The organism is Caenibius sp. WL (assembly GCF_019803445.1).
GTDB lineage: Bacteria > Pseudomonadota > Alphaproteobacteria > Sphingomonadales > Sphingomonadaceae > Caenibius.
Genome location: NZ_CP081844.1, coordinates 3,154,853 through 3,266,652 on the forward strand (window position 1 = coordinate 3,154,853; position 111,800 = coordinate 3,266,652).

General features: G+C 65.3%; 110 protein-coding genes, 2 tRNA genes and 1 other RNA gene (2 of these 113 running past the window's edge). 46 read left to right on the forward strand and 67 right to left on the reverse strand.

From position 1 onward, the window contains the following. The 8 genes from K5X80_RS15175 to K5X80_RS15210 form a co-directional block, all read right to left on the reverse strand. Positions 1 to 19 carry the 5' portion of a peptidoglycan D,D-transpeptidase FtsI family protein gene (locus tag K5X80_RS15175; RefSeq protein ID WP_222558545.1) on the reverse strand. It extends 1,709 nt beyond the left edge of the window, so only the first 19 of its 1,728 coding nucleotides appear in the window; its start codon is at positions 17 to 19; its stop codon lies off the left edge, out of view. Further along, positions 16 to 549, reverse strand: a complete 534-nt coding sequence (locus tag K5X80_RS15180; protein ID WP_283249321.1) for a hypothetical protein — start codon at positions 547 to 549, stop codon at positions 16 to 18. The genes K5X80_RS15175 and K5X80_RS15180 overlap by 4 nt, the downstream gene beginning before the upstream one ends. Then, positions 549 to 1,493 carry a 16S rRNA (cytosine(1402)-N(4))-methyltransferase RsmH gene (gene rsmH, locus K5X80_RS15185; RefSeq protein WP_222558547.1) on the reverse strand — a complete coding sequence of 315 codons (945 nt, stop codon included), beginning with the start codon at positions 1,491 to 1,493 and terminating at the stop codon, positions 549 to 551. The genes K5X80_RS15180 and rsmH overlap by 1 nt, the downstream gene beginning before the upstream one ends. Beyond that, complete coding sequence (locus K5X80_RS15190; RefSeq protein WP_222558548.1) at positions 1,490 to 1,990, reverse strand: division/cell wall cluster transcriptional repressor MraZ; 501 nt, start codon at positions 1,988 to 1,990, stop codon at positions 1,490 to 1,492. The genes rsmH and K5X80_RS15190 overlap by 4 nt, the downstream gene beginning before the upstream one ends. A gap of 385 nt (positions 1,991 to 2,375) precedes the next feature. After that, complete coding sequence (locus K5X80_RS15195; protein ID WP_222558549.1) at positions 2,376 to 3,134, reverse strand: Gldg family protein; 759 nt, start codon at positions 3,132 to 3,134, stop codon at positions 2,376 to 2,378. Next, complete coding sequence (locus K5X80_RS15200) at positions 3,115 to 3,456, reverse strand: hypothetical protein (protein ID WP_222558550.1); 342 nt, start codon at positions 3,454 to 3,456, stop codon at positions 3,115 to 3,117. The genes K5X80_RS15195 and K5X80_RS15200 overlap by 20 nt, the downstream gene beginning before the upstream one ends. A gap of 33 nt (positions 3,457 to 3,489) precedes the next feature. Further along, positions 3,490 to 4,500, reverse strand: a complete 1,011-nt coding sequence (locus K5X80_RS15205; protein ID WP_222558551.1) for a cysteine synthase A — start codon at positions 4,498 to 4,500, stop codon at positions 3,490 to 3,492. A gap of 64 nt (positions 4,501 to 4,564) precedes the next feature. After that, complete coding sequence (locus tag K5X80_RS15210) at positions 4,565 to 4,882, reverse strand: 2Fe-2S iron-sulfur cluster-binding family protein (protein WP_222558552.1); 318 nt, start codon at positions 4,880 to 4,882, stop codon at positions 4,565 to 4,567. 92 nt (positions 4,883 to 4,974) lie between these two features. On the opposite strand from K5X80_RS15210, the gene K5X80_RS15215 reads away from it, so the two are divergent. Next, positions 4,975 to 5,592, forward strand: a complete 618-nt coding sequence (locus K5X80_RS15215) for a DNA-3-methyladenine glycosylase family protein (RefSeq protein ID WP_222558553.1) — start codon at positions 4,975 to 4,977, stop codon at positions 5,590 to 5,592. Between the two features lie 41 nt (positions 5,593 to 5,633). Here the strand turns inward: K5X80_RS15215 and K5X80_RS15220 are convergent, their stop codons facing one another. Beyond that, positions 5,634 to 5,927 (reverse strand): 4a-hydroxytetrahydrobiopterin dehydratase, encoded by a 294-nt coding sequence (locus tag K5X80_RS15220; RefSeq protein WP_222558554.1) that lies wholly within the window; start codon positions 5,925 to 5,927, stop codon positions 5,634 to 5,636. A gap of 47 nt (positions 5,928 to 5,974) precedes the next feature. On the opposite strand from K5X80_RS15220, the gene ccmA reads away from it, so the two are divergent. Together ccmA and K5X80_RS15230 are read left to right on the forward strand one after the other, a co-directional pair. Next, on the forward strand, positions 5,975 to 6,589 hold the full coding sequence (gene ccmA, locus K5X80_RS15225) for a heme ABC exporter ATP-binding protein CcmA (RefSeq protein ID WP_222558555.1): 615 nt from the start codon (positions 5,975 to 5,977) through the stop codon (positions 6,587 to 6,589). Between the two features lie 11 nt (positions 6,590 to 6,600). Continuing rightward, a complete protein-coding gene (locus tag K5X80_RS15230) occupies positions 6,601 to 7,245 on the forward strand; it encodes a heme exporter protein CcmB (protein ID WP_283249322.1) in 645 nt (214 codons plus the stop codon). 27 nt (positions 7,246 to 7,272) lie between these two features. On the opposite strand, the gene map is transcribed toward K5X80_RS15230, so the two are convergent. Further along, the gene (gene map / locus K5X80_RS15235; protein ID WP_222558557.1) at positions 7,273 to 8,097 is read right to left on the reverse strand and encodes a type I methionyl aminopeptidase; all 825 of its coding nucleotides are present in this window, start codon (positions 8,095 to 8,097) and stop codon (positions 7,273 to 7,275) included. 40 nt (positions 8,098 to 8,137) lie between these two features. Beyond that, positions 8,138 to 8,989, reverse strand: coding sequence for a DUF4163 domain-containing protein (locus tag K5X80_RS15240; protein ID WP_222558558.1), 852 nt, complete (start codon positions 8,987 to 8,989; stop codon positions 8,138 to 8,140). A 29-nt stretch (positions 8,990 to 9,018) separates the two neighbouring features. On the opposite strand from K5X80_RS15240, the gene K5X80_RS15245 reads away from it, so the two are divergent. From K5X80_RS15245 to K5X80_RS17135, 7 genes are all read left to right on the forward strand, one after another. Further along, on the forward strand, positions 9,019 to 10,413 hold the full coding sequence (locus tag K5X80_RS15245; RefSeq protein WP_222558559.1) for a leucyl aminopeptidase family protein: 1,395 nt from the start codon (positions 9,019 to 9,021) through the stop codon (positions 10,411 to 10,413). A 74-nt stretch (positions 10,414 to 10,487) separates the two neighbouring features. Next, positions 10,488 to 10,811 (forward strand): hypothetical protein, encoded by a 324-nt coding sequence (locus tag K5X80_RS15250; RefSeq protein ID WP_261390722.1) that lies wholly within the window; start codon positions 10,488 to 10,490, stop codon positions 10,809 to 10,811. Further along, positions 10,808 to 11,731: an N-acetyl-gamma-glutamyl-phosphate reductase gene (gene argC / locus K5X80_RS15255; RefSeq protein ID WP_222558561.1), complete on the forward strand. Its 924-nt coding sequence runs from the start codon at positions 10,808 to 10,810 to the stop codon at positions 11,729 to 11,731. Before K5X80_RS15250 ends, argC begins: the two co-directional genes overlap by 4 nt. Before the next feature lie 289 nt (positions 11,732 to 12,020). Continuing rightward, positions 12,021 to 12,359, forward strand: a complete 339-nt coding sequence (locus K5X80_RS15260; protein WP_222558562.1) for a P-II family nitrogen regulator — start codon at positions 12,021 to 12,023, stop codon at positions 12,357 to 12,359. Positions 12,360 to 12,448: 89 nt separating this feature from the next. Next, positions 12,449 to 13,858 (forward strand): type I glutamate--ammonia ligase, encoded by a 1,410-nt coding sequence (glnA, locus tag K5X80_RS15265; protein WP_222558563.1) that lies wholly within the window; start codon positions 12,449 to 12,451, stop codon positions 13,856 to 13,858. Positions 13,859 to 14,288: 430 nt separating this feature from the next. Beyond that, complete coding sequence (locus K5X80_RS15270) at positions 14,289 to 15,242, forward strand: CorA family divalent cation transporter (protein ID WP_222558564.1); 954 nt, start codon at positions 14,289 to 14,291, stop codon at positions 15,240 to 15,242. Between the two features lie 100 nt (positions 15,243 to 15,342). After that, positions 15,343 to 15,939: a lysozyme gene (locus tag K5X80_RS17135; RefSeq protein ID WP_261390562.1), complete on the forward strand. Its 597-nt coding sequence runs from the start codon at positions 15,343 to 15,345 to the stop codon at positions 15,937 to 15,939. Positions 15,940 to 15,977: 38 nt separating this feature from the next. Here the strand turns inward: K5X80_RS17135 and K5X80_RS15280 are convergent, their stop codons facing one another. The 4 genes from K5X80_RS15280 to K5X80_RS15295 form a co-directional block, all read right to left on the reverse strand. Continuing rightward, positions 15,978 to 20,168, reverse strand: coding sequence for a translocation/assembly module TamB domain-containing protein (locus K5X80_RS15280; protein WP_222558565.1), 4,191 nt, complete (start codon positions 20,166 to 20,168; stop codon positions 15,978 to 15,980). Next, positions 20,168 to 22,342, reverse strand: coding sequence for an autotransporter assembly complex protein TamA (locus tag K5X80_RS15285; protein ID WP_222558566.1), 2,175 nt, complete (start codon positions 22,340 to 22,342; stop codon positions 20,168 to 20,170). Before K5X80_RS15285 ends, K5X80_RS15280 begins: the two co-directional genes overlap by 1 nt. 40 nt (positions 22,343 to 22,382) lie before the next feature. Continuing rightward, positions 22,383 to 23,231 carry an arginyltransferase gene (locus tag K5X80_RS15290; protein WP_222558567.1) on the reverse strand — a complete coding sequence of 283 codons (849 nt, stop codon included), beginning with the start codon at positions 23,229 to 23,231 and terminating at the stop codon, positions 22,383 to 22,385. A gap of 170 nt (positions 23,232 to 23,401) precedes the next feature. Beyond that, a complete protein-coding gene (locus tag K5X80_RS15295) occupies positions 23,402 to 24,655 on the reverse strand; it encodes a threonine ammonia-lyase (protein ID WP_222558568.1) in 1,254 nt (417 codons plus the stop codon). A gap of 129 nt (positions 24,656 to 24,784) precedes the next feature. Here K5X80_RS15295 and K5X80_RS15300 point away from each other — a divergent pair, with 129 nt between their 5' ends. Then, positions 24,785 to 25,681: an NAD(P)-dependent oxidoreductase gene (locus tag K5X80_RS15300; RefSeq protein ID WP_222558569.1), complete on the forward strand. Its 897-nt coding sequence runs from the start codon at positions 24,785 to 24,787 to the stop codon at positions 25,679 to 25,681. Continuing rightward, positions 25,681 to 27,000, forward strand: coding sequence for an amidohydrolase family protein (locus K5X80_RS15305; protein ID WP_222558570.1), 1,320 nt, complete (start codon positions 25,681 to 25,683; stop codon positions 26,998 to 27,000). Before K5X80_RS15300 ends, K5X80_RS15305 begins: the two co-directional genes overlap by 1 nt. 113 nt (positions 27,001 to 27,113) lie before the next feature. On the opposite strand, the gene tatC is transcribed toward K5X80_RS15305, so the two are convergent. The 9 genes from tatC to K5X80_RS15350 form a co-directional block, all read right to left on the reverse strand. Next, on the reverse strand, positions 27,114 to 27,926 hold the full coding sequence (gene tatC, locus K5X80_RS15310) for a twin-arginine translocase subunit TatC (RefSeq protein ID WP_222558571.1): 813 nt from the start codon (positions 27,924 to 27,926) through the stop codon (positions 27,114 to 27,116). A gap of 3 nt (positions 27,927 to 27,929) precedes the next feature. Further along, the gene (gene tatB, locus K5X80_RS15315; protein WP_222558572.1) at positions 27,930 to 28,379 is read right to left on the reverse strand and encodes a Sec-independent protein translocase protein TatB; all 450 of its coding nucleotides are present in this window, start codon (positions 28,377 to 28,379) and stop codon (positions 27,930 to 27,932) included. Positions 28,380 to 28,393: 14 nt separating this feature from the next. Then, on the reverse strand, positions 28,394 to 28,633 hold the full coding sequence (gene tatA, locus K5X80_RS15320) for a twin-arginine translocase TatA/TatE family subunit (RefSeq protein ID WP_222558573.1): 240 nt from the start codon (positions 28,631 to 28,633) through the stop codon (positions 28,394 to 28,396). Between the two features lie 59 nt (positions 28,634 to 28,692). Continuing rightward, the gene (gene scpB, locus K5X80_RS15325) at positions 28,693 to 29,337 is read right to left on the reverse strand and encodes an SMC-Scp complex subunit ScpB (RefSeq protein WP_261390563.1); all 645 of its coding nucleotides are present in this window, start codon (positions 29,335 to 29,337) and stop codon (positions 28,693 to 28,695) included. Continuing rightward, entirely contained in the window at positions 29,334 to 30,143 is an 810-nt protein-coding gene (locus K5X80_RS15330) for a segregation and condensation protein A (protein ID WP_261390565.1), read from the reverse strand. Before K5X80_RS15330 ends, scpB begins: the two co-directional genes overlap by 4 nt. Beyond that, entirely contained in the window at positions 30,140 to 31,159 is a 1,020-nt protein-coding gene (gene nagZ, locus K5X80_RS15335; protein WP_222558574.1) for a beta-N-acetylhexosaminidase, read from the reverse strand. Before nagZ ends, K5X80_RS15330 begins: the two co-directional genes overlap by 4 nt. A 244-nt stretch (positions 31,160 to 31,403) precedes the next feature. Further along, positions 31,404 to 32,126, reverse strand: coding sequence for an SPOR domain-containing protein (locus K5X80_RS15340; RefSeq protein ID WP_222558575.1), 723 nt, complete (start codon positions 32,124 to 32,126; stop codon positions 31,404 to 31,406). Positions 32,127 to 32,128: 2 nt separating this feature from the next. Further along, positions 32,129 to 33,874 carry an arginine--tRNA ligase gene (gene argS / locus K5X80_RS15345; protein WP_222558576.1) on the reverse strand — a complete coding sequence of 582 codons (1,746 nt, stop codon included), beginning with the start codon at positions 33,872 to 33,874 and terminating at the stop codon, positions 32,129 to 32,131. Between the two features lie 191 nt (positions 33,875 to 34,065). Continuing rightward, positions 34,066 to 34,716, reverse strand: coding sequence for a hypothetical protein (locus tag K5X80_RS15350; protein ID WP_222558577.1), 651 nt, complete (start codon positions 34,714 to 34,716; stop codon positions 34,066 to 34,068). Positions 34,717 to 34,843: 127 nt separating this feature from the next. On the opposite strand from K5X80_RS15350, the gene ispH reads away from it, so the two are divergent. The 3 genes from ispH to rnhA are packed head-to-tail and all read left to right on the forward strand — an operon-like array spanning position 34,844 to position 37,288. Further along, a complete protein-coding gene (gene ispH / locus K5X80_RS15355; protein WP_222558578.1) occupies positions 34,844 to 35,818 on the forward strand; it encodes a 4-hydroxy-3-methylbut-2-enyl diphosphate reductase in 975 nt (324 codons plus the stop codon). A 10-nt stretch (positions 35,819 to 35,828) separates the two neighbouring features. Further along, positions 35,829 to 36,845, forward strand: a complete 1,017-nt coding sequence (gene thrB / locus K5X80_RS15360; protein ID WP_222558579.1) for a homoserine kinase — start codon at positions 35,829 to 35,831, stop codon at positions 36,843 to 36,845. Next, a complete protein-coding gene (rnhA, locus tag K5X80_RS15365; RefSeq protein WP_222558580.1) occupies positions 36,842 to 37,288 on the forward strand; it encodes a ribonuclease HI in 447 nt (148 codons plus the stop codon). The genes thrB and rnhA overlap by 4 nt, the downstream gene beginning before the upstream one ends. Before the next feature lie 259 nt (positions 37,289 to 37,547). Here rnhA and K5X80_RS15370 read toward each other — a convergent pair whose 3' ends face one another. From K5X80_RS15370 to K5X80_RS15380, 3 genes are all read right to left on the reverse strand, one after another. Further along, positions 37,548 to 37,727, reverse strand: coding sequence for a YegP family protein (locus K5X80_RS15370; protein ID WP_222558581.1), 180 nt, complete (start codon positions 37,725 to 37,727; stop codon positions 37,548 to 37,550). 311 nt (positions 37,728 to 38,038) lie between these two features. Further along, the gene (locus K5X80_RS15375) at positions 38,039 to 39,097 is read right to left on the reverse strand and encodes an NAD(P)/FAD-dependent oxidoreductase (RefSeq protein WP_222558582.1); all 1,059 of its coding nucleotides are present in this window, start codon (positions 39,095 to 39,097) and stop codon (positions 38,039 to 38,041) included. A gap of 65 nt (positions 39,098 to 39,162) precedes the next feature. Continuing rightward, positions 39,163 to 40,227 carry an alpha/beta fold hydrolase gene (locus tag K5X80_RS15380; protein ID WP_222560488.1) on the reverse strand — a complete coding sequence of 355 codons (1,065 nt, stop codon included), beginning with the start codon at positions 40,225 to 40,227 and terminating at the stop codon, positions 39,163 to 39,165. On the opposite strand from K5X80_RS15380, the gene K5X80_RS15385 reads away from it, so the two are divergent. From K5X80_RS15385 to K5X80_RS15415, 7 genes are all read left to right on the forward strand, one after another. Beyond that, on the forward strand, positions 40,227 to 40,721 hold the full coding sequence (locus K5X80_RS15385) for an A24 family peptidase (RefSeq protein ID WP_222558583.1): 495 nt from the start codon (positions 40,227 to 40,229) through the stop codon (positions 40,719 to 40,721). The two genes, K5X80_RS15380 and K5X80_RS15385, sit on opposite strands and share 1 nt — an antisense overlap. Positions 40,722 to 40,801: 80 nt before the next feature. After that, on the forward strand, positions 40,802 to 41,818 hold the full coding sequence (cpaB, locus tag K5X80_RS15390; protein ID WP_222558584.1) for a Flp pilus assembly protein CpaB: 1,017 nt from the start codon (positions 40,802 to 40,804) through the stop codon (positions 41,816 to 41,818). A gap of 64 nt (positions 41,819 to 41,882) precedes the next feature. Then, complete coding sequence (locus K5X80_RS15395) at positions 41,883 to 43,490, forward strand: type II and III secretion system protein family protein (protein ID WP_222558585.1); 1,608 nt, start codon at positions 41,883 to 41,885, stop codon at positions 43,488 to 43,490. Between the two features lie 13 nt (positions 43,491 to 43,503). Continuing rightward, on the forward strand, positions 43,504 to 44,157 hold the full coding sequence (locus tag K5X80_RS15400) for a CpaD family pilus assembly protein (RefSeq protein ID WP_222558586.1): 654 nt from the start codon (positions 43,504 to 43,506) through the stop codon (positions 44,155 to 44,157). Positions 44,158 to 44,160: 3 nt separating this feature from the next. Next, a complete protein-coding gene (locus tag K5X80_RS15405; protein ID WP_222558587.1) occupies positions 44,161 to 45,432 on the forward strand; it encodes a CpaE/TadZ family protein in 1,272 nt (423 codons plus the stop codon). 72 nt (positions 45,433 to 45,504) lie between these two features. Beyond that, positions 45,505 to 46,476, forward strand: coding sequence for a type II secretion system F family protein (locus K5X80_RS15410; RefSeq protein WP_222558588.1), 972 nt, complete (start codon positions 45,505 to 45,507; stop codon positions 46,474 to 46,476). 15 nt (positions 46,477 to 46,491) lie between these two features. Further along, positions 46,492 to 47,508: a type II secretion system F family protein gene (locus K5X80_RS15415; RefSeq protein ID WP_222558589.1), complete on the forward strand. Its 1,017-nt coding sequence runs from the start codon at positions 46,492 to 46,494 to the stop codon at positions 47,506 to 47,508. Between the two features lie 71 nt (positions 47,509 to 47,579). On the opposite strand, the gene clpB is transcribed toward K5X80_RS15415, so the two are convergent. From clpB to rpsU, 7 genes are all read right to left on the reverse strand, one after another. Beyond that, complete coding sequence (gene clpB, locus K5X80_RS15420; RefSeq protein ID WP_222558590.1) at positions 47,580 to 50,159, reverse strand: ATP-dependent chaperone ClpB; 2,580 nt, start codon at positions 50,157 to 50,159, stop codon at positions 47,580 to 47,582. A gap of 65 nt (positions 50,160 to 50,224) precedes the next feature. Then, positions 50,225 to 50,683 carry a tRNA (cytidine(34)-2'-O)-methyltransferase gene (locus K5X80_RS15425; protein WP_261390566.1) on the reverse strand — a complete coding sequence of 153 codons (459 nt, stop codon included), beginning with the start codon at positions 50,681 to 50,683 and terminating at the stop codon, positions 50,225 to 50,227. Positions 50,684 to 50,709: 26 nt separating this feature from the next. Next, the gene (gene gatB, locus K5X80_RS15430) at positions 50,710 to 52,350 is read right to left on the reverse strand and encodes an Asp-tRNA(Asn)/Glu-tRNA(Gln) amidotransferase subunit GatB (protein ID WP_502778398.1); all 1,641 of its coding nucleotides are present in this window, start codon (positions 52,348 to 52,350) and stop codon (positions 50,710 to 50,712) included. Beyond that, complete coding sequence (gene gatA, locus K5X80_RS15435) at positions 52,289 to 53,773, reverse strand: Asp-tRNA(Asn)/Glu-tRNA(Gln) amidotransferase subunit GatA (protein WP_222558592.1); 1,485 nt, start codon at positions 53,771 to 53,773, stop codon at positions 52,289 to 52,291. The genes gatB and gatA overlap by 62 nt, the downstream gene beginning before the upstream one ends. Further along, the gene (gene gatC / locus K5X80_RS15440) at positions 53,773 to 54,075 is read right to left on the reverse strand and encodes an Asp-tRNA(Asn)/Glu-tRNA(Gln) amidotransferase subunit GatC (protein WP_222558593.1); all 303 of its coding nucleotides are present in this window, start codon (positions 54,073 to 54,075) and stop codon (positions 53,773 to 53,775) included. The genes gatA and gatC overlap by 1 nt, the downstream gene beginning before the upstream one ends. 53 nt (positions 54,076 to 54,128) lie before the next feature. Continuing rightward, positions 54,129 to 54,683: an FKBP-type peptidyl-prolyl cis-trans isomerase gene (locus K5X80_RS15445; protein ID WP_222558594.1), complete on the reverse strand. Its 555-nt coding sequence runs from the start codon at positions 54,681 to 54,683 to the stop codon at positions 54,129 to 54,131. Positions 54,684 to 54,803: 120 nt separating this feature from the next. Next, on the reverse strand, positions 54,804 to 55,010 hold the full coding sequence (rpsU, locus tag K5X80_RS15450; RefSeq protein WP_067677802.1) for a 30S ribosomal protein S21: 207 nt from the start codon (positions 55,008 to 55,010) through the stop codon (positions 54,804 to 54,806). Positions 55,011 to 55,254: 244 nt separating this feature from the next. On the opposite strand from rpsU, the gene crcB reads away from it, so the two are divergent. The 7 genes from crcB to K5X80_RS15485 all read left to right on the forward strand — a co-directional run bounded on the left by crcB (position 55,255) and on the right by K5X80_RS15485 (position 59,868). After that, entirely contained in the window at positions 55,255 to 55,662 is a 408-nt protein-coding gene (gene crcB, locus K5X80_RS15455) for a fluoride efflux transporter CrcB (RefSeq protein WP_222558595.1), read from the forward strand. Continuing rightward, on the forward strand, positions 55,659 to 56,906 hold the full coding sequence (locus K5X80_RS15460) for an RluA family pseudouridine synthase (protein WP_222558596.1): 1,248 nt from the start codon (positions 55,659 to 55,661) through the stop codon (positions 56,904 to 56,906). Before crcB ends, K5X80_RS15460 begins: the two co-directional genes overlap by 4 nt. A gap of 76 nt (positions 56,907 to 56,982) precedes the next feature. Further along, on the forward strand, positions 56,983 to 57,645 hold the full coding sequence (locus tag K5X80_RS15465) for an HAD-IA family hydrolase (RefSeq protein WP_222558597.1): 663 nt from the start codon (positions 56,983 to 56,985) through the stop codon (positions 57,643 to 57,645). Further along, on the forward strand, positions 57,642 to 57,851 hold the full coding sequence (locus K5X80_RS15470; protein WP_222558598.1) for a hypothetical protein: 210 nt from the start codon (positions 57,642 to 57,644) through the stop codon (positions 57,849 to 57,851). The genes K5X80_RS15465 and K5X80_RS15470 overlap by 4 nt, the downstream gene beginning before the upstream one ends. 13 nt (positions 57,852 to 57,864) lie before the next feature. Next, positions 57,865 to 58,569 carry an ATP12 family chaperone protein gene (locus K5X80_RS15475; RefSeq protein ID WP_222558599.1) on the forward strand — a complete coding sequence of 235 codons (705 nt, stop codon included), beginning with the start codon at positions 57,865 to 57,867 and terminating at the stop codon, positions 58,567 to 58,569. Positions 58,570 to 58,588: 19 nt separating this feature from the next. Further along, positions 58,589 to 59,317: an Nmad3 family putative nucleotide modification protein gene (locus K5X80_RS15480; RefSeq protein WP_222558600.1), complete on the forward strand. Its 729-nt coding sequence runs from the start codon at positions 58,589 to 58,591 to the stop codon at positions 59,315 to 59,317. Positions 59,318 to 59,364: 47 nt separating this feature from the next. Then, entirely contained in the window at positions 59,365 to 59,868 is a 504-nt protein-coding gene (locus tag K5X80_RS15485) for a GNAT family N-acetyltransferase (protein ID WP_283249185.1), read from the forward strand. Positions 59,869 to 59,916: 48 nt separating this feature from the next. Here K5X80_RS15485 and K5X80_RS15490 read toward each other — a convergent pair whose 3' ends face one another. From K5X80_RS15490 to K5X80_RS15505, 4 genes are read right to left on the reverse strand one after another with little or no spacing between them, the layout of a single operon-like run. Further along, positions 59,917 to 60,555 carry an ABC-type transport auxiliary lipoprotein family protein gene (locus K5X80_RS15490; protein WP_222558601.1) on the reverse strand — a complete coding sequence of 213 codons (639 nt, stop codon included), beginning with the start codon at positions 60,553 to 60,555 and terminating at the stop codon, positions 59,917 to 59,919. A gap of 14 nt (positions 60,556 to 60,569) precedes the next feature. Continuing rightward, entirely contained in the window at positions 60,570 to 61,508 is a 939-nt protein-coding gene (locus tag K5X80_RS15495) for an MlaD family protein (RefSeq protein WP_222558602.1), read from the reverse strand. 9 nt (positions 61,509 to 61,517) lie between these two features. Continuing rightward, complete coding sequence (locus K5X80_RS15500) at positions 61,518 to 62,387, reverse strand: ABC transporter ATP-binding protein (RefSeq protein ID WP_222558603.1); 870 nt, start codon at positions 62,385 to 62,387, stop codon at positions 61,518 to 61,520. Between the two features lie 3 nt (positions 62,388 to 62,390). Then, positions 62,391 to 63,527: an ABC transporter permease gene (locus tag K5X80_RS15505; RefSeq protein WP_222558604.1), complete on the reverse strand. Its 1,137-nt coding sequence runs from the start codon at positions 63,525 to 63,527 to the stop codon at positions 62,391 to 62,393. A 95-nt stretch (positions 63,528 to 63,622) separates the two neighbouring features. Here K5X80_RS15505 and K5X80_RS15510 point away from each other — a divergent pair, with 95 nt between their 5' ends. Together K5X80_RS15510 and K5X80_RS15515 are read left to right on the forward strand one after the other, a co-directional pair. After that, positions 63,623 to 66,307 carry a valine--tRNA ligase gene (locus K5X80_RS15510; RefSeq protein ID WP_222558605.1) on the forward strand — a complete coding sequence of 895 codons (2,685 nt, stop codon included), beginning with the start codon at positions 63,623 to 63,625 and terminating at the stop codon, positions 66,305 to 66,307. A gap of 123 nt (positions 66,308 to 66,430) precedes the next feature. Next, positions 66,431 to 67,165: a 7-carboxy-7-deazaguanine synthase QueE gene (locus tag K5X80_RS15515; RefSeq protein ID WP_222558606.1), complete on the forward strand. Its 735-nt coding sequence runs from the start codon at positions 66,431 to 66,433 to the stop codon at positions 67,163 to 67,165. Between the two features lie 22 nt (positions 67,166 to 67,187). On the opposite strand, the gene K5X80_RS15520 is transcribed toward K5X80_RS15515, so the two are convergent. From K5X80_RS15520 to K5X80_RS15545, 6 genes are all read right to left on the reverse strand, one after another. Next, positions 67,188 to 68,240 (reverse strand): NAD(P)-dependent alcohol dehydrogenase, encoded by a 1,053-nt coding sequence (locus K5X80_RS15520; protein ID WP_222558607.1) that lies wholly within the window; start codon positions 68,238 to 68,240, stop codon positions 67,188 to 67,190. A 159-nt stretch (positions 68,241 to 68,399) separates the two neighbouring features. After that, positions 68,400 to 70,127 (reverse strand): ATP-binding protein, encoded by a 1,728-nt coding sequence (locus tag K5X80_RS15525; RefSeq protein ID WP_222558608.1) that lies wholly within the window; start codon positions 70,125 to 70,127, stop codon positions 68,400 to 68,402. 101 nt (positions 70,128 to 70,228) lie between these two features. Next, positions 70,229 to 70,981 carry a TIGR02186 family protein gene (locus tag K5X80_RS15530; RefSeq protein ID WP_222558609.1) on the reverse strand — a complete coding sequence of 251 codons (753 nt, stop codon included), beginning with the start codon at positions 70,979 to 70,981 and terminating at the stop codon, positions 70,229 to 70,231. Beyond that, on the reverse strand, positions 70,978 to 71,892 hold the full coding sequence (locus K5X80_RS15535) for a sulfite exporter TauE/SafE family protein (RefSeq protein ID WP_222558610.1): 915 nt from the start codon (positions 71,890 to 71,892) through the stop codon (positions 70,978 to 70,980). Before K5X80_RS15535 ends, K5X80_RS15530 begins: the two co-directional genes overlap by 4 nt. 49 nt (positions 71,893 to 71,941) lie before the next feature. After that, positions 71,942 to 73,174 (reverse strand): hypothetical protein, encoded by a 1,233-nt coding sequence (locus K5X80_RS15540; RefSeq protein WP_222558611.1) that lies wholly within the window; start codon positions 73,172 to 73,174, stop codon positions 71,942 to 71,944. Next, entirely contained in the window at positions 73,171 to 74,583 is a 1,413-nt protein-coding gene (locus tag K5X80_RS15545) for a glycosyl transferase family protein (protein WP_222558612.1), read from the reverse strand. Before K5X80_RS15545 ends, K5X80_RS15540 begins: the two co-directional genes overlap by 4 nt. Before the next feature lie 92 nt (positions 74,584 to 74,675). On the opposite strand from K5X80_RS15545, the gene nhaA reads away from it, so the two are divergent. Further along, positions 74,676 to 75,869 (forward strand): Na+/H+ antiporter NhaA, encoded by a 1,194-nt coding sequence (nhaA, locus tag K5X80_RS15550; protein ID WP_222558613.1) that lies wholly within the window; start codon positions 74,676 to 74,678, stop codon positions 75,867 to 75,869. A 59-nt stretch (positions 75,870 to 75,928) separates the two neighbouring features. On the opposite strand, the gene K5X80_RS15555 is transcribed toward nhaA, so the two are convergent. Continuing rightward, positions 75,929 to 76,366: a VOC family protein gene (locus tag K5X80_RS15555; RefSeq protein WP_283249324.1), complete on the reverse strand. Its 438-nt coding sequence runs from the start codon at positions 76,364 to 76,366 to the stop codon at positions 75,929 to 75,931. 95 nt (positions 76,367 to 76,461) lie between these two features. Here K5X80_RS15555 and K5X80_RS15560 point away from each other — a divergent pair, with 95 nt between their 5' ends. Next, positions 76,462 to 77,217: an SIMPL domain-containing protein gene (locus K5X80_RS15560; RefSeq protein ID WP_222558614.1), complete on the forward strand. Its 756-nt coding sequence runs from the start codon at positions 76,462 to 76,464 to the stop codon at positions 77,215 to 77,217. Positions 77,218 to 77,288: 71 nt separating this feature from the next. Here K5X80_RS15560 and K5X80_RS15565 read toward each other — a convergent pair whose 3' ends face one another. Then, on the reverse strand, positions 77,289 to 78,059 hold the full coding sequence (locus K5X80_RS15565; protein WP_222558615.1) for a TorF family putative porin: 771 nt from the start codon (positions 78,057 to 78,059) through the stop codon (positions 77,289 to 77,291). Positions 78,060 to 78,377: 318 nt separating this feature from the next. Here K5X80_RS15565 and K5X80_RS15570 point away from each other — a divergent pair, with 318 nt between their 5' ends. Next, entirely contained in the window at positions 78,378 to 79,139 is a 762-nt protein-coding gene (locus tag K5X80_RS15570; RefSeq protein ID WP_222558616.1) for a metallophosphoesterase, read from the forward strand. A 14-nt stretch (positions 79,140 to 79,153) separates the two neighbouring features. Here K5X80_RS15570 and rnpB read toward each other — a convergent pair. The 4 genes from rnpB to K5X80_RS15590 form a co-directional block, all read right to left on the reverse strand. Then, positions 79,154 to 79,593, reverse strand: an RNA gene (rnpB, locus tag K5X80_RS15575) — RNase P RNA component class A. A gap of 6 nt (positions 79,594 to 79,599) precedes the next feature. Continuing rightward, positions 79,600 to 80,301, reverse strand: a complete 702-nt coding sequence (locus K5X80_RS15580) for an N-acetylmuramoyl-L-alanine amidase (RefSeq protein ID WP_222558617.1) — start codon at positions 80,299 to 80,301, stop codon at positions 79,600 to 79,602. 5 nt (positions 80,302 to 80,306) lie between these two features. Next, entirely contained in the window at positions 80,307 to 80,948 is a 642-nt protein-coding gene (locus K5X80_RS15585; RefSeq protein WP_222558618.1) for a histidine phosphotransferase family protein, read from the reverse strand. Positions 80,949 to 81,196: 248 nt separating this feature from the next. After that, positions 81,197 to 81,598 (reverse strand): M67 family metallopeptidase, encoded by a 402-nt coding sequence (locus K5X80_RS15590; protein WP_222558619.1) that lies wholly within the window; start codon positions 81,596 to 81,598, stop codon positions 81,197 to 81,199. On the opposite strand from K5X80_RS15590, the gene K5X80_RS15595 reads away from it, so the two are divergent. Next, positions 81,597 to 82,562, forward strand: a complete 966-nt coding sequence (locus tag K5X80_RS15595) for an RluA family pseudouridine synthase (protein ID WP_222558620.1) — start codon at positions 81,597 to 81,599, stop codon at positions 82,560 to 82,562. The two genes, K5X80_RS15590 and K5X80_RS15595, sit on opposite strands and share 2 nt — an antisense overlap. 208 nt (positions 82,563 to 82,770) lie before the next feature. Next, positions 82,771 to 83,610 (forward strand): RNA polymerase sigma factor RpoH, encoded by an 840-nt coding sequence (gene rpoH / locus K5X80_RS15600; protein ID WP_502778665.1) that lies wholly within the window; start codon positions 82,771 to 82,773, stop codon positions 83,608 to 83,610. A gap of 66 nt (positions 83,611 to 83,676) precedes the next feature. Here the strand turns inward: rpoH and K5X80_RS15605 are convergent, their stop codons facing one another. Then, complete coding sequence (locus K5X80_RS15605; protein WP_222558621.1) at positions 83,677 to 84,489, reverse strand: transporter; 813 nt, start codon at positions 84,487 to 84,489, stop codon at positions 83,677 to 83,679. 239 nt (positions 84,490 to 84,728) lie between these two features. On the opposite strand from K5X80_RS15605, the gene mtgA reads away from it, so the two are divergent. Beyond that, a complete protein-coding gene (mtgA, locus tag K5X80_RS15610; RefSeq protein WP_222558622.1) occupies positions 84,729 to 85,400 on the forward strand; it encodes a monofunctional biosynthetic peptidoglycan transglycosylase in 672 nt (223 codons plus the stop codon). A 3-nt stretch (positions 85,401 to 85,403) separates the two neighbouring features. Further along, positions 85,404 to 86,345 carry a cation diffusion facilitator family transporter gene (locus tag K5X80_RS15615; RefSeq protein ID WP_222558623.1) on the forward strand — a complete coding sequence of 314 codons (942 nt, stop codon included), beginning with the start codon at positions 85,404 to 85,406 and terminating at the stop codon, positions 86,343 to 86,345. An 8-nt stretch (positions 86,346 to 86,353) separates the two neighbouring features. Here the strand turns inward: K5X80_RS15615 and K5X80_RS15620 are convergent, their stop codons facing one another. The 8 genes from K5X80_RS15620 to K5X80_RS15655 all read right to left on the reverse strand — a co-directional run bounded on the left by K5X80_RS15620 (position 86,354) and on the right by K5X80_RS15655 (position 94,803). Further along, positions 86,354 to 87,388: a hypothetical protein gene (locus K5X80_RS15620; RefSeq protein WP_222558624.1), complete on the reverse strand. Its 1,035-nt coding sequence runs from the start codon at positions 87,386 to 87,388 to the stop codon at positions 86,354 to 86,356. 373 nt (positions 87,389 to 87,761) lie between these two features. Then, complete coding sequence (locus K5X80_RS15625) at positions 87,762 to 88,241, reverse strand: AAC(3)-I family aminoglycoside N-acetyltransferase (protein WP_222558625.1); 480 nt, start codon at positions 88,239 to 88,241, stop codon at positions 87,762 to 87,764. An 18-nt stretch (positions 88,242 to 88,259) separates the two neighbouring features. Further along, positions 88,260 to 89,519 carry an ATP-dependent Clp protease ATP-binding subunit ClpX gene (gene clpX, locus K5X80_RS15630; protein WP_222558626.1) on the reverse strand — a complete coding sequence of 420 codons (1,260 nt, stop codon included), beginning with the start codon at positions 89,517 to 89,519 and terminating at the stop codon, positions 88,260 to 88,262. A gap of 171 nt (positions 89,520 to 89,690) precedes the next feature. Beyond that, positions 89,691 to 90,395 carry an ATP-dependent Clp protease proteolytic subunit gene (locus K5X80_RS15635; RefSeq protein WP_222558627.1) on the reverse strand — a complete coding sequence of 235 codons (705 nt, stop codon included), beginning with the start codon at positions 90,393 to 90,395 and terminating at the stop codon, positions 89,691 to 89,693. 110 nt (positions 90,396 to 90,505) lie between these two features. Continuing rightward, positions 90,506 to 92,137, reverse strand: a complete 1,632-nt coding sequence (locus tag K5X80_RS15640; protein ID WP_222558628.1) for a cation:proton antiporter domain-containing protein — start codon at positions 92,135 to 92,137, stop codon at positions 90,506 to 90,508. A gap of 190 nt (positions 92,138 to 92,327) precedes the next feature. Further along, complete coding sequence (locus K5X80_RS15645) at positions 92,328 to 92,687, reverse strand: hypothetical protein (protein WP_222558629.1); 360 nt, start codon at positions 92,685 to 92,687, stop codon at positions 92,328 to 92,330. A 353-nt stretch (positions 92,688 to 93,040) separates the two neighbouring features. Beyond that, positions 93,041 to 94,657 carry a trigger factor gene (gene tig / locus K5X80_RS15650; RefSeq protein WP_222558630.1) on the reverse strand — a complete coding sequence of 539 codons (1,617 nt, stop codon included), beginning with the start codon at positions 94,655 to 94,657 and terminating at the stop codon, positions 93,041 to 93,043. A gap of 61 nt (positions 94,658 to 94,718) precedes the next feature. Further along, positions 94,719 to 94,803 (reverse strand) — tRNA-Leu (locus K5X80_RS15655). 213 nt (positions 94,804 to 95,016) lie between these two features. Between K5X80_RS15655 and K5X80_RS15660 the strand changes: the two genes are divergently transcribed. Continuing rightward, positions 95,017 to 95,337 (forward strand): DUF3297 family protein, encoded by a 321-nt coding sequence (locus K5X80_RS15660; RefSeq protein ID WP_222558631.1) that lies wholly within the window; start codon positions 95,017 to 95,019, stop codon positions 95,335 to 95,337. A 21-nt stretch (positions 95,338 to 95,358) separates the two neighbouring features. Here K5X80_RS15660 and K5X80_RS15665 read toward each other — a convergent pair whose 3' ends face one another. Then, positions 95,359 to 95,967 carry a CHAP domain-containing protein gene (locus tag K5X80_RS15665; RefSeq protein ID WP_222558632.1) on the reverse strand — a complete coding sequence of 203 codons (609 nt, stop codon included), beginning with the start codon at positions 95,965 to 95,967 and terminating at the stop codon, positions 95,359 to 95,361. Positions 95,968 to 96,079: 112 nt separating this feature from the next. Between K5X80_RS15665 and der the strand changes: the two genes are divergently transcribed. Beyond that, the gene (der, locus tag K5X80_RS15670; RefSeq protein WP_222558633.1) at positions 96,080 to 97,465 is read left to right on the forward strand and encodes a ribosome biogenesis GTPase Der; all 1,386 of its coding nucleotides are present in this window, start codon (positions 96,080 to 96,082) and stop codon (positions 97,463 to 97,465) included. A 99-nt stretch (positions 97,466 to 97,564) separates the two neighbouring features. On the opposite strand, the gene K5X80_RS15675 is transcribed toward der, so the two are convergent. Continuing rightward, entirely contained in the window at positions 97,565 to 97,891 is a 327-nt protein-coding gene (locus K5X80_RS15675) for a hypothetical protein (RefSeq protein ID WP_222558634.1), read from the reverse strand. A 166-nt stretch (positions 97,892 to 98,057) separates the two neighbouring features. Between K5X80_RS15675 and K5X80_RS15680 the strand changes: the two genes are divergently transcribed. Then, complete coding sequence (locus tag K5X80_RS15680) at positions 98,058 to 98,747, forward strand: helix-turn-helix transcriptional regulator (protein ID WP_222558635.1); 690 nt, start codon at positions 98,058 to 98,060, stop codon at positions 98,745 to 98,747. A gap of 9 nt (positions 98,748 to 98,756) precedes the next feature. Here the strand turns inward: K5X80_RS15680 and K5X80_RS15685 are convergent, their stop codons facing one another. The 4 genes from K5X80_RS15685 to K5X80_RS15700 form a co-directional block, all read right to left on the reverse strand. Next, positions 98,757 to 99,911, reverse strand: coding sequence for an acyltransferase family protein (locus K5X80_RS15685; protein WP_222558636.1), 1,155 nt, complete (start codon positions 99,909 to 99,911; stop codon positions 98,757 to 98,759). A 293-nt stretch (positions 99,912 to 100,204) separates the two neighbouring features. Further along, positions 100,205 to 100,687 carry a bacterioferritin gene (bfr, locus tag K5X80_RS15690; protein WP_222558637.1) on the reverse strand — a complete coding sequence of 161 codons (483 nt, stop codon included), beginning with the start codon at positions 100,685 to 100,687 and terminating at the stop codon, positions 100,205 to 100,207. A 397-nt stretch (positions 100,688 to 101,084) separates the two neighbouring features. After that, complete coding sequence (locus K5X80_RS15695; RefSeq protein WP_222558638.1) at positions 101,085 to 102,374, reverse strand: DUF418 domain-containing protein; 1,290 nt, start codon at positions 102,372 to 102,374, stop codon at positions 101,085 to 101,087. Positions 102,375 to 102,380: 6 nt separating this feature from the next. Beyond that, complete coding sequence (locus K5X80_RS15700; RefSeq protein ID WP_222558639.1) at positions 102,381 to 103,511, reverse strand: SPOR domain-containing protein; 1,131 nt, start codon at positions 103,509 to 103,511, stop codon at positions 102,381 to 102,383. 345 nt (positions 103,512 to 103,856) lie between these two features. On the opposite strand from K5X80_RS15700, the gene K5X80_RS15705 reads away from it, so the two are divergent. Beyond that, positions 103,857 to 105,203 carry an SPOR domain-containing protein gene (locus K5X80_RS15705; RefSeq protein WP_222558640.1) on the forward strand — a complete coding sequence of 449 codons (1,347 nt, stop codon included), beginning with the start codon at positions 103,857 to 103,859 and terminating at the stop codon, positions 105,201 to 105,203. Between the two features lie 56 nt (positions 105,204 to 105,259). Here the strand turns inward: K5X80_RS15705 and K5X80_RS15710 are convergent, their stop codons facing one another. After that, positions 105,260 to 106,489, reverse strand: a complete 1,230-nt coding sequence (locus tag K5X80_RS15710; RefSeq protein WP_222558641.1) for a dihydroorotase — start codon at positions 106,487 to 106,489, stop codon at positions 105,260 to 105,262. Next, a complete protein-coding gene (locus K5X80_RS15715) occupies positions 106,486 to 107,520 on the reverse strand; it encodes an aspartate carbamoyltransferase catalytic subunit (protein WP_222558642.1) in 1,035 nt (344 codons plus the stop codon). The genes K5X80_RS15710 and K5X80_RS15715 overlap by 4 nt, the downstream gene beginning before the upstream one ends. A gap of 236 nt (positions 107,521 to 107,756) precedes the next feature. Between K5X80_RS15715 and sppA the strand changes: the two genes are divergently transcribed. From sppA to serS, 4 genes are all read left to right on the forward strand, one after another. After that, positions 107,757 to 109,637: a signal peptide peptidase SppA gene (gene sppA / locus K5X80_RS15720; RefSeq protein WP_222558643.1), complete on the forward strand. Its 1,881-nt coding sequence runs from the start codon at positions 107,757 to 107,759 to the stop codon at positions 109,635 to 109,637. Between the two features lie 63 nt (positions 109,638 to 109,700). Continuing rightward, positions 109,701 to 109,775, forward strand: a tRNA-Val gene (locus K5X80_RS15725). A 181-nt stretch (positions 109,776 to 109,956) separates the two neighbouring features. Beyond that, entirely contained in the window at positions 109,957 to 111,081 is a 1,125-nt protein-coding gene (locus K5X80_RS15730; RefSeq protein WP_261390568.1) for an oxidoreductase, read from the forward strand. Between the two features lie 93 nt (positions 111,082 to 111,174). Next, positions 111,175 to 111,800: the start of a serine--tRNA ligase gene (serS, locus tag K5X80_RS15735; RefSeq protein WP_222558645.1), read on the forward strand. The gene runs 655 nt beyond the window's last position; only the first 626 of its 1,281 coding nucleotides appear in the window; its start codon is at positions 111,175 to 111,177; the stop codon falls past the right edge of the window.

Below are 111,800 nucleotides of genomic sequence, written 5' to 3' on the forward strand. Positions count from 1 at the left end.
TGACGCTCAGGGCTGTCATTCAACAGCCTCCGCCCGGGCGGTGAGGACGATCCGGGCGGCGCCACGGGTCAAGCGGCCCGACAGCGTTTCGCCGCCGCTTTCGCGGTGTTCCATGTGGCGGCGGGGCTGATCGTCGACTTCGGCGGCGAAGGCCTTGCCGGTCAATGGCGAGACCATCGCCGGGAAACCCTGATCGGACTGTTCGGGAATATCGGCGGTGGCGACGCGGATCGGCGCCGGGGCACCGACGGCGCGCGGCGTGCCGAGCGCGGCAAGCTGGCGTTCGTTCTCCAGGAACTGATCGGCGCGCGGGGCGCGATAGCCGAATTCCACCGCATTCCAGTTGGCCAGTTGCTGCTGGCTTGCGCGGGTTTCGAACTCGGTTTCGAGCAGCAGCTTCTCACGCTCCAGCGACACGATCCGGCGTTCGGCAAGGCGCACCTGGCTTTTCACCGAATTGACCTGAAACGTCAGGCCGACGAACAATGTCACGCAGACGGCGAGCATGACAGCCCAGCCGATCGAGCGCAGACGGGCGGAGGGAAGCATCACGCGGCCTCCTTTCTGGCAGGGGCGGAAGTACGGATCGCGGCGCGCAACGTGGCAGAGCGCGCGCGGGGATTGCGGGCGGTTTCCGCATCCGAAGGACGAACGGCCTTGCCCACTGTCGCGAACACGGGCGCGGCGCCATCGTTGGCGGCCGGGAGGTGACGCGAACCGCGCGCCTGCCCGCCCGATGCCTCGCGCAGGTAGCGCTTCACGATGCGATCTTCGAGGCTGTGGAAGCTGACCACGGCCAGTCGCCCGCCTTCGCCCAGCAGATGCTCGGCCGCATCGAGCGCCGCTTCCAGTTCGTCCAGCTCCGCGTTCACATGAATGCGAATGGCCTGGAAGCTGCGAGTAGCCGGATCCTTCGGCGCGCCGGGGCGGTGATTCAACGCCTTGCGCACCACGCGTGCCAGTTCGCCGGTGGTCGTCAACGGACGCGCGGCAACGATCGCGCGGGCGACCCGGCGCGACTGGCGTTCTTCACCCAGTTGAAACAGAACGTCGGCAATCGCTTCTTCCGAAGCCGTGTTGAGGAAATCGGCGGCACTTTCACCTTCCTGGCTCATCCGCATGTCGAGCGGGCCATCCATGGAAAAAGCGAAGCCGCGCTCCGCCTGATCAAGCTGCATTGAAGAAACACCGATATCCATCACAATCCCGTCGACTCGGGTGATTCCCGCGTCTGCGAGGGAAGCAACCATTTCGGAGAAACGACGCGGATGGAGAATGAGCCGCGGCGGATTTTCCACTGTTTCGGGCCATTTTCGCCCTGCGGCGATCGCATCCGGATCACGATCGAACGCATGGACCGTCGCCCCGGCGTCGAGCAGCGCCCGAGTGTACCCCCCGGCACCGAATGTCGCATCCACGATCACATCTCCCGGCCGGGGCGCAAGCGCAGCGATCACTTCATCGAGCAGGACGGGGATATGCGGGGCGTTCATGCCTTCTTCCCCTTGGCCGCGGTGTCCGCTTCGAGCATCTTGCAGGCGGCCTGCGCGCCTTCCCATCCTTCGCCCATGGCGTAGAGTTCGTGCGGGTTCCACAGCGTGAAGAAACTGCCCGCCCCCTGAAAATAGACGCCGCTGTCGAGCCGGCCGAGTTCTGCAAGGAAATCGGGCATGATGAAGCGGCCGCTTTCGTCGAACGGGACTTCGATGAAGCCATAGAGTTGGGAAGCCCGCAGATCGCGGTCGAAATCGCGATTAAGGCGGATCGCGCGTTCTTCTTCACGATCGATCTGGGCTTCGAGTTCGGCGCGGCGGGACAGGCCGAAACCAGTCAGGCAATTCCAGCGTTCATGCTTGGCGAGGCACAGGACGCGGCCTTCGCTCGATTCCTTGACGGCTTTGCGGAAGGAAGGCGGCAGGACAAAGCGGCCCTTCTCGCCACGCAGCGAGAAGCCTTGACCACTGTATCCAAATGGCTGCGCAGCCGCCACGTCGTCGATTCCCCCCGCCTTGGGTCAATCCCTGAACCGCACAAGGCCTCCCCCGCCTGGCCGCGCAGCAGCACGACCAGATCATTCCGCAACACGGAATGCGGCTGGGAACCATGTCCGATATGCCACTCTCATAACCCGGACTTCCAAGGGAAAAAAGGGAAAAACACGGGAAATATGGGGATTTCAAATTAATTGCCTGTTTTAAAAGGGATTCATGCAAAAGCCATCATGGACAGAAAACCCTGTGTTTACATTATGTTCTCCTGAAAAAGGGTGGGTTTTCGCGAATCTAGACCAGCGCCCTATCCAGGCCTGCGATTGTCCCGTGATTTCCCCGATAATGGTGATCGCACGGATCGTCCCGGAATTTCCCCGGTTGGGCTCAGCCCCCGCCGAAAGCGCTGTTCAGCAAGGCAGACAACGCGGTCTCACGCGCGGCCTGCGCGTTTCCGGCGTTTTCCAGCAGCGCGGCATCGGCGATCACCACCGCCGTCCCCCGCCCGATGGCGCAGCGCGCCACAAGACCTTCGCCCAGCAGCGCGCATGCCGCATCCCCGCCGCCCGCATTTTCCCGCAAGGCGAAACGCCCGGGCAGATTGACGGGCACAGCGGTGCCCAGAACGTCGACCCGCCGTTCGCCTTCAGGCAGCGTCTCGTCGAATTGCAGATCGAGCCCCCAATGGTTCAGCAGAGGCGAAAGCAGAATCACCTCCTGGGGTCGCCGCCGGTCGCCAAGGGCGAAAGCGGAATGGGCAGTCAGCATGGGATCGGCGAACAGCAGCACACGCCCGCCTTCGCGCACCCACGCATCCAGCGCCACGTTCTCCGCCGGCGACAGCGCACGCGGCTGCGCCAGCACGAGATCGCGCGCACCGGCAAGGCCCTGTTCCTGCCCGGCGGCACTCAGCACATCGAGCGGGCGCAGGCGATAATCCCGCTCCAGCGCACGGCGCACCCAATGCGGCCCGCTCTCATCCGCCAGCATCTCGCCGAGATCCGCGGTTTCGCCCCAATAGATCGGCAACGTGGTGAACAGGCCAAGCACCGGCTTTTCGTGTGGCGCGCGCCATGCCACGGCGGCCGCACCGGCGGCCACGGCCAAAAGCGCAACGATCAGGAGATTACGGATTGGGCGGGCCATTCCCGTCGGTTTTGGCGGAGGTGTCGTCGCCCTTGGACGACGGAATCACCCCGGCATCGGCCAGCGGATCGCTGGCGGGCACGGGCGGAATCTTGACTGGCGCCAAAGTGGAGGCCGCTTCCGGCACGGTCGTCGCCTCGGTCTGCTTGGCCCGGTCCATCACGATATTGGCAAGGCCGATCATCATCAGGATCGCGACCAGCCCGGCAATGCCGATCTGCAAGCGGAAGATCGCCTGCGCCCGCGTACCGCCGAGCGGCACAGGCAGCGCTTCCGGCTCACCCCGGCCTTCAGGCTGCGATTGGGAAATGAGGTCCGGCATAATGCGCGGAAGCTACCGCAAGGGCGCTACCAGTCAATCCTTCAGCCACTCGAACACCGGAAGCCCTTTGGCGTCCAGCCATTCGCGGTTGTAAAGCGAAGACAGATAACGGAAGCCCGTGTCGCACAGGATGGTGGCCACGCGCGGGTTCTTGCGGCCTTGCGCCACCAGTTGCCGCCCCAGCGCCACCGCGCCCGCCACATTGATCCCGGAAGACAGCCCGAGGCACAGCCCTTCGTCCTTGAGCAAGCGGCCGACCCATTCCAGCCCTTCCTCATCCGAAATGCGAAATTGCGTGTCGACCGGCGCCCCTTCGAGATTGGCGGTGATGCGGCCCTGCCCGATCCCTTCGGCAACCGAACTGCCTTCGGCCTTGAGTTCGCCGCAGGCGAAATAGTTATAGAGCGCCGCCCCGTGCGGATCGGTCAGCGCGATCACAATGTTCTCGTCGAACGCCTTGAGCCCCAGCCCGACCCCGGCGATCGTCCCGCCGGTGCCCGCCGCGCAGGTGAAACCGTCGATCCGGCCTTCCATCTGCTCCCACAGTTCGGGCGCGGTGGATTCGATATGCGCCTTGCGATTGGCGGTGTTGTCGAACTGGTTGGCCCAGATCGCGCCTTCCGTCTCTTCCGCCAGGCGGCGCGAAGTGTGCACGAAATGCCCCGGATTGGCATAAGGCGCCGCGGGCACCAGCACCAGTTCCGCCCGCAAGGCACGCAAGGTGTCCATTTTCTCGCGCGATTGGGTTTCGGGCATGACGATGATCGTCTTGTAACCCAGCGCATTGGCGACCAGCGCCAGACCGATCCCGGTGTTGCCCGCCGTCCCTTCGACGATCGTGCCGCCCGGCCGGAGATCACCCCGGCGTTCGGCATCGCGCACGATCCACAGCGCCGCCCGATCCTTTACCGATGCACCGGGATTGGCAAATTCGCATTTGCCGTAAATCTCGCACCCGGCGGCCTCGCTGGGCCCTTTGAGCAGAACAAGCGGCGTGTTGCCGATCAGATCCAGAGTCGTCTGGCGAATGGGCGGTGCAATCATGGCAGCAGGGTTAGGCCTTCATGCTGCCTTCCGCAATGATTTGCGCAGGCAGCACGATATCGGCTCAATCTTCGGGTGCGATGGTGACGCGCAGGCCGTCCAGTTCGTCGGTGAGCGGCAACTGGCACGACAGGCGCGAGCTTTCGTTGCGGTGATCCGAACTGTCGAGCAGGTCGTTCTCGTCTTCGCTCATTTCCGGCAGACGATCAGCGAAGGCCGGATCGATGAAGACGTGGCAGGTCGCACAGCTGCAGCAGCCGCCGCACAGTGCCAGCAGTTCGTCGAACCCGTTGTCGCGGATCGCTTCCATCACGGAAACGCCGCTGGCGGTTTCAACAGTCCGTTCTTCACCTTCACGATTTACCACTGTCAGCTTCGGCATCGTATTCCAGTTCCCTCGAATTAGGTTCGGCCTGTTGGCCCGTACGCGCGCGTGCTAGGGCCTGCACGCCCATTTGACAAGCGGGAGGAGCTATGGGGCTGGATGCACATCAGTTGCGCAGCGGGATCGATTTCGCCGCAGCCACGGAGCCGACCATCGCCGCGGCACTGGCGAAGGCGGGCTATCCGGAGCCGCGCCAGCGCCCCACCGGCTATCGCACGCTGCTGCGCACTATCGTCGGCCAGCAGGTCAGCGTGGCCGCCGCCGCTTCCATCTGGAACCGTCTGGAGGCCGGACTCGGCGCGGATATTCCGCCGGAATCCTTGCTGGCCGCCGATTTCGACACGCTGCGCGCCCTGGGCCTGTCACGCCAGAAACAGTCCTATGCCCGCTCGCTCTGCGAACTGATCATCAGCGGCGCTCTGGATCTCAGCCAGTTGCCGCAAGACGATGAAACCGCGATCGCCGAACTGACCCGGATCAAGGGTATCGGCCGCTGGTCGGCGGAAATCTACCTGCTGTTCGCCGAAGGACGCGCCGATATCTGGCCCGCGGGCGATCTCGGCGTTCAGGCCGGACTGCACAAGATCATGGGCCTCGGCGCCCGCCCCGATGAGAAAGCGACGCGAATCATCGGCGAAGCGTGGCGCCCGCATCGGGGCGCTGTCGCGGTGTTCACCTGGCACTGCTACGACAATCCGGCGCTCTGACCGGACTGACCGGAGCGACGCCGCCCCGGCAAGCCGCGTGCTTATTTCAGCAGCGCATCCATCGCCGTGGCCATTTTCACATCGCGCTGCGACAGGCCGCCCGCGTCGTGCGTGGTCAGCGTCACCTGCACGCGGTTATAGACGTTGAACCATTCGGGGTGATGATCCTGCACTTCGGCCAGCAGCGCCGCGCGCGTCATGAAACCGAAAGCCTGGCTGAAGTCCTTGAAAAGAAACGTCCGTTCAATCGCCAGCCCATCGGCCCGCAGGCTCCATTCCGGCAGGGCGGCCAGCGCGTCGGTGCGTTCTTGATCCGTCAATTGCGTAACCGGCATCGTGCTCTCCTTGGCAGGGTGCTGCCTTTCCCCTATCCCGCGCTTCTATGCAAGCCTCCGCCCCCGCACGGTCCGCCGATCCGGTTCTCGCCGCCTCCGCGCTCGCTTGCCGCAGGGGCGACAGAGTGCTGTTCCGCAACGTAAGTTTTAGTCTCACTGCAGGCGAAGCGCTGCATCTGGCCGGCCCCAACGGGATCGGCAAATCGAGCCTGATCCGCATTCTCGCAGGGCTGATGCCGCCCGTCGCAGGCACGGTCCAACGCCGGGGCGCCATGGCCCTGCTCGACGAACGCAGCGCCCTCGATCCGCAACTGCCGCTCGGCGCGGCGCTATCCTTCTGGCAGGCGATCGACCGCATCGAAGACAGCGCGTTTGCCGCCGCCATCGCCCGGCTCGGCCTTGCCGATCTACTCGACGTGCCGGTGCGCTACCTGTCCACGGGGCAGAAGAAACGCGCCGCGCTTGTCCGCGTGATCGGACAGAACGCCCCGGTGTGGCTGCTGGACGAACCGCTCAACGGACTGGACAGGAGCGCGGTCGCGCTGTTCGAAGCGCTGGTGGCCGAACATTGCGATGCTGGCGGCATCGCGGTGATCGCATCGCACCAGCCGGTCACCGTCGCCATGATGGCCCGGTTCGAACTGGAAGGCTTCGCCTTGTGAGCGGCGGGTTGATGCGCATTTTCCTGCGCGATTGCGCCATACTGGTGCCGGGCGGGCGGCGTGGGGGCAGCTTGCTGCCGCTGCTGTTCTTCCTTGCCGTGGCCATGCTCTACCCCTTCGCGGTCGGCCCCGATGCGCCGTTGCTGGCGCGCACGGGCGGCGGCGTGATCTGGGTGGCCGCGCTGCTGGCCGCGATCCTACCGCTCGACCGGCTGGTTGCGCCCGATCTGGAACGCGGCTTCTTCGACCAGTGGGCTCTGCGCGGGATTGCGGAAGAAGCGGTGATGGCGGTGCGCATGCTGGCCCACTGGCTGAGCTTCGGCCCACCGCTGATGCTGGCCGCTCTGCCCGCCGCCGCGCTGCTGGGGATCGATGGCACGGCGCTGCGCACGGTGGAACTGGGCCTGCTGGTGGGGACGCCGGGCCTGGCCGCCATCGGCGTGCTGATCGCCGCGCTGACCGCTTCGCTGCGTTCGGGCGCGGCGCTGGCGGGATTGCTGCTGATCCCGCTATCGGTGCCGATCCTGATTTTCGGCGCGGGCAGCCTGGCCACTGGCGGCGAAAGCGGCCTGGCGCTGACCGCCGCCATCAGCCTGCTGCTGCTGGCGATCACACCCTTTGCCGCAGGGGCCGCCATCCGCGCCGCACGGGAATAGCACCGGCCCGGCGCGCAAACGCCCGGATCAATAGGGCGGCTTGTGCAATCCCTTGAGACTGAGCGTGAAAATCTCGCAGCCCGTTTCGGTGATTCCGATCGAATGTTCGAACTGGGCCGAAAGGGACTTGTCCCGCGTCACCGCTGTCCAGCCGTCGTTAAGCAGTTTCACGCCCGGTTTGCCGAGGTTGATCATCGGTTCGATCGTGAAGAACATCCCCGGTTTCAGTTCCGGCCCGGTGCCCGCGCGCGCGGCGTGGATCACTTCGGGGCTGTCGTGGAACAACCGGCCGAGGCCGTGGCCGCAAAATTCGCGCACCACGCCATAGCGGTGCTGTTCGGCATGGGCCTGAATAGCCGCGCCGATATCGCCGAGCCGCGCGCCGGGCTTCGCCTTGTCGATCCCGATCATCAGGCATTCGTGCGTCACATCGACCAGCCGCCGCGCTTTCAGCGACACATCGCCGACCAGATACATCCGGCTGGAATCGCCGTGCCAGCCATCGAGCAGCGGCGTGACATCGATATTGACGATATCCCCGTCCTTCAGCGCCTTGTCCGAAGGAATGCCGTGGCACACGACGTGATTGATCGACACGCAACTGCTGTGTTCGTACCCGCGATAGCCGAGCGTCGCGGGCACGCCGCCCGCATCCAGCGTCATCTGCCGCACGATATCGTCGATCTGTCCGGTGGTGACGCCGGGCCGCACCACGGCGGTCAGTTCGTCGAGGATTTCGGCGGCCAGGCGCCCGGCCCTGCGCATCCCCTCGAACCCATCGGGGCCATGCAATTTGATCGTGCCGTCGCGCAGCACGGCGTCGGCGGCGGTAATGGTCTGGTATTCGGTCATACCCGCCTATGTAGCGCCTGCGCGCCGAAATTGCGAGCGTTCAGCGCCCCGCCGCAAATGCCGCGCGAAATTCCGGCTTCACTGCGGCGATGACGGCGGGCGTCACCGGCAGCGTGACGTCATAGCTGCCTTCGGCATAAGGGCCCGCCGCGTAAGGCCCGATCAGGAAACCGATCCGGTCGAACGCCGTCTTGCCCGCCGAGCCGAGAATCGGGGTTGTGTCCTTGATCCCGATACAGGCCGACATCCAGTCATCCTGATTGCGAACGACCTTTTCCCCCCGCCGTTTCGCGCGTTCGCGGTCCAGCCCGGCGCAAAGCGGTTGCTGCACCGCCTTTTCCAGCGCCGCTTCCGAGGTGAACAGCGAAAGGACCGAACGTTCCTTGCCCGCCTTCTTGTCCCACAACAGGCTGTCATAGCCGGTGTTGCCGTGCGCGCCGCCGGTGTACGAATAGATCGTGGCCGAAAGGCTGAGCCAGTCGGGCAGGTCCGTCACCACCGCCCATTCGGTGGAAAGGTCGTAAGGCCGATAGGGATAGCCGTTTTTCTCCGCATCGGCGCGGCCTTCGCCGGTTTCCTTCACCAATCCGTCCTTGGCCGATTTGAGCTGGCCATCCAGCAGCGCTTTCAGCCCCGGCTGCACGGCGGCCTGCGCCGGATAGGCATAGAGGAAAGTGTAATTGTCCGTTTCCTCTTTCACTTCGACTGCCTTGGCGGCTTCTTGCCCGGCGGGGGCAGCGGCGGGCTTGGCCGCGAGCGCCGATTCCGCCGTGGCAACCTTGTCCTTTTCCCCGGGAGTGTCCGCGCCCTGCTCCGGCGTGCAGGCGCCGAGTCCCAGAACGAACAGACCGGCCAGCATCACCCGGCGGCGGTAAGAATTCTTCTCGCGCATAACGGCTCCCTGAGGCATGAAGCGCCAATATGACGGACAAATACACGCTGATCCAGCCCGATCGTGGGCAAAAGTCCACGCTTATCCATCTCGTCTCCAAGGATAATTTCCCCGACTGGGCCAAAGGCCTGTCGCCCGCGCAGCGCGCCGCGCTCGAAGGGCAGAAATTTCGCGGCAATGGCTATGAAGTCGCGATCGTGCCCGAAGGGGACGGCTGGTTCGCGGTCGGCGGCGTCGCGGACCCGGACACCCTGTCGAGCTGGTGTCTCGCCCGGCTGGCCGAAGCGCTGCCCGCAGGCACCTATGCGCTGGCCAGCGGCGATCCCGGCAAGGCTCTGCTCGGTTGGCAGACCGCACAATACCGCTTCACCCGCTATCGTGAGGAAACGGACCCTGTCGGCCCGCGTATCCTGCTGACCAGGGATGCGAAAGCGATCGAGGGATCGCTGGCCGAAGCCGCCGCCGTCGCGCTGGTGCGCGATCTGGTGAACACGCCCGCCGAAGATTGCGGGCCCGCCGAGCTGGAGGCGGAGGCGGAAAAGCTGGCCAGGGCACACAAGGCCGATCTGCATGTCGTGCGCGGTGATGCGCTGGAACGCGCATATCCGATGGTCCACGCCGTTGGCCGGGCGGCGGGCCGCCGCCACGCCCCGCGCCTGATCGAACTGACCTGGGGCGATCCCCAAGCCCCGCGGCTGGCGATTGTCGGCAAGGGTGTGTGCTTCGATTCGGGCGGGCTCGATATCAAGCCATCGTCCGCCATGCTGCTGATGAAGAAGGATATGGGCGGGGCCGCCCATGCGCTGGCGCTGGCCGGGCTGGTGATGGGCGCGGGGCTCGATGTGCGCCTGCATCTGCTGATCCCGGCGGTGGAAAATGCGGTCTCCGGCAACGCGTTCCGCCCCGGCGACGTTCTCCGTTCGCGCCAGGGGCTGACGGTCGAGATCGGCAACACCGATGCCGAAGGGCGGCTGATTCTCGCCGATGCGCTGACCCGCGCCAGCGAGGAAAAGCCCGATCTGGTGATCGATTTCGCCACGCTGACCGGCGCGGCGCGCGTGGCGCTGGGGCCCGATCTGCCCGCGCTGTTCGCCCGCCGCGACGAAACCGCCGACGCCCTGATCGCTGCGGGCCGCGCGCAGGATGATGAAATCTGGCGCCTGCCGCTTTACGAAGCCTATGCCGAATGGCTCAAATCCGACATTGCCGACACCAACAACACCAATTTCAACGGCTTTGCCGGGGCCACCGTGGCGGGCCTGTTTCTCGACAAGTTTGTGGGCAGCGAAATCGACTGGGCCCATTTCGACACCTGGGCCTGGCGCCAGACCGCAAGGCCCGGCCGCCCCAAGGGGGGCGAGGCGCTGGGCCTGCGCGCGGCATGGCACATGCTGCGCCAACGTTACGGCCAACACCACGGATAGCTTGCTAGCGGCGCTTCGCCCGTATAAGCGCCCGGTTTCCCTCCCTTCCGTGGTGGACGACAAATTTGACCGACGTGACCATTCCCAGCGGGCAACTGATCCTTTCCGGCCCGAGCGAGAAGCCTGACGCCGCATATTGGCCGGTGCGCGGGGATCTGGCGCATATCCGCCTCGCCGGGCGATGCTTCGTGCCCCACTACGCCGTGCCGATGCCGCGCACGGTGCGCGATGGCGCCTCGCTCTACAGCGCGGCGCGCCGCAACGCCGATATTCTGGTCTCCGTCGTCGGCGACAGCGTGTTCAACGTGCTCGATGTCACCGGCGATTGGGCATGGGGCCAACTGGGCGACGATGGCCTTGTCGGCTATGTCGCGCTCGACCAATTGGGTGAGGCATGAGCATCACGATCTTTATCGACGGCGCGGCCGGCACCACCGGTCTGGAAATCGCCGAACGGCTGACCGGGCGGGACGAAATCGACCTGCTGATTCTGGACGACGACCGGCGCAAGGATGCCACCGCCCGGCGCGATGCCTTCCACGCGGCCGATTTCGCCGTGCTGTGCCTGCCCGACGATGCCGCGCGCGAAGCGGTGGCGCTGGCCGAAGGGTCGAACGTGCGCATCATCGATGCGTCTACCGCGCACCGCGTCGCCCCCGGCTGGGTCTATGGCTTCCCCGAAGTGTCCGGCCTCGACGTGGTGGCGCGGGCGCAGCGGGTCAGCAATCCGGGCTGCTATTCCACCGGGTTCATCGCTCTGGTCGCGCCGCTGGTGCGCGCCGGGCTGCTCCCGGCGGACTGGCCTTACACCTGCAACGCCGTGTCCGGCTATTCGGGCGGCGGCAAGGCGCTGATCGAACGGTTCGAAAACGACCGCGATATCGCCTGGCGCGGCTATGCCCTGAATCTGGGCCACAAGCACGTGCCGGAAATGCAGGTACGCTGCGGTCTGTCGATCCCGCCGCTGTTCACACCCGCCGTCATCCCCGCGCATCGCGGCATGGTGGTGGAGGTGCCGTTGCAGCTCGGCGCCATGCAGGGCGCGGGCACAGTGGACGCGATGCGCCAGTGCCTGGCCGATTTCTATGCCGCCAGCCCGGTGGTCCATATGGGCGCGCAGCCCGATGGCGAGCTGCTGCTGCGCCAGTCGTGTCCGCCGAACGACCGCCTGGAACTCCACGTCTTCGGTTCGCCCGATGGCAACCAGGCGCGGCTGGTCGCGGTGCTCGACAATCTCGGCAAGGGCGCCAGCGGCGCGGCGGTGCAATCGCTGAACCTGATGGCGGGCCTGCCCGAAACCGCCGGGCTGTGCCTCTGATCTTGATGGCGGGCGGCTTCCACCGCAGGCCCGCCCACCTCTGCCCAAAAATCAGGCAGCCTGCTGCCTGATTTTTGCACACGCACCTTTCATGCTGCGGGCATGCCGATATGTGCCTGCCGCACAGCACACAACAAATGCGCGATTCCGGCCTTTCCCGGCGGCGCGCAATGCCGTAATTCACGCCTCAGCCAATTGGCATGATTCTTGATTAGGCATTACCGAGAGCATGTGAAATCCCGGTGCCGCCCCGGCGGCGCCGGCTCGTCGCGCGGGAGTTGTTAGACACGTGAAGAAGATCGAAGCCATCATCAAGCCGTTCAAGCTCGACGAGGTGAAGGAGGCGCTGCACGAAGCCGGGGTTTCCGGCATCACCGTAACCGAAGCCAAGGGCTTCGGCCGCCAGAAGGGGCACACCGAACTCTATCGCGGCGCCGAATACATCGTCGACTTCCTGCCCAAAGTGAAACTGGAAGTGGTGGTGAGCGACGAAACCGCGGAAAAGGTTGTCGAAGCCATCGCTTCTGCGGCGCAGACCGGACGGATCGGCGACGGCAAGATCTTCGTCAGCCCGATCGAAGCCGCCGTGCGCATCCGCACCGGCGAGCGTGACGACGACGCGATCTGATTTCCTGATTTCTCCAGACACGTTATCCGGGCCACCCCCGCCGAAGGGCGGCACCGCAATTCCATCGGCACAGTAAGGGAAATACCGAAATGGCCAGTGCAAAGGACATCCTCAAAAGGATCAAGGACGAGGAAATCGAGTGGGTTGACCTGCGCTTCACCGACCCCAAGGGCAAGTGGCAGCACCTCACGATGGTTTCTTCCGTCCTCGGCGAGGATGAACTGGAAGAAGGTCTGATGTTCGACGGTTCGTCGATCGCCGGCTGGAAGACGATCAACGAATCCGACATGATCCTCCGCCCGGACCTCGAAGCGGTCTATATCGATCCGTTCAGCGCCACGCCGATGATGATCATCTTCTGCGACATCGTCGAACCGTCGACCGGCGAACTCTACTCGCGCGATCCGCGCTCGACCGCGAAGCGCGCCGAAGCCTTCGTCAAGGCCAGCGGCATCGGCGACACCGTCTATGTCGGCCCCGAAGCCGAATTCTTCATGTTCGACGACGTGAAGTTCTACGACGGTTACAACGGCAACGGCTTCAAGATCGACGATATCGAACTGCCGACCAACACCAACCGCGAATACGAAGAAGGCAACCTCGGCCACCGTCCGCGCGTCAAGGGCGGCTATTTCCCGGTTGCCCCGGTCGACAGCGCCGTGGACATCCGCGGCGAAATGGTCACCACCATGCTCGAAATGGGCCTGCCCTGCGACAAGCACCACCACGAAGTGGCCGCCGCGCAGCACGAACTGGGCATGACCTTCGGCACGCTCGTCACCACTGCCGACCGCATGCAGATCTACAAGTACGTCGTCCACATGGTGGCGCAGGCTTACGGCAAGACCGCAACCTTCATGCCCAAGCCGATCATGGGCGACAACGGTTCGGGCATGCACACCCACATCTCGATCTGGGAAAAGGGCAAGCCGCTGTTCGCCGGTAACGGCTATGCCGGCCTTTCCGACACCTGCCTCTATTTCATCGGCGGCGTCATCAAGCACGCCAAGGCGCTGAACGCTTTCACCAACCCGACCACCAACAGCTACAAGCGTCTGGTGCCGGGCTACGAAGCCCCGGTTCTGCTGGCCTATTCGGCCCGCAACCGTTCGGCTTCCTGCCGTATTCCGTACGGCACGGGCGAAAAGGCGAAGCGCGTGGAATTCCGCTTCCCCGACGCGATGGCCAACCCCTACCTGTGCTACGCCGCGCTGCTGATGGCCGGTCTCGACGGGATCAAGAACAAGATCCACCCGGGCGAAGCCATGGACAAGAACCTGTACGATCTGCCGCCGGCCGAACTGGCCGAAGTGCCGACCGTCTGCGGTTCGCTGCGCGAAGCTCTGGAATCGCTCAACGCCGACTATGAATTCCTGCTGGAAGGCGGCGTGTTCACCAAGGACCAGATCGATTCCTACGTCGAAATCAAGTGGGACGAAGTGCTGCGTTTCGAAACGACCCCGAGCCCGGTCGAATTCGACATGTACTACAGCCTCTGATCCGCTGGATTACGCAATCACCAAGGGGGCGTCCGGGAAACCGGGCGCCCTTTTGCTTTGCGTGGTTATAAGGCTTGCAGGCAGGGATGTCCTTGGCTCTTACCCCTACCGGCCCTGCCCCAGCCCCCGCTCAGCCTGAGCCTGTCGAAGGCTGCTCACAACGGCAGCCCCACATTCTAGAAAGCGCTTGGCCACACCTTCGACGCGTGGCCTTCGACAAGCTCAGGCTGAACGGGAATTGAGAGTTGGCGGACAAGGACCGTTCCTGTTTGCAAACGCATCGCATTTGCCATCGGCGTTAAGGGGCAATTGCGCAGACGGCCTCTACCCACACAGCCGTCACCCTGCACAATCAGGTTCGGCATGAACGAAGGAGGATACCCCGCCCTTCCCGATTGCGGGGCCTGCGCCGTTCCTCTACTGAACCGGGATGCAGGAGTTCGCCGCCATTGTCGAACAGGGTCAGGCAAAGGTGGTGCCGAGCAGCGAGGTGCTGGCCTACACCGGCCCCGGCTTCGCCTGGTTGCACGTCGAAAGCATGGAACCGCGCCTGCCCACCGATATGCGCGGCACAACCCTGCCCGAAATCGTCACCAGCGCGCTGACAGCGACCGAAACCCGTCCGCGGTGCGATGCCATCGATCACGGCGCCATTCTCAATCTGCGGGGCACCGCGCTCGAAATTCGGGACGATTCCGATTGGCTGGTATCGATCCGCCTGTGGGTCCAACGCGACCGGATCATTTCCTTCAGCCGCACGACCTTGGGCGCGATGCCCAAAGTGCGCACCGCCTTTCTTGACGGAAAACTGGCCGATCCGGGCGATCTCGTTTCCATGCTCGCGCGCGAAATCAGCCTCGAACTCGATCCGCACGTGGCGGGATTGAGCGATCAGCTGGACGATTGCGAAACCGAACTGGAAACCAGCAATCACTATGGCCTGCGTCGCGTGGTGGCGCAGATCCGCTCCACCGCCATTTCGCTCCGCCGCTTCGTCGCACCCGATCGCGACGCGCTCGATGCGCTCACCTCGCTCAATTTCCCCTGGCTTGCCGAGGAAGACGTGCTCCACATCCGCGAGGCGTCCGACCGTTTCGCCCGCATGACCGAAGAACTGGAGGCGGTGCGCGAACGCGCCGCACTGGTCCATGAACAGTTGACCGATCTGCGCACCGAACTGGTCGATCAACGCTCGCTCTATATCGCCATCGTCGCGTTCATTTTTCTGCCGTTGACGTTCATCACCGGGCTGCTGGGAATGAATGTCGAAGGCATTCCCTTTGCCCATCATCCCCATGCTTTCTTGGGTGTGGTGCTGTTCTGCATTGTCGTCGGGCTGGTGGTTTTCGGCTGGTTCGGGGTGCGCCACTGGCTGCGGCGTTGAATCCCCCTTCCTTCCACCCTTAGCAAGAAACCATTTTCCTACAGGCCTGTTCGTTCATTATCTGTTCCGCCTTCTGTCACGAATCAGCGAGGCGCAACCCATGAACCGCAGCGTGCTTTTCAACGCCATCCGCCGCCTGATCGGGCGCGGTTTCCGGCACAGCGAAGTGCTGGTGCTGGACAATGCCATCGACGAGATGCTGGCCCCGTCCGCCACGGCTGCGCCCATGCCCCGGCCACGCACAGCCAGTGCGGCGGGCATCGCGCTTATCCAGCGCTTCGAAGGCTGCGCCCGCCGCCGCCCGGATGGGATGATCGCCGCCTATCCCGACCCCGGCACGGGTGGCGCCCCGTGGACCATCGGCTGGGGCGCGACCGGGCCCGGCATCGGCCCCGGCACGGTATGGACGCAGGCGCAATGCGATGCGCGGCTGGAACAGGACATCGCCCGCCACGCCCGCGATGTGGACCGCGCGCTGGCCGATGCGCCGACCAGCCAGGCCCAGTTCGACGCGCTCGTTTCGTTTCATTTCAACACCGGCGCGATCACCCGCGCCACGCTGACCCGCAGGCATCGCGCGGGGGATCATGGCGGGGCCGCCGCCGAATTCGCACGCTGGAACCGTGCGGGCGGGCGCGTGCTGCCGGGCCTCGTCCGCCGGCGCGAAGCGGAAACCGCGCTCTATCGCCAGGGTTGAAGGGAAGCGAGTGAAGCAGGGGCCACGCGGCCCCTGCCTCAGTAATCCTTGCTGGCCTTGATCAGCACGCTTTCACGGCCGACGGTCGAAACCGAACCCAGCAGCGAAAGCCAGCTTGTCACCCGGAATTCCAGTTGGGTGGCGCTGTATCCCCGCCCGTCCGTGATGATTTCCGCATAAAGCTTGCGGCTGAGGTACTTGCCCGCCGCGATCCCGGTGCCCTGATCGCGGGCCGGATCGGCGGCGACGATCCGCAACCGGTCAAGCCCGATGGCCGAACGCAGCTTGTTGATCGGGTCCATCCCGCCGCCGCCGCGCAGCGAAGCCAGCGCCGCGCCCAGTTGCAGCGCATCGGTGGCGCTGAGATCGCTGATCGAACCGCCGAATAGCAGCCGCGCCAGCAGTTCCTCCTCGGGCAAAGCCGGAGTGGAAGTGAACGCGATTTCCGGCTGCATCGCGTTGCCTTTCACCGTCACCCGCACCGTCAGGCCATCCACTTTCGAATCCGCCTGGATATCGAGCTGCGGGTTCGGAGGCCGGGTGGCATCGAACGCGATGCGGCCGCGCGTCAGATCGAACGCACGCCCGGCAAATTCGTAAGTGCCGCGTATCATGTCCGCGCGCCCGCCGATGCGCATGTCGCTGGTGGTGCCGCGCAGGGCGATATTGGCCCCCCATTCGCTGTCCAGCCCCATGCCGCGCACGAACAGGCGGTTGTTGCCCTGCGCGTCGATGAGATAACGCCATGGCTCGGAGCGCCGTTGCCGCGGGGCCGCATCGGCCGCCATGTTGATTTCGCGGGTGGGGATATTGGGCAGTTCGGCAGCCGCCGACATCGATCCCAGTTTCCAGTTCGCTTCCTTGATATCCAGCCGGCCCGCGATCGTGCCGCCGATGCCGTTGGAAACGATCCGCAGCGGCCCGGTGACAGTGGCCGACATATCCTTGCGGTTCAGCACTTGCGCGTTGACCGCCGCCAGCCTGATATCCATGACCGGTCCGTGCTGGTCCAGCCCGCCGATATCGATCGTGCCGCTGCCGCTGACTCTGCCGCCGTTGCGCGCTTGCCCGGCAAAGCTGGACAGCAGCAGGCGCGACCCCGCGAAGGTGCCCCGCGCCCGGATATTGCGGACATCGGTGCCGGTGAGCGAGCTACGGAAGCGCAGGTCGTCACCCGACAGCGAGCCCCGCACGCTCGGATTCCCGAGCGTCCCGGTAACATCGGCGGCCACATCGAGCGGGCCGGTGAGATCGAAGGCATCAAGCGCCGCCAGCCGCCAGAGTGATTCCGCCGGGCCGCCATAGCGAAGCTGCGCGAACAGCGCGCCGCGATTGAGCCGTTCCATCAGCCCGCCCATGCGCGGCAATCCGCTGATCCGGGCCTGCAACCGGCCGCGCCGCGCGCCGCCTTCGCGAACGGCCGCGCGCGCCTGTAATTCACGCTCGGACAAGTCGGCAACGAGGTAGAAATCGATCGGGCGCGAGGTCAGCACAAGCCCCGAACGGCTCAGCCCCTTGATCTGCAAGCGGCCCTGCCCGGTGGGCGGCGCGTTCGGCTTGGCATGGTAATCAACCACGCCTGAAACCTTGCCTTCGAGGCTCATATCGGTGAACGCGATATCGAGCACCGAAAGCGACATGTCCGCCAGTTGCAGCTTGAGATCGGTCGGCCCGTTGCCGCCGAACCGGCCCTGCGCGATAGCGATGCCATCGCCATAGGACACCTGCGTCGGCGCCAGCGCCCAGCCGCCGCCCCGCTGCTTGGTCAGGATCGCGCGGCGCGGCATGGTGATCGGGTGATCGGCGAATTCGCCTTGGGCGAGCAGCGCGATCTGTTCGGGCGTGGTGGTGCCCTGCAACTGCAGGCTGAAGCGCACGCCCCGCCGCCCGGCGAGCGAGGCATTGAACGTGCCCCGGCCATCGACGATGGATGCCTTGGCCGCCAGCCGTCCGACGAACACCTGCCCGTAGCTGATGCCCTGCGCAAAGATCGACCCGTTGGCCTGCGTCGAATTGCCGCCGATGATGCCCGTGGCCTCGATCTTGGCCGAGCGGATGCTCAGCGGGGTCGCCCCGGCGAAGCGGGCGTTGCGCGCCGCCAGATTGACATCGAAGCCCTGCCCGCCGCCACGCGGGGCGAGCCCGATCGTCCCGTCCAGCCCGCCGCCCGTCAGCGCTAGATTGCCCGTGGCCCCGCCGTCACCCAGCGTCAGCACGCCGCTGACATTGGTCTGCGATACCGCCATTTTGGCGATTTCGATCCGCGTGGGCCCCTTGGTGGGCATGAACAGGTTGAGCCGCCCATCGAACGGGCCAAGCATCGACTGGCCCTTGGTATCGATGCCGAACCCGTCGGCAATCGGGGCCAGCGCGACGCGCACATCCTTGAGCCCGGCAGCAGGCAAGGGATCGGCGAAGACCAGCACCGCGCGCGGCCCGTCATCCGCCATCGAGGCATCGACCGTGAACGGCCCATAATCGGTGTGGCGGCCGGAACCGACCACTTTGGTGGTGCCGTTGGCTACGCTGCCATCCATCCGCAGAACCAGCTTGTTGGCGTCGAGCGCGACTTTCTGGAACAGCAGAGGTTGCTTGCTGCCCATCGCCACCCCGCCGCGGAAGCGGATGTTGCCGCCGGTTACCGTTGTCAGCGTTTCGTTGGCGATGCGCGGCATGTTGCCCGCGAAATTGGCCCGCACCATCCAGTCGCCATACGTCGTGACTTTGGCGATGATCTTGGCATGGCCGTTGAGCGTGCCAAGGTTTTCCAGCGCGATACCGCGCGCGTTGACCGGCCCGGCAATGGCATAGCCGCCCTTGGCGACATCCCCGCGCACCGCCAGCTGGGCATCCAGCCCCTGGAACGCGAGCTTCAGATTCGAGGAGGTGAGCTGATCCCCCGTCAGTTGCACGATCCCGTTGGCGCGCCCGTTCACCAGCCGGGGATCGAGCATGGCGTTACCGGTGACGATTTTCGCGGCGGTGAGATTGAGCGGCAGAGTCCATGTCTTGCCGTCATACGTCAGCGTGCCCTGCTGCTTGACCCCGGCCAGTTGCGTGGCGCCCGACACCAGCCGGTCGATCTGCACGCTATGCGGAACAGTCAGATCGCGGAACGGACCATCGAGATCGACAGTGAACCGCGCCCCTTCCAGCTTCATATCGGCGCCCAGCGCATCGGAACGCGTCAGCGCACCCGCGATCTTGAGCCCGTTGGCCCGGTTGGTCCCGAGATCGAGCCCGCCATCGGCCTTGAGCTCGACCGCCCGGCCCTGAACCCGTGCCGCGCCGGTGATGACGCTGTTTTCGAGCCGCCCGAAAACCCCCAGGCCGACCTTTTCGCCCAGAAGATCCTTGGGCAGACCGGCGATCAGCTTGCCGGGGAACACCTGCCCCAGCGCGCCATAGAGGCCTTCCTTGTTGCTCAGTTCGAACGCGGCCAGCCGTTCGTTATCGTGGCGGGCCAGGAACGCGCCTTTCCAGTCGGTCCAGGTCCCTTTGCCCACCAGCCGCAGCGAAAGATCCTTCTTCGCCCCGGCCATTTCGGCCAGCAACCCGCCCGCAGGCGCGTGATAATCGAGATCGGCCTGGAACCGGTCGCGTTCGGGAAACGCGTCGAGCAGCGCATGGATACGGTCCGAACCGCCCAGCTTGCCGTCCACTTTCAGATAGGCGCGGCGATCCTGTTTCAGCGCTTCGGCATAGAGATCGACCCGCCGCCTTTCGCCCAGCACCTCTTCGGCGACAATGAAGTTTTCGAGCCGGAACTTGTCCACCCGGATATCGAAATCGGGCAGCCACGGCGCATCGGGATCGCCCGGTTTCAATTCGGGCACGCGCAGCAAAGTGCCGCGCCGCGCGGTCAGCTCGCGAATATCCAGCCCGCTGAAGAACCAGTTGAACGGTCGCCAGTCCAGATCGGCCTCCGGCACGGTGACGAACGCCCCTTTCGGGTCCGACAACGTCAGCTTGCGCAGTGTCAACCGGCTGTAGAGCGAACCTTCGATCCGCCCGATCTTGATCCGCAGGCCGTTTTCCGGCTGCAACGCGGCGATCCGGTCGGCCACGAACCGATGGCCGATGGGCGTGTCGAGCAACAGCGCCGACACCAGCATCGCGCCCACCACCAGTGCGACGATGCGCGTCGTCCAGTAGCGCCAGAGCGACCGGCGGCGCGGCGGCGGCGCGGTTTCTTCCTCCGGAATTTCGGCGGACGTGGCGTCGTTCATCAGAAAGCCTGCCCCAGACCGACATAGACCGCCACGGGCGGATCGCCCTTGCGGCGATTGAGCGGTGTGGCCACGTCGAGCCGGATCGGCCCGAAGCTGGTGTTGTAGCGCACACCGATGCCCGCGCCGAATTGCAGCCCGCTCAGGCTCGGCGTGGCATCGCGGCCCACAGCGCCGGCGTCGATGAACGGAACCACCGACAGCGCCCCGCCGAACATGCCGGTCTTCACCCGCGCTTCGAGCGAGAATTCAACCAGCGAACGCCCGCCGCTCGGATCGTTCTCATCGTTGCGCGGACCGACCCCCTGATAGCTGTAGCCCCGCACCGATCCGCCACCGCCCGCGTAGAGCCGCCGGGACAGCGCGATATTGTCCACCGGGGTGCCGAAGATCGAAGCGACCTTGGCCCGGCCCGCCAGCACCGTCTTGCTGCCGATGGAGAAATAGCCGCTCATATCCACCTGCGTGCGGATGTAAGTGGATTTCTGCTTGGACTGCACCGAAATCTCCGGCGAAACGCGCGCGTTGATCCGGAAGCCCTTCGTCGGATCGAGCAGGCTGTCGCTGGTGTCGATACCGATGCCCAGCGGTAGAGCGCCGATGAAATAGGTCATCCGGCCATCAGACGCGTTGGGCGCCTTTTCATCGGTGGCAAGGATTTCGAACCCGGCGCTCCAGGTGAACGGCTTCTGGAACAGCAGCGTGCTGACGCGTTCGTACGTGCCCGTGACAGAGGCCGTGCGCGCATCGTAGGCATCGCGCTTGATCGTGGTCACATAGGCGTCCAACGTCAGAATCCGGTCACGCCCGAGGAAATTGTTCCGGCGGAACGTCACCCCGGCAAGCTGTTCGCGCGTGCCCGCCACACCCCGGACCCGCAGCGAGCCTTCGGGCGGGAACAGGTTGCGGTGTTCCCAACTCGCCTCGGCGCGGAAACCTTCGCCCGTGCCATAGCCCACCGCGCCGGAAATCGTCCGCAGCGGGGCCTTGGTCAGCCCGACATCCATGTCCACCACGCCCGGTTCGGTGCCGTTGGGGGCCTGCGTTTCGCGCGGGGTGATAGTGATAGTGGAAACGAGCCCGGTGGCGACGATGGCGCTGCGCAGGTCCATCTCGTCGCTGCGGCGGTAGATTTCGCCCGGCTTGAACCGCGCGATGCGTTGCAGATGGCGGCTGGAAAGGAATTTCGGGTCATCGCTGTTGATCGCGCCGAAACGATACTTCCCGCCATGCGTGACCGGCAGAGTCAGATCGCCTTCCTGGCGGTCATGATCGATCAGCAGATCGGGTTCGCCGATCTTGGCGAACGGATAGCCGTTTTCGCCCAGCGCCTTGTCCAGATCGGCGTTTTCCTCAACGATCTTGTCGGCCAGCACCGGATCGCCCGGCCAGATTTCGTAAGCCTTGCGCAGAGCGTCGTGATCGGGCGCCAGCGCCAGATCGCCGAGCGCGATCGCACCGAAGCGGTACTGTTTGCCCGGAATGATATCGAAGCGGACTTCCGGTTCCTGCTTGGCCTTGCCGTTCTCCCCACCCTTGACCGCGCGCAGCACGCGCCCGTCGTAATAGCCGTAAGTGCGCAGCAATTCCTCCAGCAGGTCCTCATCCTCACGCGCGCGGGCGGCGACCTGGGCCAGATTGTCGTCACTGTCCGACAGGCTTTCGACGCTCGACAGGCTTTCGAACCGTTCGGCGAACTTCTTGTGCATCGGAAATTCGGCTTCGTCGCGCGGGAAGACAAGCAGCAGATTGTCCGACAACCGCACTTCCCGGCCCCGCCGCACCCGGTTGAACGGTTCGAACGCTTCGGCCGCCAGCGCCGCTTCGGGCTCGGGCTCCAGCGGTTCGGGCCGGGCGAGTTCGGTTTCATCCGGCCAGGGCAGCGTGACTTCGGGCAGTTCCGCCAGCGGCGCATTCACATCGAGCGACGGCGCTTCGGCCTGCTGCTGGGCCGCGCCGCTCGCCGCGTCGGTCTGCACGGCCCAGGCTTCGGGATTGGCGACGGCGCTGTCGGGAATGAGGTCTTCCAGCCGCGCAGGCGGCGTGGCCGGCAGAACGGGCGCGGGCGGAGCGGCGACCGGGGGGGCGGTCGTCGGGGTGGGCACGGATTCGGGTGCGGGCTCGGGCGCGGTCTGGGCCAGCGCGGGAATCGGCGCGGCCGACAGCGCCAGCACGGCCAGCAACCGGCGCCGGAAAGCGCGCCCCGCGGCGCGTTTAGACCTGATACTGGTCCTGCCTGCCGGGAACCCCGTCTTTCCCGCTGCCATCGACAGTAAAGGCAGTGTTCCGGCCTGATGTGGCAGTCTGGGCGATAAGGCGGCCTTGTTCATCCGGATCAAAACGTTCCCACCCATTCGGGCCCAGTTTCTCCAAAGGGCGGTAACGGATCTTGTATTGCATCCGGGCTGAACCATCGACCCAATAGCCGAGATAGACATAGGGGAGTCCAGCTTCGACGGCCCTGCGGATGTGGTCAAGGATAATAAAGTTACCAAGTCCTGTTCGCGCCTCATGATCCGGGTCGTAAAAACTGTATATCATGGACAGTCCATCGCCCTGCCTGTCGGTCAGACAGGCGCCGATCAACCGGCCAGGCCCCCTTCTATCGGAAGGCTCCCTGTATTCGATGACATAGCTCGTCACCGGTGTATGCTCGACCATATCGGCGAAATCGATCTCGTCCATCGATGCCATGCCCCCGCCGGGATGACGTGCGGCAAGATAACGCTGTAACAAGTCGAACTGTTCCGAAGTCGCCCACGGACGGCATTCGGAAACCACGATATCGGCATTCTGGCGGAGGATTCGCCGCTGGGTGGCCGAGCCGCGAAACTCCCCCGCGATCACCCGGACGGAAACGCAGGCATGGCAATTGGCGCAGCTTGGCCGGTAAGCCACCGTCTGGCTGCGGCGGAACCCGATACGGCCCAGCGCATCGTTCAGGGCATCCGCGTTTTCGCCGCGCAGTTCCGTGAACACCTTTCGTTCGTCCCGGCCCGGCAGATAGGGGCATGGGCCGGGGCTGGTGACGTAAAAGCGGGGAAAGCGGATCGGAGCCGTCACGAGACTGGAGATGTCCTCTGCTACGCTGCCATGCCAACGGGCGCTGGGCAGGCAATATGCCCGCCCCTTCCAAACGTTGAAAGAACCTTAACCACGATTTGCGGTCAAGGGCTTATATTTTGTCACCAGCCGCCCACCGGCAGGTGCGCGACCGGCGCGGCCCGCCGCGCTCAGTCGAGTTCGACCTGACTGACCGTATAACCCTTGCCGCGCAGGGCCTGGATCAGGGCGTTGAGCTGTTCGCGATCGCGCGCTTCGCATTCGATATCGGTCACCAGCCCCTTGGCGGGCAGATGGGTGAAAATCCGCTGATGCGAAATCTCGATGATATTGACGTTGTGCGCGTTGAATTCGTGCATCACGCGGTAGAGCGAGCCCGGCCGGTCCTGCAGGAAGATGCGCAGCCGCGCGAGGCGGCCCTGCCGGGCGAGATCGCGCAGCAGCACATTCGCCAGCAGGCGGGTATCGATATTGCCGCCCGACAGGATGATGCCGACATTCTTGCCCGCGAAAATCTCGCGGTTGTTCATCACAGCGGCCAGACCCGCGGCCCCCGCCCCTTCGACCACCGTCTTTTCGATCTGCAACAGCAGGGCGAGCGCGGTTTCGATGGACGCTTCGTCCACCAGCACGAGATCGTCGAGCAGATCGGCCAGCGCCACGGATGTCAACTGGCCGGGTTCGAACACCGCGATCCCTTCGGCCAGCGTATCCCCGCCGCAAGGCAGATTGGTGCCTTTGAGCCGGTTGTACATCGAGGGGAACAGTTCCGCTTCCACCCCGATCAGGCCGATCCCCGGCTTGATCGCCCGCGCGGTGACCCCCATGCCGGTGGCAAGGCCGCCGCCGCCGATAGGAATCGCCAGCACGTCAAGCTCGGGCACATCCTCCAGCATTTCGAGCGCGACCGTCCCCTGCCCCGCGGCGACCGTCGGATCGTCGAACGGGTGGACGAACGTCAGCCCCAGTTCCTTTTCCAGCTTGCGCGCATGGGCATAGGCCTGGTCGAAATTCTCGCCTTCCTGCACCACTTTGCCGCCCACGCTCTGCGTCTGCATCACTTTCACGTGGGGGGTGGTGCGCGGCATGACGATCGTCACCGGCACGCCCAGCCGGGTGCCGTGATAGGACAGGCCCTGCGAATGATTGCCCGCCGACGCCGCGATCACCCCGCGCTGGCGCTGTTCCTCGGTCAAGGCCAGCAGAGCGTTCAGCGCGCCCCGTTCCTTGTAAGCGGCGGTGAACTGCTGGTTTTCGAACTTCAGCCAGATGTTCGCCCCGGTAATCTCCGACAGCGTGCGGCTGTGGAGCGTGGGCGTACGGATGATCGCGCCGTTGAGCCGGTCTGCGGCTGCGCGAACATCCTCGATCGTCAGGAGCGGCGCCTCGCCGGCCACCTGATGCAGGGCTGTGCTGTTTTCCATTGCCTGCGCGCCCTAGACGAAACTGCGGGCGAGGGAAACCACGTTTCATGCGGGGAAGCGGCAGGCAACGGGGCAATTCCGTCGCATTGGCCATTTGCATCGCGGCAAAAGGCGTTACACAGCGCCCCCATGTCTGACACGAAACGTATCGCATTTCTGGGTCTGGGTGTGATGGGCGGCCCGATGGCGCGCCATCTGCTGAACGCGGGCCACACCGTCACCGCCTACAACCGCACCGCCGCGCGCTCGGCCGCCTGGCTCGATGCCGCGGGCGGGCCCGGCAGGGCGCGGATCGCCCCCACCCCCCATGCCGCCGCGCAAGGCGCGGAGGTGGTGATAAGCTGCGTCGGCAACGACGATGATCTGGCCCAGGTCATGCGCGGGCCCGACGGGGCGCTGGCCGCGCTGGCGCCCGGCGCGCTGGTGATCGACCACACCACCGTTTCGGCACAGATCGCCCGCGATCTTGCCGGGGAATGCGCGGCGGGCGGGCTCCATTTCGTCGATGCCCCGGTATCGGGCGGGCAGGCGGGCGCGGAAAAAGGCGCGTTGTCGATCATGTGCGGCGGGACGAACGATGCTTTCGCCATGGCCGAGCCGGTGATGCGGGCCTATGGCGCGCGGATCGTCCACATCGGCGGCGCGGGCGCGGGGCAGACGGCCAAGATGGTCAACCAGATCAGCATCGCCGGGGTGCTTGCGGGCCTGTCCGAAGCGGTCCGTTTCGCCGATGCCGCCGGCCTCGACATGGACAAGGTCCTGCAGGCCATTTCCGGCGGCGCGGCGCAAAGCTGGCAGATGGAAAACCGCTGGGCGACCATGGCCGCCGATGAGTTCGATTTCGGCTTCGCGATCGACTGGATGCGCAAGGATCTCGGCTACGCGATCGAGGAAGCCAGGGCACTCGGCGTTTCGGTGCCGGTCACCGCGCTGGTCGACCAGTTCTATGGCGAAGTGCAGGCGCTCGGCGGGGGCCGTCAGGATACCAGCGCGCTGATCCGCCGCCTGCCGAAAGGGCATGGCTGATGCGGCGATTGGCGTTTCCCGCGCTGCTGCTCGGTGCGCTGGCGCTGCCCGCTGCCGCGCTGGCCGATACGCTGCTCGACAATGTGAACGGCGTGACGCTGGACGAAACCGGCAAGCAGGTGACATTCACCGGGCTGGTGTTCGATGCGGACGGCACAATCACGCAGGTGCTGCGCAGCGGCGACAAGCGGCCCAAAAAGATCGATGCGCGGCTCGATGGCGCGGGCCGTTTCGTGATGCCGGGAATTATCGATTCGCACGTTTCGCTGATGCGGATCGGCTATGCCGCGATGACCGGCGGGCGCGATGGCCTGCCCCCGCCCCGCCCGGAAGACCGCGACGTGGCCTTGCAGAAGGCGCAGCGTCTGCTGGCGGCGCAAGGGATAACGGCGGTGGCCGACATGGGCACGTCGATTGCGGACTGGCAGACCTATCGCCGCGCGGGCGATGCCAACACGCTGTATATCCGCATCATGGCCTATGCCGGCAGCGTGGACGATATGGTGCTGATCGGCGGCCCCGGCCCTTCGCCTTGGCTGTACAAGGATCGGCTGCGCTTCAACGGGCTCTATCTCAAGCCCGGCAAGCCCGTGCCGCGCGATCAGGCCGCCCCTGCGGCCAATTCGCCCGAAGCCACGCAATTGCGCAACCTGATGAGCCGCGCCGCGATCGACAGCTTTCAGGTGGCCGTGTCCGCCACCGATCATGCGGCGGTGGATGACGTGCTCGATGCGATCACCGAACTCAAGCCGACCTATCAGGGCGAACGCCGCTGGCGGCTGGAAGGGGTGAAAGTGATCGACAGCGCGCAGACCGGCCGCGCGGGCGGGGACAAGGCTTTCGCCAGCTTCCGCTTCGGCGCGCTGGAACAGGACATGGCCAATGCCGGGCCCGCCGCCGCGCAGACCCAGCCATGGCAAAGCGTCCTGCAGGCGGGCGTCAAGCCGGTCTATGGCTCCGCCGCGCAGGCCACGGCGCCCACGCCTTTCGCCGATCTCGCTGTCGCCGTGACCCGGGCAGGCGCCACCGGGCAGCCGTTCGGCGGCTGGTATCCGCAGGAAAAGCTGACTCGCGAAGCCGCTCTGGCCGCATTCACTGTCAACGCTGCTTATGCCGGGTTTGCGGAAGGGCGTTTCGGCCGCCTCGTCAAAGGGGAAAAGGCCGATTTCATCATGGTCGACCGCGATCCCATGCTGGCTTCGGCCGAGGAATTGCGCGCGATGCGAGTGATCGAAACATGGATCGGCGGCGCGCGCATCTATGTCGCGGGGGCCGAGGCGGCGCAGGGCTTTGCGCAGGAAAAAATGCCCGGTTGGTAACGTGCTGGAGTGATTTCGAAGCAAGTGGAAACCTGCTGGCCCGGAAATCACCGCAAACAAAAGACAAGCGAGAGTGACGCCGGTTGAACCAGAACCGGTGCCACTCCAAGCGGCTATTCCGCCGCCGCCGGGTCCTTGCCCGCTTCGCTTTCCTGCGCGGCTTCGGCCTTGCGCGCGCGCCGTTCGCCCAGCCACATGAACAGCATCGAGCCTTCGAACAGAAGGATCAGCGGAATCGCCAGCATGAGCTGCGAAATCACATCGGGCGGCGTGATGACCGCCGCGACGATGAAAATCACCACGATCACATAACGGCGCGCCACGGCCAGTTGGTCGCGGGTGACGATGCCCGCCCGGTTGAGCAGCAGCAGCAGCACCGGCAGCAGGAAGCTGATCCCGAACGCGAGGATGAACTGCATCACCAGATTGAGATAATCCCCCGTCCCCGGCAAAGCTTCGAGCTTCAACCCGCCCGCTTCGCCCTGAAAGCCCAGGAACCAGTGGAACGCGGTCGGCATGACGATGAAATAGGCCAGCGACGCCCCCGCCACAAACAGGATCGGCGTGGCGAACAGGAACGGCAGGAACGCCTTCTTTTCCTTCGCATAAAGCCCCGGCGCGACAAACGCCCACAACTGGTTGGCGATGATCGGGAAACTGAGGAAGAAAGCGGCGAACAACGCCACTTTCACTTCCACGAAGAACGCTTCGTAAAGCTTGGTGTAGATCAGCCGCCCCTGCCCCGGCGGGAACGCCTCGGTCAACGGGTGGACGAGAAAGCCGAAGATGTCCTCCGCGAAATAGAGGCACACGCCAAAAGTGATCGCCAGCGCCACCACGCAGCGCATCAGGCGGTTGCGCAGTTCGATCAGGTGATCGAGCAGCGGCGCCTGGGTCTCGTCGATATCATGAATCTTGAATGCCATGGATCAGGGCTCGTGACGGCTGACGGGGCCGCCCAGCGGCAATTGCGGTTCATCCGGGGCGGGATCGGCGGCGGGCTTGCGCCGCGCTTCCGCACCGGCGGCGGGGGATTCTGCGGCATCGGGACCAGCCAGCGCTTCGGCCCCTGCGCCCGTTGGCGCCTTCGCTCGCGCCTCAGCGGACGCTTCGGCCATGGCGGGCTCCGCGCTGTCTTGCCCCCCGGGGTGTTCGGCCATGATCCGTTCGTTCTGTTCGCGCCACTTGCGCTCCAGCTCCTCCATTTCCGCTTCGCGGATCATCGTATCCAGCCCCGCGCGGAAATGGCCGGAAACCCGGCGTATCTTGGCGATCCAGCGCCCGGCCGTGCGCAGGGCCAGCGGCATATCCTTGGGGCCGATCACGATGATCGCCACTATCGCGATCATCAGCAGTTCGGACGCGCCGACATCAAACATGGCGCTTCTCTCGATCAGTTACCCGTCGGCTGGTCATTCGCCGACTTGCTGGTGGCATTGTCCCGTGGCGGGTTCGCGGCATCGGGGTCTTCAAGGCGCGGCGGGAGCGGCTTTTCATCGTCCTCTTTCATGCCTTCCTTGAAGCTTTTGATGCCCTTGCCGAAATCGCCCATCATCTCCGCGATCCGGCCACGGCCGAACAGCACGATGATAACGAGGGCGACAATCAGCAATTGCCAGATGCTCAATCCCATCGAAAATCTCTCATATCCTACGAGCGGCAACTATAGGCGCTTTGGCCGGTCAGCGCCAGTCAGCCCGCCGCATCGGGCGGCAAGGGTTCGCCATCGGCCTGATCCGCCGCTTCCCCGGCATCGGCGGCATCGGGCGTTTCCGCAGGGCTGCCGAGCAGGCCTTCCAGCGCTTCCTCCACCGGATCGAGCAGGCCCGCCGCGCGCAATTCGTCGATGCCGGGCAGGTCCCGCCGCGAGGCAAGGCCGAAATGGGCAAGGAAATCGGGCGTGGTGGCATAGATCACCGGGCGCCCCGGCACTTCGCGTCGGCCCGCGACCCGGACCCAGCCCGCTTCCAGCAGCACATCCAGCGTGCCCTTGGCCGTCTGCACCCCCCGGATCGATTCGATTTCCGCCCGGCTGACCGGTTCGTGATAGGCGACGATCGCCAGCACTTCGGTTGCCGCGCGCGACAGGCGGCGGACCTGTTCCCGTTCCCGCCGCAGCAGATGGGCGAGATCGGGCGCGGTCTGGAAATGCCAGCGCTTGCCCCTCTCCACCAGATGAATCCCGCGCCCCGCGTAATGGTCGGCCAGTTGGCGCAGCGCATCGCGCACGTCCGCCCCGCCCAGATGGCCCGAAAGCGCTTCCACGCTCATCGGTTCTTCCGCAGCGAACAGCGTCGCTTCCACTGCGCGCAGGAGATCGTCGGGTTCCTCGCTCACGCCACCACCCGGCGCAGGCGCAGCGGCCCGAAAGTTTCCTCCTGCGCGATTTCCGCACGGCCCGTGCGGGCCAGTTCCAGCGCGGCGAGAAAGCTTGACGCCAGGGCCGAACGGCGCAGCCGCGGATCGGAATGGGCAGGCAGGAAATCCTCCAGCCGCATCCAGTCCAGCGTCATGCCGAGCATCGCGGACACGCGGTTGATCGCGGATTCCAGCGTCATCACCGGCCGTTCGCGGACCATGTGCACCACCGGCGCGTTGCGGGCCTGAATCTGGCCATAGGCGCTGACCAGATCGAACCATTCGCACTGCCAGGCGTTCCTACGTTCGATCCGCAGCCCTTCGGGGGCGCCGCGTGGGAAAACATCGCGCCCCAGCCGGTCACGCCCCAGCAGCCGGGCCGCCGCCTCGCGCATCGCGGCAAGCCGTTGCAGCCGCAATTGCAGGCGCAGCGCCAGTTCTTCGGGGCTGGGGTCTTCCTGTTCTTCCTTGGGCAGCAGCAGCGCCGATTTGAGATAGGCCAGCCACGCCGCCATCACCAGATAATCGGCCGCCAGTTCGAGCTTCAGCGCATCCGCATGATCGATATAGGCAAGGTACTGATCGACCAGCGCAAGAATCGAAATCGTCTTGAGATCGACTTTCTGCCGCCGCGCGAGATCGAGCAGCAGATCCAGCGGCCCTTCCCACCCGTCCAGTTCGAGATAGAGCGCATCCGCGCCATCCCGCGCCGTGGGCGGGCCTGCCCAGTCCCCGTCCGCATCGCCCTGCGCGGGCATGGCGAACAGGAACCCGTCCTCGGTCATGCACGCGCCCCGGCGTGGGCCAGCAGACTGTCCCGCCTGGCGAGCAGCACGGTGCGATCCGCTTCCACGCTTTTGCCCGCCACCGATGCCATGGCCTGCCGGAGCCGCTGCGCGCCCTTGTCGGTCAGCGCGGGCAGCCGCTCGGCGATACCGACCATGTCATCCATCCGCCCCCAGCAATTGAGCGCAATGTCGCAGCCTGCCGCCACCGCCCGTTCGGCCCGTTCGGGAATCGTGCCCGAAAGCGCTTCCATATCGAGATCGTCGCTCAGCAGCAGACCGTCGAACCCGATCCGCTTGCGGATGATTTCCCCGATCACGAACGGCGATTGGGTAGCGGGGTTTTCGCTGTCCCACGCGCTGTAGATAATGTGCGCCGTCATTGCCACGGGCGCCTGCGCCAACGTGCGGAACGGGGCGATGTCCGCCTCCAGTTCGCTCTCGCTTGCGGTCACGGTGGGCAGTTCCTTGTGCGTGTCGCACGCCGACCGGCCATGCCCCGGGATATGCTTGACCACGCCGACGACCCCGGCCCGGCCCAACCCGTCGAGCACCGCCCGCCCCAAGGCGGCAACCCGCATCGGCTCGCACCCCAGCGCGCGGTCGCCGATCACGTCGTGTGCGCCCGGCTGGCGCACGTCGAGCAGCGGCAGACAATCGACCGTGATCCCCGCTTCGGCCAGATCCAGCCCCAGCGCATGGGCATTGGCCCGCGCGGCTTCGATCGCGCTGGCGGGCGCCACGTCATACAGCCGGTCGAATGCTTCCCCCGGCGGATAAGCCGCCCACACAGGCGGTTTCATCCGCGCGACCCGGCCCCCCTCCTGATCGATGCAGATGAACACATCGTCGCGCCCGTGCAGATCGCGCAGGGAATCCGTCAGCGCGCGCAACTGTTCGCGGCTTTCCACGTTGCGGGCGAAAATGATGTAGCCCGCCGGATCGCTCTCGCGGAAGAAAGCCCGCTCGTCGGCGGTCAGCGCCAGCCCGGACATACCGTAAATCGCAGGTGTCATGCGCGGAAAACTCGCAACAAACGGAGCGCGTGGCAAGCATGCGCCATGCGCCATGTGTGGATTACAGCTTTGAGAGCGGCGATCCTTGCCGAAACAGGAGGCGGAAAGCCATCGCTTCAACCGCTTTCGTCATGCCGAGCCTGTCCCCCTCGTCATTCCCGCGAAAGCGGGAATGACGGAGGTTGGTTCCAAGGCGATAAACGCCTTCTCTATTGCGTTGCGGCCCCTTGCCACGCCCGCCCGGTCAGCGCTTGACCTGACAGGCCGTGCCCGCCGCCTTGAGGCGCGCGCACAGGCTTTCCGCCGCCGCCGCATCGCCCGCCACCGCCTGCAGCCGATAGACATTGCCGATGTCGGCCTTGCCCTGCACGATCCGGTACTTGTACCCATGCAAAGCTTCGTTCGCGGTGTAGAGCGTGCTCCACCCCGCCTGCGCGGCTTCCTTGCTGTTGTAAGCGCCGACCTGCACCCCGACACCGCCGGTGGGGCCGGTGGTTTCGTCCGCTGCGGCCGCCGCCGGTTTGTTTTCGGCGGCCCCTTGCGCGGTGTCGATGCTGGGCTTGGGCGGTTCGGTGGACGCCAGCTTGCCGTCGGTTGTTTCCCCTTCGCCAACTCTGAAACTGGTATCCCCGGTTCCTGCGAATTCCCGCCCGCCGGGATTGTCGGGCTTGGTCTTGTAGGGCGTTTCGGGCGCGGCGATCATCCCGCCGTCGGCCACCGTATCGGGGTCCGCCCCCCGGTTGGACAGCCACCAGATCAGACCGATGATTACCAGCAGAGCGATCAGCGCGACAAACACCATGCCCAGGAAGCGGCCGGAAGCGGTGCTCTGCCCGTCATCCTCGTCGTCACCCGATTCGAGCCAGGGCAGCCGTTCATCCTCATCATCGAGGGAAAGCTGCAAGCCTCTGTCCCTTGCGAAATCCGCCCCGTCGCCGTTGCGGCCGAATTCGCTTGCCCCGCTCATTCCTACAACTCCTCCACGGCCTCCACACCCAGCAAGGCCAGGCCATTTTTCAACACTTGCCCGATCTGGATAGCAAGGAAAAGTCTCGCACTGGTCAGTTCTGGGGCATCTGCGATGATGAAGCGCTTGTCTGGCCGGTCGTTCCCGACATTCCAGTAGGCATGGAACGCCGCCGCCAGATCGCCCAGGAAGAACGCGATCCGATGCGGTTCGCGCGCCGCCGCCGCCGCTTCCACAGTGCGCGGGAATTGCGCCGCCTGCTTCACCAGCTCCAGTTCTTCCGCGCCCAGTTGCCCGATATGGTCCGCCGCCGGGGCCAGGTTCTGGTCCGCCGCCTTGCGCAGCGTCGAAGCGATCCGCGCATGGGCATACTGGACGTAGAACACCGGATTATCCTTGCTCGCTTCCACCACTTTGGCGAAATCGAAATCCATCTGCGCTTCGGGCTTGCGGGTCAGCATGGTGAAGCGCACCACGTCCTTGCCCACTTCGCGCACGACATCGGCCAGCGTGACGAACGTCCCCGCCCGCTTCGACATTTTCACCGGTTCGCCATCGCGCAGGAGCTGGACCATCTGCACCAGCTTGACTTCGAACGGGATCGTGCGCCCCGCCCCTTCGGTCAGCGCGGCGACGGCGGCCTTGATCCGCTTGACCGTGCCGGCATGGTCAGCGCCCCAGATATCGACCAGCGCATCGGCCTTTTCCGCCTTCTGGAAGTGATAGGCGAGATCGGCGCCGAAATAGGTCCAGTTGCCATCGCTTTTCCGGATCGGGCGGTCCTGATCGTCCCCGAACTTGGTCGAGCGGAACAGCGGCAGTTCCACCGGTTCCCAGTCTTCCGGAGTCTTGCCCTTGGGCGCTTCGAGAATGCCGTCATAGACGAGATCGTGCGCCCGCAGCCAGGCTTCCGCCTCCGCCGGTTTGCCCGCCGCCTGCAATTCCGCCTCGGACGAAAAGACATCGTGATGAATGCCCAGCAGCGCCAGATCGGCCCGGATCATATCCATCATCGCGGCGACGGCGCGGGTGCGGAACAGGTCCAGCCATTCGGATTCGGGCGCGGCGGCGTATCTGTCACCGAATTCGGCGGCCAGCGCCTGCCCCACGGGCACGAGGTAATCGCCGGGGTAGAGCCCTTCGGGAATCGCGCCCACGGCTTCGCCCAGCGCTTCGCGATAGCGGATGTGGACCGAACGGGCGAGGACCTGCACCTGCGCGCCCGCATCGTTGATGTAGTATTCGCGCACGACCTTGTGCCCGGCATATTCGAGCAGCGCAGCCAGCGCATCGCCCACCACCGCGCCCCGGCAGTGGCCCATGTGCATCGGCCCGGTGGGGTTGGCCGAAACGTATTCGACGTTGACCGTGCCGCCCTTACCCATCGCGGAGCGGCCGTAATCGCCGCCCAGCGCCGCAATGGCCGCAAGTTCATCGCGCCATGCGCCATCGGCCAGCCGCAGGTTGATGAACCCCGGCCCGGCGATTTCCGCGCCGCTCACGCTCGGCAGGGCTGAAAGCTTCGCCACCAGCAGTTCCGCCAGCGCGCGGGGATTGGTCTTGGCGGGCTTGGCCAGCACCATCGCCGCATTGGTGGCAAGGTCGCCGTGGCTGGGATCGCGCGGCGGCTCGACCGTGACATTGCCTCGCGGCAGGCCCGCAGGCAGCGCGCCTTCCTGTTCCAGAGCGTCCAGCGCAGCGGCGATATGGGCCGCGAAGGCGGCGTAAAGCGTTGTGATATCCGACATGACCGGCGCGGTTAGCCGGTTTAGGCAGGAATTGAAATCCTCGCTGATCCGAGGGACGATCCAGCGGTTCGTCAATCGCCATGCCGAACTTGGTTCAGCATCCATTTCTCCCCACTAACCGCCGCGCGTGAGGCACGATGGACCCTGAAATAAATTCAGGGTGACGAGGGAGGGAATAGCAGCGGCCCGCCTTACCGCGTGACGTTATAAGCCAGCTGATCGCGGGTCAGTTGGAAGCCCACCAGCATTTCGAAGCTGGCGCGGGTCAGCGCCGCTTTCACTTCCGGATCGGTCAGCGGATCGACCGCCGCATCCGCTTCGCCCGATTTGCGCCGCTTGGTGATTCGGTCGCGAATCTCTTTCGACAGCGTGGCTTCGGCGCGGTTGATATAGGCGCCCGCCTGCGCGCTGGCCTGCGCGCGTTCCTGCCCGGCGGCGAAATTGAGCGTGACCGTGCCGATTCGCTTGGATTCGATCGCCTTGTCGCCGCGCACCACGGTGGAGAAGTAGGGCAGCGTCACCGTGGCCGGGGCCTGCGTGTTGTAGCGGCGGGCGACCACATCGAACGTCGCCACCGAATAGACTTCGGCACCGGTATCGTTGCAGGCGACTTTCACATTGGTGATCGCCGCCGTCAGCGCCATTGCGCTGGCCGTGCGCTGTTCGCCATTGAACAGAGTGACATCGCCCGTGTAGTCAGGCACGCCGACGGCGGGGCAGACGGTGCGCAGCGCGGTGATCCCGATCCCTTCTTCCACGACGATGTCCCCCTTCGATTTGCAACCGGCCAGAGCGGCGGTGGCGCAAACTGCGAAAGCAAGCAGGCGAAAGCGAGCGGTCATTGTCGTTCCTCGTCAATGGATCGGCAGCAGCCCTACGGCCTGTGCCGCGAAAGCGCAACGGGTCTGGGGCAAATCGCACCGAAGCGAGCGCTTGCTGCGACGGCGCGCAATCCCTAGAGGCACAGGGATGAACGCATCCTTGCCCCACAACAGCGCCACTGCCGCACGGCCGCCGCTGACGGTGCTGGTGGCCGCGCCGCGCGGCTTCTGCGCCGGTGTCGACCGCGCGATCGAAATCGTCGAACGCGCGCTCGAACGCTATGGCGCGCCGGTCTATGTCCGGCATGAAATCGTCCACAACCGCTTCGTTGTCGACGGGTTGAAAGCCAAGGGCGCCGTTTTCGTGGAAGAACTGGACAAAGTGCCCGATGGCGTGCCGGTGGTGTTCAGCGCCCACGGCGTGCCCAAGGCGATTCCCGCCACGGCGGAAGAACGCGGGCTCGAATATCTCGATGCCACCTGCCCGCTGGTCAGCAAAGTCCACCGCCAGGCCGAACGCCAGGTCGAAGCCGGGCGGCATATCGTGTTCATCGGCCACAAGGGCCACCCCGAAGTGATCGGCACGCTGGGCCAGGTGCCCGATGGGGCGATGACGCTGGTCGAATCGCTCGAAGATGTGGCCGCGCTGACTTTCGCCGCCGATGCGCCGCTGGCTTTCCTCACGCAGACGACTCTTTCGGTGGACGACACGGCGGCCATCGTTGCCGCGCTGCGCGAACGCTATCCCGCGATCGTCGGGCCCAAGGCGGAAGATATCTGCTACGCCACGTCCAACCGGCAGGCGGCGGTCAAGGCCATCGCCCCGCAGTGCGATCTGATGCTGGTGATCGGGGCGCCCAATTCCTCCAATTCGCTGCGGCTGGTCGAAGTGGCGGAACGCTGCGGCACCGCCGCCCACCTGATCGGCCGGGCAAGCGACATTGCCGCCGACTGGCTCGACGGGGTCGGCACGGTCGGCGTCACCGCCGGCGCATCCGCCCCGGAAGTGCTGGTGCGCGAAGTGATCGAACGGCTGGGCGAATGGCGCACGGTGGAGGAACACACGCACGTTTCGGCCGAAGAACGCATGATTTTCAAACTGCCCCGGCAGCTTACGGAATAAGGCCCGATCCATGGCCGTTTACACGCATCTCAGCGCAGAAGACCTCGCCGCTCTGATCCGGGAATACGATGTCGGCGAACTGGTTTCCGCCAAAGGCATCGCCGAAGGCGTTTCCAATTCCAACTGGCTGATCGAAACCACCGGCAAGGACGGCGGCGGATCGCGCTTCATCCTGACGATGTACGAACGCCGCATCGATCTCAAGGAACTGCCGTTCTTCCTCGGCCTGCTCGATCATCTCGCGGCCAGGGGCTGCCCCGTCCCGCGCACCATCCATGACCGGCGGAACCAAGCCTATCGCATGCTGGGCGAAAAGGCGGTGGCGCTGATCGAATTTCTCCCCGGCGTCTCGGTCGATCACCCGGAAGCGGAACAGGCCCGGTCCGTGGGCGCGGCGCTGGCAGGGGTTCACCTCGCTTCCGCCGATTTCGCCGCCACCCGCGCCAACGGGCTCAGCCTGCCGAGCTGGCAGGACCTGGCCGACGATTGCGGCGAAGCGGGGCTCGCCTCCATCGATTCCGCGCTCCCCCGGATCGTGCGCGACGAACTGGCCCATTTGCAGGCGAACTGGCCAGACGCGCTGCCGCAGGCGGTGATCCATGCCGATCTGTTTCCCGATAACGTCCTGATGCTGGGCAGCGAAGTGGGCGGGCTGATCGATTTCTATTTCGCCTGCAACGATATCGCCGCTTACGATCTGGCGGTGACGCACGCGGCCTGGTCGTTCGAGGCGGACGGCACGTTCCGCCCCGCCATCGCCGCCGCGCTGGTCGAAGGCTACAACGCGGTGCGCCCGCTTTCCGCCGCGGAAAACGCCGCTCTGCCGCTGCTGGCGCGCGGGGCCTGCATGCGGTTCATGATGACGCGCGCTTACGACTGGCTGCACACGCCCGCCGATGCCCTGGTCACCCGCAAGGACCCGATGGATTTTGCCCGGCGGCTGCGGTTCTATGCCGAACAGGACGGGGCCGAACAGGGCGGGCAGGCTTTCCCGTTGCCCGCCGAAAAGAGTGACCAGACGGCATGAAACACGTTGAAATCTTTACCGATGGGGCGTGCAAGGGCAATCCCGGCCCGGGCGGCTGGGGCGCGCTGCTGCGGATGGGGCGGCATGAAAAGGAACTGTCGGGCTCCGATCCGCACACCACCAACAACCGGATGGAACTGACCGCCGCGATCCGCGCTCTCGGCGCGTTGATCGAACCGTGTCAGGTCACGCTCTACACCGACAGCAAATACGTGATGGATGGCATCACCCGCTGGGTCCATGGCTGGAAACGCAACGGCTGGGTCACCGCCAGCAAGAAGCCGGTCCAGAACGCCGAACTGTGGCACGACCTGATCGAAGTGGCCGGCAAGCACGAGATCGAATGGGTCTGGGTCAAGGGCCACGATGGCCACCCTGAAAACGAGCGGGTGGACCAGCTGGCCAGCAATGCCGCGCTCGCCGCCGGGAAGAAGGCGGGTTGAACGGCGGGCTGCCGCCTCTGACATGAAAAGCGGTCTATAGCGCTTGCGAATGCAGCAGCGCCAAAAGACCCTGCCTCATGATCCCACTTTCGTCATGCTGAACTTGTTTCAGCATCCATCCTTCGCCGCGCACGGTTTGGCCCCTGAAACAAGTTCAGGGTGACGATTGTGTAGCAAGATGCAGCCACTCTCTCCGCCCGCGCGGATGGCCATCCCGCCAAAAAAGGGGGCCGCAGCCCCCTGTCCCCGCTTTGGCGGCTCAGCTTTCGGCTTCGACCGTTTCGGCGCCCGGGCCGTTCTTCTTGATCGATTCGATCGCGTTCTTGGCGCTGGCCTTGGAAGAATACCCTTCCGTCCAGAAGATCGTTTCCGCGTTGTAGCAGAAATACGCGACGTATTCGCCCTTCTTGTTCTTCCGGATTTCGAAACGATGAGCCATGGCGATTCTCCACAGGTTGGTTTCGCCAAGTAAACTAGCGCCTCTCTTCGCGCTGGCCAGCGTAATCTTTCGCCAACTGCGCTGAGGCGATGCGCGCCGCCAAACCGTTTTCCTACATGGCCCCGGCCTGCCATGGTGAACGGATGCGCCCATCCCCGTTCATCAAGCCATCCCCTGCCGCGAAGGCATTGCCGATCGCTCTTGCCGGGCGCCTGCGCGAAAAGTCACACAAGATTGCCACAAGCCGCTGGTTCACAAGGAAAAACTGGAGTTTTTCAACGCTGTTCCGCGTCAACCTGCAACCCGCGTTTTCAGCCGAACCGCGCCGGGGTGTAGAGCGCCGGATCGAGTGTGCGGGTCATCGCATCGGCGGGCAGGCCAAGCAGCATCTGGCTGGCCAGCCGCGCGGCGGCGGGCGCCGTCTGGATGCCGAACCCGCCCTGCCCCGCGAACCAGAAGAACCCGGCTTCGCGCGGATCGAACCCATAGACCGGCAGCCGGTCGGGCGCGAAACTGCGCAGGCCCGCCCATTTGTGTTCCAGTTGTTCGACCTGCCAATCGACCGTGTGCTGCAAGCGGTCGATGGCGATGGCCAGATCGATCTCTTCCGGCGCGGCGTCGCAGGGGGCACACGGCGTCTCGTCATGCGGGCTGAGCCACAAGCGGCCGCTTTCCGGCTTGAAGTAGAACTGCCCGCCGATGTCGAGCACCACCGGCATCACCGCCGGGGCCGCCGGGGCGGTGCGCAGTTGCAGCATCGTCCGCCGATAGGGCTGGATACCCACCGGGCGGGCACCCGCGATCCGCGCCACTTCGTCGGCCCAGGCGCCTGCCGCATCGACCAGCACGGCGGCCGCGACCTCGCTGCCGTCCGCCAGAGTCAGCCGCCAGCCGCCGTTCGCGCGCCGGGCCGTCGCCAGCCCGCTGCGGCAGCGGATTTGCGCGCCCGCTTCGCGCGCCCGCGCCAGACACTGCGCGTGGAACGCGCCGACATCGATATCCTTGCTGTCGGGCTCGAACACCGCCGCCACCCATTCGGGGCGCAGTCCGGGCACGCAGGCCGCCATCGCCGCGCGATCCCACCGCTCCATCCGGATGCCGCTGGCGGCGAATGCCTGTTCGAACCGGTCCAGTTCGTTCTGCTGATCGGCCCGGGCGATGGTCAGCCCGCCGCGCGGGCGCAGGAATCCGTGCGCTTCCAGCCAGTCGCCCGAAGCGGAGGTGAGCGGCTGGACATGCGCGCCGCCATAGCTTTCGACCCAGAACGCGGCGGAGCGGCCAGTGGCGTGATAGCCGGGCGTATCCTCCGTTTCGATCACCAGCACGCAGGCGTGGGGGGCCAGTTCCGCGGCGAGGCTCGCCCCGGCCATCCCGGCCCCGGCAATGACGACATCATAGGAAACGGAAATGGCGGCCTCGCTTACTCGAACGATGCTTATTGGGGCGATTCAGGCGGCGGTGCTACACGATCCAGAAAGGCATCGATAGCATCCAGCGCCCGGTTGCGGACCGCATCCGTTTCGCGCAGGATTTCGTGCCGGGCTTCGGGGCCGAAGAACAGGGTTTCGCACAAGGGCAGGCGGCGCGCGGCCCGCTCCGTCGCCGCGAAATCGACCAGCCTGTCCGCCGTGGTCGCCACGATCAGCACCGGGGTGACCACGCTTTCCAACATGCCCGGCCGGTCCAGCAGCCGGATCGAGGCATAGGCCCGTTCCACCCAGCCCCAGCTTCCCGGCCCCATCACCAGTTCGGGGCGATGATCGCGCCACCATACCTCATCGGCATAACGGCGCTCGTCATGCGTCAGGAGATCGATCCGGTTCGCGGGCAGTTCGCCGGGCTTTTCGCTCCACCGCCAGGCCGGGCGGCGGGCATCGCCGATCGCGGCCATGAACCGCGCCGCCAGATGGACCAGCGCCACCGGAAAGGGCCCGGTGCTGAGGCCCAGCATCGGCGCGGACAGGATCAGCGCATCGGGCGCGACCCGCTTCTCCGCCGCGGCGCGCAACACCAGATGCCCGCCCATCGAATGCCCGGCCAGCGCATGCGGCCCCGGCGTCTGCGCCGCCCATTCGGCCCAGAAATGCCCGAGATCATAGGTCCAGAGCGAAAAGTCGGGCACGTGCCCCGTCACCGCATCCTTGCCCAGCCGCCCCGATCCCGCCTGACCCCGCCAGTCGAGCGCGGTGACATGCCAGCCCTGCCCCGCCCAGTAGGCCAGCGTTTCGAGATACTTCTCGTAGGCATCCCCCCGGCCGGGGAGGAACAGGAGCGATCCGCGCGCCGCGCCATGCGGTGCGGGCCAGTCGATCCGGCGGATCGGAAAACCATCGGGCGCGGTCCAGACGCTTTCCCGGGCGGCGGCGGGAATCGCCCGCGCGTCGAATGGGGCATCCGCCAGACTGTCGTGAAGAGAGATAGCGCGCTCCTTCGCGTGGTTACTATTTGGTAAGCCATGTTTGTTACCCAGTTTCCCAGGATCAAGCCTGGGGGGCGCAATTGCAAGACGGCATTTTTCATCACATCCCGCTGATCGTTCTGGCGGCCCTGCTGCTGACGGCGGCGTTCACCGACTTGCGCAGCCGCCGCATCGCCAACTGGCTGAACGCCAGCATCGCGATCGCCGCGCCGCTGTACTGGTGGACCAGCGGTCTCAGCCTGTGGCCCGGCGTGGCGATCCAGCTCGGCATGGCGATGGCCGCGTTCGCCTGCCTGAGCGTGCTGTTCGCGTTGCGCGCGATGGGCGGCGGCGATGTCAAGCTGCTGACCGCGCTGGCGCTGTGGTTCGAGCCGATGGCCTATCTGCAACTGCTGTTCGTGATGGCGCTGGCCGGCGGTGTGCTGACCGTCGTCATGGGCATGTGGCATGTCATGCGCCGCCAGAAGGACAAGCTCGCCATTCCTTATGGCGTCGCCATCGCAGTCGGGGGGCTGTGCATTCTGGGCATGCAATACTGGGCGAAGAACCCGGCACCGGCCGCGGTTCTGGGGTGAGAACCCGTTTTTAACCATTTCCGCGCCATAGTGGCGCACAGGGGGCCCGGGACCTGCCGGGCACAAGGGGGCAAACGACAATGGACAGGAAGAAGCTGGCTTTGCTGGTCGGGGCGCTGGTCATCGCGATCGGCACGGCGCTCGCCGCACGCAGCATGTTTGCCGGGGCAGCCGCGCCGGTAGCCGCAGCCGCACCCATGATGCAGCCTCAGAAGGGGCCCAAGGTCCTGGTCGCCCAGCGCGCCCTGCCTGTCGGCACGATCATCACCGCCGATGCCATGAGCTTCCAGCAGTGGCCCAAGGAAATGGTCGACAACGCCTATTTCCTCCAGGGCGATGTCGAAATGGACAAGCTGCTCGGCACGGTCGTGCGCCATCCGATCATGGCGGGCGAGCCGGTTACCCGGGGCGCCCTGGTCAGCCCGGGCGACCGTGGCTTCCTGGCCGCGGCTCTCGCCCCCGGCATGCGCGCCGTGACCATCCCCGTATCGGACAAGACGGCTGTCGCCGGGTTCATCTTCCCGGGGGACCGGGTCGATCTCGTCCTGACGCAGACTGTCGAAGGCGGCGGCGACGGCGGCGCTCTGCGCGCTTCCGAAACCTTCCTTGCCAACCTGCGCGTGCTCGCCACCGACCAGTCGACCGCGAGCGAAGTGGTGGACGGCAAGACGGTGGTGCGCGAATTCAGCACCGTCACGCTCGAAGTCACGCCCAAGATCGCCGAAAAGGTCGCGGTGGCGCAAACCATCGGCACGATCAGCCTGTCGCTGCGCTCTATCGCCGATAACGCGGGCGATCTGGAACGCGCCATCGTTTCGGGCGCGGTCGATCTGCCTGCGGGCGCCAGCAGAGCGGAAGAGGAAAAGATCATCCGCACGGCGATGAACCGGCCGCAGGACCGCACCGGCAGCTATGTGACAGGCGCGGACGTATCGCGTTACCAGCGGAGCAGCCTGCCGCCGCCGCAGAGCAGCAGCAGCCCGGCCCCATCCGGGGCACCCACCGCTCCGGGCAATCCGGCGGCCACTGTGCCGCTCGGGCCTTCCGTCAAGATTTCACGCGGCAACGCCGTCGAAACCGTCACGGTGAAGAAGTGACATGATCCGGCACCGCACCCCATCCACCGTTCATTCGCGCATCGCGCAACCGAGAGGCACATCCATGACACGCTGCCTTACACTCGCCATCATGAGCGCCGTCTGCACCGCGGTGCCGATGGCCGCGCTGCCGGGCGCAGGCGCCCAGGCGCAGACCGTTTCCCGGCCCGCCAACATGCTCGAACTTTCGATCGGGCGCGGCGAACTGATCACTCTGCCCGGCACGATGAGCGATGTCTTCGTCGCCAACGACACTGTGGCCGACGTGCAGGTGAAATCGCAACGCCAGCTCTATGTGTTCGGCAAGACGGGCGGCGAAACCACCGTCTATGCCAGCAATCCGGCCGGCGCGGTGATCTGGTCGGCCAATATCCGCGTGGGCACCAATATCGACAGCGTCGATCAGATGCTGACGCTGGCCATGCCCGATGCAAAGATCGGTGTCGCCACGATGGGCACCAACACCGTGCTGCTGACCGGCACAGTCGCCGCACCCGAAGACGGCGCGGAAGCCGAACGCCTGGTGCAGGCCTATATGGGCGACAAGGTCAACGTCATCAGCCGCCTCAAGACGGCCACGCCGCTGCAGGTCAACCTGCGCGTGCGGTTTGCCGAAGTCAGCCGTTCGCTGGTGCGCAAGCTGGGCGTCAATCTGACCAGTATCGACGGCAGCAGCGGCATGCAGTTCGGCATCGGGCAAGGCCGGACAGGCGCTTTCAAGACCTTTCGCCCGAACAGCGCCACCGGTGTCGGCACAGCGACCAAGGCGATGATCCCCGACATCAACAACCCGGGGAAATTCGTCGAAGTGGACGCCACCAGCATCAATCCGATCTCGGGCGGTTCGACGCTCGGCCTGGCGGGCAAGTTTCTCGGGCTCGATCTTCTCGGCGCGCTGGACCTGGCGGAAACCGACGGTCTCGTGACCACGCTGGCGCAGCCGAACCTGACGGCGCTTTCCGGCGAAACCGCCGATTTCCTTGCCGGGGGTGAATTCCCCATCGCTTCGTCGCAGGGGCTCGGCACCACCAGCATCGAATACAAGAAATACGGCGTCAGCCTGTCCTACACGCCGACCGTGCTGGCCAATGGCAGGATTTCGCTCCGCGTCCGCCCGGAAGTGTCGGAACTGTCGGCCAAGGGCGCGATCATCCTGAGCAATTTCCAGATCCCCGGGCTGACGGTGCGCCGCGCCGAAACGACCGTGGAACTGGGTTCGGGCCAGAGCTTCATGATCGCCGGCCTGCTGAGCAACAACGCCCAGAACACGATCGACAAGGCCCCCGGCGCGGGCGATCTGCCGATCCTCGGCGCCCTGTTCCGTTCGACCGATTTCCAGAAGGGCCAGACCGAACTGGTCATCGTGGTGACGCCTTACCTCGTCAATCCGGTCAACGACCGGGATATCAAGCTGCCGACCGACGGCTTCCATACGCCGACCGTGCTGGAACAGTTGATCGGCAACCGGGAATCGCGCGGAACCAGCGGCGAAACCCGCCCGATGCCCCGGACGGAGGATGAAGCTCCGGCCAATCCGAAAATCGGATACGACGCGGACATGCTCGCCCCGACACAGGGCCGCAACGCCGACGAAACCAAGCCCGGCAAGAAATCGCGCAAGCAGGATCGCGAAGCACAGGCATCCGCTACCCCCGGCTTCAGCCTGAACTGAGAAAGGCACGACAATGCGCATCCGCACAAGCAAGCCCCTGGCCCTCGCCCTTCTCGCCGCCGCCGGTTTCACGATCGCGGGCTGCGACAGCACCGCCTACCAGAAACGCGGGCTGGAAAGCATTCATCAGCCGATCGTATCGCGCAACACTTACACGCTCGATCTGGTCACCGGCGGTGGCGGCCTCTCCGCCACGGAACAGAACCGCCTGGCGGAATGGTTCGAAACCATGGACCTGCGCTATGGCGACCGCGTTGCGATCGACGATCCCAACGCCAGCACGGCGACGCGCAGCGCGGTGAACGAGATCGCCGGGCGCTTCGGCCTGCTGGTTGCCGAAGGCGCGCCGGTCACGCCGGGTGAAATCTATCCGGGCAATGCCCGCGTCGTTGTCACCCGTTCCACCGCCACTGTCCCCGGATGCCCTGACTGGTCGGATTCGCGCGCTTCGAATCTCGGCAACCAGACGGCTTCGGGCTTCGGTTGCGCGGTGAACAGCAATCTGGCCGCCATGGTCGCCAATCCCGAAGATCTCGTCCGCGGCGAACGCGGAACGGGCCAGACGGTGATGATGTCTTCCAACAAGGCCATCGACAGCTATCGCCGGCAGAAGCCCACGGGCACGCAAAGCCTGGTGAAGAACGCGACTTCGGATGGGGGGAACTGAGCCATGAACGCACCATGGAAAGCGGGCCTGCCGAGCAATCGCGATCCATTCATGGCTTTCGTCTGCGACGAAGCCACACTCGATCAGTTGCATCCGGCTGTCGTCGAACTCGGCTGGTCGCTGGAAAAGTGCCAGTTGGGCGGGCTGCGCAACGCGGTCCAGACGTTATCGGTCACGGCCAGTCCGGCAATCCTGCTGGTCGATCTGTCGGAAAGCCACGATCCGCTGGAAGATATCAACGCGCTGGCCGAAGTGTGCGAACCGGGCACGGTGGTGATCGCCATCGGCCAGGTCAACGATGTGCGGCTATATCGCGGGCTGATCGACAGCGGCATTCACGATTATCTGCTCAAGCCGCTTTCGGCCGGGCAACTGCATGAAGCGCTCACCCATGCACAGATGACTTTCATCACACCCAAGCCGCATGAGGCCGCCGACGGGGTGAAACAGCACGTTTCGACCGCTGTCGTCGGTACGCGCGGCGGAGTCGGCGCATCAACTGTGGCCACTTCGCTCGCCTGGCTGTTCAGCACGGATCACGCATTGGCGACCGCGCTGCTCGATCTCGATATCCATTTCGGCACGGGGGCGCTGACGCTGGACCTCGAACCGGGCCGGGGACTGACGGATGCGATCGACAATCCGGCCCGGATCGACGGGCTGTTCCTCGAACGGGCGATGGTTCGCGCCAACGACAATCTCGCCATCCTCTCGGCAGAAGCATCGATCAGCACGCCGCTGATGACGGACGGTACGGCTTTCATGCGGCTGGAGGAGGAATTCCGGCAGTCTTTCGACATGACGATGATCGACCTGCCGCGCAACATGCTGATCAATTTTCCGCTGCTGCTCAACACCGTCAACGCGGTGGTGGTGGTCACCGAACTGACGCTCGCCGCGGCGCGCGATACGATCCGCCTGCTCGCCTGGCTGAAAGCCAATGCCGCGCAGGCGCAGATCGTGATCGTGGCCAACCGGGTCCAGCCGGGGCTGCAGGAAATCTCCAAGGCCGATTTCGAGGCATCGATCGAGGCCAGGATCGATCACGTCATTCCCGCAGACCCCAAGGCGGCAATCCAGGCCGCGCAACTGGGGCAAGCGCTGGTGAACGCCAATCCAGCGAGCAAGGCGACCGCCGCGCTGCGCGGCCTTACCCAGGAAATCCGCGCCATCGCCGGGGGCGAACCAGCCGGGGCCGGTGAGGCGAAACCATCGCTGCTGGGCAAGCTCGATCTCAAGGCACTGATCGGGCGGAAACAGAAAATGCCGGCCTGACCGGACGGTGCCACCCTGCGGGCGGCATGGATCGGGCACAAGGCGGGCCATGGGAACGAGTGAGGCAGAGCCATGAACATTTTCCAGCTTGTGGTGATCGGCACAGGGGCTCTGCTGGCTTGCGCATTGGCCTATTTCGCTCTGCGCGGGCCATCGGGCGGCAAGAAAAGCGTCCAGCGCCTGCAGACACTGCGCGAACGCCATTCGCAAAGCACCCAGGACAAGGTCGAAGCGCAATTGCGCAAGGCCGTGGCCGCGCGCCGCCCCAGAGTCCATCAGGCCGCCGGGTCGGATTCGCGGATCGCCGCGCTGGCCCTGCGCTTGCACCGCAGCGGCAAACCATGGTCCGTGGCGCAATATTTCTATGCGTCGGCGGGCCTCGCCCTTGCCGTCGCCACGCTGGTCTATCTGAAGTGGGGCGCACTGCTGCTGGCGATCACCATCGGCGTCCTCGTTGGGGCAGGCCTGCCGCATCTCGTCATCAGCCGGGCCATCAAGAAACGCACTCTGGCATTCAACGCCAAGTTTCCCGATGCGATCGAACTGCTGGTGCGCGGGTTGCGTTCCGGCCTACCGGTGACGGAAACGCTGGGGGTGGTGGCGCGTGAAGTGCCGGGCCCGGTGAGCGAGGAATTCAAGGCCGTGATCGACCGGATGAAACTGGGCCGCACGATGGACGACGCGTTGCAGGAAACGGCGGACCGGCTGGATACGCCGGAATTCGCCTTCTTCTGCATCACGCTGGCGATTCAGCGGGAAACGGGCGGCAATCTTGCCGAAACCCTTTCCAATCTCGCCGATGTGCTGCGCAAGCGCGCGCAGATGAAGCTGAAAATCCGGGCACTGTCCTCGGAATCGAAAGCCTCCGCCTATATCGTGGGCGCGTTGCCGTTCGTCGTCTTTGCCCTGATCTGGTGGATCAACCCCACTTACATCGGCAAGTTCTTCGTCGACCAACGCCTGATCGTGGTTGGGATCGGCGGGTTCGTCTGGATGTCCATCGGCGGCCTGGTGATGGCCAAAATGGTCAACTTCGAAATCTGAGCGGGAGCAAAAGCGATGATGTCCAACCCTCCCGGCCCCACGCTTCTCGGCGTCGATGTCTTTTTCGTCGGCACGATCCTCAGCGGTATCGCCGCCCTAGCGGTGCTGTTCGCGATCTACACCGCCATTTCCGTGCGCGATCCGATGGCCAGGCGGGTCAAGGCGCTCAATCAGCGGCGCGACGAACTCAAGGCCGGGATCGTGGCCGGGCCGGCCAAGAAACGCATCAGCATCGTCCGCAAGAGCGAAACGACCGACCGGATGCGCACCACGCTGGAAGGGCTGAAAGTCCTCCAGGATGCCGAACTCAAGAAAGCGCAGCAAAAGCTGGCGCAAGCCGGTATCCGCAACAAGGAAATGGCCATCGTGGTGATTTTCGCCCGCCTGGTCACCCCGGTCACGTTCGGGCTGCTGGCCCTGTTCCTGTTCTATTTTTCGGACATGTTCCCCGACTGGGGCGCGCTGAAGCGCTTCGGGGCTTTCGCGGTGACGCTTCTCGCCTCTTACAAGGCGCCCGACATCTTCGTGCAGAATCTGATCTCGCGCCGCACCGACGCGATCCGCAAGGGATTGCCCGATGCGCTGGACCTGCTGGTGATCTGCGCCGAAGCGGGACTCACCGTCGATGCCGCTTTCAACCGCGTGGCGAAGGAACTGGGCCGGGCCTATCCCGAACTGGCCGACGAATTCACGCTGACCGGGATCGAACTGTCGTTCCTCACCGAACGCAAGATGGCGTTCAACAACCTCGCCTATCGCATCGATCTCGACGCGATCCGCGGGGTGGTGACGACGATGATCCAGACCGAACGCTACGGCACGCCGCTGGCGTCCGCCTTGCGCGTGCTTTCTGCCGAATTCCGCAATCAGCGGATGATGCGGGCCGAGGAAAAGGCGGCGCGCCTGCCCGCCATCATGACGATACCGCTGATCCTGTTCATCCTGCCGACCTTGTTCGTCGTCATTCTGGGGCCGGCGGCCTGTTCGATCGTCGATGCCTTCGGCGGGGGCGGTCCCGGCCACAACGGGTAAGGCGCGCCCACCCGCCTCCTTCAACCAAGGCCCCGCCGCGATCCGCGACGGGGCCTTGTCCTTTCACCGTATCAGCCGATCGTGATCTTCAGCGCCCCGTCCCCCTCGTCGATATGGACGGTGGAGCCGTCGGGGATTTCACCGCCGAGCAGCTTTTCCGCCAGCGGGTCCTGCAGATAGCGCTGCACCGCCCGCTTGAGCGGCCGAGCGCCATAAACCGGATCGTAGCCCACCCGGCCCAGCCAGCGCTCGGCCGCATCGGTGAGATCGAGCGTGATCTTGCGATCCTTGAGCAACTTCTGCACCCGCGCGACCTGGATTTCGACAATCGGCCCCATGTGATCCTGGCCGAGACGATGGAACAGGATGATCTCGTCCAGCCGGTTGAGGAATTCCGGGCGGAAATGGGCGCGGACCACGTCCATCACCTGCGGCTCCACACTCTCGACATCCTGGCCTTCGTCCAGATTGGCGAGATACTGGCTGCCGAGGTTGGACGTGAGGATAATCAGCGTGTTGCTGAAATCCACCACCCGCCCTTGCCCGTCGGTCAGACGGCCATCGTCGAGCACTTGCAGCAGAACGTTGAAGACATCGTTGTGCGCCTTCTCCACCTCGTCGAACAGCACGACCTGATAGGGCCGCCGCCGCACCGCTTCGGTCAGCACACCGCCTTCTTCATAGCCGACATAGCCCGGAGGCGCACCGATCAGCCGGGCGACCGAGTGCTTTTCCATGAATTCGCTCATGTCGATGCGGACCATCGCCGTATCGTCATCGAACAGGAATTCGGCCAGCGCCTTGGTCAATTCCGTCTTGCCGACGCCCGTGGGGCCGAGGAACAGGAAACTGCCCAGCGGGCGGTTCGGGTCCTGCAACCCGGCGCGCGCGCGGCGCACCGCCTTAGACACGGCGACCACCGCATCGCGTTGCCCGATCACCCGCTTGCCGAGTTCGTCCTCCATCCGCAGGAGCTTTTCGCGCTCACCTTCCATCATCCGGTCGACCGGCACCCCGGTCCAACGGCTGACGACCCCGGCGATATCGTCCTCGGTCACTTCCTCGCGCAGGAGGGCGTTGCTCGCCTGCCCATGCGCTTCGGCAAGCTGGCGTTCCAGTTCCGGGATGCGGCCATAGGACAGCTCGCCCGCGCGGGCGAGATCGCCCGAACGCTGCGCCTGCTCCAGTTCGACCCGCGCTTGATCCAACTCTTCCTTGACCTTGCTTTCGGCCGCGATCTTGTCCCGCTCGTTCTGCCAGCGGGTGGTCAGTTCGCTCGATTGCTGTTCCAGATTGGCGAGTTCCTCGCGCAGCGTATCGAGGCGATCCTTCGATGCCTGATCGCTTTCCTTCGACAGCGCCGCTTCCTCGATCTTGAGCTGGATGATCCGCCGGTCCAGCGCCTCGATTTCCTCGGGCTTGGATTCCACCTCCATGCGGATGCGGCTGGCGGCTTCGTCCATCAGGTCGATGGCCTTGTCGGGCAGGAAACGGTCGGAGATGTAGCGGTTGGACAGCGTTGCCGCCGCCACGATCGCGCCATCGGTGATCCGCACGCCGTGGTGCAGTTCGTATCGGTCCTTCAATCCGCGCAGGATCGAAATCGTATCCTCCACGGTCGGTTCGCCCACGAACACCGGCTGGAACCGCCGCTGCAAGGCCGCGTCCTTCTCGACATACTTCTGGTATTCGTCGAGCGTGGTCGCGCCGATACAGTGCAGTTCGCCCCGCGCCAGCGCGGGCTTGAGCAGATTGCCCGCATCCATCGCGCCTTCCGATTTGCCCGCGCCGATCAGCGTGTGCATCTCGTCGATGAAGAGGATGATCTCCCCTTCCGCGCCTTTCACTTCGTCGAGCACGGCCTTGAGCCGTTCCTCGAACTCGCCGCGATACTTCGCGCCCGCGATCAGCGCGCCCATATCGAGCGCCATCAGGCGGCGATCCTTGAGGCTGTCGGGCACGTCGCCATTGGCGATGCGCAGCGCCAGCCCTTCGACGATGGCCGTCTTGCCAACGCCGGGATCGCCGATCAGCACGGGGTTGTTCTTCGTCCGGCGGGCGAGAATCTGCACGGTGCGGCGGATTTCCTCGTCGCGGCCGATCACCGGGTCGAGCTTGCCGTCGCGCGCCGCCTGCGTCAGGTCGCGCGCGTACTTTTCCATCGCTTCGTAGCTTTCCTCGGCCCCGGCGGTGTCGGCGCGGCGCCCGCCGCGCAACTGCGCAATCGCCGCTTCGAGCGCTTCCGGCGTGACATTGGCCGCCTTGAGCGCCTGCCCCGCCGCCGTGGTGGTGGCGAGCGTCAGCGCGAGCAGCACCCGCTCCACCGTGACATAGGCATCGCCCGATTTGGTGGCGAGTTGCTCCGCCTGATCGAGTACGCGCACGGCATCGTTGTCGAGGCCCGGCGTCTGCTGCGCACCGCCGCCCGACACCGCCGGAATCTTGCCCAGCGCCTGGTCCACGTCCTGCACCGCGATCTGCGGATTGCCGCCCGCGCGCTGGATCAGCCCGGCGGCCATGCCTTCGTTGTCTTCGAGCAGCGCCTTCAGCAGATGTTCGGGCGTGATCCGCTGATGGTTCATGCGGATCGCCACGGTCTGGGCCGATTGGAGGAAACCCTTGGCGCGGTCGGTGAATTTTTCGAGATTCATGAGATGTCCCTCAAAGCCTTACGGGCAAAAGATAGTGTTGCCCCTTTGCAACACAAGGACATGGATCAAAATTTTCCGCGCAAGGCCTCGTAAGCGGCGACCGCCACCGTATTGGAGAGATTGAGCGAGCGGATATGGGTGGACCGCATCGGCAAACGCACCATGCGATGGGCCAGCGGCTCCGCAATCGCGGCAGGCAGACCTTTCGTCTCGCACCCGAAAACGAGATAGGTGTCGTCGGGATAATCGGGCTCGTCAAACCTGCGCGCGCCGTATTCCTCGAACAGGAACAACTGGTCTTCGCGCGGGGCGCGTTCGGCGAGGAACGCGTCCCAACTGTCGTATTCGGTCAGCCGCACATGCTGCCAGTAATCCAGCCCGGCGCGCTTCAGGTGCTTGTCCGACAGTTCGAAGCCATAGGGCCGGATCAGCACCAGTTCGAGGTCGAGCGCCACGCATGTGCGCCCGACCGCCCCGGTGTTGTGCGGGATTTCCGGGTGGACGAGAACCACCGCCACGGACATGCAGCGCCGCCCTCGTCCAGCCGGGTTTACGCCAGCTTCTGCTTGAGAATCTGGTTCACCACCTGCGGGTTGGCCTTGCCCTGCATGGCTTTCATCGTCTGGCCGACGAAGAAGCCGAACAGCGCTTCCTTGCCGCCCCGGTACTGTTCGACCTTGTCGGCATTGGCGGCGAGGATTTCGTCCACTTTCGCCTCGATGGCGCCGGTGTCGCTTTCCTGCTTGAGCCCTTCCCGCTCGACGATGGCGGCCGCGCCGTCACCAGTTTCCAGCATCTTTTCCAGCACCTGCTTGGCGATGGAGCCGGAAATCGTGCCGTCGCCCACCAGTGCGAGCAGTTCCGCCCCCGCCTCGGGGGTCACCGGGCTTTCCTCCAGCGAGGTACCAAGCTTGTTCAGCGCGCCGAACAGTTCGGAAATCAGCCAGTTGCTCGCCTGCTTGGCGACATCCGCCTCGCTTTTGCCCTGCGCCCTGGCCGTGGCCGCCAGCAGCGCTTCGAACCACTTCGCCGTATCGACTTCCGCCGTCAGCACGCCCGCGTTGTAGGCCGACAGGCCGAGCGTGGTTTCATAGCGCGCCCGCTTGGCATCGGGCAGTTCCGGCAGGCTGGCGCGGCATTCTTCGAGGAACGCGTCGTCAAGCTCCAGCGGCAGCAGATCGGGATCGGGGAAGTAGCGGTAATCGTGCGCGTCTTCCTTGCTGCGCATCGAACGCGTCGACCCGCTGTCGGGATCGAACAGGCGGGTTTCCTGCACCACCGTGCCGCCCGCTTCGAGCAGATCGACCTGACGGTTCGCCTCATGCTCGATCGTTTGCATCACGAACCGTACGGAATTGACGTTCTTGGTTTCGGTGCGGGTGCCGAATTCCTCGCCCGGGCGGCGCACGGACACGTTCACGTCCGCGCGCATGGAACCCTGATCCATGTTGCCGTCGCACGAACCGACATAGCGCAGGATTGTCCGCAACTTGGACAGATAGGCCCCGGCTTCGGCCGGCGAGCGCATATCCGGGCGGCTGACGATTTCCATCAGCGCCACGCCCGACCGGTTGAGATCGACATAGGACATCGTCGGGTGCTGATCGTGCATCAGCTTGCCCGCATCCTGTTCCACATGGATGCGTTCGATCCCGATGGTCTTGGTGCTGCCTTCGGGGTTCTTGTCATCCAGCGTGATGTCGATCGCGCCCTCGCCCACCAGCGGGTGGTAGAGCTGGCTGATCTGATAGCCCTGCGGCAGATCGGCGTAGAAGTAGTTCTTGCGATCGAACCGGCTCCACTTGTTGATCTGCGCATTGATCGCCATGCCGGTGCGCACCGCCTGGCGGATGCATTCCCGGTTCGGCACGGGCAGCATGCCGGGCATCGCCGCATCGATCAGGCTGACCTGCGAATTGGGCTCCGCCCCGAACGCGGTGGCCGCGCCCGAAAACAGCTTGGCCTGGCTGGTGACCTGGGCATGCACTTCGAGGCCGATCACGACCTCCCAATCCCCGGTGGCACCGCGGATAACATAGCGACCTTCACGATCATGAAGGCTCAGCGAAGCGTCACCACCGGCGACCTTAAGCTTTCCGCCTTCCGTTTTAAGAGTATGGTCTGTCATCTTACCACCACTTTTCCGGCTTGGCCGTGAACCCTGCGCGCTGCTCGATCGCAAGGCCCGCATTGAGCACGCCCTGTTCGTCGAACGCATTGCCGATGATCTGCAGCCCGAGCGGCAGACCTTCGCTGTTGAGCCCCGCCGGGACCGACATCGCCGGAAGCCCGGCCAGGCTGGCGGGGACGGAGAACACGTCGTTCAGGTACATTTCCAGCGGATCGCCCGACTTTTCGCCCAGTGCGAACGCCGCCGTCGGCGCCGTCGGTGCGAGAATCACATCGCACTGCGTGAATGCGTTGCGGAAATCCTGGGCGATCAACGCGCGGACTTTCTGCGCCTGGGTATAGTAGGCATCGTAGAACCCGGCCGAAAGCACATAAGTGCCGATCAGGATGCGGCGCTTCACTTCCGGGCCGAAGCCCGCCGCGCGGGTGGCCGCATACATATCCTGCAGGCCCGCCCCTTCGGGCAGATCGCGCAGGCCGTACCGCACGCCATCGTAACGGGCGAGATTGGAAGACGCTTCCGCCGGAGCGATGATGTAATAGGTCGGCAGCGCATACCGGGTGTGCGGCAGCGAGATATCAACGATTTCCGCCCCCGCATCCTTCAGCCAGGCAATGCCCTGTTCCCAGCTCGCCACCACTTCGGCGTCCATCCCGTCCATGCGGTATTCACGCGGGATGCCGACCTTCTTGCCTTTCATATCGGCGGAAAGCCCGGCCTCCCACTGCGGCACCGGCAGATCGAGACTGGTCGAATCCTTGGGATCGAACCCGGCCATGGTTTCGAGCATGATCGCGCAATCGCGCACGTCGCGCGCCATCGGGCCCGCCTGATCGAGCGAACTGGCGAACGCGACGATCCCCCACCGGCTGCACCGGCCATAGGTCGGCTTGATCCCGGAAATTCCGGTGAACGCGGCGGGCTGGCGGATCGAACCGCCGGTATCCGTGCCCGTGGCGGCAGGGCACAGGCGCGCGGCCACCGCCGCCGAACTGCCGCCCGATGACCCGCCCGGGGCCAGCGGCGCGTTGCCGCCGTCCTTGCGCCGCCAGGGCGAGATCACATTGCCGAAATAGCTGGTTTCGTTGGACGAACCCATCGCGAACTGATCGAGATTGAGCTTGCCCAGCATCCCCGCGCCCGCATCCCACAGCTTCTGCGAGACGGTGCTTTCATAGACCGGGTTGAACCCTTCGAGGATATGCGAAGCCGCCGTGGTCTGCACGCCCTGCGTGGCGAACAGATCCTTCATTCCGATCGGCACGCCGGCCATCCGGCCCAGCGGCTTGCCCGCCGCGCGGTCGGCATCGACTTTGGCGGCGGCTTCCAGCGCCTTCTCCGGCGTGGCTACGATGAAGGCGTTCAGTTCGCCCGCCGCGGCGACATTGGCGTTGAAAGCTTCCGCCACTTCACGCGCGGAAAAATCGCCCTTGGTCACGCCATCGCGGATGGCGGCGACGCCCAGTTCAGTCACATCAGTCATTATTCGATCACCTTGGGCACGCCGAAGAAGCCGTGTTCGGCCGCCGGAGCATTGGCCAGAACCGCATCCCGCTTGCCGCCGCCAGTCAGCGGATCGGCATCGACCACATCATCGCGCAGGCGCAGCGTGTTGGGAATGACGGCGGTCATCGGTTCGATACCGGTCACATCCACTTCGCCCAGCTGCTCGACCCATTCGAGAATCTGGTTGAGCTCGGGCACCATGGCCTCCAGCTCGGCATCGCTGACCTTGATCCGGGCCAGCGAGGCGATCTTGGCCACGGTGGCTTTATCGACGGACATAAGCGCCCCTTTGCAACTGAAATCCAAGCGTCTCCCCCGGAAGGGAAACGCGTTTAACGCGCGGGCTGCGGTGCGGGCTGACCGCCCTGGGCCTGCTGCATCATTTGCTGGAACATCCCCAGGCGGCTTTCGAAATCCGCCTGCGACATGAAATCGACCAGTTCGATCTCGAACGTCAGATCGGTGTTCGGCGGGATCGGCGCGCCCGGCGGCGGCGTGGCGCCGTATGCCTTTTCAGCCGGAATTTCGAGGCGGTACTTGCCGCCCTTCTTCATTTTCAGCGCGCCTTCGCGGAAGCCGGGAACCATCTGCGCCAGCGGCAGGGGCTGCCCGGCCGGAAACACGCCCTGAATCGGCAGTTGCACGTCCTTGCCTTCATCGAACACGGTGCCGTTGGGCAGCTTGCCGACATAGCGGGCGAAAATCACGTCGTCGGCCTTGGGGCTCTCGCCCTTGCCCGCGACCAGTTCCACGATTTCGACGCCGTGCGGCACCGAAGCCCAGGCGAGCCCGGCGCCAGCCAGCGCAACGGCGGCCACACCGACCCACAGCTTGGTCAGAGAGCCCTTCCTGATGGGCAGAATCGGAACGCGGGTGATCTCGGTCATCGAACAAAATCCTTCAAAGGCAACCCAGCCGGCAGATTGAGACCTGAAAGCAAAAGGGCGCGGAAACGAATCCGCGCCCTCTTGGCTTATCAAGCAGTGACGATCAAGCTTTTGCCAAGCTTACTTGGCGCCGTCACGCTCCATCCGCTTGCGTTCGAGCTTGCGGGCGCGACGCACGGCAGCCGCTTTTTCGCGGGCGCGCTTCTCGCTGGGCTTTTCGTAGTGGCGGCGCAGCTTCATTTCGCGATAGACACCTTCCCGCTGCAGCTTCTTCTTGAGCGCGCGGAGAGCCTGGTCGACGTTGTTATCGCGAACGATGATCTGCATAAACTTTCGATACCTCGACAGCTAATGGGCGACTGCCCACAGCGTGGGTAAGGCCTCCCTAAATCAAGAGAATATGGTGCCGAATCCCTGATAGGACCGGCGCGATTGCGGGTGCCCCTAACCAAATCCCGGCAAATTGGCAAGAGATTCGCGCAGCTATCCGCGCCTGCCTTCCGCCGACCGTGTCTTCACGGGGCAAGCAAGCCGCTTCCCCCCGCGCCAAACGGCGGCTAAGGCAAGCGCCATGACACCGCCATCCCCTCTTCTGGCCTCGCTCTATGTCGCTCTCGGCGGCGGTGCGGGATCCTTGCTACGCTACCAGTCGGGCAGGCTGATGACCCACTGGCTCGGCCCGCAGACCGTCACCGCCTTTCCCTGGGCCACGCTCAGCGTCAATCTGGTGGGCAGCATGGCCATGGGCCTGCTCGCCGGGTTTCTCGCCCGCCACGGCACCGGCGGCGAAGTGTGGCGCTTGCTGATCGGCGTCGGGCTGCTGGGCGGCTTCACCACATTCTCCGCATTCAGCCTTGAAATGATGCTGCTGATCGAACGCGGGCAACCCGCTCTTGCGCTGACTTACGCCGCCGTTTCGCTCTTTGCCGGGCTCACCGCGCTGTATATCGGCATGATCGTGATGCGGGTGGCGGGATGAAGCCGATTACCCCTTCGGACGAAGTCCGCCAGTTCACTGTCGGCCATGACGATGACGGTATCCGGCTGGACCGCTGGTTCAAGCGGCACTTGCCGCAAGTCGGCTTCGCTACCGTGTCGCGCTGGGCGCGCACCGGGCAGATTCGCGTCGATGGCAAGCGCACCAAGCCGGAAGACCGGCTGGAAGCCGGGCAAGTGCTGCGCATTCCGCCGGGTGGCACCACACCCACCGGTAAGGCGCAGCCCACCCGCCGCGAACTGACCGAGGACGAACTCGCCGCCGCCGATGCCATGGTCATCCATCAGGACAAGGCGGCCATCGTTCTCAACAAGCCGCCCGGCCTCGCCACGCAGGGCGGCACCAAGACGACCAGCCATGTCGATGGTCTGCTCGATGCTTTCGCCCCCGATGGTCCGCGCCCGCGCCTTGTCCATCGGCTCGACAAGGATACCTCGGGCGTTCTTCTTGTCGCCCGCACGCCGGGCAGCGCGGCCTTCTTTTCCAAGCGCTTTTCCGGCCGTTCGGCGAAGAAGATCTATTGGGCGCTGGTGGTCGGCGTGCCCGAAATCGCCGAAGGGATGATCGAGGCACCGATTGCCAAGCAGCCCGGCACCGGTGGCGAGAAGATGCACGTCGACACCGAAAATGGCCAAGCCGCCAAGACCCGCTATCGCGTGGTCGATCGCGCGGGCAACCGCGCCGCATGGGTCGAACTGCAACCGCTGACCGGGCGCACCCACCAGTTGCGCGTGCATCTGGCCGCCATCGGCCACCCGATCGTGGGCGATGGCAAATATGGCGGGCAGGATGCGTTCCTTACCGGCAGCATCAGCCGCAAGATGCATCTCCACGCCCGGCGGCTGATTATCGAACATCCGGACGGCGCCCCGCTGGACGTGACAGCGGACCTGCCCGAACATTTCGCCGCCAGCATGAACCAGCTCGGATTCGACGAAGGGCTGAGCGATGCCGGTGCGGGTTTCGGCGTGCTGGAAGACACCGCCCCGCGCACGCGCGACACGAAGAAAGCCGCCGCCAAGGCCCACGCCAAGCAATACCGCAAGGAACGGCGCGGCGAACGGCGCCGGCGGGCCGATTCCGCCCAGCCCTCGTCCACACGCGGGGCCAAGTCGCGTAGCGCCGGCAAGGCACCGGCCGGAGGCAAGGCACGCCCCGCCAGCGGCGGCCGTGCAACCGGACGGCCCACCGGCAAACGCCCGACCGGCGGTCCCAAGAAGCGCTGATGCACCCCAATCCCGCCTTCCGCTACGATGACCGAGCCCTGCTCGAAACGTTGATCGATCAGATCGGAGACGCGGCATGAGCACCGCCCCGATCCGCCTTGCCGTGTTCGATTGCGATGGCACGCTGGTGGATGGCCAAGCGGATATCTGCGCGGCGATGGAAGCGGCATTTGCCGAACACGGCCTACCCGCGCCCGAACGTCACGCGATCCGGCGCATTGTCGGCCTCAGCCTCCCGGTCGCCATGCGCAGACTGGTGCCGGAAGCCGATGCATCGCTGCTGCATGCGGCTTGCGACAGCTACAAGCTGGCGTTCCGCACGATGCGCGAACGGGGGCAATTGTCCGAACCGCTGTTTCCCGGCATTGCCCCGCTGCTCGATCACCTCGCCACGTCCGGCTGGCACCTTGGCGTGGCCACCGGGAAATCGGACCGGGGATTGCGCAATGTGCTGGCCGTCCACGGGCTGTCCGATCACTTCGTGACTTTGCAGACGGCGGATCGCCACCCGTCCAAGCCACATCCGGCCATGCTGGATGCCGCGCTGGCCGAAGCCTGCGCCCTGCCGGGCGACAGCGTGATGATCGGCGACACCACCTATGACATTGCCATGGCGGTGGCCGCCGGGGTTCGCGCCATCGGCGTGGCCTGGGGCTATCACGAAGCGGACGAACTGTTTGCCGCAGGCGCCGACGCCGTGGCCCAGACGCCTGACGAATTGCAGGACCTGCTCGCATGAACGGCGATCCCGCCCGCGCCCGCTTCTTCGCGATGCAGGCCATGCGGCTGGGCGGCCTGATGATGGTGATCGCCGCGCTGCTGGGCCTGAATGGCGTCCTGCCCGTTCCTCCGGTCGCCGCCTGGCCCCTGCTGATTGTGGGGCTGATCGAGATTTTCGTAATCCCGCAAATCCTCGCCCGCCACTGGCGCACTATCGACGAATGACGCACGAGACGGCATGAAACGCTTCTACAAGACCGCCGCCCCCGCCCCCGCCGATACCGGCTGGCAGGTCCTGCTCGACGGGCGCGGGATCAAGACTGCCATGGGCGCGCAGCAGGTCGTGCCCGGGCAAACGCTCGCCAATGCGCTGGCCGACGAATGGGCGGCGCAGGGCGAGGAAATCGACCCGGCCGGGTTCGTCTTCCGCGATCTGGCCGACTATGCCATCGACTTGGTTCGCGCCGACCGGGACGCCGCCATCGCGAACCTGCTCCGCTTCGCCGAAACCGACACGCTGTGTTACCGCGCCGATCCCGAAGAGGCGCTGTTCAAACGCCAGCAAGAGGTGTGGGAGCCGCTGGTGCAGGCCGCCGAAGCGCACCACGGCATCCATTTCCAGCGGGTCAGCGGGATCATGCATCGCCCGCAGCCGCCTGCCACGCTTGAAACGTTGCGGGTTTATCTGGCCGGTCTCGACGATTTCACGCTGGCCGCGCTCAACACGCTGGCATCGCTGGCCGCCTCGCTGACGGTCGCGCTGGCCGCGCTGGAAGATGGGGCGGACGCGCAAACGCTATGGGCGGCCGCCAATCTCGAAGAAGACTGGCAGATCGAGCTGTGGGGGGAAGACGATCTGGCCAGGGAACGCCGCGACCGGCGCGCCGCCGAGTTCGCGAACGCCCTGCGCTTTGCCACGCTGGCCCGGGCGGACAGCCGCTAGGCGCACAGGGCCCACCACCATGCGGATTGTCTTCAGCCGCAAGGGTTTCGACAGCACCGCGGGCGGATGCCCGTCACCGATTGTCGATGGCGTGCCGGTTTCGCTGCCGATCCCGGCGCAGGACCGTTCCCGCACCACTTATACCAGTCGCGGTCTCGGCGTCCTGGTCGAACAGGCCACGCGGGGCCGGATCGGCGCGCAGGACCTGTGCCATGACGATCCGATGTTTTCCGGTGCCCACTGCTGGTTCGGGCAAGCGGGCGCGGCGCAAAGTCATCTGGCCCGCAACGGGGTGGGCATCGGCGATGTGTTCCTGTTCTTCGGCTTGTTCGCCGATCCGCACACCGGGGAACGCCATCACCGCATCTACGGCCATATGCGGGTCGCCTGCCACGGCCCCCCCGATATCGTGCGACAGGCCAGCCAATGGAAGGAACCGCCCCGCCCCCATCCGCACGATCTGGGCGATTGGGGCCGCCATAACGTGCTGTATCACGGGCCGGGAACGATGACCCGATCAGCCTCCGCCGCCCTGCGCCTGACACGCGCGGGCGGCCCCTTGCGCCATTGGGCGGTGCCCGCATGGCTGCGCCGCCGGGGCCTGACCTATCACGCACGGCCGGAACGCTGGCCCCGCCCGGGCGAACTGATCTCCGCCAGCCGGGGTCAGGAATTCATCTGCGATATCGGCCGTTCCCGCCAAGCGCGGCAATGGCTGGCCACCATCATCGCCGCGATCGAAAGCTAGCGGATCAAGCCGCCGCTCAACCTCACAAGCACCAAGGAAAACAGCGTATGCATATCGAAATCCGGGCTGAACGTGCCGAAGACGCACAGGCAATCCGCCGGGTGACGGAGGCCGCTTTCAAGCTCAGCAGCCATGCCAGCGGCACCGAAGCGGCGATTGTCGAAGCGCTGCGCGAAGCGGGCGCGCTGACGCTTTCACTGGTCGCCACCGTCGGCGGCGACATCGCAGGCCATATTGCGTTCTCCCCGGTCACGATCGACGGACAGGATCTCGGCTGGTTTGGCCTCGGCCCCGTTTCCGTGACGCCGGACCTGCAAGGTCATGGGATCGGCAGCGTTCTCATCCGCGAGGGACTGGCGCACTTGCGGCAGACTGGGGCTGCGGGATGCGTCCTGCTCGGCGATCCGGCTTTCTATCGGCGCTTCGGCTTCGAAAACGATCCTGCCTTGCGCTATGAGGATGCCCCGGCCGAATATTTCATGCGCCTGGCCTTTCAGGAGGCCGTGCCTTCCGGAAAGGTCTCCTATCATGCGGGATTTGCGGCGTCATAATGACCGGAGCGCTCTTGCGAAAGTGCAGGAGCGCCCTTCGTTCGCAGCTTATTGGCCGACCCAGGCGACGACTTGCGCCGCGACATCGTTGGCCGCCTGATTCAATGCAGGGCCGACCTGATCCGCGCGCGGAGCGATGCCCGGGACCATGCTTTCGAACCGGCGCGTGCGGACATTGCCGCCCGGATCGGCCAGCACTGCCTCATAGCGCACGACAACCGCCTGCTGGCGCGCATCGTAGCCCATCGCCATCAACTGCCCGGTGAGCTTGGTCGCGGCGGCATACTGTTCGTCCGCCCCGCCGATCACCAGCCTGTTGGTCCGGGCGCGCAGAGTTTCGGAAAGCACTTCGCGAAACAGGCGCGCGGGCTTTTCCACCCAGGTCGCATCCTTGAGATAGGCGATCTGCGTATCATCGACCTGTACCGGAATGCGCTGGACATCGAGTTCGCGCGGCACGCCGGGGTTGAGCACGGCAATCGCATTCCGGAAATTGCCGCTGGTGGCCGATCCCGCGCTCGCCGAAGCGGCCGGGGTCAGCGTCAGCAACTGGTCCGGCACTTTGCCGCCAAGGCTGAGACAGCCCGACAGGGCGAATGCCCCGGCCAGCGCGGCCAATGCGCCCCTTCTGGCCGAAAAGCCGCGCCCGAATGCCGCAATGGCCCGCACAGGGTTGTTCCTTGTCATCGCCTGTTCCCCGATCATGGCTTGTAGTCGGGCAATTGCTGCCCTTTCAGCACCGACCCGGCCCCGCCGCTTTCGATGCTTTCGGTCATGTTGCGCAAGGCGCGGCTGGTTGTCCGCAGATCGCGCAGGGTTGCTTCCGCCGCAGGCAGGGTGCTCTGCGACAATTGCTGCGCCGCAGGCCGCGTATCGTGCAACAGGGCCTGCAGTTCGTCGGAGGTCTTCTGCACCGAAGCCATGGTCTCGCGCATCTGCTTGGCCACCGAATTGCCCTCCTGATTGAGGACCTTGTCGGTCGAGCCCATGACCTTTTCAAAGGCGGCGAGGCTGTGATTGGCCTGGCGCAGCGTCGCCTGCATTTCGGCCAGCACCCGCTGGATCTGCGGCGAGGCATCGGCCAGGCTGCTGGTCATCCGGTTGGTGTTGGCAAGAATGCCGGTGATCGATTTCTGATTGTCATCCGACAGCATCAGCGTGAGCCGTTCCGTCAAAGTCGCCAGACGTTCGAGCAGCAGCGGCGCGTTGGCCAGGATCTCGCCCAGCCCGCCGGGCTTGGTCGGAATCACCGGCACGCCTTCGGGGCCCGGTTCCTCGATCTCGGGTGCACCGCGCACCGCGCCTTCGAGCTGGACTTTGGATACGCCGGTAAAACTGCCCTGCACCGTCGCCGTGGTCCCTTGCAGGATCGGCACGTTGTTGTTCAGCGCCACGCGCACGCGCACGAACTGCGGGTCCTTGGGCCACAGTTCGATCGTTTTCACTTGCCCCGCCGGAACGCCGGAAAAGGTCACTTCCGAGCCCTTGGCCAGCCCGTCCACCGCCTGTTTGAAGAAGATGTCATATTCGTTCTGCTCACCGGCGTTGAGCCGCGCGATCCAGATGATGAAAGCGGCCAGCGCGGCCATCAGCACCAGCGTGACAGCACCGACCCAGACGTGATTTGCCCGTGTTTCCATTGGCGTGTCCTATGCCTTTTCGTCCAGCCGCTTGTCCATGCTTCTGGCACGTTCGCGACTGTCCTTGGCGGCGCGTCCGCGCGGCCCATTGAAGTATTCCTGTATCCAGGGATGATCCATTGCCAGCAGTTCGGGGATTGTCCCCACGGCAATCACTTTACCGTCCGCCAGCACGGCGACACGATCGCAGATTTCATACAGCGTATCGAGATCGTGCGTGATGAGGAAGACCGTCAGCCCCAGCGTATCGGTCAATTCGCGGGTCAGGTGGTCAAAACCGGCCGCGCCGATCGGATCGAGGCCGGCGGTGGGCTCATCGAGAAACAGGAGTTCGGGATCGAGCGCCAGCGCCCGGGCGAGCCCGGCGCGTTTCTTCATCCCGCCCGACAGTTCGGACGGATACTTGCTGGTCGCTTCCTCGGGCAGGCCGGAAAGCCGCACTTTGTAGCGAGCGATTTCATGCCGCAATTCGTCCCCCAGTTCGGGGTAGAATTCGCGCATCGGTACTTCCACGTTTTCCGCCACTGTCAGCGTGGAAAACAGCGCACCGCCCTGAAACAGCACACCCCAGCGCGAATGGACGCCGATCTCGTCATCCGGATCGGTTTCGGTGATCGAACGGCCGAGCACTTCAATATGCCCTTCGGCGGGTATCTGCAGGCCGATGATGGAGCGCATCAGCACCGACTTACCGGTGCCCGACCCGCCGACAACGCCCAGAATCTCGCCTTTGCGGACTTTGAGCGACAAGCCTTCATGCACCACCTGTTCGCCGAAGCGGTTGGTGATGTCCTCCACGACAATCGCATATTCGCCTTCATAGCGTTCATCGTCGAGGTCATGCTTGACGTTGGTGTTTCTGGGGATGCGGATCGCCATGGCTCAATCCCAACCCACTTCGGTGAAGAACACCGCGAAGAACGCATCGAGCACGATCACCATGAAAATCGCCTGGACCACCGCCATGGTCGTGCGCAGACCCACTTCCTCGGCATTCGATTTGACCTGCATCCCCTGATAGCATCCCGCCAGCCCGACGATCAGGCCGAACACCGGGGCCTTGACCAGCCCGACCCAGACATCGTGCAGCGGCACCACTTCCTGAATACGGGTGAGGAACGTGAAAAACGGGATATCGAGCGCGACATCGGCAAGGAACGCGCCGCCAACAATGGCCACCACCGCCGAGAAGAATCCGAGCAGCGGCATCATCAGCACCACTGCCAGAATACGCGGCAGCACCAGCGCATCGATCGGCGAAACGCCGATCGTGCGCATCGCGTCCACTTCCTCGGTCAGCTTCATCGTGCCCAGTTGCGCGGCGAATGCGGAGCCCGAACGGCCCGCCACCATGATCGCCGTCATCAGCACGCCCAGTTCGCGCAAGGTCAAACGGCCGGTGAGATTGATCGTATAGACTTCGGCCCCGAACTGGCGAAGCTGCACCGCGCCTTGCTGCGCGATGACGATGCCGATCAGGAAGCTCATCAAGGCGATGATGCCCAGCGAGTTGACGCCGACCAGTTCGATCTGCCGCACCAGCGCTTTCATCGGGAAGCGCGAAGGATGGCGCACCATGCCCCACCACGACACGAGAATCGCGCCGAGAAATCCGATGATTTCCACCGTGCCCCGGCCCCAGCCGGTGACCAGTTGCCCCACCGCTTCCGGCACGCGTTCGACCAGCGGCACGCGCGGCGGCAGGATTTCGGCCGTGCTGGCGCTGGAACCGACCGCATCGATCAGGCGCTGCGCGCCCTCGCTCGCCCCGACGACCTGCGCGTTGTGATCGTTCGCGACGCGCCACACGATCCACGCGCCGACGGTATCGATCTCTTCGACCTGCGACAGGTCCACTTTCGCGATGGTATCGTCGAGCGTGCGCAAGTCCCGGTCGAGCGGCCCGACAGCGGAAATGACGAGGCGCCCCGTCAGGACGAGCGTCGCGCCGCCCGAACCCGTCTCGCCGCCGGTGTCATCGCCCGTATTATCGAGTGTATAGCTGGCCCAATCACGCATTGCGGGGCGGTATGCTTTCAAATTGTGTCCCCGGCAAGGCACAGGCGCGGCAATGGTTGCGCTGCAAGGGTCTGGCTGGCAAAGGCCGAACCAGCATGAGCACCGAACTCGACAAGACTTTCGACCCCGCCTCCATCGAGGCGAAATGGTATTCCCACTGGGAAGGCAACGGCCTGTTCCGCCCCGAACGGCCGGACGCCACCCCGTTCACCATTGTCAATCCGCCACCCAATGTCACCGGCTCGCTCCATATCGGCCACGCATTGGATAACACTCTGCAGGACATAATGATCCGGTACGAGCGTTTGCGCGGTAAGGATGCGCTGTGGGTGGTCGGCACCGACCATGCCGGGATCGCCACGCAAATGGTGGTTGAACGCCAGTTGGAAGCGCGGCAGGACAAGCGCACCAACTACACGCGCGAGGAATTCGTCGACAAGGTGTGGGAATGGAAAGCGGAAAGCGGCGGCCAGATCACCCGCCAGCTCCGCCGCCTCGGCTGTTCGATGGACTGGAGCCGCGAACAGTTCACCATGGACGAACATTTCACCCGCGCGGTGCTCAAGGTTTTCGTGGACCTTTATAACGAAGGCCTGATCTACCGCGACAAGCGGCTGGTGAACTGGGACCCCAAGCTGAAGACGGCGATTTCCGATCTCGAAGTCGAAACCCGCGAGGTTCAGGGCGGGTTCTGGCACTTCAAGTACCCGCTGGCCGACGGTGTCACGCTGGATGATGGCCGCGATCATATCGTCGTCGCCACCACCCGGCCCGAAACCATGCTGGCCGATATGGCCGTGGCGGTGAATGCCGACGATGCGCGTTACCGTTCGGTCATCGGCAAGGACATTCTCCAGCCGATTACCGGCCGCCGCTTCAAAGTGGTGGCGGATGAGCACGCCGATCCGGAACTGGGCAGCGGCGCGGTGAAAATCACGCCAGGGCACGATTTCAACGATTTCGAAGTGGGCAAGCGCGCCGGAATCAAGCCGGCCGATATGCTCAACATGCTCGATGCCGAAGCCCGCGTAGTGCAGACGGCGGATGGGCTGATCCCTGACGAATTCCTCGGGTTGGACCGCTTCGATGCGCGTGCGCTTGTGGTCCAGCGGATGAAGGAACAGGGTTTCCTGATCCCGCACGTCACCAAAAACAAGGACGGTGAGGAACAGGAACACAACGCCGAACCGCGCACGATCCAGACCCCGTTCGGGGATCGCGGCGGCGTGGTGATCGAACCCTGGCTGACCGATCAATGGTATGTCGATGCCGCGACGCTGGCCGCGCCCGCGATGGAAGCGGTCCGTTCCGGCGCGATCGAGATCGTGCCCAAGACCTGGGAAAAGACTTATTTCAACTGGATGGAAAACATCCAGCCGTGGTGCGTCTCCCGCCAGCTCTGGTGGGGCCACCGGATTCCGGCGTGGTACGACGCGGATGGCACGGTCTATGTCGCGGAAACCGAGGACGAGGCGCAGACTCTGGCGGGCAACAAGGCGCTAACCCGCGACGAGGATGTGCTCGACACCTGGTTCTCCAGCGCGCTGTGGCCTTTCGCCACGCTCGGCTGGCCGGACCGGACGGACCTTCTGCAAAAGCACTATCCCAACGACCTTCTGGTGTCCGGCTTCGATATCCTGTTCTTCTGGGATGCGCGCATGGCGATGCAGGGCATCCATTTCATGAAGGATGTGCCGTGGCGGCGGCTGTACCTTCACGGGCTGGTGCGCGCGGCGGACGGGCAGAAAATGTCCAAGTCCAAGGGCAACGTGGTCGATCCGCTGGGCCTGATCGACCAGTACGGCGCGGATGCGCTGCGTTTCTTCATGGCGGCGATGGAAAGCCAGGGCCGCGATGTCAAAATGGATGAGAAGCGCGTCGAAGGCTACCGCAACTTCGCCACCAAGCTGTGGAACGCCACCCGTTTCTGCCAAGCCAACGGCATCACCGGCAGCGACACGCTGGCCGCGCCCGCCGCCACGCTGGCGGTCAACCGGTGGATCATCGGCGAAGTGGCGGGCACGCTGGCCGCGCTCGACACCGCGATGGCGGACTTGCGCTTCGATGCGGCGGCCAACACGATTTATCACTTCGTGTGGGACACGTTCTGCGATTGGTACATCGAACTTATCAAAGGCAATTTCGACGCGGAAACCAAAGCTGTCGCCGGCTGGGTGCTCGACCAGATTCTCGTCATGCTCCACCCGTTCATGCCCTTCATCACCGAAGAGCTATGGCACGCGCAGGGTGAGCGCGCCTACGAACTGATCCTCGCCAAGTGGCCGGACCCGCGCGCCACCATCGATGCCGCCGCCAAGGCGGAAGTCGAATGGCTGATCGCGCTGACTTCCAATCTGCGCACGGCGAAGAACGAACTGGGCATTGCGCCGGGCGCGAAGCTCGACGCTTATCTCGAAACGCCGGGCGAGACGGCGAAAACCGCGATCGCCCGCAATCCGGCGGCCATCGAGCGGCTGGCCCGCCTTTCCGCGATCCGTTTCGAAGCGGCCCCACCGGGCGCGGCGATGCAGATCGGCATGGGCGCGGATGTGTTCGTGATCCCGCTGGAAGGGGTGATCGACATCGCCGCCGAAAAGGCGCGGCTGGAAAAGGCGCAGGCCGCATCGGAGAAGGAACGCGATTCGCTGGCCAAGCGATTGGAAAACCCGTCCTTCGTCGAAAAGGCCAAGCCCGAAGCGGTGGAAAAGGCCCGGGCCGACCATGCCCATCACGCCGCCGAAGCCGAACGGCTGGCGGCGGCGCTGGCACGGCTGGGGTGAGCATCGCATGATCCGGCCCTGGATTGCCACGCCCGGCTTGTGCCGGGCTCGCAATGACGAGATCCCTGCCGTCATTGCGAGCGAAGCGAAGCAATCCAGAGCTGCACGAGAAACTGAATTGAAATGCCGCTGATCCTCGCCACCACCACGCCGGGCGAGCCGGAAATCTTCGCCTCGCTCCAGGGCGAAGGCCCCTCGCAGGGGCGGCCGAGCACGTTCATCCGCCTGTCGCGCTGCAATCTGGCGTGCCAGTGGTGCGACACTGCCTATACGTGGCGTTTCGCCGGGGACAACCGCCCGCATCGCGATGATGTGGCGTTCGACCGCGCCGCCAATCAGGTGACGATGAGCGAGGAGGAAGCCGCCAGCCGGATCGCCGCGCTGGGGCAGGATCGGCTGGTCATCACAGGGGGGGAACCGCTGTTACAGGCCCCGGCCCTCGCCCGGATGCTGGCGCATCTGCCGCCGATGCATGTGGAAATCGAAACCAACGGCACCGCCGCGCCTGCCGCGACTCTCGATCCGCTGGTGCAGCAGTACAACGTCAGCCCCAAGCTGGCGCACAGCGGCAACCCGGCCGAACTGGCGCTGATCCCCGAACGGCTGGCCGATTGGGCGCGGAATCCGCGCGCGTTCTTCAAATTCGTGATCGCCACGCCCGATGATGTGGCCGAAGTGCTGGCCTTGCAGCAACGCCACGCCATTCCGGGGGAGCGGGTGTTCCTGATGCCCGAAGGGACCGCCAGCGCCATTTTGCGCGAACGGCAGGTCTGGCTGTCCGATCTGTGCCTGCGCCATGGCTTCCGCATGAGCGACAGGCTGCATATCCATCTCTACGGCGACACGCGCGGCACCTGAAGCACCGCGCATCCCGCCTTGCTCAGTTGAGCGAGGCGATATCGATCACGAAGCGGTACTTCACGTCGCCTTTCACCATACGCTGATAAGCCTGGTTGATATCGGCCATGTCGATCAGCTCGATATCCGCCGTCAGATTGTGATCGCGGCAGAAATCCAGCATTTCCTGCGTTTCGGCGATCCCGCCGATCAGAGAGCCGGCAATCGCCTTGCGCCCGAACACCAGATTGCCGACCGAAGGCGACTTGTGCGCTTCGGGCGGAACACCGACCAGCACCATCGTTCCGTCACGCTTCAGAGCGGTGATGAACGGATCGAGATCGTGCGGCGCGGCCACGGTGTTGAGAATGAAATCGAACGTCCCGGCCTGTGCCGCCATCTGTTCCGCATCGCGCGAATTTACGACATGGCTGGCGCCCAGACGCACGGCATCGTCACGCTTGTTGGGGGAGGTGGTGAACACCGTCACTTCCGCGCCCAGCGCCGCGGCGATCTTCACGCCCATATGGCCGAGCCCGCCCAGGCCGACCACGCCGACTTTCTGCCCCGGCCCCACTTTCCAGTGGCGCAACGGCGAATAGGTGGTGATCCCGGCGCAGAGCAGCGGGGCGACGCCCGCCAGATCCTTCTCGTCATGGCCAACGGCGAGAACGAAATCCTCGTCCACCACGATGGCATCGGAATAGCCGCCGAAAGTATGGCCGCCCGAATGCTTGTCATACGCATTGTACGTGCCGACGAAGCCGGAACCGGTGCAATATTGCTCGTCCCCATCTTCGCACGAGGGGCAGGTGCGGCAACTGTCGACCATGCAGCCGACACCGACCGTATCGCCCACTTTGAAGCGCGAGACGGCGGACCCTGTTTCCACCACTTTGCCGACGATTTCATGCCCCGGAACGCAAGGGTAGCGCGTCGTCCCCCATTCGTTCCATGCGGTGTGCACGTCGGAATGGCAGACGCCGGAAAAGAGGATATCCACCACCACATCGCGCGGCCCCGGCGCCCGGCGCTCGATCGCCATCGGGGCAAGAGTCTGGTCGGCGGCCTGATTGCCGTATGCCTTGGTTTTCATGGAATGGGGTCCTCTCGGCTATGCTTGTCTTTCGCGCGCTTCTAATCCGTGATCGGGCAAAGGTGAAGCGGGCGGGGCAACAAATAGTTGCCTGCCTCAACAAATTGACAGCTTCACGAAAGCCGATGCGGCGATCGTGCGGCGCATTTCCCTGGCCGGTCAGCGCCCCTGCGCGCGCCAGCGGGCCACCGTGCGCTGCACGGCAGCCGCATCGTCATCGCCCGTTTCGGCCCACAGGCTGACGAACGAAGGATCGGCCGACGCCGGGCGCAGGCTTTCTTCCAGATCGTCGAAACTGACACGCACCGGAACGGAAACCCCCTCCCCGCAAATGATACATTCGCGGTTGCGCAGCGCCGGTATCACATCGAGGAACCCGCGCGCGCCTTCGGGCATCGCCGCTTTGACGAATTGCTGGTCGCGGTCATTGTTCAGACGCATGGCGATGATCGTGCCGCATTGCGACAGGACGCCTTCGGCAAGATCGGAGGGGCGCTGCGTGATCAGCCCCAGCGATACGCCGTACTTGCGCCCTTCCTTGGCGATGCGGGACAGGATGCGCCCCACAGAAGACCCATCGGCGTTCCGTTCGTTGGGCACGTACCGGTGCGCTTCTTCGCAGACCAGCAGGATCGGCCGGGTTCGTTCCTCGCGGCTCCAGATCGCAAAATCGAACACTAGCCGGCTGAGCACCGCGACCACGGTCGCGGTCACTTCGGAGGGGACCCCGGAAACATCGATGATCGCGATCGGCTTGCCATCGGCGGGCATACGGAAAATGCGCCCGATGAAATCGGCCATGGTGTCGCTCACCAGCATGCCCGAAAACATGAACTGATAGCGCGGATCGCCCCTGATCTCATCGATCTTGCCCTTGATCCGCTGATAGGGGGCGCTGGACGTCGCCTTGTCGAGCTTGCCCATTTCCAGTTGCAGAATGCCGGTCAGGTCCGACAGCAGATAGGGCACCGGCGTATCGACCGTGATCTTGCCCGGCTGATCCGCCTTGCGATGCTTCGTGCGCGCCTGCAACAGGCATCGGGCGAGGATATCGGCATCTTCCTGCCGGTCATGGCCGGTGGAAGTCAGGAACACTTCGCAATGTTCCTCGAAATTCATCAACCAGTAGGGCAGTTGCAGATTGCCGACATTGAGCAATATCCCGTTGGCGCCGAAAGCGCTGGCATATTCGCCGTGCGGGTCGATCATCAGGATATGGCCGTTGGGGGCGGCGTTGCAAATACGGTGCAGGAGCAGCGCAGCGGCGGTGGATTTACCCGTGCCGGTGGAACCCAGCAGCGCGAAATGCTTGCCCAGCATGGCATCGATCTGCACCCCCGCGCGAATATCGTCGGTCGGGAAGACGGTGCCGATCTGCACCGTGGAACTGTGGTCGCTGGCATAGACCTGCCGCAGATCCTCATGCGTGGCGGGATAGACCAGCGCGCCGGGAATGGGATAGCGCGTCACCCCGCGGCGGAATGTGTGAAGCCGCCCGCTGACGCGATCCTCCGCCCCTTCGCCAAGAAAGTCGATCCCGGCAATGATCCCATCGGGATTGCGCCCGTCGCGCTTCTGGGTGCGCACGTTGGCCACCAGCCAGCCATCGCCCGCCCTGATCTTGATCTGGCTGCCCACCTGCCCGGCAAGGGCAATGGACGGATCGAGATCGGTGGCGCATGCCTGCAACCGATCGCTGTCAAGCGCGATGTGCGAAGACGATCCGGCGATTTCCAGCACCACACCGATGGGCTGCGCCGCGTTCGCGCTGGCCGGGCTGGAAGCGGCAGGTTGCGCCGCCACGGGTTCGCGCGGTGCGATCACCGTTGCACTCTCAGGTTCCGATTGCTGTGCCCATGCCCGCTGGCTGTTGCCGATCTCATCCATCGTTTGCCCGAATGCCCCCTTTTTTCGAGGACACCGCCCTACCGGGCGCTGGTTAAGATCGCGTCAATGCGCGTTTTCCCCGCGTGAGCGCGGGCAACGGATCAGATCAGCGCGAACAGGCGCCCCGCCAGCCAGCCCATGCCGACCGACACCGACACCACCAGCAAGCCATAAAGCAGCGAATTCTGATCGGCGAACACGGCAACGAAACGTTCGAAGCCGATCTTGCGCACTTCCACCCGCGCGGTGGCGGAAGCGATCACCCGCCCCTTGGTGATGGCGAAAGTTTCCGCCGTATAGGTGCCGGTCTGCACGCTGGACGGCAGCGAAATACGCGCCTGATACAGCACCTGTTCGCTGATCGTCACGCCATTCGGATCTTCGCTGTAGAGCCCTTCGCGCCGCCGCAGATCGACCAGACCAGCCGAAAAACGCGCCTGTTCAGCGGGATCGATCGCGCCGATGGGCGACAGTTGCAGCCAGTCCAGCCCCAGTTCGTAAATCGCGGCCGTGCGATCATCGACGATCTGACCGATCGGGCGCGAAGATGCCACGGCGAAGAACGACGGGGCGGAGCGCAAGGCAGTGCTGTCGGCATTGATCCAGATTCCGGCGATTTTCTGCTTTTCGCGCAGGCGCACCGCCTGTGTCGGCCCTTTCAGCACCACCACGATATCGTAATCGCGCCCGGCGCGCGTGCCCGTGGGATCGAGAATCGCGCCGAACAGCAGCAGTTCCGTCCCGGTGAAGCCCTGCCGCACCTGAATCTCGTGCTGCGACACTTCGGGCACGAGAATCGGGTCCCTCGCCCCGCCCAGCAGAAGCAAGGCGATCAGGGCGAACAGCGCCTTCACAGCGGCATTACCGAGTAGATTTCGCTCGGCCGGAAACCGAGCCCGAACGCCATGCGCAGCGCCATCGCCAGCACGATCACCGCCAGAATAAACCGCAGTTTCTGCGGCTGGACCTTGCCCGCCAACTGGGTGCCGATCTGCGCCCCGGTGACCGAGCCAAGCAGTAGCAGCCCGGCCAGCACGATATCCACCGCCTTGGTCGTCAGCGAATGCATCATCGTCGATGCCATGGTCACGAACAGGATCTGGAACAGCGATGTGCCGACCACGACATTCGCGCTCATCCCCAGGATATACAGCATCGCGGGAACGAGGATGAACCCGCCGCCAACCCCCATCAGCATCGTCAGGATGCCGACGCCGATACCGATCAGCAGCGGCGCCAGTGGGGAAATGTACAGGCCCGAACGATAGAAGCGCCAGCGCAGAGGCAGGCTGGCCACAATCGGATGGTGCCGCCGCTTGCGTGGCTGGGGCGCCGCCCCGCCGCGCGTCGCCCGGATTGCCTGATAGCTTTCATGCCCCATCAGCCCGCCGATCGTGCCCAGCAGCACGACATAGAGGATGTTGATGACCGTATCGATCTGGCCGATGGATTCGAGGAAACGGAACAGCAGGCCACCGAGCCCGGAACCGAGCACCCCGCCCGCCACCATGACGAGGCCCATGTGATAATCGACCCCGCCCCGCTTGGTATAGGCGAACACACCCGATACGCTGGCCCCGGTCACCTGGCTGGCGGCTGAAGCGGCCGCGACCGTGGGCGGAATCCCGTAGAAAATCAGCAACGGCGTGGTCAGGAATCCGCCCCCCACGCCGAACAGGCCGGAGAGTATCCCGGTGATCGCCCCCAATGCGACAATCACCAGCCCATTGACCGAGAGATTGGCGATAGGGAGGTACACATCCATGACAGATAATGACCTAAACCACCGCCGCGGCAGTTGAAAGCGTCTCCAATCAGAAACCCGCTGAAATAGTCAGCGCCGGGCCGGATTCGGGCTGCGCATCGCCCATCAGGCGAAAACGCCAGTCCACCGAAACGCGCGAAGGCGTTCCCCAGATGTCGACCATGGCACTGGCGCTGGGCCCAATATCGAGCCGGGAGGCCCCCTTCTGCGCCCCGCCCCATATTCCGCCCCCGATTCGCAGCCGGGTATCGCCCATGTCCAGCAGCGGCCGGTCGCCCCGTATCTGCCCGTCGACAAAGCCGGTCTTGAACGCCCCGCCAACATACCCCGCCTGAGCATAGGCTTCACCGGTAAAGCCGAGCGGCAGAGCGAACGGCGGCAGTTCGGTATAGGCCAGCGCCGCCGGGCGGAAACTCTTGCGGCCACTGGCGCTGCGAAAGCCCCGCGCTTCGGCGGCAAGAGTGATCGGGATCGCGGGAACGGGCCGCGCTCCCACGCCAAGCGCGATCTCGCTTTCGCGAACCGCGCCCAGCGCCGCGCTCGCCCGCAGATAGGCCAGCGGGCGGTGGCCGCTCGACGGGGCAATCCGATAGCGCAGCACCGCGCCCGCCTGGCTGCCGCCATAGACCGGCCGCCCCGACGCAAGCGGAATGGCCGACTCCTTGCGCGCCAGCATCCACATATCGGCCGACCAGCGATCCACCCGGCCTTCCGCCAGCCCCGGAGACAGCGGAACCGGCGCGGGCGCATCGGGCGCACTCTGCCCGCCGAGCGCGGCCAAAGGCGGCAGGCCCGGGGGAAGCGCCCCGTTCCAGCCGCCATAACCCGCCACCGGAACTGGCAAGGCAGGCATCGCAGGTATCGCCTGAGCCATGCCCACCGGTGCCGGTGCAGGATAGTACACAGGAAACGCGACCGGGCGTGGTGCGCCGTAACCGGGATCATCCAGCAGCGCATAAGCCAGACGCAGCGCGGCGCGCAGGTCCGCCGTGCGGGCCATCGCCGCGCTTTCGCCAGCATCGAATGCGGATGGCCCGCCCGGACCTTCCCAACCGCCAAATCCCGCCGGAGTGACCGGCCCGCGAGCGAATCCCGCCGCCCGCACGGGCGGCTTAGCCCCGCCCCACGCCAGACGGCTGGCAGGGGGCATCTCCATCGCGCCGGCGGGCGCCGTGCTCCATTCCGGCGGCGCCCAGGTGAACGCGCGCAGGACCGCCCAGCCCGCAACCACCAGCAACAACATATGCAGCGGCCTGCCGCGCAAAGGGGCCCGCACGGTCACGATGCGGCCTCCTTCCGGCGCAGCATCGAGGGATGCAGGCGATGCACCGTCTTTTCCCACGTCGGCGGTTCCCCCTTGAGCGTGCGCCAGTAGGCAAACACCGCCCGCCGCCCGGCAAAGATCGCGATCGCATTGGAAACCGGAATCCGCAGCACTGCCAACACGCCTTCCAGCGCGCCATATTCACGCCAGGAGAAAACACAGCGCCAGCACACCCGCCAGAAGAACGCGATCAGGTTGAGCCCCAGCAGCAGTTGCACCACCGGGCCGGGTTGCGGCAGGACCAGCAGCCCCATGGCATTGCCCAACCACAGCACACCCGAAAGAATGATGCAGAGATAGGCCACCGCCAGCACCAGGGCGGTCAGCGGCCCGCGCCGGTCGCGCAGGCGCATCCAGCGTTCGCTGAGCCCGCCTTCCCAGCCCATCCGGTCCCAGCCCTGAAAGGCGATGCCGTGAATCCACCGGGTCTTCTGCCGCACCGCTTCCGCGAAATGGGCGGGAAAGCAGGCCCGCGTCGCCACCAGCCGGCCATCGTCCCCACGCAGGCGCAGGAACCGCGAGCGGCCACCGATTTCGGCGATCTTGAGGCCCAGTTCGTAATCTTCGGTCAGGCTCTGGCTGGCGAAAGGCGTGCTGTTTGCGCCGCCGTTGCGCCCCGCCACCCGTTCCAGCGCGCCACGCGCGAAAGCGCAACCGACCCCGGCGGCGGGCAGGCCCGCCTCCAGCGCCCCACGCACCACCATGGCCTTGCCATGCGCCTCGGCGAATTCGTCGCAATAATGGCCCGCGATCCAGATCGAGCCCGCTTGCGGTTCGGGCAGGACCGGCATCTGCACGAAGTCGCAATCGTCCATCGCCCGGTCCAGCAGCGCGAGAGCCGCCGGATCGACCATGTCTTCCGCATCGTGGAGCAGGATCATGCGGGCGGGCGTCCCCATCCGCGCTTCGTCTTCGCGCAGCGCGCGATAGATGCGGTTGAGGCAATCGGCCTTGCTGCTGGGCCCGGCGCGATCATGGATAACCACCCGCAGGCGCGGATCGCCCCGCGCCGCGCCGATCACCGCCTGCACCGTTTGCGGATCGTTGCCGTAGCAGCCGACATAGAGCCGCAATTCCGGCTGTGGCCAGGCAGACAGCGTGTGGTGCACCGTGGCGCCGATCACTTCGGCTTCCCGCCAGGCAGGGATCATCACCGCGGCAATGCCCGCCAGCGGCCGCCCCGTGAACTCGGCGCGGCGAATGCGGGCAGTGCGCAGCCGCCCGCGCAAACGCCCCCAAAGATAGTGGATATCGACAAGGATATCGTCGAATGCGCCGATCAGAAAAAACGCACCGGCAAACAGCAGTAACTCGTATCCTACAAAGGCCATGGCCTGTAGGATGGAATAACCCCCCAGAATCGTCATCGACTACCCCCCTTGGCTGATGACGTGTGATTCCGAAATAAACGAGGCTGGATGGGCTTGCAACGCGCAACCTATTCCAAAAAGGAGACAAAATGGCTGCCCCGCATTCCCCCCATTCGCTTGTGCCGCACCGGTTGCGCGTGCTCGCCGGGCATGAGGCTTTTGCCGGGAGCCTGCTGATTCTGGTGGCGGCCCTGGCGATCGCGCTGGCCAATTCCCCGCTGGCGCATGGCTATCACGCGCTGTTCCACGCGCCCTTGCCGTGGACGCCCATCGCCAAGCTGGGCACGCTGCATCTGTGGATCAACGACGCGCTGATGGCGGTGTTCTTTTTCGTGGTCGGGCTGGAAGTGAAACGGGAAATCGTCGCCGGGCAACTGGCCGACGCGCGCCAGCGGCGCCTGCCGGTTCTGGCTGCTTTCGCCGGGATGGCGATACCGGCTGCGGTCTATGCCGGCCTTGCCGGCGGAGATCCGGTGCTGATTCACGGCTGGGCCATTCCCGCCGCCACCGATATCGCGTTCGCTCTCGGCGTGCTCGCACTGGTGGGGCCGCGCGTGCCCGCCCCGCTGCGCCTGTTCCTGCTGACCGTGGCGATCGTCGACGATATCGGCGCGGTGCTGATTATCGCGGTGTTCTTCACCGGCAGTCTCAAGCTCGGCTGGCTGGTCATCGCGCTCTGCCTGCTGGCAGTGATGCTGGCGCTTGGCCGGGCGCGCGTCTCCCATGCGGGGCCTTATGCGCTGGCCGCGCTCGCCATGTGGTATTGCGTGCTCCATTCGGGGATGCACGCCACGATCGCGGGCGTGGTCGCCGCTCTGGCCATTCCGATGGCAGGCCCCAAACCCGCGCTGCTCGAACGGCTGGAACATGCCCTGTCGGGTTGGAACACCTATCTGATCGTGCCGCTGTTCGGTTTCGCCAATGCCGGGGTGGCGCTTGCCGGGATCGGGCTGGTGGGGCTGCTGTCCCCGCTGCCGCTGGCCATCGCCTGCGGCCTCGTGATCGGCAAGCAGATGGGCATTTTCGTGGCCATCTGGGTGGCGGACCGGATCGGCTTCGCCCGCCGCCCGGCGGGGGCGAGCTGGGCCCAGATCTGGGGCGTGGCGATCCTGTGCGGGATCGGCTTCACGATGAGCCTGTTTATCGCCGCGCTCGCGTTTCCCGACTATCCGTTGCTGGTGGAAGAAGCCAAGTTGGGCATTCTCGGCGGATCGCTGGTTTCCGCAGTGCTGGGCTACGCCGTGCTGCGGTTCGCCCCCGCTCCGCAAGCGAACGCCCGATAAAGGGCGGGCGGCCCGGCCTTGATGCCGCGCCGCCCTTCACCCGCCTCGTATCGGGCGCGTCACCAGGTGCCGGTGTTTTCCATGCTTGCCCACGGCTCCTGCGGTTCCCGCTTGCCGTCCTGCAGCAGTTCGACCGAAATGCCATCGGGGCTTTTCACGAAGGCCATGTGCCCGTCGCGCGGCGGGCGATGGATGATGTGCCCGGCATCCTGCAACCGCTGGCAGGTGGCGTAGATATCATCGACCTGAAAAGCGAGATGGCCGAAATTGCGCCCGCCCGTATAGGCTTCCGGGGCACTGCCATCTTCCGGCGGCCAGTTGTACGTCAGTTCGACCTGCGCCTTGTCGGCCTGCCCCGGCGCGGCGAGGAAAATCAGCGTGAAGCGGCCCTGCGGCGATTCATGCCGATCGACTTCTTCCAGCCCGATCAGTTCGAAAAAGCGGATCGTCGCTTCGGGATCGGTCACGCGGATCATGGTGTGGAGATATTTCAGCAACGGAAGCGGCTCCATTCATCTATGTTCAAACAGGGTTCATGGCCCCGGCAGCACCTTTGTGCCAGCCAAGGCATTCGTTCTGGGGAGGCTCTATAATGCCCGATGCCGCAATCGGCCACCAGCAGTCTGCGCCGCCGTTCTGGCGCGATACGGTCAACCGCCGCTGGCTCATCAGTTCAGGCATCCTTGCCATCGGACTCGTTCTCGGCGGCTATTTGCTGGGCGACGGGCTGACCCGGGCGCGGGAAGCGGATCGTTCCGTCACCGTGCGCGGGCTGGCCGAACGCGATGTGAAGGCCGATCTGGCCACCTGGACCATCGCCTATTCGGCCAGCGCACCCGATCTCGCCACCGCACAGGCGGGCGTCGACCGCGACACCGGCCAGATCCGCGCGTTCTTCAAGGAACTGGGCTTCCCCGATGACGCTTTGCAGCCCACGGGCGTGAACGTTTCCAACACCACCACCGATGGGGTGCAGCAGTTCACCGTGCGCCAGCGCATGACCTTGCGCACCAACGATATCGCCCGCGCGGAAAAGGCGGTGCGCAGCCAGTTCGATCTCGTCCGCCGCGGCGTGGTGCTGGAGGAAGGATCGGGCATGGCCTACACGTTCACCAAGCTCAACGACATCAAGCCCGCGATGGTGGCCGAAGCGACCAGGGACGCCCGCGCTTCCGCCCAGCAATTCGCCAAGGACAGCGACACCAGCGTTGGCGGCATCAAGCAGGCGACGCAAGGCTATTTCTCGGTCGAAGCGCGCGATGGCGACAGCGGCGGCGGATGGGGGGTCTCCGACACCCCGTTCAAGAAAGTCCGCGTCGTCACCACGGTGGATTTCTATCTGCGCTGATCGCGCGTCGCGCGGCAATGCAAAACGGCCCGCGCATCACGCACGGGCCGCCTGTTCGTTCCACTTTGCGATCAGAAGCTGTAGGACAAGGTGCCTACCACGGCGTCGTTGGTGGCATTCTTGATCGACTTGCCTTCCACGCCCACATAGCTGACCCCGACCGTCAGCCCGCCCAGCACGGTGGCCGAAGCCCCGATCGACCAGTCGAGCGCGGTCTTGTCGTTGTTGAAGCCGCCGAGATAATCGGGCGCCAGCGCCCCATCGGTATAACCGAGGTGGCCGGTCAGCGTGATCGGCGTCCGGGGAATGCCAACTTCGAGATCGGTGAAGATATAGAGGTTGTCTTCACTGCCCAGCGCCTTCTGGTCCCAGGCATAGGCCACGCCCAGCGTCGCTCCCAGCGGGCCGAACTGGCTCGACAGTTTCACATAGGGTTCGAAATAATCGGACTTGCCGAAGCCCTGATCCTTGGCCGGATAGATATAGTAGAGCAGCCCGGCGTCGAGCTTGAGATTGGAAGCGATATCGCCGCTCCACCCGCCATAGACATCGAGTTCCATGTCACCGAGACCGCTGCCCCCGTCATCGAGCGAGGAGGCCCAGGTTCCGACATAGAAACCGCTCGAATGCGCGACATCGATCCCACCCTGGATCGCGAAATCACCCCCCGACAGGGAAACCCCGCGGAAACGATAATCGGTGACGATGGCGACATTGCCGCTGACCGTGAAATCGGACGGACCGGTCACCGCGCCTTCATCCTGGGCCATGGCGGGGGTGGCCACGAAAGCGGCGCCGGCAAGCGCGGATGCAACCGAAAGGTTGCGGAGGAACGTAAGCATGACAGTATTCCTTGTTACGATGAATCTGTTGTACATCGTCCCACCTGCATTCCGCCGGTCATCTCTTGGTGGACGCCCGTTGCGGAATAACGGGAAACTGCCTGCCGATGCTGCAATGCACAAGACCCTTTCGCGCAAGACGCGAGCAAGTGCAGAAAGTGTGGATTTTGCGCATCACATTCACAGGCGAGACAGGATTTACAGACGAGACTGGGCCGCCATGCCAGCCATGGCGATGAGCAAGCAGGACAATCACCCGTGATTCCCGACCAGATAAGCAATCAGGCCCGAGACGATCATGCAACAGCCGGTGTCACCGTGGCAACCGCCAGTGTGCCCGCCGGGCAACGCGTCTATGCCATCGGCGATATCCATGGGCGGCTCGATCTGCTCGAACCGCTCGCCCGCGCGATCGAGGCCGACGATGCCGCCGCGCCCGCCGCACAGACCACCGTGATCCTGCTGGGCGACCTGATCGATCGCGGCGCCGACAGCAAAGGCGTGCTCGCCTTCGCCCGCGCATGGCGGCAACGGCGGACGGTTCGCATCCTGATGGGCAATCACGAGGAAATGTTCCTCGACGCGTTCACTGATCTGGAATGGCTGGCCAGGCTTCTGCCGCATGGCGCCTACGAAACTCTTGAAAGCTACGGCATCGCCGTGCGCGGGCTGGATCGGGATAGCCTTCGCCATGTGCAGGCAGCCATGGCCGAGCAGATTCCGGAAGAAGACCGCCGCTTCATGGCCGGTTTCGAAGCCTCGGTGGCGATTGGGGACTACCTGTTCGTTCACGCCGGGATCGAACCGGGCATCGCGGTCGACCGGCAGAGCGAACGCACGCTGCGCTGGATTCGCGAACCGTTCCTTTCGCATCGGGAACCCTATTCGCATGTCGTGGTCCACGGCCACACGATCCGCCCGCAGGTGGAAGAGCGCCCGAACCGCATCGGCATCGACACCGGCGGCTATTGCTATGACGTGCTGACCGCGCTGGTGCTGGAAGGCGGCACCCGGCGGTTCATTCAGGCGCGCGGTACCGGCAGCGCGGTCACTATCGAAACCCGCGCAGCCGCCGTCTGATCGCCATGCGATAAAGTGCCAGGGGGCCTGTAAGCCGGGTTCTGTATCGCGGACGGTATCCCACGAGAGACCGTATCCGCAATGGCAGCCATTCCTCTAGGCCTTGCGTTGCCGCAAGGCTCAAGCAGCCAACCCGGGCGGTCGAGGGCGAAACCCCCTTGCTGTCCGGCCTTGTGGGCCTTCGGCGCGCCGCCCCTATTCGGCCTTGCTCCGGGTGGGGTTTGCCGTGCCGCTCCTGTTGCCAGTCGCGCGGTGCGCTCTTACCGCACCCTTTCACCCTTGCTGCCGGTTGCCCGGCGAGCGGTCTGCTCTCTGTGGCACTTTCCCTGAATGCCCGGCAAGCCGGACACCCGGCGGGCGTTACCCGCCACCCTTGTTTCGTGGAGCCCGGACTTTCCTCGGCCTCCGACCCGCTCATGAGCTTGTCGGAGAACGCGGCTGCCCGGCCCCCTGGCGCGCCCTATCTAGCGTGGCCGCGGTCGCGTTCCAAGAGCAGCGCGAAAAGTATCGCCCCGATTTCTCCATCGATTGCGCCATCGATCCGCGCGGGGCGCCAGCGGCGCTGGAACGCCGCCACCGCCGCGCGCCCGTCGGTGATGTCATAACCGAACCGTTCCAGCCCCAGCATGAACGCCCCATCGTTGGGAAACGGCGTGCCGAGGCTGATCTTCGGCACCGCCAGGGCCAGCCGCAAGCGGGCAAGGCGCCCCCAGTCGAACAATTCGCCCGGATCGTCCTTGCGCGCGGGGGCGATATCGGAATGGCCGACCACATTGGCGCGCGGAATGTCGTAACGGCGCACGATTCGCCCAACCAGCGGCAACAGCGATTCCATCTGCGCGGCAGTGAACGGGCGATAGCCCCATTCGTGCCCCGGATTGACCAGTTCGATCCCGATGCTGGCCGAATTCACATCCGTGATCCCGCGCCAGTAGGACCGGCCCGCGTGCCACGCGCGCTTGTCTTCATCGACCAGCCGGGTGACCGCGCCGTTTTCCTCGATCATGTAATGCGCGGACACTTCGGCCGCCGGATCGCACATCCGCTCCAGCGCCTCGGCCCCGGTGCGCATGCCGGTATAGTGCAGGACGATCATGGAAATGGGCAGCTTGCGCTCGTTCCAGTTGGGCGACGGAACCGCGTGCTGCACCAGTTCGTCCATCGTGTTTACTCTTCCGGCAGCACCGCCCCGAGCACCAGGGCATCTTCCGCCACCGCGTGCTGCAACCCGCCGCCCGCTTCCGCCGCGATGACGTGGAGCATATGTGCCGCCGCCGTGCGGCCCGACAGCGCTTCGGGGGCGAGGCGCCCTTCCAGCGCATCGCCGATGGTGCGGTCGAACGCGACTTTGCGCCCCATCGCGCGCACCGCGATTTCACAAGTGCCGCCGCGCACTTCGGCGGCGATGTCGATCGAACCGCCCCGCATCAGCGCGTCGAGCGCAATGTGCGCGAAATTGAGCAGCACTTTGGCCGCGGGCTTCGACAGTTCCGCCGCGCCCAGCACCCAGCTCACCGTGATTCGGTCGTTCCCGGCCACCAGCGCATCGACCAGGCTGCGCACTTCGTCGGTGGATACCTTTTCCCCGAAGCCGCCCGCCGCGCCGAACGCGAGGCGGAAGAATTTGAGCTTGTCCGTCGAGGCCTTGGCGCTCTGTTCCAGCAGTTCGAAGCACCGCTGGCGCATGGCCGGGTCCTTTTCGTCCGCCAGGAGTTCCAGCCCGTTCATCAGCGCTCCGACCGGGCTCAGCAGATCGTGGCACAGGCGGGAACAAAGCTGGCTGGCGAGATCGACGGAAGAATTGGACATGTTCAGTTTTTCGTCCCTTTTCCTGAAAGGGGTGGCACAATCGTTCCCGTTTATAGGAACTAATTCCGGTCCCGGAAGCCGGTCCGCAGACAAACAGGCCGATTCCCTGTTTCCTTCGGACGAGCAGAGAGGAAGGAGCCGTCCCATAACGGGATTTCGCGGCGGATGGAAACATCTGCCCACCCGGAAATCGCGCCAAACGGAGAATAAAGCGGCAACCGGCCCGATTTCATCCGGGCAGCCTGGCTCTACCGCTCCACAAGGACATGGGATAGCGCGCGGAACCCCTGCGAATCGTCCCGCCACAGGCGCACCTCCCCGTCGCGGCCGACAATCGCCCAGATCGCCCCGTCTCCCGCCGCCTCGGCGCGGTCGCACGGCGATGGTTCCGGCGCACCCGCGGGGTGCGAGTGATAATAGCCCACGACCTGGGCCCCCTGCCCGGTGCGCGCGGCACGGTGGGCATCGATCAGCGCGCGCGGATCGATCTCGAACCGGCGGTGCGGGTCCGCCGCGACATTGGCGGCGGGTATCGCCCGGTCGATTCGTCCGGCAGCGCCCAACAGCAGCCCGCAACATTCGTCGGGCGCGGCGCTCTCCGCTTCCTGGCGCAGAAGCGCGATCACATCCCTTGTCACAGCGATAGTCATGCCCACATTCCCTACCATGGGGACCGGGGAATTGATCGAGGGTATTTTCACAAGCGGCGGCGTGCGGCTGGACAAGGCGCTGGCCGAAGCCAGCGGCCTTTCGCGTGAGCGGGTGAAAGCGCTGCTGGGCGAAGGCCGGATCACGCTGGACGGCCAGCCGGCCCCCGGCGCATCCGCCAAGACCGCGGCGGGCGCCCATTTCGCGATTGCCGTGCCCCCCGCCGCCGAAGCGCAGGCCGCACCGCAGGCCATCCCCCTTGTCGTGGCGTACGAGGATGACGACCTGATCGTGATCGACAAACCCGCCGGGCTGGTGGTCCATCCGGCCGCGGGCAATCCCGATGGGACGCTGGTCAACGCGCTGCTGCATCATTGCGGCGATTCGCTTTCGGGCATCGGCGGCGTGGCTCGCCCGGGCATCGTCCACCGGATCGACAAGGACACCTCCGGCCTGCTGGTGGTGGCCAAGAACGACGCCGCGCACGAAGGGCTCGCCCGGCAATTCGCCGATCATTCCATCGAGCGCGCCTATCTCGCAGTGGTGAACGGACATCCCGTGCCACCGGCGGGCACTGTCGCTGCGCGAATCGGCCGCTCCGACGCGAATCGCAAGAAGATGGCCGTGCTGTCCCCCGATAGCAGCCGCGGCAAGCACGCCGTCACCCATTACAAGACGCTGAAATTGATGAACAACTGCGCGCTGGTCGAATGCCGGCTGGAAACCGGGCGGACGCATCAGGTGCGCGTTCACATGGCGTCAATCGGTCATGCCCTATTAGGGGATCCGACTTATGGACGCCCTCACGCCAAGCTACGGCCGGTTCTTTCCGCCCTCGGCTTCCGCCGTCAGGCGCTGCATGCGGCAGTGCTCGGCTTCGTTCATCCGGGCAGCGGCGAGACCATCCGTTTCGAGAGCGAACTGCCCCTCGACATGCGGGAACTGATTGATGAAACCACTCGTTGAAATCGATGAAATCACCCGCACTCACGGCAGAATTCGGGTATAAGGGAATGTGGGCAAGTGGCCGTGCCCAGCCGGACGCCCAGCAGGGGTCTGGCAAAACAGCGGTCGACACTTTGAAAGGTATGGGACTTTGACCGAGAAAAACACCACCATCAGGAGAACGGCGTCTGTCCCGGCGTTGAGCGGGGAGCAGAGCCTCAACCGATATCTGGCCGAGATCAAGAAATTCCCGGTGCTGACGGCCGAGCAGGAATACATGCTCGCCAAGCGCTATCAGGAACATCAGGATCCCGAAGCCGCCGCACAGCTGGTGACGAGCCATCTGCGACTCGTGGCGAAGATCGCCATGGGCTATCGCGGCTATGGCCTGCCCGTGTCCGACCTGATTTCCGAAGGGAACGTCGGGCTGATGCAGGGCGTGAAGAAATTCGAACCCGATCGCGGCTTCCGCCTCGCGACTTACGCGATGTGGTGGATCAAGGCTTCGATGCAGGAATTCATTCTGCGCAGCTGGTCGCTCGTCAAGATGGGCACCACCGCCGCGCAGAAGAAGCTGTTCTTCAACCTGCGCCGGATGAAGAAGAACCTCGATGCTTACGAGGATACCGATCTTCATCCCGACGATGTGAAGAAGATCGCCGAAGACCTCGGCGTGCCCGAGCAGGAAGTCATCAACATGAACCGGCGGATGCTGATGGGGGGCGATTCCTCGCTCAACGTCTCCATGCGCCAGGGCGAAGAAGGCTCCGGCCAATGGCAGGACTGGCTGGCGGACGACCGCCCACTGCAGGACGAAACCGTGGCCGAAGCCGAGGAAGCCGAACTGCATCACGAGATGCTGGCCGAAGCGATGGACAGCCTAAACGAACGCGAACGGCATATCCTGGTCGAACGGCGGCTGACGGAAAATCCGAAGACGCTGGAAGAACTCAGCCAGGTCTATGACGTATCGCGCGAACGCATCCGCCAGATCGAAGTGCGCGCGTTCGAAAAACTGCAGAAGGCGATGTATCGCCTGGCGGACAAGAAGCTGCTCGCCCCGGCCTGATCCGGTCGCCCTTCTGCTGAAAAGCGCCGGTATCCCTCGGGATGCCGGCCTTTTTTATGGGCAGTGCTAGAACCGCCGCGCCACGCCCAGATAGAGTTGGCTGTCCGGGCTCTCCCGGTTGAGGCCGAGATTGAGCCCGACATCGAACTGGGTGCCATCGTTCGGCTGCCATGCCGCCGAAAGGCCGAGCAGCGCTTCCGTCGCGTGGCCTGTGGGATCGCGATCGCGATAGAGCGCGATTTCGGTCGACGCGGAAAGGCTGTCGGTCAGCGCGAAGCCCAGCCCGACAACATTGCCGAAGCGCAAGTGCCGCCCATCGCCATCGCCGTCCGCCGCCGCATCGACTTGCGGGGTCAGCGCCAGCGAAACCGTGTCGTTCAGTTCGAAGCTCAACGGCACCAGCAGCCCGGCCGACCAGTCGCCCGCCCCCAGCGGGGCCGAGCCCACCGGCAGAGTGACATAAGGCATCACCGCCAGCGAAAAGCCCGAACCATCGGGATTGCGCAGGTTCTGCCGCAGGGCGACCGTAACGTCCCCCACGCCCGATTCCCTGCCGATCCGCCCGGTCACTTTGTCGCGCGTGCGCACATGGCCGTAGGCCGTCCATCCGGCCTGCATCTCCAGGCTGCCAGTGAGGCCGATCCGCAGCAGCATCTCGCCGGCCGCGATCGTGGCCGTGCGGGCCGCGCCGTCGCTCTCCCGAGTCCAGTCGATCAGGCCCATTTCGCCGACCACGGTGCCGGGCGCCACCGTGCAGGCGGGCGTTCCCAATCCCGGCCGGTCGGGGCAGAGATCGCGCGCTTCCTCCGCATGGGCGGGCGCCGCGATCAGGCAGACGGCGCAAAGGGACAGACCACCAACGAGAGACAAACGCTTCACGGCCTTGAACTCCAAGGGTAAACCGCCCCCTCTATGCCCTGCCTGAGCCTTGGGGGAAACCGCCCGCATGCGCGATTGGGTGAATTCCCTGTCCCGGTTTCACCGCGCATGATTGCTTGCCGCATCGTTTTGCGGAAAACCGGTTCCCACTTTTCCGCACGATGCAACATTCTCTTTTCCGTATCGTTTTTTCGGAAAACCGGTTCCCACTTTTCCGCACGATGCTCTAGAGCACATTCATGGTTGGCCGCCTCATTCGCTTCGTCTTTCAATGCATCCTGGCCTTTCTGGTCCTCAGCGTCGCGCTGGTGCTGCTGTACAAATGGGTGCCCGTGCCGGTGACGGCGACCATGCTGATGGACCCCAACGGCATGACGAAGGACTGGACTCCGCTCAGCCGGATCGACCGCACCATGGTGGCCGCCGCCATCGCCGCGGAAGACGGCAAATTCTGCAGCCACAACGGTTTCGACCGACAGGCGATCGAACGGGCGATAGAGCGCAACGCGCGCGGCGGGCGCATTCGCGGCGGCTCCACCATTTCCCAGCAGACCGCCAAGAACGTGTTCCTGTGGCAAGGCGGCGGCTATCTGCGCAAAGGGCTGGAAGCCTGGTTTACCGTCCTGATCGAAAGCGTGTGGGGCAAGCGGCGGATCATGGAAGTCTATCTCAACGTCGCGGAAACCGGCATCGGCACTTATGGGGTGGAAGCCGGGGCGCAGCGTTATTTCAAACATTCCGCCGCGCATCTCACCCGCAGCGAAGCCGCCCGCATGGCCGCCGCGCTGCCGCTGCCCAAGAAACGGTCCGTCATCAGCCCGAGCGGTTTCACCCGCCGTTACGGCAACACGATCTCCGCCCGCGTGCGCGCGGTGGGGCGTGACGGGCTCGATAGCTGCGTGTACGAATAGACCATGGGCCAGGGGCACGGACACAGCGGGCACAGCCACAATCACGGGCACACACATGGCCACAGCCATGCGCCCGCCAGCTACGGCCGCGCGTTCGCCATCGGCGTGGTGCTCAACACCGTTTTCGTGGCGGTGGAAGCGACTTACGGCTACCTCTCCGGGTCGATGGCGCTGGTCGCCGATGCAGGACACAACCTTTCGGACGTGCTCAGCCTGCTGATCGCCTGGGGCGCCAGCGTGATGACCGCCCGCCCCGCTTCGGCACGGTTTACTTATGGCTTCAAATCCAGCTCGATTCTCGCCGCGCTGACCAATGCCGCGCTGCTGCTCGTCGCCATCGGCGCCATCCTGATCGAAACCATCCGCCGCCTTTACGAACCCGCGCCGGTGGAAGGGATGACGATGATCATCGTCGCGGCCATCGGCGTGGCGATCAACACGGGCACCGCGCTGCTGTTCATCGGCGGGCGCAAGAGCGACATCAACATCCGGGGCGCTTTCCTCCACATGGCGGCCGATGCGCTGGTTTCGGTCGGCGTGGTGGTGGCCGGTGTGCTGATTCTGCTGACCGGGCGGACATGGATCGACCCGGTGACCAGCCTTGTGATCGTGGCGGTGATCGCCTGGGGCACCTGGGGCCTGCTGAAAGACAGCGTGCGCATGGGCCTGCTGGCCGTGCCCGATGCCATCGATGAAAGCGCGGTGCATGGCTATCTGGCGCAATTGCCGGGCGTCACCGCGGTGCACGATCTCCACATCTGGCCGATGAGCACCACCGAAACCGCGCTCACCGCGCATCTGGTCATTCCCGGCGGCTATCCGGGCGACGCCTTCCTCCACGAAGCGGCGCACGAACTGGAACACCGCTTCCACATCGGCCACACGACCCTGCAGGTCGAAGCGGGCGAGCGGGATTGCGTTCTGGCGGGCGACGGGAGAATCTGAAGCGTTCCCTACCGCCGTTTCCGGGCATGGAAGGCGGGATGATCGGCCACGGCAAAGCCGCGTGCGGGCCCGGCGATGATCCGGGCAAGGGCCGAAGTTGACACGGTTGACACGGTGCAAGGGGTGAATGCGGGGACGCCTGGAGGCACGGTTGCGGGGCTCCCTTCGCTATCCCCGATAGCCCCTTCTGCGCCATTCCCCTCGCCTCTTTCGTCATTCCCGCGCAGGCGGGAATCCAGTTCTGCCGTCGCCTCTGGATCCCCGCCTGCGCGGGGATGACGAAGGGCAAGCAAGGCGCAGTGCCCCATGGCCTTGACCGCCGCTTCTTCGGGCATGGCCAACTCATCCACCAGAGCATAAGCTTCGGCACGCCATGCATCCCACTGCGCCGCGGCCTCGCCCTCTGCCGCCGCGCGCACCGCGAAATAGGCCTCGTCCTCCCGCCGCCACAGCGGCATGTCCTCCTCGCCGGCGGCATCGGCTTCCTCCGCCGCATCCTCATCCGCGTCCTCATCGCCGTGGAACAGCCGCTGTTCGGCCTCCGCCACCGCCCGCGCAATCGCCTGCTCGCGCGGCAGCGGCAGAGCATCCTCGCCCGCCAGCCCCTCGGGGCACGGCGCCCCGGCCAGCACGGCCAGCAGATCGTCGAACCGCCCGGCATCGCGCTGCGCCGCGCGGTTCTCTGCCATCCGGTCGAGCCGGGCGAGATGCGCCAACAGCAGCCGGGTGTCGTACTTGCGCCGCGTGCCCACCTGTTCGCCGCGATAATAGACCGGTTCTTCCACCCCATCGATGGCGCGGGCGGCCAGCACCTGTTCGCCATGATCGTGCGCCAGCACCAGCGCCGCCGCCCATCCGCGCGCGAACAGCGGATCGCGCCGCCGCAGGCGATAGGCCGCTTCGGCCGAGAGCCCGACGTGGGCGCAGGCGGCGCGGACATGGCCTTTCAGCGCAAGGTGTTCGAGAAACCGGGTCCGGGCGGCGGGCGTCCATCCGCGGGGCGAGACGCCGGGTATCACGGGCGTGTTCGAAAGATCCGACATGATTCGCTGCTCCTCAACAGAACAAAAGGCGAATCGCATCTACTATGCACGGAGTTGCCTGTAGGACAGCGGTTTTTGGCAAGGGACGCGGCTCATCCCACCACTCCTTCCCGCCACCATCCGCTCAGCCTGAGCTTGTCGAAGGCCGCGCGATACGGTCGCCCTATAAGCTGATGTTGGCGCGCGACCTTCGACAAGCTCAGGTCGAACGGGGATTGAAGAGTTCGGCGGGTTCAGCCTGAGCGGGAGTGGAAAAGGTTTGGCGGGCTCAGGCCGGGCGGAAGAGGGAAAGTTCAATCGGAATAGCAGTGTGCAAAAGCACGGCACCCCGCAGTTCCCGGCTTGCGAGAGCCCAAACCCCGGCGGGCTTCCATCACTTTTCCGCCGGTTCGATATCGAAATGCATCACGTCTTCGCGCGTGCCCAGCTTGGTGTAGAGCGCAATGGCCGGATCATCCCCATAATCGGCCTGCACATAGATGACCCAGGCGCCGATCTCGCGCGCATGGTCCTGCAACCAGCCGATCAGCGCCTGCGCCACACCCTTGCGGCGATGCGCGGCGGCGACGGCGAGATCGTAGATATAGATTTCGCTCCGCGCCTGTTCGAATTTAGGCAGGACATAGGCCGACAGGGCGCCGATCACTTCGCCTTTTCCGGCAAAGGCGGCCACTTGCACGAAATCATCGCGCGCCAGCAGGCCTTGGAGATAGGCATCATCCGGCGGTGCGGAGCCATAGCTGTGCGGATCTTCGAAAGCCTGGCCATAAAGCTGCAGCACGGACCGCATATCCGCGATCCGTGCTGCATCCAATCTTTCAACCAGAAAGCCTGCCGGGCTGTCCGTCGTCATACCGGCAGGCGCGCCGTCTCAGGCCGCCGCTTCCTTCTTGGGGCCGAGAACCTGGACCGGTTCCTTGCGCCCTTCGACCACGTCCTTGTCGACCACGATCTCGCTCACGCCTTCGAGCGAAGGCAGATCGAACATCGTGTCGAGCAGAATGCCTTCGACGATGGAACGCAGGCCGCGGGCGCCCGTCTTGCGGGCGATCGCCTTCTGCGCGATGGTTTCCAGCGCGTCGTCGGTGAACGTCAGTTCCACGTCCTCCAGCTCGAACAGCTTCTGATACTGCTTGATCAGCGCGTTCTTCGGTTCCCTGAGGATCTGGACGAGCGCGGGCACATCGAGATCGTTCAGCGTAGCGATCACCGGCAGGCGGCCGACGAATTCGGGGATCAGGCCGAATTTCAGCAGATCTTCCGGCTCGCACTTTTCGAGCAGTTCGCCCACCCGGCGCTTGTCCGGATCGGCGACATGCGCGCCGAAGCCGATCGAACGCTTCTGCAGACGGTCGGCGATGACCTTTTCCAGCCCGGCGAACGCGCCGCCGCAGATGAACAGGATGTTCGTCGTGTCCACCTGCAGGAATTCCTGCTGCGGATGCTTGCGCCCGCCCTGCGGCGGCACGCTGGCAGTGGTGCCTTCCATCAGCTTGAGCAGCGCCTGCTGCACGCCTTCGCCCGACACATCGCGGGTGATGGAGGGGTTTTCCGCCTTGCGCGTGATCTTGTCGATCTCGTCGATATAGACGATGCCGTGCTGCGCCTTGTCCACGTTGTAATCGCTGGCCTGGAGCAGCTTGAGAATGATGTTCTCGACATCTTCCCCGACATAGCCCGCTTCGGTCAGCGTGGTGGCATCGGCCATGGTGAACGGCACGTCGAACGTGCGCGCCAGCGTCTGCGCCAGCAGCGTCTTGCCCGAACCGGTCGGGCCGACCAGCAGGATGTTCGACTTGGCCAGTTCGACATCGCCCGCCTTGCCGCTGTGCTTCAACCGCTTGTAGTGGTTGTGCACGGCAACCGAAAGTACGCGCTTCGCCCGGTCCTGCCCGATCACGTAATCGTTCAGCGTGCGGAAGATTTCGTGCGGCGTCGGAACGTCGCCATCCTTCTTGCCCGCAAGCCCGGCCTTGGTTTCTTCGCGGATGATGTCATTGCACAATTCGACGCATTCATCGCAGATGAACACGGTCGGCCCGGCGATCAGCTTGCGCACTTCATGCTGCGACTTCCCGCAGAAGCTGCAGTATAAGGTGCTCTTGCTGTCCGATCCGCTCAATTTCGTCATAGTTCAGTCCTACCCACGCGAAATGCGGGGATTCGCCAGTTACACTCTAGTCACCCGGCAGTCATAATCAATCCGCCCGCTCACGATGCGGAATTATGCCCCATCGTGGTGCGAAAATGACGGCGGCAGCCGGCTCTCGCGCCGTCAGCCGCCGCATCGGGGCGCAGCGCCTTACTCAGGCGCGCCGCCCGAACCGCTGTCGGCCGCCGGTTCTTCGGTTTCGGGGCGGGTTTCGAACACCTTGTCCACGATCCCGAATTTCAGCGCCTCGTCCGCTTCGAGGAAGGTATCGCGATCCAGCGCCTTCTCGATCTCGGTCAGGCTCTGGCCGGTATACTTCACGTAGAGGTCGTTCATCCGCTGGCGGATGCGGAGGATTTCGCGGGCCTGGATTTCGATATCCGAAGCCATGCCCCGCGCCCCGCCCGAAGGCTGGTGGACCATGATCCGCGCGTTGGGCAGCGCGATGCGCATGCCCGGTTCGCCCGCGGCCAGCAGGAAGCTGCCCATCGAAGCCGCCTGGCCGATGCACACGGTCGAAACGCGCGGCTTGATATATTGCATGGTGTCGTGGATCGCCATGCCCGCCGTCACCACCCCGCCGGGCGAGTTGATGTACATGCTGATCGGCTTGGAGGGGTTTTCCGATTCCAGGAACAGCAACTGGGCCACGATCAGCGAGGCCATGTTGTCTTCCACCTGCCCGGTGACGAACACGATGCGTTCGCGCAGCAGGCGGCTGAAAATGTCGAAGCTGCGCTCGCCCCGGCTGGTCTGTTCCACCACGACCGGCACCAGCGCGCCGGTGACGGGATCGCGGGTGAACTGGCCCTGAGTTGCGTAAGCGTCGCCGGAATTGCCGAACAGGTCGATCATGGAAGTCCTCTTGTGATTGCCTCGCCTATGTCGCGCTGCCGGCCCGGATGTTCAAGAGGGTATCCCGCTTTTCCGCAGAGACGGCGCAAAGGCCCCGCCCCCCGCGCCGCTCAGCCCACTTTGCGCACCGCCGCCAGCGCGGCCATGCGCAGCGCGGTTTCCCGCTCGCCCATCACCACCTGATCGGCGCCATGCTGCCCCAGATGCTGCATTTCCTCGTCGGAGTGGGCCCGCACGATGATCCGCAGGCGCGGATTGATCTGCCGCGCGCGGGCCACAATCACGCCCGCTTCCACCCCTTCGGGAATGGCGATCAGCAAAGTCGAGGCCGCTTCGATGCCTGCGCGTTCCAGCACGTTGGGGGCGGTGGCATCGGCCACGATCACCGAAACCCCATCCTTTTCCGCCAGTTCGGCCATGTCGCGCTGATCCTCGATCACGGTCAGCTTCTCGCCCCGTTCGCGCACTCTCGCCGCCACCATCCGGCCGACCCGGCCATAGCCGACCAGCACGGTCTGCGAAGGCGCCGCCGGGGCGGGCTCGGGCCCCGCAGCGGATGGTTCCCGCCCCGGCTTGACCGCAAGCGAGAACAGCAGGGGATTAAGCAGGATCGAAATGATCGCGCCCGCCAGCACCAGATCGCGCGCATCGCCCGTCAGCACGCCCAGCGAAATGCCCAGCCCGGCCAGAATGAACGAGAATTCGCCGATCTGCGCCAGGCTGACCGAAATCGTCAGCGCGGTCTGCGCCGGGTGGCCGAACAGGCGGACGATGCCATAGGCCGCCACCGATTTGCCGACGAGGATGATCGCCACCGTCGCCAGCACGGGCAAGGGATGTTCCACGATCACCCGCGGATCGAACAGCATCCCCACCGACACGAAGAACAGCACGGCAAAGGCATCGCGCAGCGGCAGCGTCTCTTCCGCCGCCCGGCGACTGAGCTGCGTTTCACCGAGGATCATGCCCGCGAAGAACGCCCCCAGCGCGAACGAGACATCGAACACCACCGCCGCCCCGAAGGCCACGCCCAGCGCGATCGACAGCACCGCCAGCCGGAACAGTTCGCGCGATCCGGTGTGCGCGGTCCAGTGCAGCACCCAGGGGATGATGCGCTTGCCCACCAGCAGCATGGCGGCGAAGAAGCCCAGCACTTTGACCACCACCAGCGCGACCGAGGACAGCAGTTGCGCCGCCCCCGCATTGGGCGGGCCGTTCTGGATCGCCATGATCGCGGGCAGCAGGACCAGCGCCAGCACCATCGCCAGATCCTCCACGATCAGCCACCCCACCGCGATCCGGCCGCGTTCGGTCTGCACGATTTCGCGCGCCTGCAACGCGCGCAGCAGCACCACGGTGCTGGCGACGGACAGGGCAAGGCCGAAAATCACGCTGCCCATCAGCGGCCAGCCCATGGCGAGGCCAAGGCCCGCACCCAGCGCGGTCGCCACGGAAATCTGCGCGATCGCGCCCGGCACGGCAATGGCGCGCACCGACAGCAGATCCTTGAGCGAGAAATGCAGGCCGACGCCGAACATCAGCAGAATCACGCCGATTTCTGCCAATTCCATGGCCAGCCCGGTATCGGCGACAATGCCGGGGGTGAACGGCCCCACGATCACGCCTGCCAGCAGATAGCCGGCAATGGGCGGTATCCGCAGCCTGTGCGCGACCGCCCCGGCGGCGAAGGCGACGACCAGCCCGGCAACGATGGTCCCGATCAGAGGGGTGGGGTGCGGCATCGGCTTACCCTACCGCGCCGGAAGCGCGGTGCGCACCGCCCCGCCCATCCCGGTGTTTTCGGTTCCCCTGTCCCCATCGGCGGCGCGCGCAAGGCCACTGTATGCGGCCGTAACGGAAAGTCCTTGTGTGCATCATCGTCCTGCCTCGCTGAAGGTAACGCAGGCCCGCACCGCGCGCGGGCCACGGCCATCAGACGGCAGGGGGCGCTCTCGCCGCGAGAGCCGAGGCAGCCAGCGCCCGCAGCGGCGGCGGCAGAGCATGCCACCAGGCGGATGCGGATCGCGCAATCATGCCCCACGCGGGGCCGGACCCGGCGCCTGCCGCCGCCGCCACGCCCGGCACCGGGGTGATCCCGGCGCTGCGCTGCGACGGGGCCGCCGCGCGGCCGCGCAAAACCGAAACCTCCGCCGTGGCGGCGCTGAACGCGGAGCCGCTGACCCGTTCGAGCGGGGCCGATACCGGTACGGATGCGTGGAATGCGATCAGCAGCAACAACAGGCATGAAACCCCGTGCCACGCGGTTCCGCCAAGTTTGCGAGCGAATTCCATGTGCCCGCAGCCTACCTCAAGCAGGCCCGATCGCCAACGCACAATCGGCAGGCATGGACCGTTCGCCAATGCAGAGGGGCGACCGCTTCAGACGCCAGAATGCGTCCGTTGGAACACATAACCCTCGTCATTCCCGCTTTCGCGGGAATGACGAAAGGGGGCCTGCCCAAAGAACCGAATGCAGAGGGGCGGCTGGGTACGCTGAAGCGCCCGCCGTTTCAGACTCACGGGCGGCAACCCGCAAACGAAAGGCCCGCCTTCCGCATCCTTCTGAAAGGGGCGGAAGACGGGCCGGATCGTATCGTCAGGCTCGGGCAAACGGCGGCGCGATCATGCGCCGCCGCCACGCGGCCTCAGTCCTTCTTGGCGGCGGCCTTCTTAGCCGGGGCCTTCTTCGCGGCGGGCTTGGCAGCCGCAGCGTCCTTGGCCGGGGCAGCGGCCTTCTTGGCCGGAGCTTTCTTCGCGGCGGGCTTGGCGGCTTCGGCTTCGGCCGGAGCTTCGTCCTTGGCGGCGGCCTTCTTGGCCGGAGCCTTCTTCGCGGCAGGCTTTTCAGCGCCTTCCGCTGCGGTTTCGTCCTTCTTGGCGGCAGCCTTCTTGGCCGGGGCCTTCTTCGCGGCGGGCTTGGCCGCTGCTGCTTCGCCTTCTTCCGCTTCGATCGCGGCTTCCAGTTCTTCACGCGTCACTTCGCGTTCGGTGACTTCGGCCTTGTCGAACAGGAAATCGACCACCTTGTCCTCGAACAGCGGCGCGCGGAGCTGCGCGGCGGCCATCGGATCGTTGCGGACGTATTCGACGAAACGCTGGCGATCTTCCGGGCGGTACTGCTGCGCCGCCTGCATCGTCAGCATCTGCATTTCCTGCTCGTTGACCGTGACGTTGTTGGCCTGGCCGATTTCCGACAGCAGCAGGCCCAGACGCACGCGGCGCTCGGCAATCGCGCGGTAATCGTCCTTCTCGTCCTCGATTTCCTTGAGAGCGGCGGCCGGATCTTCTTCCTTGGCCGCTTCCTGCTGGAGCTGGGCCCAGATCTGTTCGAATTCGGCTTCGACCATCGACGGCGGAACCGCGAAATCGTGCGCGCCGGCCAACTGGTCGAGCAACTGGCGCTTCATCTGGGTGCGGGTCAGGCCGTTGGTCTGCTGTTCGAGCTGGCCGCGCAGCAGGCCTTTGAGCTGTTCGAGGCTTTCGAGGCCCAGCGACTTGGCGAAATCTTCGTCGACCACTGTTTCAGCGGCGACTTTCACCTGCTTCACGGTGACATCGAACGTGGCTTCCTTGCCCGCCAGATGTTCGGCCGGATAATCGGCCGGGAACGTGACAGTGATGGTCTTTTCCTCGCCCGTCTTCACACCGGCGAGCTGTTCCTCGAAGCCGGGGATGAAACGGCCCGAGCCGATTTCGAGCGGCTGGTCTTCGGCCGAACCGCCTTCGAAAGCGACGCCATCGACCTTGCCGACGAAATCGATGATGATCTGGTCGCCATCGGCCGCCTTGCGGGTCTTGGGCGCATCCTTGAACGATTTCTGGTTCTTGGCCAGTTCGGCAAGCTGTTCGTCGACCTGTGCATCGGTGACGGGCACGACGAGACGTTCGAGCTTCAGCCCTTCGATCGACGGCGCTTCGATGGCGGGGAGCACTTCGAGCTCGATCGTCAGCTCGGCATCCTTGCCTTCTTCGTAATCGTCATTGAGGCGCACATCGGGGCGAATCGCCGGGCGCAGCTGCTTGTCGCGGATCAGCGAATCGACCGATTCCTGCACCGAGGCGTTGAGCGCTTCGGAATGGAGCGCGGGGCCGTGCATCTTCTTGACGAGGTTGGCGGGAACCTTGCCCGGACGGAAACCCGGCATACGCACCTGCGGCGCGATCTTCTGGACTTCGCTTTCGATCCGGGCGGAAATGTCCTTGGCGGAAATCGTTACGCTATATCCGCGCTTAAGGCCTTCATTGGTGGTTTCGACGATCTGCATTTTCGGTTCGTGCCTTCTCAAATCCTCAAATAACGTCGGGTCCGGAGCCCTCGGTCGGAACTGGTGCGGGCGAAGGGACTCGAACCCCCACATCTTACGATACTGGTACCTAAAACCAGCGCGTCTACCAGTTCCGCCACGCCCGCAGCCGACGATATTCCCGGCACGGCACAAATACCGACCGGAAGGGGAAAGGCTGCGCCCTTATCGGGGGATCGCGCAAAGGGCAAGCACTACACGGCCAAACCGGCAATTGCCGTGCTTCGGCGCGGGGCGCGCCCGCCCCCCGGCCATCCCCCGCGCCGCGCCCACGATCCGGGCCTGTTGCGCGCCGCCGCGCCGCGCATTATGGGCGCGGGATGAGCGATAGCGAACAGAACACCCCCGCCACCGACGCGGCCCCGACCACCGGTAACGACGTGCCCCCCGATCGGCTCGCGATCAATCCGGGCAGCCCCCATTTCGATGCCGACAAGCTGCGGCGCGGCGTGGGCATCCGCTTCAAGGGTGCGGTGCGCACCAATATCGAGGAATACTGCATTTCCGAAAGCTGGGTGAAAGTGCAGGCAGGCAAGACGATGGACCGCAAGGGCCAGCCGCTGCTGCTCAAGCTCAACGGCCCGGTCGAAGCCTGGTACGAAGACCTGGGCGACAATCCGCCCGTCGCCAAGGCCGGCTGACACGGTTTCCCCGCCGGGGCGTCAATCGCGCGCCCCGGCGATGATTGCCCCGATCACATCCGCCTGCCCGCCGTTGCGGGCCGGTTGCCCAGCGTTCTTCCCCGCGCGCCCGTCATAGCGCGCCGCGGCATAGGCCCGCCCCTCCGGCATGCCTGTCCCCCGGGCGCCCTCGCGATAGATGAAGCCGTCGACCGGCCATGCCGTGCCGCCCAGCGCCTGAATCGGCGCATACCACACGCGCACCGCGCTCCAGTCGTTGCGGTCCGACACATCGACCGCGCGAACGTCGTTCTCGATCTGGCCGCGCCGCCCGTTGATCGGCGACCAGTTGGCATGGCGCAGCAGCACCGTGCGCGAATCGATCACCCGGCTGACCGCGGCGACATGGCCCAGTTGCATGTTGCCATGCGGCTGGAACGCCATCACCGCGCCCACGCGTGGTTTGCTGCCCCGTTGATAGCGGCCTGCCGCCTGCCCCCACCAGGTGTGGGCATCGCCGAAAATCCGGATGCCGGAGACCTGCCGCGCGTAAGGCACGCATTCGAGATGTCCCGCCGCGCTATCCGCCTGAGCGGTGGAGGAAATCGCCCCGCACAGGAGCGCGGCACCGAGAAGCAACCCGTTTTTCATGCCCGGCGATGTGGCGGATGAGGGTTAGCGCCAACCTGCAAATCGCGGTTAACGGCGCGGTAAGACATCGCCGCCCCTTGCCAAAAGGCGCCGGAACGGTCACTGCCACGCGATGTCCCGCCCTCAGGTGATTATTATCGGCCGCCCCAATGTCGGCAAGTCGACGCTGTTCAACCGTCTGGTTGGCAAGAAGCTCGCGCTGGTCGACGATCAGCCCGGCGTCACCCGCGATCGCCGGTTCGGCGAGGCCACTTTGCTGGGGCTGGAATTCACCGTGGTCGACACCGCGGGATGGGAGGATGAAGATCCCGACACCCTGCCCGGCCGGATGCGGGCGCAGACCGAAGTTTCGCTGCAAGGCGCGGATATCGCGCTGTTCGTGATCGATGCCCGCCAGGGGCTGACCCCGCTGGACGAGGAAATCGGCCGCTGGCTGCGCGGGCAGGATGTGCCGGTCGTGCTGCTGGCCAACAAGGCCGAAGGGCGCGCGGGCGAACCGGGCGTGCTCGAAGCCTATGCGCTGGGCCTCGGCGATCCGGTGGCGATCTCGGCCGAACACGGCGAAGGCATGGGCGATCTGTTCGAAGCCCTGCTGCCGCTGATCGGCGAAGCAGAAGATGACGATATCACCGGCGAAGACGCGGGCGAGGACGAGGACGACGCGCCCAAGGGGCCGCTCAAGCTGGCCATCGTCGGCCGCCCCAATGCGGGCAAATCGACGCTGATCAACCGCCTGCTGGGCGAAGACCGCCTGCTGACCGGGCCCGAAGCGGGCATCACCCGCGATTCCATCGCGGTCGACTGGCAGTGGACCGATCCCAAATCGGGCGAAGTGCGCGATATCCGCCTGATCGACACGGCGGGCATGCGCAAGAAAGCGCGCGTGGTCGACAAGATCGAGAAACTTTCGGTTGCCGATGCGCGCCGGGCGGTGGATTTCGCCGAAGTCGTCGTGCTGCTGCTCGATGCGACCAAGGGGCTGGAACATCAGGATCTCAAGATCGCCGATCTGGTGCTGCAGGAAGGGCGCGCGCTGATCATCGCGATCAACAAGTGGGACGTGGCGGAAGAACCTTCCGCGCTGTTCAATGGCATCCGCGGCGCGCTGGAGGATGGGCTGGCGCAAGTGCGCGGGTTGCCGGTGTTTTCCGTTTCCGCCCGCACCGGCAAGGGGCTGGACGCCATGCTGACGGCCGCGTTCGACCTGCGCGAAGTGTGGAGCCGACGCGTGCCGACAGCGGGTCTCAACCGCTGGTTCGACGATGCGCTGGAAGCCAATCCGCCCCCGGCCCCCGGCGGCAAGCGGATCAAGCTGCGCTACATCACCCAGATCAAGACCCGCCCGCCGACGTTCGTGATCTTCGGGTCGCGGCTGGACAATCTGCCGGAAAGCTACCGCCGCTATCTCGTCAACGGCATCCGCCGCGAACTGGGCTTCGGTTCGGTGCCCGTGCGGCTGACCCTGCGCAGCGCGAAGAACCCCTACGCCCCCAAGTAGTCTGGCGTTTACAGATACTCCCCTTCGTCATTCCCGCGAAAGCGGGAATCCAGCTGCAACGGCGGAACTGGATTCCCGCTTTCGCGGGAATGACGAGGGTTATGTGTTCCGGTGAGGGAAACGCCAAGTAGCGTTACCCCTCGCCGCGATGCGGATGGCGACAATCCGCCCCCCGGCCAGGCGATAGCGCGCATCGAGCAGCAGGCTCAGCGTTTCCCCCTTGCCCAGCGCCATGCCGAAGAAATCGGCCACGCTCTCACGCGCGGTCAGGCGGTTGATGAGCGTGACCCGCACTTCGCCGGCATCCCCGGTCATCGCCTGCGGCTCCATCACATCCTCGAACAGCGCGCGCGAGCGGCGATAGGCCACCAGATAGGCCGCGATCCCCACCTCTTGCGCCATACCTTCGGCGGGGACGATCGCCACATCCTCCGCCAGGCAGGCGCGCAGCCCCGCCTCGTCCCCCGGTTGTACGCCGCGTAATAACGCCGCAGCAGTTCCGCCCCGTCCATCGGCTTTCTCCCTCGATATCCTCGATTTTCGCTTGTAACACCGCGCTACTGACAGCATTCTGTCAGGAGAGGTGACACCGATGCGCCGGGCCGACCGCTTGTTCCAGATCATCCAGATCCTGCGCCGCTCGCCGCGCCCGGTCACCGCCATGGCGATGGCTCACGAACTGGAGGTATCGCCGCGCACGATCTATCGCGATGTCGCCGATCTCGTCGCCCGGCGCATCCCGATCAACGGCGAGGCCGGGTTCGGCTATGTGCTGGAACCGGGCTTCGACATGCCCCCGCTAAGCCTGACGGTGGACGAGATGGAAGCCGCCCTGCTCGGCGCGCAATGGGTCGCCGGGCGCGGCGATCCGGTGCTGGCCCGGGCCGCCCGCGATCTCGTCGCCAAGCTGACCGCCGTCGCGCCCGATGCCCTGCGTGCCGCAATCGCCACCCCCACCATCGGCACGCACGAAAGCGGCGCCACCCCGCCCGACGGGCTCGATCTCGCCCGCGTGCGCGACTGGATTCGCACCGGGCGCAAGATCCGCATCACCTATCGCGACGAACGCGGATGGGTGAGCGAACGGACCATCTGGCCGGTGGTGATCGGCTATTTCGAAAGCGCCCGCACCATGGCTGCGTGGTGCGAATTGCGGCAGGATTTCCGCCAGTTCCGCACCGCCCGCGTGCGCGATGCGGAATTTCTCGACGAGCGGCACGGCGAACGGCCCGCGGCCCTGCGCCGCCGCTGGCAGCGCCAGTGGGCCCGCCCGCCTGCCTGACCCGCCCGTCTAGCCCGCCTGCGAGGCAGGTTGCGGCGCGGCGCGGCGCGAGAGGGAGGACGACAGCCGCCCCCCGCTGAGCAGCTTCGCCGTCGACGGGCCGAGCGCTTTCAATCCGCGCCCGAGCAACACGGTCGCGCCCATCACCAGCACCGGCTGCGCCACCAGGAACAGCGGATAGAGCGGGGAACCGAGCGGCCCGGTCAGCTTGCCGATCACCGGCCCACCCAGCCACATCATGATGAGATGCGAACAGAACATCAGGAAGACATAAGGTTCGAAACGCAGCAAGGGCCGCGCCAGGCGGCTTTTCGCCAGCCGCCACGCGATCGACCAGAAGAACAGCGCCGTGGTGAAGCGCATCATCAGATCGGCCGAAGTCAGCAGCACGGGGTTGTCGACCCCGCGATCGACACCGATCGTTTCCAGCCACACCTGCAGCGCCGCGAACAGAGCGTAGGCGCCGGCGACGATGACAAGCGGCCGCGACGCCATCCATGCGGCCAGATCGTGACGGCGCGCCAGCATGCCGACAAGGAAGAACAACAGGATCGAGGGGCGCAGCAGGAGAACGAACGACAGGCCCGAGACATTCCACGCCACCGCCAGCGCGGCCACCACACCCAGCGCCCAGCTCGGCAGGCGCAGCAGCAGCGGCGCGGCCATCATGCAAACGAACAGATCGCGCAGGAACGGCATCTGCACGTTGATGTCGTTCGGAGTGGCGAGGCAGAACAGTTCATCGATGGTCCACCACCAGGCGGTGGGCATCGGGGCGCGTATCCAGCCCATCCATGCAGCGCCCGAAACCAGCACCATCGCCAGCGCGTTCCACAGCACCATCGGCGCCAGAATGGTCCGCGCCTTGCCCAGCACGAATGTGCGCCAGGACCGCCGGGCGAGCGATGCGGCAACCAGCCAGCCGGAAATGACGCTGAGCAGCGGCACCGCGCTGCGCCCCAGCAGTTCGATCAGCCCCCAGCGCAGCAGGCCCTGCGGGGTTTCGTTCAGCTTGATCAGATCGCCGCCGGCCAGCCCCGTCCACGCATGCACATAGACAATGCCCAGAATGCACAGGACGCGGGCGATGCCGATCGCGGCAGACAGGCGGGGATCAGGCTTGGACGGCGCGGCAGGCAGGCGGACGGTGGTGTTCTGGCTCAAAACCCTGGCATTGCGTTGTTGACGAATCGCTGCCCCTTGTCCGGCCTTTCCGCCGCAGGTCAACGCCAGCGCGGCCATTCCCGTCCGGCATCGGACCAAATCCCCGTGGCGAGGGGCGCGAGATAGATATCGGGAAGAGGCATTGCATGGTTTGCCATACGAATGGCCTTGGCACCATTCCCGCTCAGGCTGAGCGGGTTCTGTTTTTTTGGGTAGGATTTGCAAACCACACACCCCCAAAGAAAAAGGGGCCTTGCGGCCCCTTCTCCCGATCCGGCCATCCGGCGTGGCGCTTATTCGCCGCCCGCGGGTTCGCTGTTGAGCTGCACGTAGTTCTGCAGGCCCATACGCTCGATCATGTCGAACTGGGTTTCGAGGAAGTCGACATGCTCTTCCTCGCTTTCGAGAATCTTCTCGAAGATTTCGCGGCTGATGTAATCGCGCACCGTTTCGCAATATGCGATCGCATCGCGCAGCAGGGGGAGCGCTTCCATTTCCAGCGCGAGATCGGCCTTGAGGATTTCCTCGACCGTTTCGCCGACTTTCAGCCGGTTGATCGCCTGGAAATTGGGCAGACCGTCGAGAAACAGCACACGTTCCGCCAGGGCGTCGGCATGTTTCATTTCATCGATCGATTCATGCCGTTCGTACTCGGCCAGCTTGTTGACGCCCCAATGCTTGAGCGTACGGTAATGCAGCCAGTACTGGTTGATCGCGGTCAGCTCGTTGGTCAGAGCCTTGTTCAGGAACTCGATGACCTTGGGATCGCCCTTCATAGTAACCTCGTGGAATTCGGAAAAGTGCTGGCGCGCCCTATGCGCCCAAAACCCCGAATTGACAAGGCAGCGACCCAAAAAACCCAGGATTTCCTAGGGTTTGCGAATGTTTTTCAGAAACAGGAGCCTCAAGCCGGACAGACGGCGAATTCGCGTTCTTCTTCCAGTATCGCCTCTGCATCGTCGAGGCATGTGCAACAATCGGGCGTTTTGCCCAATGCGGCATAGACATTCCTCGCACTGCCCGGGCAACGGCGCGCTTCTCTGCGCAGATCGCATTCCCGGATCGCGTTACAGATGCAAATGTACAAGGCACATCTCCCGTGACTCGCTTCTCCTTCTATATAATGCGAACGTCTTGCATTAACAAGACCCATTTCCATCCATCCGCAATGTTTCAATCCGCGCGTTTCAGCGGAAACATTCGCCCATAAGTCAGGCAGCGCCAGAGCCATTCGAGCGGGCCATATGCGAATCGGGCAAGCCACGGCCGCGACCAGGCGAGCATGACCGCGCAGCCCAGCAGCATCGGCAGCAGCAGCATCGTCCGGCCCCATTCTCCGAAAAAGCCGAGCCCCCAGCCCTGAAAGATCACGGCCATCAGCAGCGATGTCCCGAGATAGTTGCTGAACGCCATCCGCCCGGCGGCGATCAGGCGCTGTCCCAATGCCGTGCCAGCCGCACGCGGCGCCAGCCACGCCAGCCACGCGGCCAGTCCCAGAACCATCGGCAGCCGCGCGATCTGCGCCGGGCCCAGCGCGATCATGAACGTCAAATAGAACGGGTCCCCCGCGCGGATCAGCCACACGGCCAGCGGCACAGTCAGCAACATCCCCGCCGCGATGCCCGCCAGCCCCCAGCGCAGCAACCGGCGATTCCCCGCGCCGTTGAACACCCCCGCGCGGTAGAGCCCGATGCCGATCAGCATCGAGGGGAAGCTTTCGCACAGGGCCATCAACCCGCCCGTCAGAAGGCCGGTGCCCTGTTCCATCCAGTTATAGCTGACGATCCCCCACAGGCCGCCGTGCATCACCGCGGTTTCGTGCGCGGCATCGCTCAACATCCCGGCATAGTTCGCCCAATAGGGGTCCTGCCCCCCGGCACCGGCGATACAGCGGGCCACATCCGCGCAGGCGGCCAGTGCGGCGTTTTCTTCCGGCAGGGCGGTGAAGAACGGCTGCGCCTGAAACAGCGCCCCCAGCACATAGAACGCGGTGCCCAGCGCCAGCGCCGTCGCGGCGGGCAGGCGATGCGCGCCGATCGCCAGCACCACCATGCCGCACAGGGCGTAGGAAAACACGATATCGCCCCGGAACAGAAGGAAATAATGCGCCGCCCCGAACAGGCCGAGCCAAGCCAGACGGCGCCATTGCAGGGCATTGCCCTTGGCTTCGGTGAACAGCACCAGCCCCGCCCCGAACAGCACCGCGAACAGCCCGCGCATCTTGCCGTCGATCAGCAGGAACTGGACGAACCACACGATCCTGTCGGCCAGTGTCATCGGTTCGGGCAACGCGCCCGGCCAGACGGATGTCACCGTCGGCTGCGCAAAGCCGACGATATTGGCATAGAGAATGCCGAGAACGGCGATGCCGCGAATGAAATCCAGCGTGACAAGGCGGCCCGGCCCCCGCGCCGCGCCTTCACCGTTCGTTTCAGCCGGATCGCGCCATGCCGCCTGCCCCATCGGGTATCAGCGCGTCACGAGGCAGCTTTGCCCGCTCTGCCGCAATGTGGCGCAGGCGGACGCGGCTGCCGCTTCGCTGGCAAAGCCGCCCGCCAGCAATCGGGTCAGCTTGCCTGCGGGCACGAGAATCTTGGTCTTGCCCGCCAGCGGGCCCCTGCCGCCGAGCTTGCGCCACAGCGCATCGGCATTGCCCGCCACCGAGAACGCCCCCAGTTGCACCCGCCACGGCCCATTGGCCGCCGCAGGCGCGGCGCGGGCGGGCTCCGCCGCCTTGCGCACAGGGGCGGTAGCCGGTTTGGGACCGGCAGCGGCAACCTGCGCGGGCTTGGCCGGTGCGGGCTTCGCCGATGCGGGCCGGGCCACGGCCCCTTGGGGGCGGGCATAGTCGGCCCCGGCGGATGCCGGGCTTTCCGTGCCCGTCTCCCGCGCGGCGGCGGCGAGATGATCCTGCGATGCCCCGGCGGATACCGGCACAGACACAGGCGATGGCGATGGCGATGGCGTGGCCGCGCTGGCCGCCGCTCTGCCCCGGGCGAGATCGGCGCTGGCCAGTTGCTGGGCCCGGGTCGCTTCTGCCTGCGCCTGCAACTGCGTGGCCAGTGCGGCCCCCTTCTGGCGCTCTTCAAGCGGGATATACTGATCCATCTGGCCGATCGCCTGCGCGGCCTGCGGCAGCCCCTGCCCGTTGGCCAGAGTGACCAGCGCATAGGCGCGCGGCCAGTCCTTCTCCAGCAGATCGCCGTTGAAATGGGAAATGCCCAGCAGATACTGTGCGCGCGGATCGCCGCGCCCGGCGGCTTCACGCAGATAGGGCAGCGCTTCGCTGCGCTGGCCCTTCTGGAACAGCAACAACCCGTAATTGTCCGCCGCCAGCGGATGCCCCGCGGCCGCCGCGCGGGCGTAAAGCTCTTCCGCCTTGGTCGTGTCCTGCGCCACCCCGCGCCCCAGCCGGTAAGCCTGCGCCAGATTGTACGCCGCATCGGCATCGCCTTTGCCCGCTTCGGCCCGCCATTGGGCGACCGCCGCGGCATAATCCCCGCGATCCCATGCCTCGACGCCTTCCTTGCTCCCGGCAAGCGCCGATGCCCCGGCCATGAAAGCCAGCGCCGCAACGGCGGTTCGCGTGTATCTGCGCATGGTAACCATATCGTCCCTGTCTTGCTCGATCGGACCTAGTACCCGGAAACCATAGGGGACAAGCGGTTAGCAAACCCTTTCCATCACCTGTGCCGTTGCTGGGCTGTTTCGGCGCGGCCGCTCATGCGATGCATGGCATACCGCATTAACCCAAAATTAGGAGCAGCCTGCCAATTTCCGCATGAATTGCCGGAGCGGGGGGCGTCTCCGGAATCGAACGGGGGGCTGGCCAATGCCGGAAAGCATCGTGCCTGACAGCATCGGCTGTGCACAACGCATATGCGGCGCACCGCGCGCATGGGCTGAATGCCCCCGATTGCCCGGAGCACCAAGGACATACCCGACATGACCCAGACCGCGAACCGCAAGCGCCTGCTCGTTCTGGCCGCCGCAGCGTTGATCGGCAGCAGCGCGCTGACGGGCAGTCTCTATGCCCGCACGCCCGATGCCGCCATGTCCGCGCGGCAGGCCCAGAACGCGCTCGCCAAAGGGAAACGGGACAAGGCCGTTGCATGGGCGGAACAGGCTGTGGCCGCCGCGCCGGACAATGCGGGTTATCGCACCACGCTGGGGTCCGCCTATCTCAACGCGGGCCGTTTCGTGTCCGCCGCCGCCGCGTTTGGCGATGCCGTGGCGCTGGGCGACACCTCGCCGCGCACCATGCTCAGCCTCGCGCTCGCGCAGATCGGTGCGGGCCGCGCGGGGGAAGCGCTGGCCGTGCTCGACAGCGCCAATGACACCATCGCCCCCGCCGATCTCGGCCTGGCCTATGCGCTGGCGGGCGATCCCCAGCGCGGCGCGGCGATTCTGACCGATGCCATCCGCAGCGGCGAAAACACGCCCAAAGTCCGCCAGAACCTTGCCTATACCCTGGCGATTGGCGGGGACTGGCGGCAGGCCCGCATCATGGCATCGATGGATATTCCGGCGGAAAAGCTGGGCGACCGGCTGGCCGAATGGGCCGCCACCGCGCAATCGGGCGCATTCCAGCACCGCGTCGCGGCGCTGCTGCAAGTCCCGGTGATCGCGAAGGACCCGGGCCGCCCCGAAGCATTCGCGCTGACCGGCACGCCCGCGCAACAACCGCCCGCCGCCGACAGCGGCCCGGCCGAAGCGGCCTATACAGCGCCCGCCGCGCCCTATCGCGGCGGCGAACTGCCCGCGCTTGCGCCGGTCGCCGCTGCTTCCGCCGCACCGATCAAAGTGATCCCCGCCCATTACACCCCTGCACCCACCGCCGCCCAGCCCGACGATTTCCACGCGGCATTCGTGGCGGACACACCGCAAGGGGCGACGCCGACGGCCATGATCGCCGATTCGGTCCGGTTCGTATCCCAGCCGGTGGTGCAGGCGATCCCGGCCCGCTATCGCACGAGCCCCGCCCCGCTTCCGGCCCCCCAGCCCACACGGCGCGAAACGCCATCGGCAACTGTCGCGGCGGCGAAGCGGCCGAGCGGCAACCGACTGGTCCAGCTGGGCGCGTTCGGATCGGAACAACGCGCCCGGCAGGCATCGCAGATCTATCTCCGGCAATATCGCGGGCTCGATCCCAGCCAGATCCGGATCACTCAGGCCAACGTGAACGGCAAGACCTATTGGCGCGTTTTGGCGGCAGGATTGAGCCTAGCCGACGCCCGCGCCGTGTGTTCGACGCTCAAGGCCCAGGGGCAAATCTGCCTGACCAACGGCTGACCGGCCTGGCGGAGGATCGCTCCGCCCCTCTGCCTATCTAGCCATGCGCCCGGCGGTCAGCCGATCGCCACGCCGCCCTTGTAAAGCGCGGTGGCGCGGCCCTGCACCGGCTGCCCATCGAACGGGGTGTTGCCCGCGCTGGCCGCCATGCGCGTGGACGAGATCACCCACGGCTTGTCCGGATCGACCAGCACCAGATCGGCTTCCAGCCCCGTTTCCAGCCGTCCGGCGGGAACGCCCAGCAGCTGCGCCGGATTGCCCGCCGCCAGCGCGAAAGCGCGCGCCATATCGATCACCCCGTCGCGCACCAGCGACAGCACCATCGCCAGCAGGCTTTCCGCCCCGGCCATGCCCGGTTCGGCATCGGCGAACGGCAGGCGCTTGTCTTCGGGCCCACGCGGATCGTGGCCCGATGCGATGACATCGATCGTGCCGTCAGCGATGGCGGCAATCACCGCCTGCCGGTCCGCTTCCTGCCGCAAGGGTGGCGACAGCCGCGCATAAGTGTGGAATTTCGCCACGGCGAGATCGGACAGCATGTAATGCGCAGGCGTGACGCCCGCTGTCACCGCCACGCCGCGCAGCTTCGCCGCGCGCACCAGATCGAGCGCGGCCTGCGTCGTCACCTGGCGGAAATGCAGGCGCGCGCCCGCCATTTCGGCCAGCGCGATATCACGCGCCACGGCCACCGCCTCCGCCTGTGCGGGGGCGCTGGGCAGGCCCAGCCGGGTCGCCATTTCGCCTGCGGTGGCCACGGCGCTGCCCACCAGCCCCGCATCCTCGGCATGGCTGACCACCACCATGTCCAGCATCGCCGCATAGCGCAGCAGGCGCAGCATGATGCCCGAATCCGCAATCCAGCCGCGCCCGGTGGCGATGCCGCGCGCGCCCGCATCGCGCATCAGCGCCAGTTCGGCCAGTTCGCGCCCTTCCAGCCCGCGCGTGGCCCCGGCCAGCGGATGGACCCAGAAATCGGGCTTGCCGCTATAGGCGAGGAACTGCACCCGCGCCGGGTGATCCAGCGGCGGCGCCTGATCGGGCATCAGCGCCGCGCGGGTGATCCCACCGAAATGGAACGCGGGCTTGTCCACCGCGAAAACGCCGAAATCGACCAGGCCGGGTGCGATCAGTTTCCCCCCGGCGTCGACGATCTCATCCCCGTCTTCCGGATCGATCGCGCCGAGGCCGACAATCCGGCCTTCGACGCAGCGCAAGGCGCCGGTGCGCACTTCGCCGGGCAGGACGAGCCGCCCGCCGGTGATCGTCAAGGGGCGTTGCTGCTTCATGCCCGGTTCCCCTGTGCTTCGGCCCAGCCTTCGACCCCGCGCGAACGACGCGTCAGCACATCGAGGCAGGCCATGCGGATGGCCACGCCCATTTCCACCTGCCGGGTGATCAGGCTGGTCCCGGCCAGATCGGCCACTTCGCTGTCGATTTCCACGCCGCGGTTCATCGGCCCGGGATGCATCACCAGCGCATCGGGCGCGCAGCGGCGCAGCCGCTGCGCCGTCAAACCATAAAGGTGGCGATATTCGCGCGGACTGGGGATGAACTGGCCCTGCATCCGCTCGTTCTGCAAACGCAGCATCATCACGATATCGGCCCCGTCCAGCGCGGCTTCGAAATCGTGGAAGGTTTCCACGCCCATCGCTTCGATCGCTTCGGGCATCAGCGCCGGCGGCGCGCAGACCCGCACTCTCGCGCCGAGCGAGGCGAGGCAGAGAATATTGGAACGGGCCACGCGGCTGTGCAGGATATCCCCGCAGATCGTCACCCGCAGCCCGTTGAATTCCTCGCTTTTCCCGCGTTCGCGCAGGGCATGGCGAATGGTCAGCGCATCGAGCAGGGCCTGCGTCGGATGTTCGTGCTGGCCATCCCCGGCGTTGAGCACCGGACAGGCGACCTGATCGGCGATCAGCGCCACCGCGCCCGAACTGGCATGGCGGATGACGATGGCATCGGCCCGCATCGCATTCAGCGTCACCGCCGTGTCGATCAGCGTTTCGCCCTTCTTGATGCTCGATTGCGCGGCCAGCATGTTGACGACATCCGCCCCCAGCCGCTTGCCCGCGATTTCGAAGCTGAGCAGCGTGCGCGTCGAATTTTCGAAGAAGGCGTTGATGATCGTCAGCCCGGCCAGCGCTTCGGAATGTTTCGCCGCGCGTCGGTTCAGTTCGACCCATTGTTCCGCTTCGTCCAGCAGGAAGAGGATTTCGTGAGTCTCGAGCCCGGCGATGCCGAGCAGGCCGCGATGCGGAAAGGCGAGACCACCGGCCGGATACTGGCCACGGGCGGGAGTGATGGGCGGCAATGTCATTGAAACGGGGCCTTTACTGCGCCGCGCGCTCCCGCTCAAGGTGATTCGGCGGCGATTTCCCCGCCTTTGCCATGGCCTGGCCCCGTGATCGGCCCGATGATCGTTCGGCCGCTTTCCCCAGCTTGCCCTCCTTTTCGCAAGCGGCAGATGTTTCCATTGGCCTGCAAATCCCTCTAAGACGTGGCGCTGTAGCCTGCGGCGATCATGGCGGGCCATGCGACAGGAGCATTTCGATCATGACGTTCGCGGGCAAGGTTTGGCGGCTTCTGGTGGGCATCAAGGATGCTCTCGCCCTGCTGTTCCTGTTGCTGTTCTTCGTCGGGCTCTACATGGTGCTGACCGCCCGCCCCAGCCCCGGCCAGGTGCGCGAAGGCGCGTTGCTGCTGCAACTGGATGGGTCGGTGGTGGAAGAAGCCTCGCAGACCGATCCGCTGCAGATTCTCCTTTCCCAGGAAATGCCCGCGCGTGAATATCAGGCCCGCGATCTGGTGCGCGCCATCGACGCCGCCACCGCCGACAAGCGCATCCGCGTGATCGTGCTCGATCTGTCGCGTTTCACCGGCGGCGGGCAGGTTCATCTGGCGGAAATCGGCGCCGCGCTGGATCGCGCCCGGGCGGCGAAGAAACCGGTGCTGACATTCGCCAATGCCTACGTCGATGACGGGATGATGCTGGCCGCCCATGCGAGCGAAGTCTGGGTCGATCCCCTCGGCGGCGCGGTAGTGGCCGGGCCCGGCGGGGACCGGCTCTATTACGCCGGGCTGCTGGAACGGCTGAAAGTCAACGCGCACGTCTTCCGCGTCGGCACATACAAGTCGGCCATCGAACCCTTCATCCGCAACGATATGTCCGCCGAAGCGCGCGAGGATGCCAGCGCGCTCTATTCCGCGCTGTGGGAAGAATGGAAAGCGGATGTGAAGAAGGCCCGGCCTTCCGCCAATCTGACGCTGGTCACCGGGCAACCGGTGGAATGGCTGGCCGGCGCGCGCGGCGACAGCGCGCAGGCCGCGAAACAGGCGGGGCTGGTCGATCACGTCGGCGATTGGGTAGCGTTCGGCAACCGCGTGGCCAAGCTGGCCGGGCCGGACGACTGGAACCCCGGCCCCGGCAGTTTCGCCCATACCGAACTCGATCCGTGGCTGGCGGCCAACAAGCCCGGCAAGCCGGGCAAGGCCATCGGCGTCATCACGATCGCGGGGGAAATCGTCGACGGCGAAGCCGGGCCCGGCCAGGCAGGCGGCGACCGGATCGCCGACCTGCTGGACGAAGCACTGAAGGACAAGCTGGCCGCGCTGGTCGTCCGGGTCGATTCGCCGGGCGGATCGGTCACCGCTTCGGAGGAAATCCGCCGCGCGATCCTGCGCCACAAGGCGCGCAAGATCCCCATCGTGGTTTCGATGGGCAATGTCGCGGCGAGCGGCGGCTATTGGGTGTCCACCCCGGCCGACCGCATTTTCGCCGCGCCCGAAACGATCACCGGATCGATCGGGATTTTCGCGGTGGTGCCGACGTTCGAAAATGCGCTGTCGCACTGGGGCGTGACCGCCGACGGCGTGAAGACCACCCCACTTTCCGGCCAGCCCGATCTGACCTCGGGCTTTACCCCGGAAACGCAGGCGATGGTGCAGAGCGTGATCGAAAACGGCTATGCCCGCTTCCTCACGCTGGTGTCCCGCTCACGCGGGAAGAGCCCGGCGGAAATCAACGCCATCGCGCAAGGCCGGGTCTGGGCAGGCGGGCCCGCCCGCCAGATCGGGCTGGTGGACGAATTCGGCGGGCTCGACGATGCGCTTGCCTGGGCGGCAAAGCGCGCGGGGCTCAAGGAAGGGCAATGGCATGCGAAATACCTCGGTTCCTCGCCCGATGCCTATCATTCGCTGCTGCAACTGATGCTGGGCACCAGCGCGGATGCGCGGGCCCCGGCCAACGATCTCGTCGCGCTGCTCACCGCCCGGCAGACGGGCATGGCCCGGCAGATGACGGCGGATATGGAGCGCCTGCTCGGTTCGCGCGGGGCGGAAGCCTATTGCCTGTCCTGCCCGCGCCAGCCGCAGGAGGTGGTTTCTCGTAACGATTCCATGGCGTTACGAACTCTTGCCATGCTGCTGCGCGATTGAGGCTTGTGAATCGCGCAGACGCGTGGCAAAGGCGCGGCCCTGCCCGGCAGTCACGCCGCAGGCGGGCGCGTAGCTCAGTGGTAGAGCACACCCTTCACACGGGTGGGGTCGCAAGTTCAATCCTTGCCGCGCCCACCATTTTCTTCTGGAAAATGCAAACCTTACCGCCTCCACCCGGGGCCGTTCGGGCTGTTCACCGGCTGCCCGGCGATACGCTGCCCCATCCCCGTGCGATCCTCTGGCCAGATCGGCAAAGAACCGGGCGCGATGAAACGCTCCGCACTGGAGGCGCCCGGGCGAATCCTCTATGGCACGCGGGATGACCGATCCGCTTTTCACCCCTTTCGCCGTGGGCGGCATGGAACTGCCCAACCGTGTGGTCATGGCCCCGATGGGCCAGGGCAAGGCGCCGGGCGGAATGCCCGATCCGGGCTATGCCGATTATTTCGCCCGCCGTGCGCAGGGCGGGGTCGGCCTGATTATTTCGGGCGCGACCGCCGTGAATCACCCCGCCGCCGCCTTCGACGAGAACGAGCCCCATTTTCATGGCGCGGCGCTGGCCGAATGGGGCCGCGCGGTGGCAGCCGTCCATGCAGCGGGCGGCCGTATCATGCCGCAGCTCGCCCATGCCGGATTGCAGGGGCTGGCCCCGGTTGCCCCGCCATGGTCGGGCATCGGCCCTTCGGCGGTGTGGATGCCCGCCGCAACGCTGGGCGCCGACGCGGGGCCCGAACGGATCGAAGGCCAGCCGATGACGCTGGCCGATATCGAATCGGTGGTGGCCGCTTTCGCCCAGGCGGCGCGGGATGCGGTGGCGCTGGGCTTCGACGGGATCGAAATCCACGGCGCGCACGGGTTCCTGATCGATCAGTTCCTCTGGCCGCATACCAATCGCCGCCCCGATCACTACGGGCAGGACCGGGCCCGGTTCGCGGCGGAAATCGTGGCCGCCTGCCGCGCGGTGGTGGGGCCGGGCTTCCCGATCAGCTTCCGCTTTTCACAGTTCAAGATGACCGATTACGCTGCCCGCGTGGCGCAGACGCCGGAAGAACTGGAAGCGCTGGTCCGCCCGCTGGTCGATGCCGGGGTCGATCTGTTCGACTGTTCGCTGCGCCGCTTCTGGCGCCCGGAATTCGCAGGCAGCGCGATGAACCTTGCCGGATGGATCAGGAAACTGGGCGGCCGCCCCACAGTGGCGGGCGGCGGCATCGGCCTGGCCAAGACGGCGATGGAATACGGGCAGGAAGGAATTTACGCGACAGTCGCCGAATCCTCCCTCGCCCATCTCGACGATGTGCGCGAACGGATCGTGCGCGGCGAATTCGACCTGATCGCGCTGGGCCGTTCGATCCTGGGCGATGCCGCCTGGGCCGCCAAAGTGCGCGAAGGCGCGCACGACACGCTGCAACCCTATCGCCCCGAAGTGCTGATCGGCCTGAACTGAACGGCCCCAACTGAGCGGCGTGCCGATCCTGAACAGCTTCTTGCGCTGTCGATTCTTGCGCTGGTCACGCCGAAACGCCATAGCGCTCAGGCTATGCATGACCTCCGTTTCATTCGCGAAAATCCCGACGCCTTCGATGCGGGCCTTGCCCGCCGCGGCGTAGCCCCCGCCGCCGCCGCGATCCTTGAGCTTGACCGGGTGCGGCGCGATGCCGCCACGCGGGCGCAGGAATCGCAAAGCCGCCGCAACGACGCATCCAAGCTGATCGGCCAAGCGATGGCGCAGGGCGACAAGGACAAGGCCGAAGCGCTGAAAGCCGAAGTCGCCGATTTGAAGCAGACTCTGCCCGCGCTGGAAGAGGAAGAACGCACCGCCAGCGCGCGGTTGAACGACATGCTGGCGGGCCTGCCCAATCTGCCGCACGATGACGTGCCGCCGGGCGAGGACGAGGCCGCGAATGTCGAAACGGCGCGCTGGGGCGCCCCGCCCGCATTCGCTTTCACGGCGCAGGAACACGCCGATATCGGCCCGGCGCTCGGCCTCGATTTCGAAACCGCCGCCGCCATTTCCGGCGCGCGCTTCGCGTTCCTCAAAGGCCAGATGGCCCGCCTGCAACGCGCCCTGGCCCAGTTCATGCTGGACAAGCAGACTGTCGAAAACGGCTACATGGAATGCGCCGTGCCGCTACTGGTGCGCGATGATGCCGTGTTCGGCACCGG

What these genes read in the sequence shown, in the direction of transcription:
- K5X80_RS15180 (WP_283249321.1), bottom strand. Translation starts at nt 549, where the DNA reads ATGCTTCCCTCCGCCCGTCTGCGCTCGATCGGCTGGGCTGTCATGCTC.
- rsmH (WP_222558547.1), bottom strand. Translation starts at nt 1,493, where the DNA reads ATGAACGCCCCGCATATCCCCGTCCTGCTCGATGAAGTGATCGCTGCG.
- K5X80_RS15195 (WP_222558549.1), bottom strand. Translation starts at nt 3,134, where the DNA reads ATGGCCCGCCCAATCCGTAATCTCCTGATCGTTGCGCTTTTGGCCGTG.
- K5X80_RS15200 (WP_222558550.1), bottom strand. Translation starts at nt 3,456, where the DNA reads ATGCCGGACCTCATTTCCCAATCGCAGCCTGAAGGCCGGGGTGAGCCG.
- K5X80_RS15205 (WP_222558551.1), bottom strand. Translation starts at nt 4,500, where the DNA reads ATGATTGCACCGCCCATTCGCCAGACGACTCTGGATCTGATCGGCAAC.
- K5X80_RS15210 (WP_222558552.1), bottom strand. Translation starts at nt 4,882, where the DNA reads ATGCCGAAGCTGACAGTGGTAAATCGTGAAGGTGAAGAACGGACTGTT.
- K5X80_RS15215 (WP_222558553.1), top strand. Translation starts at nt 4,975, where the DNA reads ATGGGGCTGGATGCACATCAGTTGCGCAGCGGGATCGATTTCGCCGCA.
- K5X80_RS15220 (WP_222558554.1), bottom strand. Translation starts at nt 5,927, where the DNA reads ATGCCGGTTACGCAATTGACGGATCAAGAACGCACCGACGCGCTGGCC.
- ccmA (WP_222558555.1), top strand. Translation starts at nt 5,975, where the DNA reads ATGCAAGCCTCCGCCCCCGCACGGTCCGCCGATCCGGTTCTCGCCGCC.
- K5X80_RS15230 (WP_283249322.1), top strand. Translation starts at nt 6,601, where the DNA reads ATGCGCATTTTCCTGCGCGATTGCGCCATACTGGTGCCGGGCGGGCGG.
- map (WP_222558557.1), bottom strand. Translation starts at nt 8,097, where the DNA reads ATGACCGAATACCAGACCATTACCGCCGCCGACGCCGTGCTGCGCGAC.
- K5X80_RS15240 (WP_222558558.1), bottom strand. Translation starts at nt 8,989, where the DNA reads ATGCGCGAGAAGAATTCTTACCGCCGCCGGGTGATGCTGGCCGGTCTG.
- K5X80_RS15245 (WP_222558559.1), top strand. Translation starts at nt 9,019, where the DNA reads ATGACGGACAAATACACGCTGATCCAGCCCGATCGTGGGCAAAAGTCC.
- argC (WP_222558561.1), top strand. Translation starts at nt 10,808, where the DNA reads ATGAGCATCACGATCTTTATCGACGGCGCGGCCGGCACCACCGGTCTG.
- glnA (WP_222558563.1), top strand. Translation starts at nt 12,449, where the DNA reads ATGGCCAGTGCAAAGGACATCCTCAAAAGGATCAAGGACGAGGAAATC.
- K5X80_RS15270 (WP_222558564.1), top strand. Translation starts at nt 14,289, where the DNA reads ATGCAGGAGTTCGCCGCCATTGTCGAACAGGGTCAGGCAAAGGTGGTG.
- K5X80_RS17135 (WP_261390562.1), top strand. Translation starts at nt 15,343, where the DNA reads ATGAACCGCAGCGTGCTTTTCAACGCCATCCGCCGCCTGATCGGGCGC.
- K5X80_RS15280 (WP_222558565.1), bottom strand. Translation starts at nt 20,168, where the DNA reads ATGAACGACGCCACGTCCGCCGAAATTCCGGAGGAAGAAACCGCGCCG.
- K5X80_RS15295 (WP_222558568.1), bottom strand. Translation starts at nt 24,655, where the DNA reads ATGGAAAACAGCACAGCCCTGCATCAGGTGGCCGGCGAGGCGCCGCTC.
- K5X80_RS15300 (WP_222558569.1), top strand. Translation starts at nt 24,785, where the DNA reads ATGTCTGACACGAAACGTATCGCATTTCTGGGTCTGGGTGTGATGGGC.
- K5X80_RS15305 (WP_222558570.1), top strand. Translation starts at nt 25,681, where the DNA reads ATGCGGCGATTGGCGTTTCCCGCGCTGCTGCTCGGTGCGCTGGCGCTG.
- tatC (WP_222558571.1), bottom strand. Translation starts at nt 27,926, where the DNA reads ATGGCATTCAAGATTCATGATATCGACGAGACCCAGGCGCCGCTGCTC.
- tatB (WP_222558572.1), bottom strand. Translation starts at nt 28,379, where the DNA reads ATGTTTGATGTCGGCGCGTCCGAACTGCTGATGATCGCGATAGTGGCG.
- tatA (WP_222558573.1), bottom strand. Translation starts at nt 28,633, where the DNA reads ATGGGATTGAGCATCTGGCAATTGCTGATTGTCGCCCTCGTTATCATC.
- K5X80_RS15330 (WP_261390565.1), bottom strand. Translation starts at nt 30,143, where the DNA reads ATGACCGAGGACGGGTTCCTGTTCGCCATGCCCGCGCAGGGCGATGCG.
- nagZ (WP_222558574.1), bottom strand. Translation starts at nt 31,159, where the DNA reads ATGACACCTGCGATTTACGGTATGTCCGGGCTGGCGCTGACCGCCGAC.
- K5X80_RS15340 (WP_222558575.1), bottom strand. Translation starts at nt 32,126, where the DNA reads ATGAGCGGGGCAAGCGAATTCGGCCGCAACGGCGACGGGGCGGATTTC.
- argS (WP_222558576.1), bottom strand. Translation starts at nt 33,874, where the DNA reads ATGTCGGATATCACAACGCTTTACGCCGCCTTCGCGGCCCATATCGCC.
- K5X80_RS15350 (WP_222558577.1), bottom strand. Translation starts at nt 34,716, where the DNA reads ATGACCGCTCGCTTTCGCCTGCTTGCTTTCGCAGTTTGCGCCACCGCC.
- ispH (WP_222558578.1), top strand. Translation starts at nt 34,844, where the DNA reads ATGAACGCATCCTTGCCCCACAACAGCGCCACTGCCGCACGGCCGCCG.
- thrB (WP_222558579.1), top strand. Translation starts at nt 35,829, where the DNA reads ATGGCCGTTTACACGCATCTCAGCGCAGAAGACCTCGCCGCTCTGATC.
- rnhA (WP_222558580.1), top strand. Translation starts at nt 36,842, where the DNA reads ATGAAACACGTTGAAATCTTTACCGATGGGGCGTGCAAGGGCAATCCC.
- K5X80_RS15370 (WP_222558581.1), bottom strand. Translation starts at nt 37,727, where the DNA reads ATGGCTCATCGTTTCGAAATCCGGAAGAACAAGAAGGGCGAATACGTC.
- K5X80_RS15375 (WP_222558582.1), bottom strand. Translation starts at nt 39,097, where the DNA reads ATGGCCGGGGCGAGCCTCGCCGCGGAACTGGCCCCCCACGCCTGCGTG.
- cpaB (WP_222558584.1), top strand. Translation starts at nt 40,802, where the DNA reads ATGGACAGGAAGAAGCTGGCTTTGCTGGTCGGGGCGCTGGTCATCGCG.
- K5X80_RS15395 (WP_222558585.1), top strand. Translation starts at nt 41,883, where the DNA reads ATGACACGCTGCCTTACACTCGCCATCATGAGCGCCGTCTGCACCGCG.
- K5X80_RS15400 (WP_222558586.1), top strand. Translation starts at nt 43,504, where the DNA reads ATGCGCATCCGCACAAGCAAGCCCCTGGCCCTCGCCCTTCTCGCCGCC.
- K5X80_RS15405 (WP_222558587.1), top strand. Translation starts at nt 44,161, where the DNA reads ATGAACGCACCATGGAAAGCGGGCCTGCCGAGCAATCGCGATCCATTC.
- K5X80_RS15410 (WP_222558588.1), top strand. Translation starts at nt 45,505, where the DNA reads ATGAACATTTTCCAGCTTGTGGTGATCGGCACAGGGGCTCTGCTGGCT.
- K5X80_RS15415 (WP_222558589.1), top strand. Translation starts at nt 46,492, where the DNA reads ATGATGTCCAACCCTCCCGGCCCCACGCTTCTCGGCGTCGATGTCTTT.
- clpB (WP_222558590.1), bottom strand. Translation starts at nt 50,159, where the DNA reads ATGAATCTCGAAAAATTCACCGACCGCGCCAAGGGTTTCCTCCAATCG.
- K5X80_RS15425 (WP_261390566.1), bottom strand. Translation starts at nt 50,683, where the DNA reads ATGTCCGTGGCGGTGGTTCTCGTCCACCCGGAAATCCCGCACAACACC.
- gatB (WP_502778398.1), bottom strand. Translation starts at nt 52,350, where the DNA reads ATGCGGGCCTTGCGATCGAGCAGCGCGCAGGGTTCACGGCCAAGCCGG.
- gatA (WP_222558592.1), bottom strand. Translation starts at nt 53,773, where the DNA reads ATGACTGATGTGACTGAACTGGGCGTCGCCGCCATCCGCGATGGCGTG.
- gatC (WP_222558593.1), bottom strand. Translation starts at nt 54,075, where the DNA reads ATGTCCGTCGATAAAGCCACCGTGGCCAAGATCGCCTCGCTGGCCCGG.
- K5X80_RS15445 (WP_222558594.1), bottom strand. Translation starts at nt 54,683, where the DNA reads ATGACCGAGATCACCCGCGTTCCGATTCTGCCCATCAGGAAGGGCTCT.
- rpsU (WP_067677802.1), bottom strand. Translation starts at nt 55,010, where the DNA reads ATGCAGATCATCGTTCGCGATAACAACGTCGACCAGGCTCTCCGCGCG.
- crcB (WP_222558595.1), top strand. Translation starts at nt 55,255, where the DNA reads ATGACACCGCCATCCCCTCTTCTGGCCTCGCTCTATGTCGCTCTCGGC.
- K5X80_RS15460 (WP_222558596.1), top strand. Translation starts at nt 55,659, where the DNA reads ATGAAGCCGATTACCCCTTCGGACGAAGTCCGCCAGTTCACTGTCGGC.
- K5X80_RS15465 (WP_222558597.1), top strand. Translation starts at nt 56,983, where the DNA reads ATGAGCACCGCCCCGATCCGCCTTGCCGTGTTCGATTGCGATGGCACG.
- K5X80_RS15470 (WP_222558598.1), top strand. Translation starts at nt 57,642, where the DNA reads ATGAACGGCGATCCCGCCCGCGCCCGCTTCTTCGCGATGCAGGCCATG.
- K5X80_RS15475 (WP_222558599.1), top strand. Translation starts at nt 57,865, where the DNA reads ATGAAACGCTTCTACAAGACCGCCGCCCCCGCCCCCGCCGATACCGGC.
- K5X80_RS15480 (WP_222558600.1), top strand. Translation starts at nt 58,589, where the DNA reads ATGCGGATTGTCTTCAGCCGCAAGGGTTTCGACAGCACCGCGGGCGGA.
- K5X80_RS15485 (WP_283249185.1), top strand. Translation starts at nt 59,365, where the DNA reads ATGCATATCGAAATCCGGGCTGAACGTGCCGAAGACGCACAGGCAATC.
- K5X80_RS15490 (WP_222558601.1), bottom strand. Translation starts at nt 60,555, where the DNA reads ATGACAAGGAACAACCCTGTGCGGGCCATTGCGGCATTCGGGCGCGGC.
- K5X80_RS15495 (WP_222558602.1), bottom strand. Translation starts at nt 61,508, where the DNA reads ATGGAAACACGGGCAAATCACGTCTGGGTCGGTGCTGTCACGCTGGTG.
- K5X80_RS15500 (WP_222558603.1), bottom strand. Translation starts at nt 62,387, where the DNA reads ATGGCGATCCGCATCCCCAGAAACACCAACGTCAAGCATGACCTCGAC.
- K5X80_RS15505 (WP_222558604.1), bottom strand. Translation starts at nt 63,527, where the DNA reads ATGCGTGATTGGGCCAGCTATACACTCGATAATACGGGCGATGACACC.
- K5X80_RS15510 (WP_222558605.1), top strand. Translation starts at nt 63,623, where the DNA reads ATGAGCACCGAACTCGACAAGACTTTCGACCCCGCCTCCATCGAGGCG.
- K5X80_RS15515 (WP_222558606.1), top strand. Translation starts at nt 66,431, where the DNA reads ATGCCGCTGATCCTCGCCACCACCACGCCGGGCGAGCCGGAAATCTTC.
- K5X80_RS15520 (WP_222558607.1), bottom strand. Translation starts at nt 68,240, where the DNA reads ATGAAAACCAAGGCATACGGCAATCAGGCCGCCGACCAGACTCTTGCC.
- K5X80_RS15525 (WP_222558608.1), bottom strand. Translation starts at nt 70,127, where the DNA reads ATGGATGAGATCGGCAACAGCCAGCGGGCATGGGCACAGCAATCGGAA.
- K5X80_RS15535 (WP_222558610.1), bottom strand. Translation starts at nt 71,892, where the DNA reads ATGGATGTGTACCTCCCTATCGCCAATCTCTCGGTCAATGGGCTGGTG.
- K5X80_RS15545 (WP_222558612.1), bottom strand. Translation starts at nt 74,583, where the DNA reads ATGACGATTCTGGGGGGTTATTCCATCCTACAGGCCATGGCCTTTGTA.
- nhaA (WP_222558613.1), top strand. Translation starts at nt 74,676, where the DNA reads ATGGCTGCCCCGCATTCCCCCCATTCGCTTGTGCCGCACCGGTTGCGC.
- K5X80_RS15560 (WP_222558614.1), top strand. Translation starts at nt 76,462, where the DNA reads ATGCCCGATGCCGCAATCGGCCACCAGCAGTCTGCGCCGCCGTTCTGG.
- K5X80_RS15565 (WP_222558615.1), bottom strand. Translation starts at nt 78,059, where the DNA reads ATGCTTACGTTCCTCCGCAACCTTTCGGTTGCATCCGCGCTTGCCGGC.
- K5X80_RS15580 (WP_222558617.1), bottom strand. Translation starts at nt 80,301, where the DNA reads ATGGACGAACTGGTGCAGCACGCGGTTCCGTCGCCCAACTGGAACGAG.
- K5X80_RS15585 (WP_222558618.1), bottom strand. Translation starts at nt 80,948, where the DNA reads ATGTCCAATTCTTCCGTCGATCTCGCCAGCCAGCTTTGTTCCCGCCTG.
- K5X80_RS15595 (WP_222558620.1), top strand. Translation starts at nt 81,597, where the DNA reads ATGCCCACATTCCCTACCATGGGGACCGGGGAATTGATCGAGGGTATT.
- K5X80_RS15590 (WP_222558619.1), bottom strand. Translation starts at nt 81,598, where the DNA reads ATGACTATCGCTGTGACAAGGGATGTGATCGCGCTTCTGCGCCAGGAA.
- mtgA (WP_222558622.1), top strand. Translation starts at nt 84,729, where the DNA reads ATGGTTGGCCGCCTCATTCGCTTCGTCTTTCAATGCATCCTGGCCTTT.
- K5X80_RS15615 (WP_222558623.1), top strand. Translation starts at nt 85,404, where the DNA reads ATGGGCCAGGGGCACGGACACAGCGGGCACAGCCACAATCACGGGCAC.
- K5X80_RS15620 (WP_222558624.1), bottom strand. Translation starts at nt 87,388, where the DNA reads ATGTCGGATCTTTCGAACACGCCCGTGATACCCGGCGTCTCGCCCCGC.
- K5X80_RS15625 (WP_222558625.1), bottom strand. Translation starts at nt 88,241, where the DNA reads ATGACGACGGACAGCCCGGCAGGCTTTCTGGTTGAAAGATTGGATGCA.
- clpX (WP_222558626.1), bottom strand. Translation starts at nt 89,519, where the DNA reads ATGACGAAATTGAGCGGATCGGACAGCAAGAGCACCTTATACTGCAGC.
- K5X80_RS15635 (WP_222558627.1), bottom strand. Translation starts at nt 90,395, where the DNA reads ATGATCGACCTGTTCGGCAATTCCGGCGACGCTTACGCAACTCAGGGC.
- K5X80_RS15640 (WP_222558628.1), bottom strand. Translation starts at nt 92,137, where the DNA reads ATGCCGCACCCCACCCCTCTGATCGGGACCATCGTTGCCGGGCTGGTC.
- K5X80_RS15645 (WP_222558629.1), bottom strand. Translation starts at nt 92,687, where the DNA reads ATGGAATTCGCTCGCAAACTTGGCGGAACCGCGTGGCACGGGGTTTCA.
- tig (WP_222558630.1), bottom strand. Translation starts at nt 94,657, where the DNA reads ATGCAGATCGTCGAAACCACCAATGAAGGCCTTAAGCGCGGATATAGC.
- K5X80_RS15660 (WP_222558631.1), top strand. Translation starts at nt 95,017, where the DNA reads ATGAGCGATAGCGAACAGAACACCCCCGCCACCGACGCGGCCCCGACC.
- K5X80_RS15665 (WP_222558632.1), bottom strand. Translation starts at nt 95,967, where the DNA reads ATGAAAAACGGGTTGCTTCTCGGTGCCGCGCTCCTGTGCGGGGCGATT.
- der (WP_222558633.1), top strand. Translation starts at nt 96,080, where the DNA reads ATGTCCCGCCCTCAGGTGATTATTATCGGCCGCCCCAATGTCGGCAAG.
- K5X80_RS15680 (WP_222558635.1), top strand. Translation starts at nt 98,058, where the DNA reads ATGCGCCGGGCCGACCGCTTGTTCCAGATCATCCAGATCCTGCGCCGC.
- bfr (WP_222558637.1), bottom strand. Translation starts at nt 100,687, where the DNA reads ATGAAGGGCGATCCCAAGGTCATCGAGTTCCTGAACAAGGCTCTGACC.
- K5X80_RS15695 (WP_222558638.1), bottom strand. Translation starts at nt 102,374, where the DNA reads ATGGGGCAGGCGGCATGGCGCGATCCGGCTGAAACGAACGGTGAAGGC.
- K5X80_RS15700 (WP_222558639.1), bottom strand. Translation starts at nt 103,511, where the DNA reads ATGCGCAGATACACGCGAACCGCCGTTGCGGCGCTGGCTTTCATGGCC.
- K5X80_RS15705 (WP_222558640.1), top strand. Translation starts at nt 103,857, where the DNA reads ATGACCCAGACCGCGAACCGCAAGCGCCTGCTCGTTCTGGCCGCCGCA.
- K5X80_RS15710 (WP_222558641.1), bottom strand. Translation starts at nt 106,489, where the DNA reads ATGAAGCAGCAACGCCCCTTGACGATCACCGGCGGGCGGCTCGTCCTG.
- K5X80_RS15715 (WP_222558642.1), bottom strand. Translation starts at nt 107,520, where the DNA reads ATGACATTGCCGCCCATCACTCCCGCCCGTGGCCAGTATCCGGCCGGT.
- sppA (WP_222558643.1), top strand. Translation starts at nt 107,757, where the DNA reads ATGACGTTCGCGGGCAAGGTTTGGCGGCTTCTGGTGGGCATCAAGGAT.
- K5X80_RS15730 (WP_261390568.1), top strand. Translation starts at nt 109,957, where the DNA reads ATGACCGATCCGCTTTTCACCCCTTTCGCCGTGGGCGGCATGGAACTG.